The sequence below is a fragment of the Flavobacterium aquidurense genome, assembly GCF_002217195.1.
GTDB classification, from domain to species: domain Bacteria; phylum Bacteroidota; class Bacteroidia; order Flavobacteriales; family Flavobacteriaceae; genus Flavobacterium; species Flavobacterium frigidimaris.
Map to the genome: position 1 here is coordinate 1 of NZ_MUGR01000040.1, position 86,753 is coordinate 86,753.

The 86,753-nt window shown below is 34.6% G+C and carries 74 protein-coding genes and 3 tRNA genes; 41 read left to right on the forward strand and 36 right to left on the reverse strand.

Going from position 1 to position 86,753, the window contains the following annotated elements; genetic code table 11:
* Positions 1-221: 221 nt before the first annotated feature.
* From B0A67_RS19550 to B0A67_RS19580, 7 genes are all read right to left on the reverse strand, one after another.
* Entirely contained in the window at positions 222-785 is a 564-nt protein-coding gene (locus B0A67_RS19550; RefSeq protein WP_072961063.1) for a phosphatase PAP2 family protein, read from the reverse strand.
* Positions 785-1,144, reverse strand: coding sequence for a Sec-independent protein translocase subunit TatA/TatB (locus tag B0A67_RS19555; protein ID WP_072961067.1), 360 nt, complete (start codon positions 1,142-1,144; stop codon positions 785-787). Before B0A67_RS19555 ends, B0A67_RS19550 begins: the two co-directional genes overlap by 1 nt.
* Positions 1,145-1,419: 275 nt before the next feature.
* Positions 1,420-3,663, reverse strand: coding sequence for a M1 family metallopeptidase (locus B0A67_RS19560; protein WP_072961070.1), 2,244 nt, complete (start codon positions 3,661-3,663; stop codon positions 1,420-1,422).
* 64 nt (positions 3,664-3,727) lie between these two features.
* Positions 3,728-4,234, reverse strand: coding sequence for a DUF6702 family protein (locus tag B0A67_RS19565; protein ID WP_072961074.1), 507 nt, complete (start codon positions 4,232-4,234; stop codon positions 3,728-3,730).
* Positions 4,231-4,983 (reverse strand): hypothetical protein, encoded by a 753-nt coding sequence (locus B0A67_RS19570; RefSeq protein WP_072961078.1) that lies wholly within the window; start codon positions 4,981-4,983, stop codon positions 4,231-4,233. The genes B0A67_RS19565 and B0A67_RS19570 overlap by 4 nt, the downstream gene beginning before the upstream one ends.
* Positions 4,973-5,701: a carboxypeptidase-like regulatory domain-containing protein gene (locus B0A67_RS19575; RefSeq protein ID WP_072961458.1), complete on the reverse strand. Its 729-nt coding sequence runs from the start codon at positions 5,699-5,701 to the stop codon at positions 4,973-4,975. Before B0A67_RS19575 ends, B0A67_RS19570 begins: the two co-directional genes overlap by 11 nt.
* Positions 5,688-6,455 carry a carboxypeptidase-like regulatory domain-containing protein gene (locus B0A67_RS19580; RefSeq protein WP_072961081.1) on the reverse strand — a complete coding sequence of 256 codons (768 nt, stop codon included), beginning with the start codon at positions 6,453-6,455 and terminating at the stop codon, positions 5,688-5,690. The genes B0A67_RS19575 and B0A67_RS19580 overlap by 14 nt, the downstream gene beginning before the upstream one ends.
* 163 nt (positions 6,456-6,618) lie before the next feature.
* Here B0A67_RS19580 and pepE point away from each other — a divergent pair, with 163 nt between their 5' ends.
* Positions 6,619-7,326 (forward strand): dipeptidase PepE, encoded by a 708-nt coding sequence (gene pepE / locus B0A67_RS19585; RefSeq protein WP_072961085.1) that lies wholly within the window; start codon positions 6,619-6,621, stop codon positions 7,324-7,326.
* A gap of 150 nt (positions 7,327-7,476) precedes the next feature.
* Here pepE and B0A67_RS19590 read toward each other — a convergent pair.
* Positions 7,477-7,549, reverse strand: a tRNA-Gly gene (locus tag B0A67_RS19590).
* A gap of 136 nt (positions 7,550-7,685) precedes the next feature.
* Here B0A67_RS19590 and B0A67_RS19595 point away from each other — a divergent pair.
* Both B0A67_RS19595 and B0A67_RS19600 read left to right on the forward strand, forming a co-directional pair.
* Positions 7,686-8,123, forward strand: a complete 438-nt coding sequence (locus B0A67_RS19595; protein ID WP_072961088.1) for a GNAT family N-acetyltransferase — start codon at positions 7,686-7,688, stop codon at positions 8,121-8,123.
* A gap of 1 nt (position 8,124) precedes the next feature.
* The gene (locus B0A67_RS19600) at positions 8,125-9,711 is read left to right on the forward strand and encodes a L,D-transpeptidase family protein (RefSeq protein WP_072961092.1); all 1,587 of its coding nucleotides are present in this window, start codon (positions 8,125-8,127) and stop codon (positions 9,709-9,711) included.
* On the opposite strand, the gene B0A67_RS19605 is transcribed toward B0A67_RS19600, so the two are convergent.
* Positions 9,700-10,422, reverse strand: coding sequence for a murein L,D-transpeptidase catalytic domain family protein (locus B0A67_RS19605; RefSeq protein WP_072961097.1), 723 nt, complete (start codon positions 10,420-10,422; stop codon positions 9,700-9,702). The two genes, B0A67_RS19600 and B0A67_RS19605, sit on opposite strands and share 12 nt — an antisense overlap.
* A 541-nt stretch (positions 10,423-10,963) precedes the next feature.
* Here B0A67_RS19605 and gpmI point away from each other — a divergent pair.
* The 5 genes from gpmI to B0A67_RS19630 all read left to right on the forward strand — a co-directional run bounded on the left by gpmI (position 10,964) and on the right by B0A67_RS19630 (position 17,692).
* On the forward strand, positions 10,964-12,481 hold the full coding sequence (gene gpmI / locus B0A67_RS19610; RefSeq protein ID WP_072961100.1) for a 2,3-bisphosphoglycerate-independent phosphoglycerate mutase: 1,518 nt from the start codon (positions 10,964-10,966) through the stop codon (positions 12,479-12,481).
* 124 nt (positions 12,482-12,605) lie between these two features.
* Positions 12,606-13,277, forward strand: coding sequence for a TetR/AcrR family transcriptional regulator (locus B0A67_RS19615; RefSeq protein WP_072961117.1), 672 nt, complete (start codon positions 12,606-12,608; stop codon positions 13,275-13,277).
* 15 nt (positions 13,278-13,292) lie between these two features.
* Positions 13,293-14,954 (forward strand): peptidase domain-containing ABC transporter, encoded by a 1,662-nt coding sequence (locus B0A67_RS19620; RefSeq protein WP_072961119.1) that lies wholly within the window; start codon positions 13,293-13,295, stop codon positions 14,952-14,954.
* Between the two features lie 3 nt (positions 14,955-14,957).
* The gene (locus B0A67_RS19625) at positions 14,958-16,304 is read left to right on the forward strand and encodes an HlyD family secretion protein (protein ID WP_072961122.1); all 1,347 of its coding nucleotides are present in this window, start codon (positions 14,958-14,960) and stop codon (positions 16,302-16,304) included.
* Positions 16,304-17,692, forward strand: coding sequence for a TolC family protein (locus B0A67_RS19630; protein ID WP_072961124.1), 1,389 nt, complete (start codon positions 16,304-16,306; stop codon positions 17,690-17,692). The genes B0A67_RS19625 and B0A67_RS19630 overlap by 1 nt, the downstream gene beginning before the upstream one ends.
* Positions 17,693-17,814: 122 nt before the next feature.
* Here B0A67_RS19630 and B0A67_RS19635 read toward each other — a convergent pair whose 3' ends face one another.
* Positions 17,815-19,071: a DUF445 domain-containing protein gene (locus B0A67_RS19635; RefSeq protein ID WP_072961126.1), complete on the reverse strand. Its 1,257-nt coding sequence runs from the start codon at positions 19,069-19,071 to the stop codon at positions 17,815-17,817.
* 353 nt (positions 19,072-19,424) lie between these two features.
* On the opposite strand from B0A67_RS19635, the gene map reads away from it, so the two are divergent.
* The 7 genes from map to pruA all read left to right on the forward strand — a co-directional run bounded on the left by map (position 19,425) and on the right by pruA (position 28,166).
* Positions 19,425-20,243 (forward strand): type I methionyl aminopeptidase, encoded by an 819-nt coding sequence (gene map, locus B0A67_RS19640; protein ID WP_072961129.1) that lies wholly within the window; start codon positions 19,425-19,427, stop codon positions 20,241-20,243.
* A 68-nt stretch (positions 20,244-20,311) separates the two neighbouring features.
* Complete coding sequence (locus tag B0A67_RS19645; RefSeq protein WP_065452129.1) at positions 20,312-20,716, forward strand: GxxExxY protein; 405 nt, start codon at positions 20,312-20,314, stop codon at positions 20,714-20,716.
* 40 nt (positions 20,717-20,756) lie between these two features.
* Positions 20,757-21,530, forward strand: coding sequence for a class I SAM-dependent methyltransferase (locus B0A67_RS19650; protein ID WP_072961131.1), 774 nt, complete (start codon positions 20,757-20,759; stop codon positions 21,528-21,530).
* Between the two features lie 129 nt (positions 21,531-21,659).
* Entirely contained in the window at positions 21,660-24,575 is a 2,916-nt protein-coding gene (locus B0A67_RS19655) for a DEAD/DEAH box helicase (RefSeq protein ID WP_072961461.1), read from the forward strand.
* Positions 24,576-24,657: 82 nt separating this feature from the next.
* On the forward strand, positions 24,658-25,920 hold the full coding sequence (locus B0A67_RS19660; protein WP_072961464.1) for a type IX secretion system plug protein: 1,263 nt from the start codon (positions 24,658-24,660) through the stop codon (positions 25,918-25,920).
* Positions 25,921-25,999: 79 nt separating this feature from the next.
* Positions 26,000-26,386, forward strand: a complete 387-nt coding sequence (gene apaG, locus B0A67_RS19665; RefSeq protein ID WP_065452127.1) for a Co2+/Mg2+ efflux protein ApaG — start codon at positions 26,000-26,002, stop codon at positions 26,384-26,386.
* A 154-nt stretch (positions 26,387-26,540) separates the two neighbouring features.
* Positions 26,541-28,166: an L-glutamate gamma-semialdehyde dehydrogenase gene (gene pruA, locus B0A67_RS19670; RefSeq protein WP_072961133.1), complete on the forward strand. Its 1,626-nt coding sequence runs from the start codon at positions 26,541-26,543 to the stop codon at positions 28,164-28,166.
* A 96-nt stretch (positions 28,167-28,262) separates the two neighbouring features.
* Here pruA and B0A67_RS19675 read toward each other — a convergent pair whose 3' ends face one another.
* The gene (locus B0A67_RS19675) at positions 28,263-29,345 is read right to left on the reverse strand and encodes an NHL repeat-containing protein (protein WP_072961135.1); all 1,083 of its coding nucleotides are present in this window, start codon (positions 29,343-29,345) and stop codon (positions 28,263-28,265) included.
* 33 nt (positions 29,346-29,378) lie between these two features.
* Positions 29,379-31,772, reverse strand: coding sequence for a TonB-dependent receptor (locus tag B0A67_RS19680; RefSeq protein WP_072961136.1), 2,394 nt, complete (start codon positions 31,770-31,772; stop codon positions 29,379-29,381).
* A 251-nt stretch (positions 31,773-32,023) separates the two neighbouring features.
* Between B0A67_RS19680 and B0A67_RS19685 the strand changes: the two genes are divergently transcribed.
* Together B0A67_RS19685 and B0A67_RS19690 are read left to right on the forward strand one after the other, a co-directional pair.
* On the forward strand, positions 32,024-33,079 hold the full coding sequence (locus B0A67_RS19685; protein WP_072961137.1) for a sensor histidine kinase: 1,056 nt from the start codon (positions 32,024-32,026) through the stop codon (positions 33,077-33,079).
* 8 nt (positions 33,080-33,087) lie between these two features.
* Complete coding sequence (locus tag B0A67_RS19690) at positions 33,088-33,792, forward strand: LytR/AlgR family response regulator transcription factor (RefSeq protein ID WP_072961138.1); 705 nt, start codon at positions 33,088-33,090, stop codon at positions 33,790-33,792.
* Positions 33,793-33,840: 48 nt separating this feature from the next.
* On the opposite strand, the gene B0A67_RS19695 is transcribed toward B0A67_RS19690, so the two are convergent.
* From B0A67_RS19695 to B0A67_RS19705, 3 genes are all read right to left on the reverse strand, one after another.
* Positions 33,841-35,583 carry a CocE/NonD family hydrolase gene (locus tag B0A67_RS19695; protein WP_072961140.1) on the reverse strand — a complete coding sequence of 581 codons (1,743 nt, stop codon included), beginning with the start codon at positions 35,581-35,583 and terminating at the stop codon, positions 33,841-33,843.
* A 141-nt stretch (positions 35,584-35,724) separates the two neighbouring features.
* Positions 35,725-36,441, reverse strand: a complete 717-nt coding sequence (locus B0A67_RS19700) for a LytR/AlgR family response regulator transcription factor (protein WP_072961142.1) — start codon at positions 36,439-36,441, stop codon at positions 35,725-35,727.
* The gene (locus B0A67_RS19705) at positions 36,438-37,499 is read right to left on the reverse strand and encodes a sensor histidine kinase (protein WP_072961145.1); all 1,062 of its coding nucleotides are present in this window, start codon (positions 37,497-37,499) and stop codon (positions 36,438-36,440) included. Before B0A67_RS19705 ends, B0A67_RS19700 begins: the two co-directional genes overlap by 4 nt.
* Before the next feature lie 416 nt (positions 37,500-37,915).
* Here B0A67_RS19705 and B0A67_RS19710 point away from each other — a divergent pair, with 416 nt between their 5' ends.
* Complete coding sequence (locus tag B0A67_RS19710) at positions 37,916-38,647, forward strand: hypothetical protein (RefSeq protein ID WP_072961147.1); 732 nt, start codon at positions 37,916-37,918, stop codon at positions 38,645-38,647.
* An 86-nt stretch (positions 38,648-38,733) separates the two neighbouring features.
* On the opposite strand, the gene B0A67_RS19715 is transcribed toward B0A67_RS19710, so the two are convergent.
* Positions 38,734-40,149, reverse strand: a complete 1,416-nt coding sequence (locus B0A67_RS19715; RefSeq protein ID WP_072961149.1) for an alkaline phosphatase — start codon at positions 40,147-40,149, stop codon at positions 38,734-38,736.
* Positions 40,150-40,317: 168 nt separating this feature from the next.
* Complete coding sequence (rsmG, locus tag B0A67_RS19720; protein WP_072961152.1) at positions 40,318-40,947, reverse strand: 16S rRNA (guanine(527)-N(7))-methyltransferase RsmG; 630 nt, start codon at positions 40,945-40,947, stop codon at positions 40,318-40,320.
* A 107-nt stretch (positions 40,948-41,054) separates the two neighbouring features.
* On the opposite strand from rsmG, the gene B0A67_RS19725 reads away from it, so the two are divergent.
* From B0A67_RS19725 to B0A67_RS19745, 5 genes are all read left to right on the forward strand, one after another.
* Positions 41,055-42,149, forward strand: coding sequence for a fatty acid desaturase family protein (locus tag B0A67_RS19725; RefSeq protein WP_072961154.1), 1,095 nt, complete (start codon positions 41,055-41,057; stop codon positions 42,147-42,149).
* Positions 42,150-42,220: 71 nt separating this feature from the next.
* Positions 42,221-43,411, forward strand: coding sequence for a pyridoxal phosphate-dependent aminotransferase (locus B0A67_RS19730; RefSeq protein ID WP_072961157.1), 1,191 nt, complete (start codon positions 42,221-42,223; stop codon positions 43,409-43,411).
* Positions 43,412-43,904: 493 nt separating this feature from the next.
* Positions 43,905-44,363 carry a ferritin-like domain-containing protein gene (locus B0A67_RS19735; protein WP_072961160.1) on the forward strand — a complete coding sequence of 153 codons (459 nt, stop codon included), beginning with the start codon at positions 43,905-43,907 and terminating at the stop codon, positions 44,361-44,363.
* Positions 44,364-44,488: 125 nt separating this feature from the next.
* Complete coding sequence (locus B0A67_RS19740; protein ID WP_072961163.1) at positions 44,489-45,034, forward strand: dihydrofolate reductase family protein; 546 nt, start codon at positions 44,489-44,491, stop codon at positions 45,032-45,034.
* Between the two features lie 162 nt (positions 45,035-45,196).
* Positions 45,197-47,071 carry a peptidase U32 family protein gene (locus tag B0A67_RS19745; protein ID WP_072961166.1) on the forward strand — a complete coding sequence of 625 codons (1,875 nt, stop codon included), beginning with the start codon at positions 45,197-45,199 and terminating at the stop codon, positions 47,069-47,071.
* A 46-nt stretch (positions 47,072-47,117) separates the two neighbouring features.
* Here B0A67_RS19745 and B0A67_RS19750 read toward each other — a convergent pair whose 3' ends face one another.
* Positions 47,118-47,948 (reverse strand): hypothetical protein, encoded by an 831-nt coding sequence (locus B0A67_RS19750; RefSeq protein ID WP_072961169.1) that lies wholly within the window; start codon positions 47,946-47,948, stop codon positions 47,118-47,120.
* A gap of 302 nt (positions 47,949-48,250) precedes the next feature.
* Between B0A67_RS19750 and purT the strand changes: the two genes are divergently transcribed.
* Genes purT through B0A67_RS19765 form a run of 3 tightly spaced genes read left to right on the forward strand, consistent with a single transcriptional unit; the run spans position 48,251 to position 50,321 of the window.
* Positions 48,251-49,426: a formate-dependent phosphoribosylglycinamide formyltransferase gene (gene purT / locus B0A67_RS19755; protein ID WP_262494749.1), complete on the forward strand. Its 1,176-nt coding sequence runs from the start codon at positions 48,251-48,253 to the stop codon at positions 49,424-49,426.
* Between the two features lie 2 nt (positions 49,427-49,428).
* A complete protein-coding gene (locus B0A67_RS19760; RefSeq protein ID WP_072961172.1) occupies positions 49,429-49,746 on the forward strand; it encodes a DUF6370 family protein in 318 nt (105 codons plus the stop codon).
* Positions 49,746-50,321 carry a Crp/Fnr family transcriptional regulator gene (locus B0A67_RS19765; protein ID WP_072961175.1) on the forward strand — a complete coding sequence of 192 codons (576 nt, stop codon included), beginning with the start codon at positions 49,746-49,748 and terminating at the stop codon, positions 50,319-50,321. The genes B0A67_RS19760 and B0A67_RS19765 overlap by 1 nt, the downstream gene beginning before the upstream one ends.
* Positions 50,322-50,490: 169 nt before the next feature.
* On the opposite strand, the gene aceA is transcribed toward B0A67_RS19765, so the two are convergent.
* Together aceA and aceB are read right to left on the reverse strand one after the other, a co-directional pair.
* Positions 50,491-51,771, reverse strand: coding sequence for an isocitrate lyase (aceA, locus tag B0A67_RS19770; protein ID WP_072961177.1), 1,281 nt, complete (start codon positions 51,769-51,771; stop codon positions 50,491-50,493).
* A 253-nt stretch (positions 51,772-52,024) separates the two neighbouring features.
* The gene (gene aceB, locus B0A67_RS19775) at positions 52,025-53,626 is read right to left on the reverse strand and encodes a malate synthase A (RefSeq protein WP_072961469.1); all 1,602 of its coding nucleotides are present in this window, start codon (positions 53,624-53,626) and stop codon (positions 52,025-52,027) included.
* A 195-nt stretch (positions 53,627-53,821) separates the two neighbouring features.
* Between aceB and B0A67_RS19780 the strand changes: the two genes are divergently transcribed.
* From B0A67_RS19780 to B0A67_RS19795, 4 genes are all read left to right on the forward strand, one after another.
* Entirely contained in the window at positions 53,822-55,303 is a 1,482-nt protein-coding gene (locus B0A67_RS19780; protein ID WP_072961180.1) for a helix-turn-helix domain-containing protein, read from the forward strand.
* A 6-nt stretch (positions 55,304-55,309) separates the two neighbouring features.
* A complete protein-coding gene (locus B0A67_RS19785) occupies positions 55,310-55,669 on the forward strand; it encodes a hypothetical protein (protein ID WP_072961185.1) in 360 nt (119 codons plus the stop codon).
* Positions 55,670-56,059: 390 nt separating this feature from the next.
* The gene (locus B0A67_RS19790; protein ID WP_072961188.1) at positions 56,060-56,776 is read left to right on the forward strand and encodes a pirin family protein; all 717 of its coding nucleotides are present in this window, start codon (positions 56,060-56,062) and stop codon (positions 56,774-56,776) included.
* Positions 56,777-57,000: 224 nt separating this feature from the next.
* Positions 57,001-57,549: a YceI family protein gene (locus B0A67_RS19795; protein ID WP_072961191.1), complete on the forward strand. Its 549-nt coding sequence runs from the start codon at positions 57,001-57,003 to the stop codon at positions 57,547-57,549.
* A gap of 203 nt (positions 57,550-57,752) precedes the next feature.
* Here B0A67_RS19795 and B0A67_RS19800 read toward each other — a convergent pair whose 3' ends face one another.
* Positions 57,753-58,616: a helix-turn-helix domain-containing protein gene (locus tag B0A67_RS19800; RefSeq protein ID WP_072961195.1), complete on the reverse strand. Its 864-nt coding sequence runs from the start codon at positions 58,614-58,616 to the stop codon at positions 57,753-57,755.
* A gap of 169 nt (positions 58,617-58,785) precedes the next feature.
* On the opposite strand from B0A67_RS19800, the gene B0A67_RS19805 reads away from it, so the two are divergent.
* Entirely contained in the window at positions 58,786-59,148 is a 363-nt protein-coding gene (locus B0A67_RS19805) for a DUF983 domain-containing protein (protein ID WP_072961198.1), read from the forward strand.
* Positions 59,149-59,219: 71 nt separating this feature from the next.
* Positions 59,220-60,095 (forward strand): ACP S-malonyltransferase, encoded by an 876-nt coding sequence (gene fabD / locus B0A67_RS19810; RefSeq protein WP_072961200.1) that lies wholly within the window; start codon positions 59,220-59,222, stop codon positions 60,093-60,095.
* Between the two features lie 386 nt (positions 60,096-60,481).
* Here fabD and B0A67_RS19820 read toward each other — a convergent pair whose 3' ends face one another.
* From B0A67_RS19820 to B0A67_RS19835, 4 genes are all read right to left on the reverse strand, one after another.
* Positions 60,482-60,679 carry a hypothetical protein gene (locus B0A67_RS19820; RefSeq protein WP_072961206.1) on the reverse strand — a complete coding sequence of 66 codons (198 nt, stop codon included), beginning with the start codon at positions 60,677-60,679 and terminating at the stop codon, positions 60,482-60,484.
* Positions 60,680-60,839: 160 nt separating this feature from the next.
* Positions 60,840-61,853: a UDP-glucose 4-epimerase GalE gene (gene galE, locus B0A67_RS19825; RefSeq protein ID WP_072961209.1), complete on the reverse strand. Its 1,014-nt coding sequence runs from the start codon at positions 61,851-61,853 to the stop codon at positions 60,840-60,842.
* Between the two features lie 16 nt (positions 61,854-61,869).
* A complete protein-coding gene (locus B0A67_RS19830; RefSeq protein WP_072961212.1) occupies positions 61,870-62,310 on the reverse strand; it encodes a nuclear transport factor 2 family protein in 441 nt (146 codons plus the stop codon).
* Between the two features lie 2 nt (positions 62,311-62,312).
* Positions 62,313-63,446 (reverse strand): DegT/DnrJ/EryC1/StrS family aminotransferase, encoded by a 1,134-nt coding sequence (locus B0A67_RS19835; RefSeq protein ID WP_072961217.1) that lies wholly within the window; start codon positions 63,444-63,446, stop codon positions 62,313-62,315.
* 136 nt (positions 63,447-63,582) lie between these two features.
* Here B0A67_RS19835 and B0A67_RS19840 point away from each other — a divergent pair, with 136 nt between their 5' ends.
* Together B0A67_RS19840 and B0A67_RS19845 are read left to right on the forward strand one after the other, a co-directional pair.
* Entirely contained in the window at positions 63,583-64,812 is a 1,230-nt protein-coding gene (locus B0A67_RS19840) for a 3-deoxy-D-manno-octulosonic acid transferase (RefSeq protein ID WP_072961220.1), read from the forward strand.
* A gap of 349 nt (positions 64,813-65,161) precedes the next feature.
* Positions 65,162-65,374 carry a PG1828 family lipoprotein gene (locus tag B0A67_RS19845; protein WP_055095081.1) on the forward strand — a complete coding sequence of 71 codons (213 nt, stop codon included), beginning with the start codon at positions 65,162-65,164 and terminating at the stop codon, positions 65,372-65,374.
* Positions 65,375-65,498: 124 nt separating this feature from the next.
* Here B0A67_RS19845 and B0A67_RS19850 read toward each other — a convergent pair whose 3' ends face one another.
* The 4 genes from B0A67_RS19850 to mutS form a co-directional block, all read right to left on the reverse strand.
* Positions 65,499-65,879, reverse strand: coding sequence for a DUF1508 domain-containing protein (locus B0A67_RS19850; RefSeq protein WP_072961225.1), 381 nt, complete (start codon positions 65,877-65,879; stop codon positions 65,499-65,501).
* 216 nt (positions 65,880-66,095) lie between these two features.
* Positions 66,096-66,181 (reverse strand) — tRNA-Leu (locus B0A67_RS19855).
* A gap of 14 nt (positions 66,182-66,195) precedes the next feature.
* A tRNA-Gly gene (locus B0A67_RS19860) sits at positions 66,196-66,268 on the reverse strand.
* 149 nt (positions 66,269-66,417) lie between these two features.
* The gene (mutS, locus tag B0A67_RS19865; RefSeq protein WP_072961228.1) at positions 66,418-69,024 is read right to left on the reverse strand and encodes a DNA mismatch repair protein MutS; all 2,607 of its coding nucleotides are present in this window, start codon (positions 69,022-69,024) and stop codon (positions 66,418-66,420) included.
* A gap of 161 nt (positions 69,025-69,185) precedes the next feature.
* Between mutS and B0A67_RS19870 the strand changes: the two genes are divergently transcribed.
* From B0A67_RS19870 to B0A67_RS19880, 3 genes are all read left to right on the forward strand, one after another.
* Positions 69,186-69,620, forward strand: a complete 435-nt coding sequence (locus B0A67_RS19870) for a DUF1573 domain-containing protein (protein WP_055095086.1) — start codon at positions 69,186-69,188, stop codon at positions 69,618-69,620.
* A 76-nt stretch (positions 69,621-69,696) separates the two neighbouring features.
* Positions 69,697-70,239 carry an RNA methyltransferase gene (locus tag B0A67_RS19875; RefSeq protein ID WP_072961231.1) on the forward strand — a complete coding sequence of 181 codons (543 nt, stop codon included), beginning with the start codon at positions 69,697-69,699 and terminating at the stop codon, positions 70,237-70,239.
* 106 nt (positions 70,240-70,345) lie between these two features.
* Positions 70,346-72,529, forward strand: a complete 2,184-nt coding sequence (locus B0A67_RS19880; protein ID WP_072961235.1) for an Ig-like domain-containing protein — start codon at positions 70,346-70,348, stop codon at positions 72,527-72,529.
* A gap of 41 nt (positions 72,530-72,570) precedes the next feature.
* Here B0A67_RS19880 and folK read toward each other — a convergent pair whose 3' ends face one another.
* Complete coding sequence (gene folK, locus B0A67_RS19885) at positions 72,571-73,704, reverse strand: 2-amino-4-hydroxy-6-hydroxymethyldihydropteridine diphosphokinase (protein ID WP_072961238.1); 1,134 nt, start codon at positions 73,702-73,704, stop codon at positions 72,571-72,573.
* Between the two features lie 269 nt (positions 73,705-73,973).
* Here folK and sppA point away from each other — a divergent pair, with 269 nt between their 5' ends.
* From sppA to B0A67_RS19900, 3 genes are all read left to right on the forward strand, one after another.
* A complete protein-coding gene (sppA, locus tag B0A67_RS19890) occupies positions 73,974-75,731 on the forward strand; it encodes a signal peptide peptidase SppA (RefSeq protein ID WP_072961241.1) in 1,758 nt (585 codons plus the stop codon).
* A gap of 13 nt (positions 75,732-75,744) precedes the next feature.
* The gene (locus B0A67_RS19895; protein ID WP_072961244.1) at positions 75,745-76,692 is read left to right on the forward strand and encodes an alpha/beta hydrolase; all 948 of its coding nucleotides are present in this window, start codon (positions 75,745-75,747) and stop codon (positions 76,690-76,692) included.
* 177 nt (positions 76,693-76,869) lie between these two features.
* A complete protein-coding gene (locus B0A67_RS19900; RefSeq protein ID WP_072961247.1) occupies positions 76,870-79,497 on the forward strand; it encodes an AsmA family protein in 2,628 nt (875 codons plus the stop codon).
* Positions 79,498-79,558: 61 nt separating this feature from the next.
* Here the strand turns inward: B0A67_RS19900 and B0A67_RS19905 are convergent, their stop codons facing one another.
* Positions 79,559-80,638 (reverse strand): glycosyltransferase family 9 protein, encoded by a 1,080-nt coding sequence (locus tag B0A67_RS19905; RefSeq protein ID WP_072961250.1) that lies wholly within the window; start codon positions 80,636-80,638, stop codon positions 79,559-79,561.
* A gap of 258 nt (positions 80,639-80,896) precedes the next feature.
* On the reverse strand, positions 80,897-81,691 hold the full coding sequence (locus B0A67_RS19910; RefSeq protein WP_072961253.1) for a DUF2797 domain-containing protein: 795 nt from the start codon (positions 81,689-81,691) through the stop codon (positions 80,897-80,899).
* A 260-nt stretch (positions 81,692-81,951) separates the two neighbouring features.
* Between B0A67_RS19910 and B0A67_RS19915 the strand changes: the two genes are divergently transcribed.
* Positions 81,952-83,475, forward strand: coding sequence for a GH3 auxin-responsive promoter family protein (locus tag B0A67_RS19915; RefSeq protein WP_072961256.1), 1,524 nt, complete (start codon positions 81,952-81,954; stop codon positions 83,473-83,475).
* Between the two features lie 337 nt (positions 83,476-83,812).
* Here the strand turns inward: B0A67_RS19915 and serB are convergent, their stop codons facing one another.
* The 4 genes from serB to B0A67_RS19935 all read right to left on the reverse strand — a co-directional run bounded on the left by serB (position 83,813) and on the right by B0A67_RS19935 (position 86,709).
* Entirely contained in the window at positions 83,813-85,042 is a 1,230-nt protein-coding gene (gene serB, locus B0A67_RS19920; RefSeq protein ID WP_072961259.1) for a phosphoserine phosphatase SerB, read from the reverse strand.
* Positions 85,043-85,267: 225 nt separating this feature from the next.
* Complete coding sequence (locus B0A67_RS19925) at positions 85,268-85,708, reverse strand: VOC family protein (protein WP_072961261.1); 441 nt, start codon at positions 85,706-85,708, stop codon at positions 85,268-85,270.
* Between the two features lie 147 nt (positions 85,709-85,855).
* Positions 85,856-86,299 (reverse strand): SRPBCC family protein, encoded by a 444-nt coding sequence (locus tag B0A67_RS19930; protein WP_072961266.1) that lies wholly within the window; start codon positions 86,297-86,299, stop codon positions 85,856-85,858.
* Between the two features lie 2 nt (positions 86,300-86,301).
* Complete coding sequence (locus tag B0A67_RS19935) at positions 86,302-86,709, reverse strand: VOC family protein (protein ID WP_072961268.1); 408 nt, start codon at positions 86,707-86,709, stop codon at positions 86,302-86,304.
* Positions 86,710-86,753 lie beyond the last annotated feature (44 nt).

Consider the following 86,753-nt stretch of genomic DNA (forward strand, 5'->3'; position numbering starts at 1 on the left):
AAAAGGCTTTAGCCAAAACACATAATGTTTTGGCTAAAGCCTTTTTCTCTGCCGCAATTTTCTATTCCTTCCACTAAAGTTGGAGGCAATTCAAAAACGGATATAGAATTATACTTTATTTTAAAAATGAGTATCATAGCCCAGATAGAAGCGGTATCCTTTTTTTGGCTTCTTTAGCCAGAAAAAGATACAAGCGGATAGCTGGAAATAGCTCCTGAAAATTAACCCGGAAAATATTGTGGTTTAAGTTTTTTATATACAAGATAAAGCAATGATCCAAAAAGTGCTCCGAAGAAATAACCTGTAAGAATGTCTCCCGGATAGTGCAATCCTAAATAAATGCGACTATAAGCAAAAATTAACGGCCATAAAAACAGAAATCCTAAATATTTGAAATGACGTTTTAGAACCAGAAATAAAAAGGTAGCTACCGCCATTGTATTAGCTGCATGCCCGGAGAAAAAACTGTATGATTGCCTGGATTGCACCACACGGATAATCGTATTTATATCAGGACTGTTACAAGGTCGCAAACGCTTGAAGGTATATTTGCACAAATTGGTTGTCTGATCTGTAAAAGCGATTAAAACCGCAATAAACAGTAATAAATACAAGGTTTGCTTACCTCCTATTTTTTTATAAATAAGATAAAACAACAGTATAAAAAATGGAGTCCAATACAACTGATTGGTAATAATAAGCCATAATTTATCGTATGTTTCAGAACCTAAACCGTTAAGATATACTAAGAGACTTGTGTCTAATTCTTTTATTTTTTCGAGCATTACATCTGGCGTTTTACAGGTCCTGAGATAGAATCAATATCTTCTTTTACTTTGTCTATTTCTGTAGCCGTATCACCTAACAAATTTGAAGTCAAATTATTAGAATCTCCTAAGATATTCGTTTTAGCATCATTAATCTGAGCATTGATATTGCCTGTAATACTATTCAATGAATTGGAATCAAGACCGTTTGCTTCAGCTCCTTTTTGAATTTCGCTTTTAATATCGTTGGTTGCATTTTTTAATTGCGCCATCGCTTTACCCATCGTACGGGCAATTTCCGGCACTTTGTCTGAACCAAAAAGCATTAGTACTATAAACAGTATAAAAACTAATTCTCCTCCTCCTATACCAAACATATCTTTTATTTTTGTGTGTTACAAAGATATTAAATTTTGCAAGTGACAACTTTAAAATTTCCTTAAAAAAAAGACCCTGTTAAGCTACTATCTTATGGACACAAATATTACAAATCAATTATAAATACCAATTTCAAGAATTTGCACAAATTTTATTTGCGTTAATCTAGTCGGTGAAATTAATTTCACCAACTAACTAGTGATAATTCGTGAAATTTGTGTTTGTTTTATACATATGTTCCAAAAAAAAAGACTCTTTTCAGAGTCTTGATATATTATTGATCAAATTTTGATTTCACTTCAACTTTTGGCCAGGAGTTATTGGTTACATCAATATCTGCCGTCATTAATTTTGGATCTATCTGAATGCTTTTTATCGCTTTTGAAGTGGCATACACTTTCTTGGCTGTATCATTATTTTTTCTCCAGATTTGAGCCGGATATTGGTAATTGTCTTTTGTTCCGTCTTCATAAGTGATTTCAACAATAATCGGCATGATCATTCCGCCGGGCTTATTGAACTCTACTTCGTAAAAATACTTAGGCGATTTTAGAGCCGCTTTTTCCTCAGCTGTAAAAGTCTGATTAACGTAATCAGCCAAAGGTTTTACATCTTCTACCTGTAATGGCTTTTTCTTAGAGGCATTCACTTCGGCATTATCTCCGGCAACTAAATATACGAATGGTCCTTTCTCGAAACCAAAACGTCCTTTTCTTACTTTTACGTCTTTAATATCAGCTGTTGGAGTATCAGAAACATAATATTGTTTCACATCTTTGATTCCTATATCTACAAAATCAGTTGAATAAAACCACCCTCTAAAAAACCAGTCTAAATCTACCGCCGAAGCATCTTCCATAGTTCTAAAGAAATCTTCCGGAGTCGGGTGTTTGAATTTCCATCTGTTAGCGTATGTTTTAAAAGCATAATCAAACAATTCTCTTCCCATAACTACTTCTCTCAAAATATTAAGACCTGTAGCAGGTTTTCCGTAAGCATTGTTTCCAAACTGGTGAATCGTTTCAGAATTTGACATAATAGGCTCTAAAAACTTCTGGTCTCCGCTCATATAAGGAACAATGTTTTTTGCAGGACCTCGTCTTGAAGGGAAATTCGGGTCTAATTCCTGCTCTGCCAGATATTCTAAAAACGAATTCAAACCTTCGTCCATCCAGCTCCATTGACGCTCATCTGAGTTCACAATCATTGGAAAGAAATTATGTCCTACTTCGTGAATTACAACACCAATCATTCCGTTTTTAATTTCTTTGCTCGTCACTCCATTTTCGTCAGGACGACCAAAATTCCAACAAATCATCGGATATTCCATTCCCTGATCCTCAGCAGAAACAGATACTGCTTTTGGATAAGGATAATCAAAAGTACGGGCTGAATAACTTCTTAAAGTATGCGCCACTGTCATGGTTGAAGTTTCTCCCCAAAGCGGATTTGCTTCTTTTGGATAAACGGATTCAGCCATCACCACTCTGTTTCCAATCTTTACCGCCATGGCATCGTAAATGAATTTTCTTGAAGAAGCAATTCCGAAATCACGTACATTTTTAGCACTAAATTTCCATGTTTTTTTCTTCTCAGAAAAACCTTTTTCAGCTGCCTCAGCCTCGGCTTGCGTTACAATTACGACAGGTTTGTCAAATGATTTTTGAGCCTGTTCGTAACGTTTTACCTGGTCCGGCGTAAAAACTTCACTTCTGTTTGTCAGTTCACCTGTTGCATCGATGACGTGATCTGCGGGAACTGTAATATTTACATCAAAATTACCAAACGGCAATGCAAATTCTCCACTTCCCCAGAATTGCATATTTTGCCATCCTTCAACATCGTTATAAACGGCCATTCTTGGATAAAACTGAGCGATTACATATAATTTATTTCCGTCTTTCTCAAACAATTCATAACCAGAACGTCCGCCGCCTTCTTTTCTGTAGTTATTAACATTGTACCACCATTTTATAGCCATTGCAATTTTTTCTCCCGGCTTTAACGGAGTAACCAAATTAATACGCATCATAGTTTCGTTGATTGTATATGACATTGGATTTCCTTTTGCATCCTTGACATATTCAATATTAAAACCACGCTCTAAATCTTTTTTCAAATATTTACTTGAAAAGCCTTCCAGAGGAAAAACCTGATTGATTTTTTCACTTTCAGCCAATGATGTCTGAGTCTTTGCTTTTGCCTGATTTTGATCCAACTGAATCCACAGATAATCCAGACTATCCGGTGAATTGTTTGAATATGTGATTACTTCAGAACCATTTATTTTTGAATTTTTATCATCTAATTCAATATCGATTTTATAATCTGCCTGTTGTTGGTAATATGCCGGCCCGGGAGCTCCAGATGCCGTACGAAACATATTGGGCGTTGCTAACAAATCATACATTTGACTGAATTTGTTCGTATCGTATTTCCCTTGCTGTTTTGGCGCAACTGTTTTCTCCTGAGCGATTAACATCGCAGGAAAAATCAATAATAATGAAAGTTTTTTCATATTTTATAATGGTAATTTGTCAGGTTGTGAAAATAATAATTAAAACAATAATTTTACCTATTATTTAATACTTTAACACTTCTTTTCTTGAAGATTCTGTAAAGAGAACACTCCTTTTAGTTCCAAATGCAGTAATATGTGTAATATTTTGCTGCTCAGCATTCCAATCGACCAAAATAGTATTTGAAATTTCGATTGTTTTAAATTTGCTGACATCTGATATCCGGGAATAACAAACCAAAACATCGCCTGCCTCTACTTCTTTAGATAAAAAAGTAATGGATCTTGACTGGCCGTTTATTTTGATAGTAAAATTTTCAGCGAGATATTTCTTCAGCAAATCAACATCGGCCTGAGTTTCTTTATCAGTGCCTACAAATGTTTTTTGATGGTATTTCTTTTCCATTCCATTATTCAAATCGTCGATAAAGATTCGGGCAGTGATTTGAATCATTTTTTTCTCAGCGGCATAATTGACCTGAAAAACACCCATATAAAATTTATGGAATGAAAAAGCAGAAAGCGATAAAAATAATATCCCTATTAGAGGATAGATTACTCTATTTTTCATTTTCCGGAAACATTCACTTTTTTGAATTCTTTATTTTTAGTAATTAAAAAATCCATCAGTTCAAATTTTTGATCAGGATCAAGATGTCTCTTTGATTCCGGATCATTCGAGCAATACATCAGAAACAATTCGATTTCATCGTCTTGCAAACCTAATGTAGTGGTAAAAAAATCAGGTTTGAAATTTGCTCTTGAATATTCTATAAAGGCCAAATCTGATATGGTCTCTTCTTTTACTTCATCATTTTTAGACAGTAATTTTTTAACATCTTTAAAAATTCTCACAAAATCAGTTCCGTATTTAATGGTCTGATCAGAATACATTGCGATATTTTTGGCTGTAGACTGCTGATCATCTTCAAACTGCATGTCTACAATTTTTTGTGAACCGCCGCCAAGCGCTTTTACTTTAAGATCTTTGTGCACCAAAACCTCTTTTAATTCATTGCTTACCAAATTAAGAGTAACTGCAAAAAGAACTTCTGCACAATCTTTCTCTGTTAAAACAATCTTTTTTGACTGAAATGCCAATCCTGAAAACAACAAAGTGTCTTTGGGTTTTGCCATAATATCAAACAATCCTTTTGAACCGATAAAAGTCCTGATGTTTGCGTTTACATTTAGTACATAACCACTTTCGATTGCCAGAGTATTATTTATTGCCTGACCGTGTAAAGGCTTCCTTCCATTTTGCCCAAGTACAATTTGACAAAATAAGCACACAACGAGTATTCCTAGTTTATTTTTCATTTTCGAGAATTGTTAGATATTTCCTTGCTAAATCTGTTATTAAAAACATACTCATTGTTTTGTTCTTAGTATCCAAAGATACAGCAAATTCAGTATTATCTACACAATATAATTGAAATCCTTTGATATCTGCTACCGGAATATTCAATCTGTCTGTATAATATTTCTCATCAAAAAGGTATTCTATTTTTCGAAAAAGCATCTCTTTTTTCTCGACATTTACTTCTTTTTTAAGCATTGCTGTTCGTCCGGAAATTTTATTAAGTAACTTATCTACAGAAGTTGACGTCGCTGTATAAACTTTTCTTTCAGCCGGTGTATACTTTTTTTGACCATACGGAATTATACCTAAATTTTCAGCCGTAATATTTGCATTTTCGTTTATGATGACCTCTTTCAATTCTACTTCTTTAGCGCTCATTTTGATCACAATAGCACTTGCATTTATGTCTTCAATTGTAATCCGGCGTTTAACAGGTTCTAAATTTACCGCCGAAAAAACAAGCACATCGCCTTCTTTTACAACAATAGAAAACACACCACTAACATCTGAAACAGCCGTAACCTGTGTGGTATTATTGATAATATTTACGCCTTCGACATTAGATGATTGTTCAAAAATTTGTCCCGTAATTTGCTTTGAAGCAGTATTTTGTCCAAAACAAACCTGAACAACAAGCAGAAGAAAGACTACCTGTAAAGTGTTATTTATTTTCACGTGCAATTATTTCTTTATATTTCACTGCCAATTCTGCCAGCAAAAACTCTGTCGAGGTTTTATTTTTTGAATTTAAAATCACAGTAAACTTATCATTTTCGACTGCATAATACTCAAATCCTTTTACATATTCTAAAGGAATTTGCAATCGGTCAAGAAAATGATCCAGCGTAAACATGCGCTCTAAAAGCTTCATGAAGAACTCTTTTTTCTCGACCGCAACTTCTTTTTTAAGCATTGCCGTACGTCCTGAAAACATATTAAGCAAAGGATCTGCAGAAATTGAACCTCCCGCCATAGACCCTGCATTTGCAGAAGCATTTAAGTCTGTAGCAGTACGTAATTTTCTCTCCGCCTCCGTGTATGATTTTTGTCCACTTGGAATAATTCCTAACGAAACGGCATTAATACCGCTGTAATTCTTAATAACAACTTCCTGCAATTGATGCATCACCATGTTTAATCGTACAGAGAAATTGATATCCAAAAAATCCTCAGGTGTCAGCAGTACTTTGTTTTCTTTAAATTGTATCGACGAGAAAACAAGTGTTTCTCCCGGTTTTGCCGCGATCGAAAAAGCTCCGGAAGCATCTGTTGTTGTCATAACTTCTGTCTGAGCATTGACCACATAGACACCTTCTAGATAAGAAGCGCTCGAGGTTATGCGCCCGTTTATCACAGTACCATCCTGACTTTGAGACCAGACAGCCTGACTCAAAAAAACAATCAAAAAACATACAACTTTATCAATCAAAATGGCAAAAATTTAGTTTTGTTCTTAAAAATGTAAAAATATCTTAATGCACTCCAAATTTAGTATTAATGACTTGGTAAAAATATGTTAATTAAACGCTGTTTAACTTCTCTAAAAACGGAGTTTTTAATATCTTTAACCTACACAATCTGAGTTTAATTTTATGAAAAGCATTATCATCGCCAGCACTTCTACCCTTCATGAAGGCAGCTATTTAGAATATCTATTACCAACTTTGCAATTGCACTTTAAAAACTGCAAAAGCATCTTGTTTATTCCTTTTGCCCGACCAAGCGGTATCTCACATGATGATTACACCCAAAAAGTGGCACAAGCATTTTTTGCAATAAATATTAATGTAAAAGGAATTCATGAATTTGAAAATGCAGCAGACGCCATAAAAAATGCCGAAGGAATATTTACCGGCGGAGGAAACACTTTTTTACTGGTTACCCAATTATATAAGCACAACATTATGCAGCTCCTTTCGGAAACCGTAAAAAACGGAATACCGTATTTAGGAACAAGCGCAGGAAGTAATATTTGCGGCTTGTCTATGCAGACGACTAATGACATGCCAATAATTTACCCTCCAAGTTTCCAGACATTAGGATTAATTCCTTTTAATCTGAATCCACATTATCTAGATCCCGACACACAATCTAAACACATGGGAGAAACAAGAGAAACGAGAATCAAGGAATTTCATGCTTTTAATTCTATTCCTGTATTAGGACTAAGAGAAGGAAGCTGGCTTGAAGTAAAAGGAGACAAAATCACTTTAAAAGGAAATTTATCCGCTCGTTTGTTTTTACAAAATCAAAACCCTGAGGAATTAGAAACAGAAAGTGATTTGAGTAATCTAAAATAAAATTCCAATATTTTTAAAAACCAAATTCCAAGTTTAAAAACAATCACCCAAAAGATTTAGGATTTGGAATTTGGGTTTTAAAAATATGAGAATTTAGAAAATTGACCTAAAAGAAAAAATCCCCAAACAAATTGTTTGAGGATCTTGAAGAGCGAAAGACGAGGCTCGAACTCGCGACAACCAGCTTGGAAGGCTGGAGCTCTACCAACTGAGCTACTTTCGCATTACCGTGGTGCAAATATAAAAAATAAGTCAAGTTAAAAACAAGCTTTTTTGCAAAAAAAATCAATAAAAATCAACAATAATTTATAACCTATTTAAAACTAAAAAGTTATAGAATCATTTATTTTTCAAAAATCATGAATATTATTAAAGAAATACCATCAAAAGAAACATATATCGTCCGCCAGCCAATTCTTAGAAAAGGAAAACCTCTGGAAAGTTGCCAATTTGAAGGCGATGATCTTGAAACGACACATCACTTCGGATTATTTGATAATGAAAATTTAACAGGAATTATTTCGCTATTCAGTAAAATCAATCCTATCTTTGCCGAAAAAAATCAAGCACAGATTCGAGGGATGGCAGTTTTAGAAACGCATCAGAAAAAGGGATTTGGCGAAAATTTAGTTAAACATTGCGAAACCTACTGCAATGCCAACAAAATTGATTTGATTTGGTTTAACGCCAGAACTACGGCTGTAGGTTTTTATAGAAAAATGAATTACCAACCCCTGGGTGAGCCATTTGAAATTAAAGACGTTGGTGAACACTATCTAATGTTTAAAAATTTATAGAATGAAGAAACTTTACTTCTTATTGGTAATATGCATTTTTATTGGCTGTAAAAAGGAAACACCCAAAATTATTCCTGCTGTGGTAAAAAGAGCCGCACCGGCAATCATACTTACTGATGAAAGAAAAGTACAAATAGATACTGCCCTTCTAAGCACTTTTAAGAGCGAAACACTCAAACAATTTTATAATTCATCTGAAAACACAACCGTTTGGGGCAATCTCAAAAAGAGAACTTATGTTTTATCCCAACTATCAAAAGCAGAAGAACTAGGTTTAAATCCGGAAGATTATAAGGCCTCAAAACTAAAAAAATTCGAAGAAAAGATCAACAATCTAACAGATGCTGATCTTGCAACTTATGATATATTACTGACTTATAATTTCGAAAAATACCTGAACCATCTTTATAAAGGAAAACTAAATCCTAAAAATCTATACCGAGACTGGGATCTGGACGAAAAAACATTTGATGTTAACGACGTTCTTATAAAAGGTTTTAATAAAAACAAACTAGACAGTGTTGTTGAGAACATTCAGTCAAAAGCATATACTTACAAACAACTTTTAAAAGCGCTTGAAATCATCAACACCTTCCCGGATGACAACATCAAAACTATTGAATCTGCAGAAAAAATAACATTACGAGACACTAATTCAGCTTTAATAAACATAAAAAAAAGACTGCTGTATTGGCAAGATATGACTGGAAAAGACAGCCTGACACAAATTTACAATCAAAAAACATTTGAATCTGTTAAGAAATTTCAGGAAAGACATGGCTTGGCTTCGGACGGTGTTATTGGCATTGGAACGATAAATGCTTTAAACTATTCTAAAGAAAAAAGGAAACAACAAATTATTGCCAATCTGGAACGTTGGAGATGGTACACCAATGAGTTAGCCGAAAATTACTTTATTATCAACATCCCTGATTACAGTTTAAATGTTGTTGAAGGGCAGGATACTACTTTGGTTCGTAACATTGTAGTTGGAACAAGCAAAAGAAAAACACCTATTATAACATCGACGTTGCGAACAGTTGTTTTTAACCCAACATGGACAGTTCCGCCTACAATACTAAAAGAAGACGTTGTTCCGGCCATGAAAAGAAACCGAAACTATCTGGCCAATAAAAATATCACCATATATGATACTGCCGGAAAAGTGGTCGATCCGAATTCATGGAATGAAAACAAACCCGGAAATTATCGTTATGTTCAAAGTCCAGGCTACAATAACGCATTGGGATTAATGAAAATTCTGTTCCCGAACAACCACAGCGTTTATTTGCACGATACCAATCATCGTAACAACTTTGGAAGAAGCAATCGATCCTTAAGCTCAGGATGTGTTCGTGTTGAAAATCCATTAGAACTGGCAGAACACATTTTAGATGATTCTGAAAAATGGTCAAAAGACAGGATTGATACTATAATTGCTTCAAAGAAAACGACAAGCATCAAAATCACAAAAAAATACGCACTGTACCAATGGTACTGGACAGCCTGGAGCAAAAAAAATCAGCTCATTTTCAGAGCTGATATTTATAATCTTGATTCGGATTTGTATGCTAAATTAAGAAATTAATTTTTCTTCCATCGCAAAACTTCTTGACGGATGGTAGATATACAAACACGACTTATTTTTTATAGTTTCAATTATTTCATCCGTCAATTCAACCGGAATCGCAGGACATCCTAGGCTTCTGCCTAAACGTTTATTGTTTCTGATAAAAGAATCCGAAACATAATCAGCACCATGTATCACCACTGCTCTTTCGCGGGCATGATCATTAACACCTCTTTCTAATCCGTCTAAACGTAAAGAAGCTCCATGTTTTCCCTGATAGATTTCTCCCGTTGCATAAAATCCTAAACTGCTTTTAAAAGATGAATTTGAATTTGAAAAATCCGATGCAAATTCTTCTCCGGTATTTTTTCCGTGAGCAACTAAAGAATTAAACAAAATTGTATTTGTGGCTAAGTCGATTACCCAAAGACGTTTTGTGTTTGATGACAAACTAAAGTCAATAAGCGTCAGGATATCTTTTTGAACAACTCCTTTTTCTTTAAGTAAATAAAATCCTTTCAGGGCTTCAGAAAAAGTTCTTAACTCAGGCAAATTAAAATTTTTAGAATTTAACGTATGATAAATACTTTCAATTTTTGATTCGACAGTAAGTTTTTCAACTTTCGCAATGCTTTTTGTTGCAGCCTTTTTAATTTCGGGAGTGTTATTTGAATCTTTACCAAAAGATAATAGCAAAAACACCAACAGTGGATAAATTTTGTAAATCATTGAATTTCTTTAGGTTAATAATAAAATTTGGGTAAGGCAAAAGTATAAAAAAAATATACTTATCAAAATATATGTCTGTAAATCAGGCCTTTTTTGTTTAAACTTTAACAAAACCCAAGTAATAAATTAGCATTTGGACTAAAAAACAAATAATTTTGTAAGATTTTTACTTATTGCCAAAATCTAAACGTTTTGAGCCTTTTTCTTAAAGAAAACACAACAAATACTAATTATTACAACAAAAAATACAATAATTCAAAAACACAGTATGCTAACGATAAAAACTCTAATTTTATTATAAATGACACCAATAAAATTTATTCTTATCTCATTTAAGCTCTTTTTTGCAAATACCAACAGACAATAACTGACCTTAAAACAAGCTTAGAAAGTTAGCGTGTGCTGAATTAATTTTAAAAAATAAAGACTTCTTTAGCTAATTTATTATTTTTTAATACAGTTCATTTTATTAAACATAATTGTCGCAAATGCATCCTTTCAAATTTTAGAAATGACTTATCTTTGTAAAAAACTAAAAATGATGAACAAAAAAGTAATACTTATGATTTTAGACGGTTGGGGAAAATCTCCTGACCCTAAAGTATCTGCAATAGACAACGCAAACGTTCCTTTTATAAACAGTCTTTATCAAAATTACCCAAGCGCACAACTTAGAACTGACGGATTAAATGTTGGTTTACCTGAAGGTCAAATGGGAAACAGTGAAGTTGGGCACATGAATCTTGGTGCCGGAAGAATCGTCTATCAGGATTTAGCCAAAATAAACTTAGCGGTAGCACACCAGACACTTGCCAAAGAACAAGTACTTGTTGACGCTTTTACCTATGCTAAAGAAAACAATAAAAAAGTACACTTTTTAGGATTAGTTTCAGACGGAGGAGTTCACTCTCATACGTCTCACTTACGCGGACTAATTGATGCATCACAGGAATATGGTTTAGAGAATGTTTTTGTTCACGCTTTTACTGACGGACGTGATGTTGACCCGAAATCCGGTGCAAAATACATTCAGGATTTAGAAGAACACATTAAAGATACTCCTGTAAAAATCGCTTCGATCATTGGCCGTTACTATGCTATGGACCGTGACAAACGTTGGGAACGTGTAAAACTAGCTTATGACCTGGTTGTTAACGCAATTGGAACACCATCTAAAAATGCCGTTGCCAGTATTCTGGACAGCTACGCGAATCATATTACTGACGAATTTATTGCTCCGATTGTAATGGTTGACGAAGAAGAAAAACCATTAGCAACAATTGTAGAAGGTGATGTTGTAATCTTCTTTAATTTTAGAACTGACAGAGGCCGTGAACTTACAGAAGCGCTTTCGCAACAAGATTTTCACGAGCAGAACATGCACAAACTAAACCTATATTATGTAACACTTACGAATTACGACGAAACGTATAAAAACGTAAAAGTAGTTTACAATAAAGATAATATTACTGAAACACTTGGTGAGGTTTTAGAAAAAGCCGGTAAAAAACAAATTCGTATTGCCGAAACTGAGAAATATCCGCACGTTACGTTTTTCTTCTCCGGCGGTAGAGAAACTCCTTTTGAGGGCGAATCACGTATCTTAAGAAACTCTCCTAAAGTAGCGACCTATGATTTACAACCGGAAATGAGTGCTTTTGAACTTACAGCTGCTCTTGTTCCTGAACTAAACAAAGGCGAAGTTGATTTTGTTTGTCTGAATTTTGCCAATGGAGACATGGTGGGACATACAGGTATCATGAGCGCTGCAATTCTTGCCTGCGAAGCGGTTGACGCTTGCGTAAAACAAGTTATCGAAGCAGCTCTTGCCAACGATTATACTACAATTGTAATTGCCGATCACGGAAATTGCGAAACAATGATTAATCCTGACGGAAGTCCGAATACAGCACACACAACAAACCCGGTGCCGATTATCTTAGTTGACAAAGAATTAAAAAACATCCAGAATGGTGTTCTAGGTGATATCGCTCCTACTATCTTAGAATTAATGGGAGTTCAGCAACCAAATGCAATGACTTGTCATTCATTGTTGTAGAAAACTCTTTTCAATACAAAAAAGCTGCTCTAAATATTTAGGGCAGCTTTTTTTTTGCATAAATAAGAGTCAAAATTTCTTTATTGATAGTAATACTATTATATTTGCATTTAAAGTAATTGTTATGGAAATTATACTATCAAATATAAAAATGCAGGTAAACGAAAAGATTTATGTAAAAGATCCGGAAACATCTGCATTGGGAAAAAAAATAATTGAGCAAAGTATTCTCCTTATCGACGCTATTGGTTTTGACAATTTTACCTTTAAAAAATTAGGAGAAAAAATAGGGTCAAACGAGAGTTCTATTTATCGTTATTTCGAAAACAAACACAAATTATTAGTATATTTATCTTCATGGTATTGGAGCTGGATGGAATACAAACTTGTTTTTACCACCACTAATATTACAGACAAAAAAGAAAAGCTCAGGAAAGCCATTACTATCGTTACCGAAAAAATAACGAATGATGTCTCAGCAGACCATATCAACGAAGCAATTTTGAATAAAATAATAATTGCAGAATTCACAAAAACGCTTCATACAAAAGAAGTTGACCAGGAAAACAAAGAAGGTTTTTTTCTAATCTATAAAAGGGTTATCAACAGGGTTGTTGCTATTGTAAAGGAAGTAAATCCTGAATATCCGTTTGCAAAATCATTAGTTTCAACGATTGTTGAAGGAAGCCTGCATCAACATTTTCTAACGGATCATTTAAAAACAATTACAGATTGCAATGAAAATGTTACAACGACTCAATTTTACTTAAATCTTGCAGAAAACGTTTTACGCTAATTACAAATACAAACTATGACTCCATTAAAACGATTTTACAATTTACTTGAACTGGATAAAAAAGACATTTACCAAATCTTATTTTACGCCATTTTTGCCGGATTAATAAGTCTTTCGCTTCCGTTGGGAATTCAGGCCATCATTACTTTTATACAGTCCGGAAGAGTAAGCGCATCCTGGATTGTACTGATTATACTGGTTGTTGCCGGGGTTGCACTTGTTGGCGTTTTGTCTTTGATGCAATTGCGAATTACAGAAAACTTACAGCAAAAGATATTTGTGAGGGCTTCGTTTGAATTCGCCGCCCGTTTGCCAAAAATAAAATCAGAAGAATTATACGGTACTTATCCGCCGGAACTGACCAATCGTTTTTTTGATACGATGATCATTCAAAAAGGGACTTCAAAGTTATTAACTGATTTTTCTGCTGCTTTACTGCAAATTACGTTTGGAATTATTTTACTCTCTTTATATCATCCCTTTTTTATTGTCTTTGGTCTTTTATTGTTTTTGCTTCTGTACTTCATTTTTAGATTTTCGTATAAAACAGGATTGGAAACCAGTCTGAAAGAATCAAAATTCAAATATAAAGTTGCCAGCTGGCTGCAGGAAATGGCGCGTAATAATTTTAGTTTCAGAAATGAATTAAACTATGATTTTGCTCTTCAGAAAAACAACTCAATAGTAACCGGTTACCTGAATTATCGCGAGAAACATTTTAGCGTTATCAAAAGGCAGTTTATACAATTGATCATTTTTAAAGTTATCATTACAGCAAGCTTACTGTCTATTGGAGGCTATCTTGTATTGAGTCAGGAAATGAATATTGGACAATTTGTTGCTGCAGAAATTATTATTTTACTTGTCATTAATTCTGTCGAAAAGATCATTATCGGACTTGAAAGTTTCTATGACGTTCTGACTTCGGTTGAAAAGATAGGTCAGGTAACTGATTTAGAATTAGAAGAAAATTCAGATTCACAAAACGAGCTTTGCTACAACAACATTACTTTAGAAACTGAAAATTTAAAATTCAAATTTCCCGATTCGCAAATCAATGCTTTAGATTCTATCTCTCTTAAAATAGAACAAGGCGAAAAAATTGTAATTGACGGTCAGAATGGTTCCGGAAAAACAACTCTTATCCGGGTATTGTCCGGTTTATTAAAACAAAGTTCAGGTGCTTTTTATATTAATGATGATACTTTTAGAAAAATAAACCTAAAACAATACCGCTCACAAATTGGCAGTATTATTCATAACGAAACGCCTTTTGAAGGCACTATTCTTGAAAACATCACTTTTAATGATCCTGCGATCAGTACCGAAGATTTAAAATGGGCAATTGACGGCGTTCAGCTTAGTCCGTTAATCAAATTGCTGCCAAAAGGTTTAAATACACATATTTATCCTGAAGGAAGACAGTTATCTTCTTCTAATGCCCAAAAAATTCTATTGGCCAGAAGTATAATACACAGACCAAAAGTGCTGTTTTACGAAGATCCAACAGACACTATGGATGAAAATGTTGCGAATGAGATTATTGATTTTATCACGTCTGATAAAAACAAATGGACGATTATTGTTTCTTCTAAAAATCCTTACTGGAAAACAAAATCGACCCGACAAATAACGATGCAAAACGGCCTTATTATACTGGATCAAAAAAAACAATAAGTCATGCTAAACATATCTGACAACAAAACAAGATTACAGCCACTTGATCGATACACGACGATAAAAAACCTGAGTAACAGGCCTCATTATAAAATTTTGAATAAAATAATAATAGGCACTTCGATCTTAGGAATAATTGCTCTTTTCCTGCCGTGGACACAAAATATTTCCGGATCAGGATCTGTAACAACTTTAAAACCTAACCAAAGGCCACAATCGATTCAGAGTGTTATCTCCGGCCGAATCGAAAAATGGTTTGTACAGGAAGGTGATTTCGTAAAAAAAGGAGATACTATTTTGTTTATTTCTGAGATAAAAGAAGATTACATGGATCCTAATCTGGTCGCCAATACCAAAAGCCAGGTCGAAGCAAAAAAGAACTCTTTAGAATCCTATGATGATAAAGTACAAACGCTGTCAAGCCAGATTCAATCTATAGAAAATGAGAAAAAGCTAAAGCTCGAACAGGCAAGAAACAAAGTCAAACAATCGCTCTTGAAAATAAAAAGTGACAGTATTGATCTTGTTGCCGCAAGAACACAGCTGAAGATTGCCAACACACAATACAATCGTTCTGTACAATTAAACAAAGAAGGGCTAAAACCCCTTACTGATGTTGAAGAGAAACGCCTGAAACTACAAGATGTTGATGCCAAAATTATCACACAGGAAAACAAATATCTGACAAGCAAAAACGAATATATCAACGCGAAGGTTGAGATTAACCGAATTTCTGCTGAATATGCTGAAAAAGCGGCGAAAGCAAAAAGTGACCAATTTACAACACTGAGCAATAAATTTGATACTGAAGCCCAAGTCAGCAAATTAGAAAACCAATATACCAATTACAGTCTTAGAAATGGTATGTATTACATCAGAGCAGTGCAAGACGGCTACATCAACAGGGCTTTGCAGGCAGGTTTAGGCGAAACAATAAAAGAAGGAACTCCAATTGTGACTATAATGCCTTCTCATTATGATATTGCAGTTGAAACCTTTATCAATCCAATCGATTTGCCTTTGATAAAAAAGGGGGAAAAAATACGTATTTGGTTCGATGGCTGGCCAACAATTGTATTTTCAGGATGGCCGGACATGTCGTACGGAACGTTTGGAGGAAAAGTTGTTGCGATAGAAAACTTTATTAGCCCTAACGGCAAATACAGAATTCTGGTTGCTCCTGATCCGGACGAAACAAAATGGCCAAAACAATTGAGTATTGGTTCCGGTGCCCAAACTATTGCATTACTAGATACCGTACCAATTTGGTTTGAAATCTGGAGAACCCTAAACGGATTCCCTCCTAATTATTATAAAAGCGGTGAAAAAGAAACTAAAGAGAAAAAATAATGAAACAGATACTTATAGCTTTTCTTTTTTTGAGCTGCACTGTTTTTGGCCAACAGCAATTCTCAAAGGAACTTACTTATAATGAGTTTCTTGGATATGTAAAAAAATACCATCCTTTGGTTAAAAACGCTAATTTAGAAATAAGCAAAGCACAAGCCAATCTGATGATGGCAAGAGGTGGTTTTGACCCAAAAATTGAAGTAGATTTCAGCAAGAAACAATTTAAAGACAAGGAATATTATTCTATTCTAAACAGCAGTTTCAAAATACCAACATGGTACGGAATTGAACTGAAAGCAGGATTCGATAATAATGAAGGGGTTTATCTTAATCCGGAAAATACAACGCCAAATCAGGGATTGACTTCATTTGGAATCAGCGTTCCGGTTGGTCAGGGCTTATTCATTAACCAAAGAATGGCCGATATCAGAATGGCGAAAATTCAGATAAAACTCAGCCAATCCGAAAGAAAACTGGAAGCCGTTAGCGTTTTGTATGATGCCTCACTTGCCTATTTTAACTGGAAGAAGAATTTTGAGGAAATGAAACTTTATGAAACGTACAACAGCAATGCTGAAATACGTCTAGAAGGAATCAAATCTTTAATCGTTCAGGGTGACAAACCGGCCATCGACAGTATTGAAGCCGGCATTATCGTAAAGAACAGGGCATTAAGCCTCGAAGATTCTAAACTAAAACTGGCAAAAGCAAAACTCGAATTGTCCAATTTTATGTGGCTGGACAACAACATCCCGTTAGAAATTTCAGATGAACTTGTGCCGGAAGCTGCTCTGGAATCTACCTTGCAGGAAACCCTGAAAACAAACGATCTGCTGCAAAGGGATTTTAGCCTTGAAACACATCCAAAGCTAAATGCACTTCAGAATAAAATCGAGATTCTAACGGTAGAAAAAGACCTGAAACAAAATATGTTATTGCCAAAAATAAATATAGGTTACTCGTATTTATCTGAGCCAAGTTATATTGACAATTATCGCTTTGACGATTATAAAATTGGACTGGAATTTTATTTCCCTCTATTTCTGAGAAAAGAACGCGGAAGTTTAAAACTGGCAAAATATAAACTTCAGGAAAATCAGTTTGCTCTGGCGGTGGAAAAAACACAATTGACCAATAAAATAAGCGCACAGAAAATAGAAATCATTTCGCTTGTCAAACAAAAAAAACTGGCCAAAGATCTGGTAGAAAATAACATCACTATGCTGAATTCTGAAGAACGTTTGTTCTCTTTTGGCGAAAGCTCTTTGTTCCTGATCAATACTCGTGAGAATAATTTAGTAAGTGCAAAACTGGCTGCTATTGCTCTCGAAAACAGATTTTATATCTCCAATTCAGAGCTTTTCAAAATCATGGCAAATCCTGATTAAGATTTCAATGCATAAGTGATACAAGTTCATTTAAATTTCAATGTAATTTATATGCATTAACATAAAACATACACTGCTTTGCACCTGTACTAAAATGAACTTATATCACCTATATAGTAAACTTAAATCACAAAATAATGATACGTCCATTCGACGGCGTAGATCACAAGACCGATAAGTCCTCCAACCAGAGTTCCGTTGATTCTGATATATTGAAGATCCTTCCCTATTTCTAATTCTAATTTTTCAGAAACCTCTTTGCCATCCCAACTTTTTACGGTTGAAGAAATCAAATCTCCAATCACTTCTTTATTATTTAAGAGAATAGAAAGCAAATCATTTTTGATGAAATTATTGATTTTATCAATCATCACAGCATCTTCTTTGATTCCGTTTCCGAAGCTTTGAACCAAACCGGAAATACTTTTCTTAATCGACGATTCATCGCCTTTGTCCAGATCATTAGAAATAGACAGTTTTATTTCATCCCAGATTCCGTTAATATAATCCTGAACTTCTTTTTTGCCCGCGAAACCAAGAATCATAGTATTGATTTTGATTCTCATCTCTTCGGAATTTTTTATTTTATTTAGAAAATCATTGATATACTCGTCTATTTTAAGCCGGATTGTGCTTTCAGGATTTTTAGCTTCGTTCAAAAAATCATACAGACCATTAAAAACACCTTCTGAAATACTTTTATCAGCCAGACCAAAACTCAAAAACGGTGTTGATTGTTTTACTTTTTTACGAATCAGATCTTTATTATTGCTCAATTCTTTGGCCATTACTTCCAGTAAATTGGTAAGCAACTGATCTTTAAATTGTCCTTTCTGCAAAGGTTCCAAAGCCAGCGCAACCCAATCTCCAAAATTAATTCCTTCCAGTTTTTCTTTGAACTGTACCTGAATGAACCTTTTAATATCTTCATCTTTTATGGTTCTTAAAACTCCCGGAATGACATTCACTGCAACCAAATTGGCAATTTTATCTGCATTTTCTTCCTGCGACAACCAGTCGGAGGCTTTTGCAGCAAAGTTGAATTCTTCCAGTTTTATTTCTAATTTCTCACGATTCAAAAATTCTTCTGACACAAAATTTCCGAGGTTTTCTCCAATCTCATTTTTCTTGGTCGGGATAATTGCCGTATGCCAAATGGGAATTCCTAACGGATGACGAAACAAGGCAACAACAGCAAACCAATCGGCAATTCCGCCTACCATTGCTGCTTCACTAAATGCCTGCAACATGGGAATTTTGAAATAAATAGCTATTATAAAAAGAAGCACCGCAAAGCCTAAAAGCGCCAAAGCACTTCTTTTCATTTTATTCAGTGCTTTTTTCTTGGTTATATTTTCCTGATCTATAGACGTTTCCATAATGAATTAGTTTTTAACTATTACTAATTTACGGTTTTTCTGTTAGATAGTGTTCAATAGCCTTGAGTTTGTAAAAAATCAAAACAGGTATGGAATAAAAAAAGTTTGCCACGAATTCACGAATTTTTCTTTATAAAATTTGTGCTTAAATATCAAATTCATAATCAGAACAAAACGAACACAAACCCAGTAAATGCAATATTTCAACTCAATCTGATTGGTGCCATTCGTGAAATTCGTGGCGAAAACTTTAAGTGAATATAATTTGTGCTAATTCGTAAAATTAGCGGCAAAAATTTTTAAATAAAAAATAATATTAAAATCGTACTTTTGCGAACTGAAAATCCGAAATTATGATTATTGTAAAATCACGTGAAGAAATCGAATTAATGCGCGAAAGTGCTTTGATCGTATCTAAAACATTAGGAATGATTGCTTCTGAAATTAAAGAAGGAGTTACCACATTATATTTAGACAAATTAGCTGAGGAATTTATCCGTGATCACGGTGCTGTTCCAAGTTTTTTGGGATTATATGATTTCCCGAATTCGCTTTGTATGAGTCCAAACTCACAAGTGGTACACGGAATACCAAATAATACGCCTCTAAAAAGCGGTGATGTTATCTCGGTAGATTGCGGTGCATTCAAAAATGGATATCACGGTGATCACGCCTACAGTTTTGAAATTGGAGAGGTTGCTCCTGAAGTAAAAAAATTATTGCAGGTAACTAAAGAATCTCTTTACGTAGGAATCAGAGAATTTAAAGCCGGAAACCGCGTTGAAGATGTTGGAAATGCAATTCAGAAATATACTGAATCTCATGGTTACGGAGTGGTTCGTGAATTGGTGGGTCATGGTTTAGGGCAAAAAATGCACGAAGAACCTGAAATGCCAAACTACGGAAAACGTGGACGCGGAAAACTTTTCATCGAAGGAATGGTAGTGGCGATTGAGCCAATGATTAACCTTGGAACAAGAAACATCAAACAACATAAAGACGGCTGGACAATTACAACTGCCGACGGAAAAGCAAGTGCACATTTTGAGCACGATGTAGCGTTGATAGATGGAAAACCAGAAATTTTATCTACTTTCCAATACATCTACAAAGCTTTAGGAATCGAAAGCAATGAAGAAGATGAATTCAGAAAAGTGCCGTTGGTTTTATAAGGATTCCACAGAGATTCACAAAGTTATACGCCAAGATTCACAAAAGTTATTTATAAGCCTTTTTTATAATGTATGAAGAAAACACCGAATCTCGTGATCGGCTAGATGCCATTACATATAAAATAATTGGACTTGCAATTGAAGTACACAAACAACTTGGACCCGGTTTATTAGAATCCGCTTATCAGGAATGTTTGTACTACGAAATTGTGAATTCTGGTCTTATTGTTGAAAAGCAAAAAGCCTTACCAATAATTTATAAAGATATCAAACTTGATCATGGATATAGAATTGATTTACTGATTGAAAATAAAATTGTAATTGAATTAAAAACTGTTGAAGCTTTTACAGATGTTCATTTTGCTCAAATACTTACTTATTTAAAACTTGGAAACTATCCATTAGGATTATTAATTAATTTTGATTCAAAAATTTTAAAAAACAACATAAAAAGATTTATAAACACTCTGTGAAACTCCGTGTCTCCTTTGTGTAACTCTGCTAAACAACCCCATGAAGAAACTTTTTAAACTCGTACTTAATACAATTCCGCGTCCATTATTAATTCGATTGAGTTATGTGGCCCGACCAATTTTGGCATTTTCATTAAAAGGAACAAAATATACTGATCCTATTGATGGCAGAAGTTTTAAATCGTTTTTGCCTTACGGATACGGAAAACAACGTAACAATGTGCTTTCACCAAGTACACTTTCGTTAGAAAGACACCGTTTACTTTGGTTGTATCTGAACGATCAGACTGATTTTTTTACAGCACCCAAAAAAGTATTGCATTTTGCTCCCGAGCAGGCTTTTTATAAAAGATTCCGCAAGCAAAAGAATCTGGATTACACGACTACCGATTTATTTTCGCCTTTGGCAGATGTAAAAGCTGATATTTGTAATTTACCTTTCAAGGATAACGAATACGATGTGATTTTGTGCAATCACGTTCTGGAGCATATTCCGGATGACACAAAAGCAATGCAGGAATTATTTCGTGTATTAAAACCCGGAGGAATGGCGATTCTTCAAATTCCACAAGATTTATCACGCGCTGTAACTTTTGCTGATGATACTATTACAGATCAAAAAGAACGCGCAAGAATATTTGGTCAGTACGATCACGTTCGTATTTATGGCCGTGATTATTTTGATAAATTAAGAAGCATTGGCTTTATCGTAATCGAAGAAGATTATACCCATAAAATAGCACCGGAACTGGTAGAAAAATATTGTTTGGCAAAAGGAGAAATCATTCCACTTTGTTTCAAACCGGAAAACTAAATCATTCGAAATTTTTCACCCTATAAGTGATATAAGTTCATTTAAAAAAGTTTTCAGAATAGCAGTATTTTGAAAACTTTTTTAGTTTATACCACTTCCCAAATTACAACCCAACCTAATCGCCTTATCTTGGATCTTTCAAATTCATTTCAATTTTGTTTTGATATCAGTTTTGAAAAAAATCTGAATCATTATATTCCAACTGCCTACATCGTTGAGAATACCGATGACATTAAATACTTAAATAAAAAAGCCACTACGGATGTACTGGAAAGTTTCGGAATTATTTTTGAAAATTTAGATTCCGGCACAAAAAAAATACTGACGGTTTGCGAATCTCTAAAGCCTGACTTTATTTTCAAAAAATTCAGCGCAAAAATCAAATCCGCCAAAACCATTGCTGATCTGCAAAAAGATTCCAAAATTGAATTTGCCATTCGTCAGCATTTGCAACTAAACCTAAGCTCTTTTTACACTTTGATTGTAAAAGAGCAATTTCCGCTATCTATTGATATGGGAATTGAAAAGGATTTTTATCGCTCCAGAGTAACTACGAATCTTCTCGATTTTGAACCTCAAATTGAATTCAACAAACACGAGGAAGGAATTACCTATACGCTGTCTTTAAAAGAAAATGAAACTACTTTTCTACCCATGAATAATAGTATCACCATACTTTTGGACGAGCCGGGCTGGTTAATTATCGATAAAAAATTAGGACAGTTAAAAGATCTCAACGCTAAAAAGCTTTCACCTTTTATAACAAAAAAATCAATCGAAATACCTTCAAAATTAGTTGATACTTATTTTAAAAACTTCATTCCGGAAATAGCAAAAAAAATTGATATCGAAGCAACAGGTTTTGAAATTGAACTTCGTGATACCATAATTTCTCAAACGCTTCAGCCTGTTTACGATTTCTTTAAAAACTGTTATTACCTCAATCTTTATTTTGACTATAATGGATATTCATTTGATGCCACAAAAACTAAAAAAACACACTCGTTTGTTGATTTCAGCATTGCCAATGAACCCAAAATAATTCAGTTCAAACGAAATGCTGACGAAGCTTTATATACAGATAAATTACTCGGAATTGGTTTAACAAAAATAAAAAATGAATTATTTGGACGAAATTCCGATGCAGAAATCCATGATCCCTATACCAATATCCAATTTGTTATTGATCATAAAGAAGAGCTGGAAAATCTGGGTTTTACAATTCAGAATCTGAGACTGGAAAGCAAAGAAATCATCACAGAAAACCATACCATTTCAGCTTCAAAAGAAGAAACAAAAGAAGAAACAAAAGAAGATTGGTTCGATATTAAAATAATCATTTCGATTGGTACTTATAAGATCAATTTCAGCGAAATGATACCTAATATAAAAAGCAAGGAAAGACTCTTTTTACTGCCTGACGGAAACTATTTTCTGATTCCGTTAGAATGGTTGAGCAAATACAGCTCGCTGGCCAAATTATCCAAAACAGAGAATGGCAACCTGCTTTTACGCAAAAGCAATTTTGCCGCTCTGGATGCGATTCCGGAGATCAAAACAGATGTCATTCACAAAGCAGAATATGCTTCTTCTGATTTGCTTAAAGCAACTTTGAGACCGTATCAAATTGATGGTGTAAAATGGCTATTAGGTCATTTCAACTCCAATTTAGGGGCTTGTCTTGCTGATGACATGGGACTTGGAAAGACATTGCAGACCTTAGCGGTTTTGGTTGCTGTACAGGAACAATTAGGATTTACTACTAAAACTACGAATTTTGATTTGTTTCAGAACGAAACAACCATCGAAAGAGAACCGCTAAAAACACTGATTGTTTTACCCTCTTCATTGGTTTTTAACTGGTACAACGAAGCTATAAAATTTACCCCGCATTTTTCGAAAATGCAATATATTGGCAACGATAGAAAATTATTACAGCACAGATTAGAATCTACTGATTTGATTTTTACGAGCTACAGTATCGTTCATCGTGACATTTCGATTTTAGAAAAATACAATTTCCGTTATTTAATTCTGGACGAAAGTCAATACATTAAAAACAAAAATTCTAAAATTTTTAAAGCAATAAATAAAATAAATACGGCTCATAAAATGGCTTTGAGTGGTACGCCCATCGAAAATTCACTGGACGATTTATGGTCGCAAATGCAATTTATAAATCCTGATATCTTGGGGAGTTATACTTTTTTTGCAGAAAATTTTAAAATTCCGATTGAGAAAAAGCAGGACGAAAATAGTTTGTCTGAATTAAAAAACCTCATCCAGCCTTATATCCTGAGACGAACAAAAGAACAGGTTTTAAAGGATTTACCGGAATTAACAGAGCAGATTTATTATTGTAATATGGATCCTGAACAGGAGAAACTGTATGAAAAAGAAAAATCAAAAGCCCGCAACTTTTTACTAAAAACAGACGGATCCGGTCCTGACAAAATCAGTATTATCAACACACTGATGAAGTTAAGACAACTGAGCAATCATCCAAAAATGATAGATCAGGAGTCAGAAATTGATTCAGGGAAATATATTGCGGTTACCAATTATCTTGAAAATCTGGTAAAAGGAAAACAAAAAACGATCATTTTCAGCTCATTTGTTACTAATCTGAATTTTTACTCTGATTGGTGCAAGGCAAACAAAATAGATTTTTGTGAGATTACTGGCGAAACTCCTGCCCATAAAAGAGAGCAACAGGTAAAACTGTTTCAGGAAAAAGAAAATCCTTTGCTGTTTTTTATTTCACTCAAAGCAGGTGGCGTTGGTTTGAATATTACGAAAGCTTCATATGTTTTATTCTTAGATCCTTGGTGGAATCCTTTTGCGGAGAAGCAAGGTGTAGGCCGCGCACACCGAATAGGGCAATTAAATAAAGTAAATGTGATTCGTTTTATTTCGAAAAATACGGTAGAGGAAAAAATAATCAAACTGCAGGAAAACAAAAAATTATTATCGGATTCTCTTTTAGAAGAAAGTTATATTAATGATGAAATCGAAGTTAATCTGGAATACATTCTGGGTTCTTAATAAGTTGTTTCCGGAACCAATAAAATGACATCCTGCTACGTTACATAAAATTGTTATATTTACAATCTTACAACATAATATGATGCCAAAATTTTTATTTAGAAATCTTCTGTTTATTTTATTTTTTGCTTCAGCAGCAGCACAGGAAACACAAATCGAGATTAATCCTCCATATAATATCAAGACAGTTTCCTTTGTTCAAAACGGCAATAATGTGGTTCCTATATTTGAATTAGGCGATACATTTTCCTTTCAATTTGATGACTTATTTGGCAATGAGGCCAATTATTATTTTGAAGTAATTCATTGTGATTATAACTGGAAACCAACTGATATTCCGAAAACGGATTATATAAGTGGTTTCGACAATCAAAGAATTACAGATTATGTAAACTCCTTTAATACGCTTCAGGTTTATTCTCATTACCGACTTTCTTTTCCGAACCAGTTTACATCACAATTGCGTATTTCCGGAAATTATATGCTTAGGATTCTCAATGAAGACAAAGAAGTCGTTTTATCAAGAAAATTCATTTTATACGAAAACCATGCAACCGTTGCGGCCCAGGTCAAAAGAAGCCGTGATGTCACGAATATAGATTACAAACAAAACCTTGACTTTTCGATACTATCAAACGATATTGTTTTTCAGACTCCAATACAGAACGTAAAAATTGTATTGCTGCAAAATGGTAATTTTAATACTGCTATTAAAAATGTTCCTCCGCAATACACGATCGGCAATCAATTGGTTTATAAATATGATAAGGAAACACAATTCTGGGGCGGAAATGAATTTTTATATTTCGAAAATAAAGACATTCGCGCCGCAAGCAATAATGTAGGCAGAGTGGGCGCGAACAATGACATTTATAATGCTTACTTATATACGAATCAGGCAAGAGGAAACCAAATATATTCTGTTTATCAGGATGTAAACGGTAATTTTGTGGTTAAAAATATCAATGCTTCCAATAACGAAATCGAAGCTGATTATGCCTGGGTTTACTTTAGTCTTTGGGCTCCTGTTTTCAGATCCTCAACAAAAGATATTTATATTACCGGAATGTTTAATAACTATAGTTTGTCTCCGGAATACAAAATGGAGTACAATACTGAGAAAGGGATTTATGAAAAAGCGGTAATGATCAAACAAGGTTTCACTAATTTTCAATATACAATTGCGGATAAAAAAGGGGTGATTGATTATCAAAATGCCATTGACGGAAACTTTTATCAAACTGAAAATGAATACACCATCTTAGTTTATTACAAAGAAAGCACCGATCGCTATCAGAGAGTTATAGGAAAAGGAAATGCGAACTCTATAAACATCATAAATTAAAACATTGTTAAGGTTTTAGATCGAAAGATTTTTTTTTGTAGCTTTGCAATTATAACACACACATATATACTACTTTAGTATGGTTTCCCAGATAACAAGAGGCATAAAAATATCTGTTTTGACTAGTTTTGAAGGTACTTACTTCAAGAACTACAAGATTCACTTTGCTTTTAGTTATGTAGTTACAATCGAAAACCACAGCAAAGATTCAGTTCAGTTAACATCTCGTCACTGGGAGATATTCGATTCCTTAAACGATTTGGAGGTTGTAGACGGAGAAGGCGTTATTGGAAAAAAACCGGTTCTGAAACCTGGAGAAAATCATACTTATAGTTCAGGTTGTCTTTTATCGTCTCCTTATGGCGCAATGAAAGGGTACTTCAACATGATTAATTTTACCTCTACAAAAACTTTCAAAGTTATAGTTCCTACTTTTAGAATGTGTGCTCCTTTTGCCTTAAACTAAATACGGGTTTAAAAACTATATTTTTTATCGTTATCTTAATCATAAAATTATCAAATTATTAATTTATCCTTTGTACTTTTGTGCAACGTTAGATTATTCGTAACAATCAAATCATCTAACCCTTAAATTGTCTAATTATCTAATTTTAAATAAAATGCTAAAAGGATTCTTTCATGTACCAAAAGCGGTAAACGAGCCCGTAAAAAGCTACGCACCTAACTCACCAGAAAAAGCAGCTGTTCAGGCGGCTTATACCACATTGTGGAATTCTAAAATTGACGTTCCGTTATATATTGGAAGCGAAGAAATCAGAACTGGAAATACAAGAACAATGTCGGCTCCACACGATCACAAACACATCGTTGGAACTTATCACTTAGCTGAAAAACAACATATCGAAAAAGCAATTGCTAATGCTCTTGAATCAAGAACTGCATGGGCAAACATGGCATGGGAACAACGTGCTGCTATTTTCTTAAAAGCTGCTGAACTTATTGCAGGACCATACAGAGCACGTATTAACGCTGCTACAATGATTGGTCAGTCTAAAAATATACATCAGGCAGAAATTGATGCTTCCTGTGAATTGATTGACTTTTTACGTTACAACGTAGAATTCATGACTCAAATTTACGGAGATCAGCCAAAATCTGATTCTACAACCTGGAATCGTTTAGAATACAGACCTCTTGAGGGTTTTGTTTACGCGATTACTCCTTTTAACTTTACTGCTATCGCTGCAAATCTTCCTGCAAGTGCTGCAATGATGGGTAATGTTGTGATTTGGAAACCAAGTGACAGCCAGGTTTTTTCTGCAAAAATTATCATCGACGTTTTCAAAGAAGCGGGTGTTCCTGATGGGGTTATCAATGTTGTTTTTGGAGATGCTTTAATGATCACGGATACTATTTTGGCAAGCCGTGATTTTGCAGGAGTTCACTTTACAGGATCAACTCATGTATTTAAAGATATCTGGGCTAAAATTGGAGCGAACATCCATCACTATAAAACATACCCAAGAATCGTAGGAGAAACTGGTGGTAAAGATTTTATCATTGCTCACCCAAGCGCTAACGCAAAACAGGTGTCTACAGGAATTACTCGTGGTGCATTTGAATTTCAGGGTCAAAAATGTTCTGCAGCTTCAAGAGCGTATATCCCGCAAAGTTTATGGCCAGCTGTAAAAGAACAATTAATTGCTGATGCAAAATCTATGAAAATGGGTTCTCCGGAAGATTTCGGAAACTTTATTACAGCAGTTATTCACGAAGGTTCTTTTGATAAATTAGCAGGTTTTATCGATCAGGCTAAAAAAGATACTGATGCTGAAATTATCGTGGGAGGAAACTACGACAAATCTGTAGGTTACTTTATTGAGCCAACAATTATAGTAACTACAAATCCTAAATATACTACTATGGAAACCGAATTATTCGGACCGGTAATTACTATCTATGTATACGAAGATGCAAAATGGGAAGAGACTTTAGAATTAGTTGATACTACTTCTGAGTATGCTTTGACAGGAGCCGTATTTAGCCAGGATCGTTATGCTATTGAGGTAGCAACTACGAAATTGCAAAATGCTGCAGGTAACTTCTACATCAATGATAAACCAACAGGAGCTGTTGTAGGAATGCAGCCTTTTGGCGGAGCAAGAGCTTCAGGAACTAACGATAAAGCTGGTTCTGCACTGAACTTATTGCGTTGGGCTTCTCCTAGAACGATCAAGGAAACTTTTGTAACTCCGGAAGATTATAAATATCCTTTCTTAGGTTAATTTCTGATTTTAGAGTTAGATTTATAAAAAAGCCGCAAACTTCATTTTGAAATTTGCGGCTTTTATTTACCTATTGTTTTCTATGAATAGACTGCTTTATAATTGAAAACTTGAAATCGTATGAAAATCATCTATTTCTGTATTCTTCGCTCCTTTAAAAGTATCGTAATTAACCACAAGCAATTTGCCTTTATAAATGATGGTTTCACAAGGATTATCCAGTTGTCCGTCAGCACCGTCATTGTTCCCGTTTTCCCAAATTAAAGAAATCTTATTGGTATTTAAATTCAGTTGATGAACACTATTGTTCTCATAATTCGCTATAAAAATAGAATTTCTTTCCTTGTCATAAAAAAAGCCGTCGCAACATTTTAATTGATCAGAATCGAAAACGACTTTTTTCGATTTTATTTTACCTTCTTTTGTGAATTCAAATTTTGTAATCACACCATCACCAAAATTCCCTGCATACAAATCCCCTTTTTTGTCAAATGCGATACCATCAATACCAATTGTATTTTTCGTCACATCAGATTTTAAGGTAAACTCGCTCAGTAAATAATCTGCCTTTGTTTGCTTGTCGAGAATTATTTTTCCTTTATTTAAGTCTTTTAATGAAAAGCTGTAAATACCGCTTTTTCTCTTGTCTTCAAACAAAGCATCTGATATATAAACTCTGTTTTTTGACCATCTGACAGCTTCTCCAAAATTGAACCCTTCCACCAAAACTTCAGCATACTTAGGCTTTCCATTTTCGACAACGATCCGAATTAACCTTGAATAATCATCTTTGTATGCGAAATACTGATTATCCATTACATAAAGATTTCCATCAGGACCAAACTCCATTCCCATCGGATGCACTCGTTTGGTTATTGGATGAAGCGGTAATTGATCAAACCAGATTACCGGTTTGTCATTTTTATCGAAAGTTAAAATTTTAGCTCCATTTTTTTCAAACGAAGTAGGATTTAATACAGACAAATAAAGGTTTCCCTTTTTATCCAAAGCCATTCCGTCTGGTGTAGTGCAGGTCTCCCCTAAATCGGCAAACAAAGTTGGTTTAATTAATCTGGAAGTTTCATCGATTGTAATCTCTTGCTTTATTTTCTGCGAAAACATACTTAAAGAATAAACCGCCATTGCAATAGTCATTGCATTTTTAAAATTTGATTTCATATGATTCTGATTTTAAATTATTGTTGGTATTAATTAACTGCCTGTCCTGCTTCTCTCTTCTTCATTACCAGTTGTTCTTTGCTTTGGGGTACTCTTTTTATTTCCAATTTTATAAGATAAAGCAAGCTGAAAGGACTGATTATCATAGTAATTCTTACCTTCCTGGTAAACACCATTAACAACAGAACTTCTTTTTATTTTTTCAGTTTTAAAGATATCAGTGCCTCTTATCGAAATTTTCAAATCCTTATTCCATAAAAGATATTGGAACGCCAGCGAAAAAGAACTCATTTCTTTATTCGTATAAATTCCCTCTACACCAGGAAAACTGTACCAGTAACTTACATTAAAAAGTACTGTCTTACTGGTATTTAAATTAAAGTCATTATTGGTTGACAACCTGGAATTGAATCCGTTTTGCACTTTTTGTGCAACAGTTAAGCCGGACTTAGAAATAGCATAACTAAAATCGACCGCATTATTACTTGTCCACCATTTAAGTTTATCGAAAACGTAATTCTCCGAAATTCCATAACGTTGTGTGTCTATATAATTTTCACTTGTATGAAGAATTTCATTTGAAACAGGGTCAGCAATTGTAATTTCAGAAATTAAATTGTTCTCATAACTAAAATATAATTTACTCTCTATCTTTTTATAACTATAGATGAATTCAATATTATCAATAAATGCAGGTTGCAGAAACGGGTTTCCTTTAAAAGACTGAAAAGGGTTCCAAAAATGAGTATTAGGATTCAAATCTCTAAATTGAGGTCTTTCGATTCTTTTACTATAACTTAAGCTAAGAGTTGAATTATCATTGGCAGTATACGTCAAGTATGCTGTGGGGAAAAATTTAATATAATCCTTATCACTAGACTGGCTGAAACCTCCTGCGAAAATCTTTGTCTGCGTACTTTCTACTCTTAATCCAAATTGAGAATTCCAGCGGTCATTTATCTTTTTGCTTCCCGAAAAATAAACTGCTTGTATGTTCTCTAAATAGTCAAACTCACTTTGTCGTAACGGTAAATCTACAACCGGCAAATCTACTAAGCCGCTATTGAAAGCTGAAATATGATTCTTTGATTGTGAATTGGATACTTTACCACCAAAACTCAAAACTGCCCATTGCGTAGGATAATCAAAATCTAATTTTCCGGATAAGTTTGTTATACCCTGCACATTCCTGTTTATTCCTGCAAAATATTGCTGTGAATAAGGGGCTTCAACAACCGAAATACCATTATAAGTTCTATTATCTTCTGTTTGATAATTAAAATAATCCAGATTCAGAGTGATTTTTTTTCCTAAAGAATCAATTTTATACTCATTGTAAATATTTAATGAATTTATAGCGACTTTTAGTGCTGCTACTCCTCCATTCGACTTTAAATAGCTAGTCATCTCACCACTTGCATTGTCATAAACACCTGTAAAAGGAGTATCCGTAAATAACGGTTTAGAATTATTAAATAAAGTTTGACCTCCAATAGTCCATTTTGAAGTGACCTGATAATCAATACCAATATTGCCATATGTTCTGTCATTTATACTTTTATACGAGGAATTGGTATGCCATAACTCTGTCGGGGAATAAGTGTAATCATCCTGAATATTATATCTTTTACCCGACATATAATTTAAAGTTGATGTAATACTTAATTTATTTTTATTATAATTAAAATTCCCCATTAAAGCACCCTGACTGTAAAATCTTTGAAGATAAGTAGCTCCAACCAAGGCATTCCAGGAATCTTTTTTTGCCTTTTTTAATTTGATATTGACCAAACCACTTCTGCCCTCAGACTCATATTTCGCAGGCGGTGTCGTAATTACTTCTATACTTTTGATATTATCAGATGGAATTGATTTTAGATAATTAGCCAAATCTTCCTGAGAAAGTTGGATAATTTTATCATCGACCATAACCATTATAGTGCTTTTTCCTATCATAGTTATATTATCGTTCTGCACTTTTATTCCCGGAGTAACTCTAAGAGCTTCTAAAGCATCTCCTCCTGTGGCATTAATCGAATTTTCGACGTTAAAAACCAAACGGTCTACTTTTCTTTCAATCAGTTTCTTTTTCCCGCCAACTACAACCGACTCTAACTGAACACCGCTATCGATTGTTATAGTATCCAGGTCCAAAGCAGCTGTTATTGATAGGTTTTTAGAAAACAGAAGCTCGTTTCCCTGTCGAATTTCCAATATGTATTTTCCTTGTTTTGCGTTTAAAACAAAATCTCCTTTATCATTTGTAAGCTCATTCGTTTTATTTTGTGTGTCTTCTTCTATTAAGATAACTTCTGAAAAAACAACGGGTTCCTTTTTAGTAGTGACAACACTCCCCGAAATTCTAAACTGGGCAGACATTGATGCACAAGAGAGCATCAATAGGGCAATAATGTATTTTAATTTCATATCAAACTAAGATTTGTTTTTTAGGATGAATCATACTCCTTGTAGATTTTTGGACTAAAGTAATCCTGCAATCTCAATCTTAATCTGGCCGCAAATAAAAAGACCGCTTTTACATATGAAGAGTGCTTTTTCTAATAATAATGCATTCATGGGCCGAAATGGCGTTTTCATAAGCTAAAGACTATTATTTGACTCACGTAACCAGCCGGGCGTAGATATTTTACTAACTTGCCTCTTGATAAAAACACAATATGGATTTCATAAAAAACATAACCCCAAAAAGAATCTTAACCCATAGTATGTTTTGGCTTGTCTTTTTTATCATACATTTTGTGACAAAAAGTTTTGACTATAAAAAGTATGATGATCTGGTTTATATCTTTCTTGCCGAAACAATCATTCAGGCAATTGGAGCATATGTCTTGATTTATATTTTAATACCTAAGTTACTCATTCAAAAAAAATATGTTCTTTTTGTGATCCTATTTACGATTTGGCTGTATCTCGTTTTTGTGATGCTCATAACCTTCAAATATTTTTATCTGGAACCCAGATTCCCTGAGTATTATTTAGAATGGGATAAATGTCCTGACACATTAATTCAAAGATTAAGCAGTTTTAGATTGTTCTTTACAAAGGTTATTTGGTTGTTTTTCCCTGCTTCGGTTATCGGATTAATTCGTTTTTACAAAAATCAGCAACATCTTTCCAAAATAGAGGAGGAAAAAAAATCAATGGAACTCAAAACCTTAAAAAACCAGTTAAATCCTCATTTTCTATTTAATACTCTAAATAACTTATACGCTTTGACCTTAAAAAAAGACGATAAGGCGCCTGAAGTAATTGCGAAATTATCTGAAATTCTGGATTTTGTTTTATACCGCTGTAACGAAGATTATGTTTCTATCGAAAAAGAAATTACCTTAATCGAAAATTATATTGCACTAGAAAAACTCCGCTATAGCGAAGACAGACTAGACATTTCATTCGGTACAAATATTGAAGTCAGCAATAAAATATCTCCTTTAATCATATTGACTTTTATCGAAAATGCCTTTAAACACGGCGTAATCAATGAAACCGAAAAAGCGACAATACAGTTAAGTTTAGAAAGTAAACCGCAACAGATCATTTTTACTATTGAAAACACAAAACCACAAAATGGAACTGCAAAAAAAACAGATAAATCACAAATTGGGCTCGAGAATGTCCGAAAACAATTGAGCTTACTCTATCCCCAAAAACACTCTTTGGAAATTATAGAAGATCAAAAAAAATTCTTCATTAAATTGACACTAACTGTTTAATTTTTCACATGAAATACAAATGCATCATCATTGACGACGAACCTCTGGCGAGAGAATTAATTACCTCTCACCTGCTGAATTTTGAGAATTTCGAGCTAATCGATTCGTTTGAAAATGCCCTAAAAGCCTATACCTTTTTAGAAACCAATACCGTTGATTTAGTTTTTCTGGATATTGAAATGCCCTTACTAAAAGGAAACGATTTTCTGAAAAAACTAAAAAATCCACCAAAGGTAATTTTCACAACTGCTTATCGGGAATATGCCATTGAAGGATATGAACTTAATGTTATAGACTATCTTCTAAAACCCATAACTTTTGATCGCTTTTTTGTGGCTATCGAAAAATTCAAACAGTTCCAAAATCCAAAAGAAGGCACAAAAACAATTCCTGAAAATCATATTTTTGTAAGCAGTGGCAGCAAAAATATCAAAATTGTATTTGATGAAATTCTATTTGTCGAGAGCCTGAAAGATTACATAACGATTCACCTCGAAAATGGAAAATCGCATCACATCAAACAGAATATATCTGTTTTTGAAAAACAGTTAGATTCTGATTTTATTCGAATTCATCGTTCTTATATTATTCATACCAGAAAACTAACGGCCTATTCTAAAAACGAAGTCGAAATAAATGGCGTTGAGATCCCGATTGGAAATAGCTATAAAGAAAATTGGCTGAATCATTTGGACACTATTATTCTCAAATAAAAAAGCCGGATCTTTTCATAAGATCCGGATTTTGTTTAGGAAACTTTATTATTTCAAAATCGGGATTTTTACAAAACTGTTGTTGTACCATTTTACCTTTAAGGACTCTTTTGCATCTTTGATCGTTTCTTCGGCAACTACTTTTCCGGTTCCGTAATTAAGCTCTGAAAAAGGATTTTTATTGACATTTAAAACCACCAGCAAACGACTTCCTTTATTTAATTGTTTGCTTACCAAATGTGTATTCGAAAAAGGAATTGTTACTATTTTATTGGGTTTTAAAAGGTTTCTTTTCGTGATGTCTTTTGCATAACTGGCGCGCCCTAAGAAATAAGACAAATGAAAATATTCTCCGTTTGGCATTACTTCATATAAAGTAACTCCTATGTCCATATCATTTTTGTTGATACTCGCTTTTATCTCGCCTACGAATGATCCGTTAATCAAAATTGGCTCTTCAAGCGGATCACTTATAAAAACAAATCCGTTACTGGTATCAATTTCTTTTCTGATAATGGGATCAGGATAGTAATCGTTATTTTGAATTTGCCTGTCAGCAAAATCAACTTCCTGATACAGGTACTTTTTCTGTATTGGTTTCTTATCTGTTAATGCATAAAATTTCCCTGATTTTTTAGCCGTCAAATACATCTTGAGGAAACTATTGCTCATTTTATCAAGAGACGGAGCACTTCTCCATTCATTGGCCCCCATTACCTCATAGTTAATTTTGTCTTTGAGTAGCTCTGGTTTAGTTCCGTTTTTTAAAATATAATCAAACCACTGGTATGTTATATTTTTAATATTTATTAATGCCGTTGCATCAACCTTGTAGTCATACAGAACCGTTTCTCCGCCAACCTGTGCCCCAAAATGGCCATATGGGCCAATAATAACATACACCGGATTTTGCGGATTGTATTTCTGAAGTTCCCGAACATAATACAAACTTGAATTTTGAGAATCGTTGTAATATCCGTCAAAAGCCAATACAGGAATATTAATTTGTTCAAATTGTTTTCCGTAAGGTGCCATTTTCTGCCAGTATTCATCAAATGACGGATGCTTTATCCATCGTTGAAACAACCTGTTGGGGCTTCCGTCTATACTATCCATTTTTTTATAGGCAACTCCGGTTTCCCAACATTTAAACATCATTTTTCTAAATCGCGGTCTGTCATTTCCGGTCACAGTATCCAGAGACTTATTGTTGCCAACATAAAAAGACCATTCATAATTAGGGTTTACAAATACGTTATTTTCCATTGGCAAACCCATTCCCGGCCTGTTGGCAACGTAAGGAACAATAGTTTTAAGCGCCGGATGCATTTTTTTGCAGGCCGCCCATTGTGTAAATCCGTTGTAGCTGCCACCATACATTCCTACACTTCCGTTACACCACTCTTGTTTACTGATCCAATCAATAACATCATATGCATCGCTGCCATCATTTTCATAAGGAAATATTTCACCCGGACTAAATCGCTTACCCCGTGAATAGGCCATAACACCAACGTAACCATGATCTGCCGCTTCTTTTAAGGACTTGAGGTCTCTTCCTTTGTCCCTAACATAAATAGTATATTGAAGCAATACAGGTTCCGGGCCGGAAACTCCTTTTTTTCGCACCACGATTGTAGAGATAAATGCACCGTCCCGTGTTTCTATCATCACGCTGTCCTGAATAGCATAAGCACTTTTTAAATCTTCTGATGTAGTTATACTGGTCTCTTGTGAAAATGTATTTAATACTATGAAAATAAGAAATATAAAACTTAAAATTGGTTTCATTGAATGGTTTTTAAAGGTGGTTTTATTTAAAGCCTGGTCATTTTAACGGGAATTCATTCGATCTGAACAAAGCATATGGCCTCTCTACAACTAATAGAATTAGTTATAAGTATTAAGAATACTATTTAAATAGATGAATTATTAGATCCCGTTCCTGTTTTTGAACTTGACGGATTGGCGGTTTGATACTTCTAATAGTTCTCCGGTTTTTAGTTTTACTTCTAATCTGCCGCTATCTGTTGTATTGATTGCCTGAATGTATTTTATATTTATAATTTCTGTTCTGTTGATTCTGAAGAAAATCTTTTCATCCAGCATTTCTTCCCATTGTCGGAGTGAACGTCTTTGAAGCGCTTTTTTATCCTGAAAAAAAAGCCTGGTGTAATTCTCCAGTGATTCAATTAAATAAATTTCATCCAGCCGAATAAAGAATCGTTTTTCTCCATCTTTAATAAAAATTTTTCTGTCTTCTGCAGCAGCATTATCTGAGGATTTTGATCTTAAAGCAGCTCTTATTTTTTCGATTGCTTTTGCAAAACGTTCCTCTCTTATTGGCTTCATTAAATAATCTAAAGCATTTACTTCAAATGCCTGCACGGCATATTGATCGTAGGCTGTAACAAATAAAACTGCCGGAACATGATCTAAAGACTCCAATAAATCGAAACCCGATTTTTCAGGCATCTGAATATCGAGAAAAATTAGATCAGGCATTTCTGACTCTATTAAACCCTTTGCTTCGTCAGCATTTTCGGCCTCACCTATAAGAACAAAATCATCGTATAATTGTAATGTTCTCTTTAGTTCTTCCCGCGACAGACGTTCATCGTCTACTATAATAACTTTTATCTTTTTCATTTCGACGGAATTAAAATAGTTGCCAAAACAGTTTCGTCTTTCATTTCTTTAATTTCAAAAGAAGCCTTTCCGTTATAGTGCAGTAACAGCCTTTCTTTCAGATTTTTTAAACCTATACCGGCATCTTTAATTTCTTTGCTTAGCTTACCTGAGTTTTGAACACTAATTTTTATAAAATTATTTTCCTCCTCTACTTTTACACGAATAAAACCTCCGGTTTTTCTTCTCTCGATTCCGTGTTTTATCGCATTTTCAACCAGCGTCTGAATACTTAAAGGCAAAATCGAATATTGCGATGCAGCTGCATTAATCTCAATTTGTATTTGCAGACGTTCCTCAAATCGTATTTTCTCTAATTCCAGATAATCCCTGACAAGATCAATTTCATCATTCAGAGAGATTAATCGTCCAACATTACTGTTTAACGAATTTCTTAGTAACTCAGATAAAAGATCAATTGCTCTCCTGGCCGAAGACGGATTTTCTAACACTAGAAATTTTATATTATTCAGTGAGTTAAAAAAGAAATGCGGATTAAGCTGTGCGCTCAGGTTATTAAGTTGTGCCTCTTTTATCATCATCAACAATCGGGCGTTTTCCTTCACCGTTTCTATTTCAAGTCTTGAATAATGATAAAGATGATATGCCAATACCCAAATCGACATTAATCGGGTGCCTGTTATAAAAATCTGCAATTGTGTTGATTTGAAAAATGCTATAAATGAAATTGGATTACTTTTTAGAATAAACAAACGCACCAGATAAAGTTTACCAACAATCAAAAACATATACAGGAGGGAAAGCACCAAAATGCTTATTGCAATTTTCGGAACCAATATTTTTAAATTTAATTTATTCCATCCCCTTTTTAAAGCAAATTTTCTATAAATATTCGTCATTGTAATACCAATCGATACATCGAGTATTAAATCTACTACACCAAGTTTCCAGATAAAATTTCCAGCCAAGAAAGCCGAAAATCCCCAATATAAAGAAGTGGTAATCCATCCGATAAGCTGAATTTTCCAATAGGTCGATATTCTTGTAGCTATTTTCAATAAATATAAAGTATTAGTGCTTGAGTAAAGGTATTCCTCTAATAAAGAATGAGCAAATAAAAGTACAGGAACGCAAAATAACAGAGATCGAATGAAGTTTATTCGCGAATTGCTTTTTTTCAATTAAAAATAAATCACTCAAAAACAATCTTTTACACATTCAACCCTAAAAACAGAGCCTTCTTTGATATGACATCTGATTTTTGCAAAACCACACTTTTGTAATACTTTTCTCGCTGTGTTGATTATCAACACTATAGGTATTTAAAAAATCCTATTCTGTTACTTTAAAAACTTATTGTACCCTTATAAAATTTCGTGTCCTCTTAAATTTACATCCTGATTAATTGTATAAAAGAATACATAATACTGAATTAAGAAACAAAACCCTAAATCACCTATTTAAAGAAAAGAACATGAAAAATTTACAAAACACACCTGCAATAATCGTAGAAGCTAAAAGTATTGGACATCCGATAAATTTTAAATGGAATAAAAAAAAGACAGAACATTTTTTAGATCCGGCTGAAGGAAATGATGAGATTGAAAATGCTTTAATACATATTAATCATAAAGCTTCAATAGGCCTGACAGCTGCCTTACTGGAATGGGTATATTGGCGTTACACGGGATACAGCAAAATGCACAATGACGTACAAAAACGAATCGAAGCACTTTGGTGTTCGATTGAGAATATAGAAAACACAAAACCGCTGCTTTTTGATACCAATTTTGACATACCTGCATCTGGTAATATAGACGGACCTTTATGGATCACACTTATGAATGTAAGAATGGCTGATGTTATGTATAGAAAAGGTTCTTATTTTCTTCAAAGTGAACTTATCGGGCTGATATTATTGACACGCCATATCACACCCCGAAAAAAAGTTTTTGATAAATGGTTTAATAGAACAATAACAGCCTTAAAACGAGAGTATCCATGTCAATACACTAATGATAGCTTAGACGAAACAGATGAAGCAGTTTACGACTCATCAAATGAGCCTGTAATTTGCCGTGATTTTTTCTTTGATGCGGAATTCGAATGCACGAAAGAAGCCTCAGAAAAAGCCCTTGCCGATTTTGTCGAAAATATAGATTCTAAGTCTAATCCGTTTTTGGATATATCCCGAAAAGCATCGTAATTATAGTTTACTTAAAAAAAATCACCCCACAAACTTCAGCTATTTTTGAAATTTGTGGGGTTTGTTATGTGACAAAAAGAGAATAATTAAAATTTATTTTCTACTTCTGCGGCTTGCAGCATCAGATAATGCAAGTCAGTATTTTTTACAAAAGGTTTCAAAAGTTCACTTCCGGGACCAAACATGGCCAACTCAACATAATCTGCAGAATGATCCATACTGATCCAGCCTACAGAATTTATTTTTCCCTGCATTTCAGCGAAAGCTTTATAAGGTAATTTTTTATAGTTGTATAGTCCGTCTTCCTTGTGCAATCCGTCATAATAACTCAGTACCATTTTTGCATCTTCATCGGAAACTGAATGTCCATTTGCCTTTTCTATGATTTCCTTTACTTGCGAAACAGAAGATTCAGGTTTTATCTGATTCAAAATCCACTCATTGGTCTGCGTATATTTCTGGATGCTATCAAAATTGTCATTGGCATTTTTACCATAAATAATCCCCGGATTGGCATTTCCGTGATCTGTAGTAATAATGACCAGTGTTTCTTTGTCTTTTTCTGCAAAATCTATTGCAATTTTTACCGCTTCATCAAATTCAATCTGATCATTGATCAAACCTGCAATATCATTTCCGTGTGCAGCCCAGTCGACTTTACCACTTTCTATTTGCAAGACAAACCCATTTTTATGATTCTTCATTCGGTCAATGGCTTTCTGTGCCATTTCTGCCAAACTCGGAATTGTTTTCTTCAGGTTCTCATCACTATTTCTGTCTACATAATACGGAACAGCATCATCTGCAAACACACCCAAAATAGGCTTAGAGTCAGAAGCGGCATCCATATCAGATCGCGTTTTTACAACCTGATATCCTTTTGCTTTAAAAGCAGCAAACATATCTTTTTTGTCTTTTCTGGATTCAGGACTAAAATAGTTTGAACCTCCGCCCATCATCACATCAAAACCAAGATCTAAATATTGTTCAGCAATATCATCCTGCGCATTTCTGCTTTTACTGTTTACGCAAAAACCGGCCGGAGTTGCATGCGTAATAGGAACGGTCGTAACACAGCCCGCCATTTTTCCTGATTTTTTGAACTTTTGCCAAATAGGCAAATGAGGTTCACCTTGCGGACTCACATTCAAAGCACCATTATTGACACGAAATCCCCCACCCCAAGAAGAACTTGCTGCCGAAGAATCCGTAACAATAGAACTGGCAGAAGCTGTATCCATTAAAGCTCTTGAAACTCTGTTGTCTTTGTATAGTTGTATCCAATTAGAACCTCTTCCTGTTTTTCTGTTCAGGAACAAATCAGTCATATTTAGAGTTCCGGTACTCATTCCGTCACTCACTAACAGAATAATATTTTTGGCTTTCTTATTTTTATTTACACTTTCTAAATCTAAAATATTTGCAGCACTCTGAAACGGATTCATAACTGCGGCTCCAATTGTAAACAAAGAGCCATTTCTAAAGAACTTCCTTCTATCCATTATTACTTTTTATTAGTATTTTCAAAGATAAAGAAATACAGCCAACCACAAAATTATCATTATGTTATGATAATTCACCCGGATCAGAGGGCACTAAAAAAGCAAAAACCCAACAATAATTCACAAAGTAATTATTGTCAGGTCGTTTATTTATTAGCAGTCGGTAAATTAAACCACAAACTTCAGAGGCAAATGCACTACTTTTTTAGTTTCAAAAAATTCGTCTTCAAAAATCGTAGACAAATCATATAAAGTTGCTTTTGGAAAATCTTTTAATTCTTCGGCCAAATCTCCACCTTTTAGGTATAAAATTCCATTTTTCAATGTATGCTTGTGTTGCTTTTTGATTTTATTGCTAATCCAGGAAACAAAATCAGGCATATTCGTCACAGCACGGCTCACGATAAAATCGAAATCACCTTTTACCAATTCAGCACGTTTTTGTTCCGCTTTTACATTCTTTAATTCTAATGCATCTACAACACCCTGAACCACTTTTATTTTTTTTGCAATAACATCAATCAGGTAAAAACGTGTTTCCGGAAAAAGAATTGCCAAAGGAATTCCGGGAAATCCGCCACCGGTTCCAACATCCAGAACAGTCGCTCCGGGCTCAAACTTCATGATTTTTGCAATTCCAAGCGAATGCAAAATGTGTTTTGTATATAACGCATCAATGTCCTTACGGGAAATCACATTGATTTTTTCATTCCAATCGTGGTATAAAAAGTCTAATTTTTGAAATTGTTCGATCTGAATGTCAGTCAAATCAGGAAAATATTTCAATATCTCATCCATTGCTCTAATTTTTTAACAAAAGTACTACTTTAGAGTTGAAATATTTAACTCAATTTTGCAAATTGAAAATTTATAATAATTACCTTTGAAAACTATTTAAATTAATTATGAATAACACTGCGCCTACTTTTGCTAAGCAAGATAATCTGAAGTTCTTCAGAACTCTTAACTCTCGAGTAAACAATTACTTCAAAGAGAACAACATTCAGAAAACTGGAAACTGGAAGCTGCATTTAAAAGCCGTTATTCTTTTCGCCGTTTTCCTTACACCTTACTTTTTGATACTAACTCTTGAAATGCCATTTTGGGCACAATTGTTACTCAACATTCTTATGGGAGTTGGAATGGCCGGAATTGGAATGAACGTGATGCACGACGGAAACCACGGATCTTATTCTTCTAAATCATGGATTAATAAAATCATGGGCGGAAGTATTTATGTTTTAGCCGGAAACGTACACAACTGGCAAGTACAGCACAATGTACTTCACCATACCTATACTAATATTCACGGTCACGATGAAGATCTAGATGCCGGAAGAATTATTCGTTTTACACAAAATGCGGAATGGCATCGTTTTCATAAATTTCAACATTATTATTCTTTCTTTTTATATGGATTGTTGACTTTCAATTGGGCTTTGACAACTGATTTTAAGCAAATGAAAAATTACCTGAAAAGAAAATTATCTTACGGAGCGCCTCAAAGTCCAACTAAACTTTGGACGGTTTTGGTCATCACAAAAATAATCTACGTTTTAATCTGGATGGCTTTGCCAATGATTTTAGGCGTTGCATGGTGGAAAGTTGTTATTGGCTTTTTTGTAATGCACTACACAGCGGGATTAATCCTGAGTATTGTTTTTCAATTGGCACACGTAGTGGAGGAAACTTCAAATCCGGTTCCTAATGAAGAAGGAGAAATGGAAAATACCTGGGCGATTCACCAATTATACACAACCGCTAATTTTGCTCCAAAAAATAAAGTAGTCAACTGGTTTACCGGAGGATTAAATCACCAGATCGAGCACCATATTTTTCCAAATATCAGTCATATTCACTACGGAAAAATTGCCGAAATTGTAAAACAGACCGCAATCGAATGCAACTTGCCTTATCATGAATTCAGAACTATGAGAGGAGCCATTATTGCACATTACAAGCATTTGAAAGATCTTGGAATGAAACCAGAACTAGCATAACAGAAAAAAATCTATTAATAATTAACCTTCCTTAATTGAAGTTGAAATTAAGGACATTCAAAATTTTTATAATGAATCACATTCTTTCAGACAGAATCAACAACTTAGCGACATCACAAACCTTGGCAATGGCTGCTTTAGCACGTGAATTAAAAGCACAGGGAAAAGACATCATCAGTTTAAGTTTAGGTGAACCAGATTTTAATACACCGGACTTTATTAAAGAAGCTGTTAAAAAAGCAGTAGACGAGAATTACAGCACTTATTCTCCGGTAGAAGGTTATTTAGAATTGAGAGAAGCAATTTGTAAAAAATTCAAAAGAGACAATAATTTAGAATACAAACCATCACAAATTGTAGTTTCTACAGGAGCAAAACAATCTTTATACAACATTGCACAAGTAATGTTAAATGATGGTGACGAGGTTATTTTACCTGCCCCTTACTGGGTTTCTTATTTCGAAATCGTTAAACTTTCAGGTGGAGTTCCAGTTGAAGTTCCAACATCTGTAGATACTGATTTCAAAATTACACCGGAACAATTAGAAGCTGCCATCACACCAAAAACAAAAATGATGTGGTTCAGTTCTCCTTGTAACCCATCAGGATCTGTTTACAGTAGAGAAGAGCTTACAGCTCTTGCAAAAGTGTTAGAAAAACATCCAAATATATATGTAGTTGCTGACGAGATCTACGAGCACATCAATTTCTCAGGAACTTTTTGCAGCATCGGTTCAATCCCGGGAATGCTAGAAAAAACAATCACTGTAAACGGAGTTGCAAAAGCATTTGCTATGACAGGATACAGAATTGGATACATTGGAGCTCCGGAATTTATCGCAAAAGCGTGTACAAAAATTCAGGGACAAGTAACTTCAGGAGCAAATTCTGTAGCGCAACGTGCTACAATTACTGCTGTAGAAGCTGACCCAAGCGTATTAAACCACATGGTTCAGGCTTTCCATAGCCGTAGAGACTTAGTAGTTGGATTATTAAAAGAGATTCCAGGTGTAAAAATCAACGTTCCTGAAGGAGCATTTTATGTTTTCCCGGACGTTTCTTCTTTTTTCGGAAAAACACTGAAAGGAACTGAAATCAAAGATGCAAATGACTTGTCAATGTACCTTTTAGGCGAAGCAAACGTAGCAACTGTAACGGGAGACGCTTTCGGAAATCCAAATTGTATCCGTTTCTCTTACGCAACAAGCGACGATATCCTAAAAGAAGCTTTACGCAGAATCAAAGAAGCTTTGACAGTATAACATAAACAATTTTTATTAAAACGGCTTAAGGTTTAAAGTTTCATCACTTTATACTTTGAGCTGTTTTTTTTATGCGGTTATTTATGGGATTTCCGCCACGGCGGACAGGCTATTCGCTCCAAGTCCTCGCACTTCCTTTGTCAGGCTGTGGGCTACCCGCTATCCCTCACGCAAAAAAGCAAACGAGAGGTTTATCATTTCAAAAAAAATCAAAATAAAAAAGCATTCAATTTCAATTCGCTTGATATGTAGAAAAAAGAACTTTCAAGATTCCCATTCTAACAATTTGTGTAATTTGTGGTTTAAAAAAACTTGCCTCAAAAATTTTCCTTCCAATAAATTTATATAATTCGTGCAATTCGTGGCGAAAAGAAAGAAACTTTCAAAATTCCCATTCCACAATTTTATAAAACACCCGTTGTAATTCTATAAGACATAAAGTTTTATAAAATCTCAACTTTGTATTATACTTTAATTATAAAAATTATTTATTATGATACATACAGATGAAACCACAGAAAAAGCAGTAAGCACATTAAACGGATTAATCTCAATTTTGGAAGATGGAAAATTAGGATATACAAATGCTGCTGAGCACGTAAGCAGCCCGGCTATTAAAACTGACTTTTTAGATTATGCCCGTGAGCGCGCACTTTTTATTGTAGAAATACAAGACCAAATCAATAAACTCGGTAAATCAACCGATACTGCAGGCGGAGGTCCGTTAGGAGCAATACACCGTGCCTGGATCGATATCAAATCCTCTTTTACAAGTGGCGATACTGAAGCCATCATTAATGCTTGTATTTCAGGAGAAGAAGCTGCTATTGAAAAATATAAAATGGCTTTAGAACACAACCACCTTGACAGTAACCAGATTGCAGTTGTTTCAAAACAATTGAACAGTATCGAAAATACGCTGGCTAAAATTAAAGCAAAAAAATTGTCATAATATTTGGCACTATATTTTTGAGAAGGAAAACTACTTGGTTAATAAACTAAGTAGTTTTTTGTTTTTAGTAAATCTCAAATTCTATATTTTTATCTCCAATACATAAAACAAAAATTTATCAAAAAATGAAAAAAGTAATTTTAGATCTGGCAGTAACATTAGACGGTTTTATTGAAGGCGTTAACGGAGAAACTGATTGGTGCATTATGGATGATGATATGGATTTTGATGGTTTCATATCCAGTATAGATACTATTTTTTACGGCAGAGTCAGTTATGATATGTGGGGAAATTATCAACCGGACGAAACTGCAAGTCCAGATGAAAAATCACTTTGGAAAAATGTACACTCAAAGAAAAAATACGTTTTTTCAAAGCAAAACAAAAAAGATGACAATGCCATTTTTATAAGTTCTGACATTGCTGCGAAGATACATGAAATCAAAAAACAGCCCGGAAAAGATATTTGGTTATATGGCGGAGCGAGCCTCATCAAAACATTTATTCAACTAAACCTTATTGATACCTATCGAATATCAGTTCATCCAATTGCTTTAGGAAATGGCAAACCACTATTTGAAAATTTAAAAGAACGAATAGATTTAAGGTTACTTAAAACAAATATTTTCAAATCAGGAGTTGTACAGCTTATTTATGAACCTGCAAAATAAATTCAAAACCTTAGACAGCATCATTCTATATAAGTTAACTATTTCAAAAAAAGTCACTTCAGCATTAGCAAACTCGAATTATTTATAAGAACTTTGCAAACTTTTTTGGGCGAGAACTCAAAAGCATAAAGTTTTAGAAATAAATAATTTATCATCAAGTCGATGAAGAAAAAGATCGAAATATTAGCTCCAGCTAAAGATTTAATTGGAGGAATGGCTGCCATAAATAGTGGTGCCGATGCTGTTTATATTGGTGCTCCACAATTTGGTGCGCGTTCTAATGCCAACAATTCAATCGAAGATGTCGCAGCATTGGTACAATATGCACATTTATTTAATGCTCAGGTTTTTGTGGTAATGAATACCATTTTGTACGACAATGAACTGGAAACGTGCCGTAAAATGATCTGGGAATTATACGACATTGGTGTTGATGCCCTGATTATTCAGGATATGGCAATCATGGAAATGGACTTACCTCCTATCGTACTTCACGCCAGTACACAAGCCAACAATCGCGACGCAGATAAAATTAAATTCCTGAAAGATGCCGGAATCAAACGTGTGGTTTTGGCACGCGAATTGAACCTGCATCAAATTAAAACGATTTATGACGAGGCGGATGTTGAATTAGAATTTTTCGTGACCGGAGCTTTGTGTGTTTCTTTCAGCGGAAACTGTTACATGAGTGTAGCCAACGGAGAACGCAGCGCCAATCGTGGTTCCTGTGCTCAAAACTGTCGTTTGCCTTATAACTTAATCGACGGAAACGGAGAAACCTTAATCAAAAACAGTCACTTACTTTCTATCAAAGATTTAGATATTTCAGATCAGATCCCAAATCTTATCGAAGCCGGAATTGTTTCTTTTAAAATCGAAGGAAGATTAAAAGATGTAGTTTACGTTAAAAACAACGTATCTTTTTTACGTCAAAAACTAGACAGTTATTTAGAAGGAGCCGGAAGCGAAAAATACATGAAAGCTTCATCTGGAACTTGTACTTATACTTTCGATTCTTCTTTAAACAGAACTTTCAACCGTGGTTATACCGATTATTTTGTAAACGATAGAAATCACAGTATTGGTTCCTGGGAAAGTCCTAAATCAAAAGGACAATATATTGGTAAACTTATCCGAACTGTTGGAAATGCATACGAAATCGAAAACGGTGAATTACTAAACAACGGCGACGGACTTTGTTTCATCAATGAAAACAACGAAGCCGACGGAATCTACGTCAACAAAGCCGAAAACGGTAAAATATATCCAAACGTTCTAAAAGAAGTAAAAGACGGAACTTTTATTTACAGAAACAATGACGCTGCTTTTATCAAAATTGTAGAAAAAGAACATAGTGCTGTTCGAAAAATCAGCACCACTTTATTGCTTACAGAAACCGAAATTGGTTTTGAATTAATCGTAACCGACGAGGACGGAAATGTAAGCATTGTTACTTTAGAGCATTCAAAAGAAACAACTAAAAATAACGAATCGATTGAAGAAAACATCAAAACACAATTAGCAAAAACAGGTTTTACCCCTTACAATGCTGATGAGATAAATGTGATGTTTACCCAAAACTGGTTCCTTCCTATTTCAAAAATCAATGAAATGAGGAGAACTGTTTACGATCAATTAACTGAAATTCGTTTAAAAAATTACAAACGCGAAGAACACCAATTGGTAAAAACATCGCATCCTTATCCTGAAACGAAACTAGATTTCATGTACAACGTTTCGAACAAGACGGCACGTAAATTCTACGAGCGTCATGGCGTAACCGAAATCGAAAAAGCTTTCGAATTGCAATGGGATCCGGGTAAATCACGCGTGATGACCACTAAATATTGCATCAAATACGAATTAAAAAAATGCCCGATACACCAAAAAGACATCATGGGTGTCAAAGTAAAAGAACCTTTGGTTTTAAAACAAGGTGAGCTCGAATACAAACTAAAATTCAACTGCAAACCTTGCGAAATGGAAATCTGGGAAAAAGATGCTGAATTCGAAATCGAAGAAGATCAGTTTCATTAAAAATACAAAAGCGATACTTTTTTAAGGAAAGTATCGCTTTTTTTATTTATTTTTTCTTTGAACTTTTGTTTTTTACTGCAGCTTTAGGTTTTGCAGCGGTTTTGGGTTTCGTATCTTTTTGTCCCGCCTTTTGTTCTATTTTTTTTCTTTGCTTTTCCTCCTGTTCTAGTCTTTCTCTTTCTTTTTGTCTTTCCCTTTCGTTATAAAAGTTCACAACCAATTCGATGTCATCATATTTATATTCTTTATCCTCTATTTTTTTAGCGATATCAGGGCTGTCACTAAAATAATAAACGCCAAAATTTCTAAAAAAAACATTAAACCCGGCAGATAAACCATTTGAACTCACAGAGACCAATGTAGGATAATCTTCATTACTTCTTTTCAGATAATGATTCACTTCTTTACTCACCACTTGCATCTTGGCTTCTTTTATCTTTTCATTTGTCTCTTCATCTTTTACCTTAACATTTTTTATTCCGTATTCCAGACCGCCTAAATACAAAGACAATTTTCCACTAATCGTTTTACATAGCCAGTTTTCCTTAATAACCTTAAAATCTGCACCTTTCTTCTTGTATACTTTCGTTTTCGTCCATAAAAAAGTATACGACAACTTTTTTTCTGCGTCAAAAATCTGAATTGAATCGATCTCGCTGGCAGCATATTTTTCATTCTTCTCTCCTACTTTAATTTTCACTTTTTTGTCAGCAAAATCCGGGAAATGAAGTATACCGCTAACTGTTTGTTTATCTTTTTTAAAAATTAAAGCATCTGCTTTCTGCTGGCCTAATCCAAATCTGTATATAACGATCTGAGAATTTGCTACTGATGTAATGAACAAGACACTCATCACTAAAAAAAATTTTAATTTCATTCTTTTGGGGTTTTATTTGTAAGCCAGCAAATATATAAATATAGAATGGCTTTAAAAGAAGTTTTGAATAAGTCAACTCTGAAGTTATGCTTTAATTATTAACAAAAATTTCCCTCACAAAAAACCGCTGTCTTGAATTGCCTCCAGCTAAAGTTCGAGACAATTCAAGATAAATCTGCACAATCTGCGTGAGACACTTTGTACCTTTTTTTGAACTTAAAACAAAAGCTTTGCATTCTTCGCGTAAATCTTTGCATTCTTTGCGGTTAAAACCATTTTTCTGTACTTTTACTACTCAAACAATACAACACTCCAAAATGAAAATACTACTCCTGGGTTCTGGCGAATTAGGCAAAGAATTTGTCATAGCTGCACAAAGAATCGGACAAACCATAATTGCTGTTGATAGTTACGAAGATGCCCCGGCCATGCAAGTCGCACACGGATTTGAAGTCATCAATATGCTCGACGGTGAAGCGCTTGACCGAATTGTAGCCAAACACCAACCCGATTTTATAGTTCCTGAAATAGAAGCCATTCGTACCGAACGTTTTTACGATTACGAAAAACAAGGCATTACGGTAGTTCCTTCGGCGAAAGCAGCCAACTTTACCATGAATCGTAAAGCCATTCGTGATTTAGCTTCAAAAGAATTAGGATTAAAAACAGCGAAATACCAATACGCAACTTCTGCCGAAGAATTGAAAAAAGCCGTTCAGGAAGTTGGAATTCCATGCGTGGTAAAACCATTAATGTCATCTTCGGGAAAAGGACAATCGACTATAAAAACCGAAAGTGATATCGAAAAAGCATGGCAATATGCCGTTGCAGGTTCGCGTGGCGATGTTATCGAAGTGATTGTAGAAGCATTTGTTGATTTTCATTCAGAAATTACACTTCTGACGATTGCACAAAATAATAATCCAACTCTATTTTGTGCACCAATTGGACACCGACAAGAACGCGGCGATTATCAGGAAAGCTGGCAACCCGCTTTAGTTTCAGAAAAAGATTTATACGAAGCACAGGATATGGCCGAAAAAATCACCGAAGCCCTTGGCGGAGCAGGACTTTTTGGTGTTGAATTCTTTTTAACGAATGACGGCGTTTATTTCTCTGAACTTTCTCCTCGCCCACACGATACCGGAATGGTAACTTTAGCCGGAACGCAAAATTTTAACGAATTCGAATTGCATTTACGTGCGATTTTAAGCCTTCCTATTTTCGAAATCACACTTGAAAAAGCCGGAGCAAGTGCCGTAATTTTAGCGTCTGAAGATTCAACAAATCCTACTTTTAGCGGAATCGAAAAAGTAGCCGCTTTACCCAAAACCGATTTTAGAATTTTTGGAAAACCAACTTCAAGACCCTATCGCCGAATGGGAGTTGTATTAAGCTATGATTCATTGGCAACTCCAATCGAAGAACTTGTCGAACGCGCTAAAGCAACTTCTAAATTAATAACCGTAAACTCTTAAAAATGAAAAAAGCACTCTTTATAGTATTCCTATTTGTTGGAATCGCAACTCAGGCTCAGGATAAAAAAACAACCGAAAAACCTCAAATTATAGAAACAGCTTGTGGCGAATGTCAATTTGGAATGAAAGGAAAAAGCTGTGATTTAGCCGTTCGCATTGACGGAAAACCTTATTTTGTTGACGGAACAACTATTGACGAACATGGCGATGCACATGCCGAAGATGGTTTCTGTAATAAAATCCGCAAAGCTACTGTTACCGGAAAAGTAGAAAATGGTCGTTTTAAGGCGACTTCATTCACTTTGATAAAAGAAAAATAATGGAGCTGATCCTTGAAAATATCGCCAAACACGTTTCGCTGACCCCAGAAGAACAAGCTCATTTTTTATCTAAAACGGAAACACATACTTACAAAGCCAAAACTATTTTATTAAGCGCGGGAGAAGTGTGCAAACATTCCTATTTTGTAAATTCCGGAATTTTAAGAAGCTTCAATATCAACGATAATATTGTCGAACATGTCCTTTCATTTGCCTGCGCAGGTTGGTGGATGAGTGATATGTACAGTTATTTTTCGCAAAAACCGGGACAGCTTTTTATTGAAGTTTTAGAAGATGCAGAATTAGTTTCCTTGTCCAAAGAAAATCAGGAACAATTGTTTCACGACATTCCAAAATTAGAGCGCTTTTTCAGAATTCTAATCGAAAATTCATTGGTCGCCAATCAACAGCGTTTAATGGATAATCTAAGTTTACCTGCCGAAGAACGATTTGAAAAATTTTGCGCAAAATACGGAACATTAGTTCACAAAGTTCCTCAAAAGCAAATTGCTTCTTTCATTGGCGTAACACCTGAATTTTTCAGTAAAATGAAAGCAAGGCTTTTGAAAAAATAGTTTTTATAGCCACAGATTAAAATGATTTTTTGTTCGCCACAAATTTCACAAATTTTCACTAATTAAAATTCGCATGAATTCACGAAATTCATGGCAACATTCTTTTAATCTTTTTAATCTGTGGCAAAAAAAACAAAAACACGGCTAAACAGCCGTGTTTTTTATTGAACTAAAATTGCTCAACCTCCGTTGAATGTTTCATTGCGGTTGTGGTTGATTTTCCTATTGTTACGGTATTTTGAACGGCATCAAAATAAGAAGTCCCCACAAAAGCCTGATGTTTTACCGCTCGGAATCCGTTTTTCTGAAGAGCAAATTCTCTTTCCTGCAATTCAGAATATCCTGCCATTCCGCGCTCTTTATAAGCTTTAGACAATTCGAACATACTCGTATTCAAAGCATGGAAACCTGCCAAAGTAATAAATTGGAATTTATAGCCCATTGCAGCCAAATCTTCCCTGAACGTTTCCATTTCTGCAACTGATAATTTTGCAGCCCAATTGAAAGATGGTGAACAATTGTACGCCAGCATTTTATCCGGGAATTCTTTTTTCATGGCATCAGCAAACTTTTTGGCATAAACCAAATCCGGATTACTGGTTTCCATCCAAATCAAATCAGCATAAGGTGCATAACTCAAACCTCTTGCAATTCCCTGATCGATTCCGCTGTTTACATAGAAGAAACCTTCGTTGGTTTTTTCGCCCGTAATAAATTTTGCATCTCTTGGATCAGCGTCACTCGTTAATAAATTAGCAGCATCAGCATCTGTTCTTGCTACGATAAGAGTAGAAACTCCCATAACATCTGAAGCCAGACGCGCTGCAATCAGTTTATTAATCGCTTCTTGTGTTGGTACCAAAACTTTACCACCCAAATGCCCGCATTTTTTAGCTGAACTCAATTGATCTTCAAAATGAACTCCTGAAGCTCCGGCTTCAATCATAGACTTCATTAGTTCGAAAGCATTAAGGTTTCCCCCAAAACCAGCTTCAGCGTCAGCCACAATCGGAACCAGGTAATCTTTTTTATCTTCAACTCCATTAACGGTCTGAATCTGATCAGCACGTAACAAAGCATTGTTTATTTTTTTTACTACCATCGGTACACTATTTACCGGATACAGTGATTGGTCCGGATACATTTCTCCCGCCAGATTTGCATCTGCCGCCACTTGCCAGCCACTCAAATAAATCGCCTCCAGACCAGCATCGACTTCCTGAATCGCCTGATTTCCGGTTAAAGCGCCCAAACCAGCAACATAATCCTGACTTTTTAACTTTCTCCACAATTTTTGCGCTCCCATTTTGGCAATAGAATGCTCAATTTGATACGACCCCTGAAGCGTAACTACTTCTGTAGCGGTATAAGGACGCTCAACACCTTTCCATCTTGGGTTCGTAATCCAATCGTTAATCAATTCCTGAATTCTGTCTTCTGTTGTTTTCATAAATAGTATAGTTAAAGTGGTTAGTAAGTAAATAGTGTTCAGTCTCAGCTTATCAGTATTCAGTTTTAACTGGACTTATTTTTTTTAAACACATAGAAACATAGATTTTCTTTGCGGTTAAAGGCATTTCATTTGTCTAAACAAACATAGCTATGTGTGAAAATCCAGTTTTTTTTTAAACTCTTTTTATTCACATTTTAATCTACCTTTCCATGTGTTTAAAATCATTCGCAGATTTTTAATTTTTAATTATTTATAGGTATTTGTAACACGGAATAGTCAAAAAGTCAACGAAATCAGGATTTACAACCAATCTTTCCAAAACCTTTTCAGCCAAAGGAAATTGTCTTTTTTCATGAAGTTCTTCTCCTAATTCGTCTTTAATTTTTTTGAATTCATCTAAAGCCAGTTCGTGATAATACGCCAGATCTAACTTTTTGCCATTATCTAAAACCACTTTATTCTGAAGCCATTGCCACAATTGCGATCTCGAAATTTCAGCAGTTGCGGCATCCTCCATCAAATTGTGCAAAGCCGCTGCGCCTTGTCCGTTGAGCCATGAAGCCAGATACAAAACTCCTACATTGATATTTTTTCGAACGCCGTTTTCAGTAATGATTCCAATTGGTGGTTCAATTAAATCTGTTTCTGTAATTTTGCGATGTTCTCTTTTTATATGAATCTGATTGGGAGTTGGCATTCCTTTATCAAAGATTTCTTTTGCTATTGCAACCAAATCCGGATGAGCAACCCAGGTTCCATCGTGACCATTTTGAACTTCGCGTTCTTTATCAGCTTTTACTTTTGCAAAAGCGGCAGTATTGGCTTCTTCATTATTTTTAATCGGAATCTGAGCTGCCATTCCGCCAATCGCATGAATACCCCTTTTATGACATCTTTGAATTACCAAATTTGAATAGGCATTCATAAAAGGCGAAGTCATATTTACCTGATCGCGATCCGGAACAATGAATTTTGGATTCTTTCTGAACTTTTTGATATAAGAGAAAATATAATCCCAGCGCCCGCAGTTTAGACCAACGATATGTTCTTTTAATTCATAAATAATTTCATCCAACTGAAAACTCGCCGTTATCGTTTCAATAAGAACCGTCACTTTTATAGTTCCTCTTTCCAGTTTCAAATAATCCTCAGTAAAGTCAATTACATTGTTCCACCAACGAGCTTCAAGATAATGTTCTAATTTCGGAATGTAGAAGTACGGTCCTGAATTGTTTTCCAAAAGCCTTTTGTGATTATGAAAAACATACAATCCAAAATCTACCAAAGAACCAGAAACCTCTTTTCCTTCAATCAAAAGATGTTTTTCCGGCAAATGCAAACCTCTCGGACGTACAATTAGCGTGGCTATTTTTTCATTCAAATGATAAGACTTTTGCTTTACCAAATCAGTGTATGTAATGGTTTTGTTTACCGCATCGATTAAATTCATTTGACCGTCCATCAAATTTTGCCAGGTTGGCGAAGTACTGTCTTCAAAATCTGCCATAAAAGTTTTCGCTCCTGAATTCAATGCATTGATAATCATCTTACGATCAACCGGACCGGTAATTTCTACTCTGCGATCTAATAAATCTTTGGGGATTTCGCCAGCTGTCCAATTACCTTCTCTGACACTTTTAGTTTCGGGTGTAAAAACCGGCATGACGCCCTGATCAAAAGCAGTTTGTTTTTGTTCTCTTTGTAACAATAACAGTTTGCGTTGCGATTCGAATTTTCGATGCAATTCGGTTATAAAAACGATTGCTTCTTCTGTCCAGATCTTTGGATAAGAAAGTTTCTTTTCGGCTAAAAATTCCATTGCCGTTTCGGTAATCTCTAATTGGTTTTTCATAGCTGTAAATTTATTTTCATTAGCAATAATCGGATAATTTATGCCTTTTAAAAACATAAAAGCCATAACAACCTGATATCTAATATTTTCTACACCACAATATTAGAAAAAAGTTTTTTACAAAACAAGCGAACGTTCGCTAAATATTAAAAATAATTTTTTGGCGATTATTTTTTAAATGGCTATATTTGATTTATGGATATCGAAAAAGACTATATAAAGCTGGTATTTGGGCTCAAACTTAAGCAGGTCCGCACCCAAAAAAATCTTTCACTTTTTGGCTTAGCCAAATTGACCAATCTTTCAAAATCGTATTTAAACGAGATTGAAAAGGGAAAAAAATATCCAAAAACAGATAAAATTTTGCTTTTATGCGAGCATTTAGATGTTCCGTACGACCAAATGGTTTCTTTAAAACTGGATAACAATCTCGCTCCGATTGGTGAAATTTTAAAATCGGGTATTTTAAAAGAGATTCCTCTTGAACTTTTTGGGATTCAGGAAGCTGATTTAATTGATATTATTGCCAATGCACCGGCCAAAGTCAATGCCTTTATTAGTACGATTATCGAAATCGCGCAGCATTATAATTTAAGCAGGGAAAGTTTCTTCCTTGCCGCCTTGCGCTCTTATCAGGAAGCACACAATAATTATTTTGAAGACCTGGAAGACAAGGTAATTTCTTTTTCGAAATCATTTCAGATTTCTTTAGATTCTAAAGTAAGTATCGAAGAATTAGAAGCTATTCTAAAAGAAGAATATGACTATAAGATAAAAGAAATCGCTTTTTCAGAACAGGAAGCTTTGGGCGATTTACGTTCGATTTATGTTCCAAAAAGCAAGACATTACTGCTTTCTACAGAATTAGACCATCCGCAGAAAGCTTTTATTCTGGCGAAAGAAATCGCCTATAATTATCTGGAAATCTCTGATCGATTACTGACTTTCAGCTGGATTAAATTTGAAAATTTCGATCAGGTCCTGCACAATTTTTATGCATCCTATTTTGCAGGCGCCTTATTATTGCCTAGACAATTGATTGTAAACAAAATCAATAATTTCCTGAATAACGAAAAACCAAATCCTGAAGAATTTGTAGCTCTCATAGAAAGCTTCGAGGTTTCTCCGGAATCATTTTACCAGAGATTAACGAATTTACTGCCAAAAGATTTTCACTTGAAGAATTTATTCTTTTTAAGAATGTCCCATAAAATTGGTTCTGATAAATATTTAATCAAAAAAGAATTACACATTACCAATCAGCAGGAACCGCACGCTAACGAAACTAACGAACATTATTGCAGAAGATGGGTTTCCGTTAAAACCATAGACGAAGCAATCAATCAGAATAAATCTCATTTTTTCGATGCACAAATTTCCAGTTATGCACATAGCGGCAATGAGTATTTAGTTTTTTCATCGGCTACCAAAGATCCTTTTGTAGAAAACTGCATCAGAAGTATTTCTGTTGGTATTTTGATTACGCCAGCAATGAAAAAGAAATTCAAATTTATCGAAGGGAAACCACTCGTTAAAAGAATCGTTGGTGTTACCTGCGAAACCTGCGATGTAAAAGATTGCCTGGAAAGAGCTGCGCCACCAATTGCATTAGAGAAAAAGAGGCGTCATGAGAACACTGATGCAGTGGTTCAGCAGTTTATAACTCAATTTAGCTAAAATACTATGAAATACTTGACTTTAATAATAACGCTGTTTTTTATTACTCCAAACCAGCAAACAGACAAACTTACCGGCCGTTATAATTATTTAATAGAAGACGACAATGTCTACGTTCAAAAAGATAAAATTACTTTTAATGATAGTGTTTTTGTGTTTGATAACAAATATCTGCCAAAAGGAAAAATCTCATACGGCAATACAATATTATTGGATAATTTCATCAATACGGATTTAATAATAAGCATCCCAAAAGATCAAATCAAAAAAGACACTATTCTATTTTACATGCATGACAGACAAAGTTCTGCAGCGAATTACCTTGATGAAGTCGTTGGGAAAGGGAAATTGATTAAAATTAAATAATTCAGTTTTTTAATCTCGCAATCCCGATATTTATCGGGAGCGAAGTCGCAAAGTTTTATTTCCCTTTGAATGTAATTCTCTAAATACAATCTTGTCATCTCGAAGGAGAGATCGCACAATCAGCTCGACAAAGATTGTCAAATTCTGAAAACAAAATTTCTCATTTAGCCCCGATAGAACTGGAAATCCTTTTATGCTGGGGTTCAGCATAAAAGATTGGAAGGGATAGCGGGACTATACGTCTTTTGAAAGCCAAAATTTCTGCTTCAAAAAAACCTTAGTTCCTTAGGTCCTCAGAACCTTCAAAAATCTTTTCTTAATCTACATTAAGTGCTTTTCTTCCATGATGATCGTAAATTTGTACTATAAAAATAACAAAACACACAGATCATGGAAAATATAGTATTACACAAAGCAGAAACAAGAGGAAACGCAAATCACGGATGGCTTAATGCTTATCATAGCTTTAGTTTTGCAAGCTGGTACAACCCTGAAAGAATTCAGTTTGGAGCTCTTCGTGTTCTAAACGATGACACAATCGCTGGCGGAATGGGTTTTGGAACACATCCTCATGATAATATGGAAATCATAACCATTCCGTTAGAAGGAGATTTGGCACACAAAGACAGCATGGGAAATACTGAAATCATCAAAAATGGAGATATTCAGGTAATGAGTGCCGGAACCGGAGTGCAGCACAGTGAGTTTAACCCAAATGCAGATCAGCAAACTAAATTATTGCAAATCTGGCTGTTTCCGAACAAAAGAAATGTAGATCCTCGTTACCAACAAATTACTTTGGATGTTGCTGACCGACATAATAAATTAGCGCAAATTTTATCTCCAAATGCTGATGATGAAGGAGTTTGGATTCATCAGGATGCCTGGTTTAATATGGGTAATTTTGATGCTGGAGTTGCTACAGAATACAAAATCAAAAAAGAAGGAAACGGAGTTTATGCTTTCATCTTAAAAGGAAATGTTACGATCAACGGTCAGGAATTAAATACTCGTGATGCTGTTGGAATTTCAGGAACTGATATTTTAAGCATAAAAGCAAATACAGATGCTGAATTTCTTTTAATGGATATTCCTATGAATTATTAATTCAAAGATTACAATTAATTTTTTTTTCCGAGAAACGATAATAAGTTAAAAACCAACTTATTATCGTTTCTTTTTTATACAGAATAACAAAAGAAAGATTAATTTTATAAAACACATTTGACGATTCATTTATTATTTCTTAATCTAGGTTAAGTGTGTTTCGAGTACTACGAACGTAACTTTGTCCTATCAAAATGAAATTAATTATTTAAAAAATAAAAATTATGGCAACTACAAAATGGTCAATTGACCCAACACATTCAGAAATTGGTTTTAAAGTTAAACACATGATGTTTACAAATGTTTCAGGAAAATTTGGAACTTACGATGCAACAATTACTACTGAAGGAGATAACTTCGAAAATGCTCAAATCGAATTTTCAGGCGATATCGCTTCTATTGATACTGCAAATGCAGACAGAGACGCTCACTTAAGAAGCGGCGATTTCTTTGATGCTGAGAATCATCCAAAATTAACTTTCAAAGGTTCATCTTTCAAAGGTTCATCTTTCAAAAAAGTTAATAACGGAGAGTATCAATTAACCGGAGATTTAGAGATTAAAGGCATTTCTAAAACAGTTACTTTTCCGGTAGAATTTAGCGGAATCATGACTGATCCTTGGGGAAATACAAAAGTAGGTTTAAACATAGAAGGAAAAATCAATCGTAAAGATTGGGGACTAAACTGGAACTCAGCACTTGAAACCGGTGGTGTTTTAGTAGGCGAAGAAGTTCGTTTAAACATCGAATTACAATTTGCAAAACAAGCTTAATCCGACATTAACAGAATTTAATTTGGTTGGTTTAAAATCCTGTACTTTTTAGGAAGTGCAGGATTTTTTTTGTTTGCTACGAAAAAATTTTGCCACAGATTAAAGGATTCTATGGATTTAATCTGTGAAAATCTTTTAATCTGTGGCAAAAAATATTTATACTTTTTGAGAAAAAAATTTAGTAAAAATTCGTGGTAACAAAATCATCTCTCAGTATTTCGAAATTCTGTTGGCGACATTCCTGTTTGTTTTTTGAAGAATCTGGAGAAATACGAATAATCTTCATAACCTACTTTAAACGCCACTTCGTTTACTGCTAATTGTTTGTCAATCAGCATTCGCTTGATTTCTAAAACAACACGATCGGTAATCACTTCTGTTGCTGTTTTTTGTAAAATTTCATTGCAGATTCTGTTGAGATGTTTTAGGGTAATATGCAATTTATCAGCATAAAAAGATGGCGATTTTTCTTCTTTGAAATACTGTTCTAAAAGCATTTCGAATTTATTGATTTTTATATTGTATGAATGAGTCTGATGCGAATAGGTTTCATTGTATTTACGTGAAATTTCAATATGAATACAATCTAATAAATTCAGCATTTTATCGAGCTGGTACTTATTTTCCCGATTGCTTTCCTGAATCAGTAAATTAAAATAGGGCAAGATTTTTGGTATTTGATTTTCCTCGAAAACCATTTCCGGCCGATTGTGAATCGAATGGTAAAAATTATACTCGTTGATGTTTTTCTGTCCGAAATACAAATTATAAATTTCCTGCGAAAAAATAATTACAAAACCTTCAATATCCTCAGACAAACTCCAATGATGCATTTGCCCGGGCTGTAAAACGAACAAACTTCCTTTTTTTATTTCAAACTGATCAAAATCAACTTCATGCTGTCCCGAGCCTTTGGTAAAAAAAACCATTAGGTAAGAATCGTGTCGGTGTGGCTCTTCGACAAAACTGTGACTTTTTAGATGTTCCGTAAAAGTGTTCACGTAAAAATCACGGTGAATATCATTACAGCTAAAATTCTGAACACTATAAATGGGATATTTTTTCATACGCAATTAGATTGGAGATTTTAGATTGTAGATTGTAGACTTTAGATTTTGGATTTTTCTTATTGTAATTTAAGAAAAATGTCTTTATTGTGCTATAAGTGGCGAAGATACAAAAAAGACTTTTATCCTACTCTGGATTACCTTTGTATAAATAAAAAACAACAAAATCATGTCAAGTGCATTAACTCATATTTTAAGTAACGAATGTCCTATTTGTCATAAAGGAAAAGTTTTTAAAGACAAAAATATTTTCCTGAATTTTAGTTTGCCAAAAATGAATGAACACTGCAGTCATTGCAATTACAAGTTCCAGAAAGAACCTGGTTATTTCTTTGGTGCAATGTATGTAAACTACGGATTAACAGTGGCGCAAGGTATTGCTACTTATTGCGTTGCCCAGTTTTTCTTTGAGAAGAATTTCGACTTAAGAATCATCCCGATTATTGCCGTTGTAATTATCTTACTCACTTCTTTCAATCTCCGATTTTCAAGATTAGCATGGATTTACATGTTTAAGGATTATTCGAAATAAAAAAGTAGTATTTTTGCCTTTCAATTGAAACTAATTTTCAATTCAAAAAAATTCAACTTTAAATTAGAGAAATGAAAGCATACGTATTTCCGGGTCAGGGCGCACAGTTTACAGGAATGGGCAAAGACTTATATGAAACATCGGCTTTAGCCGCAGCATTATTCGAAAAAGCTAACGAAATTTTAGGTTTTAGAATTACAGATATTATGTTTGAAGGTACTGCCGAAGAACTAAAAGAAACTAAAGTAACTCAACCTGCTGTTTTTTTACACTCGGTTATTTTAGCCAAAACTTTAGGGGAAGATTTCAAACCAGAAATGGTTGCAGGGCATTCTTTAGGAGAATTTTCAGCATTAGTAGCCAATGGAACTTTATCTTTTGAAGATGGTCTTAAATTAGTTTCGCAACGTGCTCTTGCTATGCAAAAAGCCTGTGAAATTACTCCGTCTACAATGGCCGCAGTTTTAGGTTTAGCCGATAATATTGTTGAAGAAGTTTGCGCTTCTATCGATGGGGTTGTGGTTGCAGCAAACTATAACTGCCCGGGGCAATTGGTAATTTCAGGAGAAACTACAGCAGTAGAAAAAGCTTGTGAAGCAATGAAAGCTGCCGGAGCAAAACGTGCTTTAATCTTACCTGTTGGAGGAGCTTTTCACTCGCCAATGATGGAACCTGCAAGAGAAGAATTAGCAGCTGCTATTGAAGCAACTACTTTCTCTGCTCCTATTTGCCCGGTGTACCAAAACGTTACTGCAAATGCAGTATCTGATGCAAACGAAATCAAAAAGAATTTAATCATACAATTGACTGCTCCTGTGAAATGGACTCAATCTGTACAGCAAATGATCGCCGATGGTGCTACTTTGTTTACTGAAGTTGGCCCAGGAAAGGTATTAGCTGGCTTGATCAATAAAATTGACAAAGAAGCGGTTACAGCGAATGCTTAATTTTTAGTAATCAGTCGCAGTTTCAGTTAAAAATATAACTATAAAAAATCCTCATAACTAAATGTTTATGAGGATTTTTATTTTTACAGTTCTTTTGCTTCTGAACTATTATTATTTATAATTGCTGTTATTAAATAATTTTGATCTCTTTTTTCAAAAAAGATATACCAAGTTGTTCTCGTATTTAATTTAAAAAATATAATTTGAACCTAAGTATTGTAACGATTTTGGTGTTTTCTTATGTGGAAAACTTGAAATATTTGAAATTATAAAATTTACAATTTTGTCTATATAACTCTGAGCCGATTCCGAAAACCCAAAATACTCTTCCTTAAAAAGAATATAAACTAAATCATCAAAATATTGCAGAACAGCATTTTTGAAAATTACTTTTTCCAAGGATAGGCTTTTATTCTTTTAGACATTTCAGCTTTAAATTCCTCCGGTGTTAATCCTTTTGCAAACTCAGCATCAAAATCAAAAGTCTCCCGATCTATTCCTTTAAATTTAGGTTTTTGAACTCCATATTCGACAGCAGGCTCTTCAACCTTTCTATTTTTCGGATCTTCTTTTTCATTATTCACAATTCCTATATTTTAATCTTACAAATTTACACAATAAATTCTAATCAAAATGAAAAAATCCCAAATAATCTAAACTGATTATCAGGGATTTTAATATGCTTTAATTAGGCACACTGCTGTGCATCTCTACTAAAAAACTGTGACCGTGACTGAAAACTAACTAAGAACGAATCTTTTGCTCCCACTTCCAGGCGCTTGCCATTGCTTCGTTTAAACTTAGTTCTGCTTTCCAGCCCAGAACATTGTTTGCTTTATCTGTATTTGCATACGCTTCGGTAATATCACCTTCACGACGCGGCATAATTTTATACGGTAATTTTTTATTGCTTACTTTTTCAAAACTCTGAATCACTTCCAAAACTGAACTTCCTTTTCCGGTTCCCAGATTAAAGGTTTCTACTTTTTGTAAATTCTTTTTATTGAATAAACGCTGTAACGCAATAACGTGTGCTTTTGCTAAATCAACAACATGAATATAATCACGAACCGCAGTTCCGTCCGGCGTTGGATAATCATCTCCAAAAACAGATAATTCTTTACGTAATCCTGCTCCGGTTTGCGTAATAAAAGGAACTAAATTCTGAGGAACTCCCAATGGTAATTCTCCAATTTCCGTACTTGAATGCGCTCCAACAGGATTAAAATAACGCAATAAAATCGCGCTGATATTAGTAACTTTAGCGGTATCTGTAATAATTTCTTCTCCAATTTGCTTGGTATTTCCGTAGGGAGACATTGCTGTCTGCACCGGAGCATCTTCTGTAATTGGCATTTTTTCGGCCTGACCGTAAACCGTACAAGAAGAACTAAAAATAAAACTGGCCTCTGGTTTTTGCTGTAATTCCTGTAGCAAATAAACCAATGAAGCAATATTGTTTTCATAATACAACAAAGGCTGCTCAACACTTTCACCAACTGCTTTTGAAGCTGCAAAATGAATTACCCCAGTAACATCATTGTGTTTTTTAAAGAAATCCTGAACTGACGCTTTCTCTCTTAAATCTAGCTTTTCGAATAAAGGCGTTTTTCCTGTAATGGCTGTAATTCCTTTTAAAACATCTTCTGATGAATTCGAAAGATTATCAATTATCACTACTTCAAAGCCTTCATTTTGCAATTCGACTACGGTGTGAGAACCAATAAATCCCAATCCTCCTGTTACTAATACTTTCATTTTGTGGTTGTTTTTTTTATGTAGTTAATTTGTATGCCTGCCTTGCAATAAGAATCCAAGTATTCTTTTGTTTTTGCCAAACCAGCATTATTCCTATTTTAATATCCCTGTCAATTCCATCATCTTTGGTATGCGCTGCTAAAATATGTCTCACTATCGCAACATCATTTTGAATCGATATTGTTTGGTTTTGAAAATCTATAGTGACGAAATCAGATTTTCCACTCACGATTCCGTCTATGAATTCTGCCTGATTTTGAAAATTACCATTCGAATGAACGTAGGTCAATTTTCCAGAAGTTAATGCTTTTAATTTATTTCCATCAGCATCAATCATTGCCTGACGCAAAATCTCAACCTGATTCCCAACGATAACTTCTTCCTTAGCATTCGATTTTTGAGCAAAAACCGAAAACGGAACAAGAATCATCAAAATTAAAACACTAAGACTTCTCATTATTATTTGTTTAAAAATTCTAAAACAGTATCTGTAATGAATTTAATCTGCTCAGCATCTAATTCTGTATGCATGGGCAAAGCAATAACCTCTTGCACCAATTGATTGGTAACCGGAAACTGCTCTTCTTTATAACGGGAATCAACATAAGCTTTTTGAGAATGCAACGGAATCGGGTAATAAATCGCACAAGGAATTTGCTTATCCTGCAAATGCTGTAATAAAGCATTTCTGTCCGCATCAATAATTCTCAATACATATTGATGAAAAACGTGATCATTTTCGTTTGCATCAAATTCCGGCGTAATAATGTGAGCATTACCCGCAAAAGCTGCATTGTATTTTGAAGCCGCCAAACGACGTGCTGCATTATATTTGTTTAATAAAGGTAATTTTGCATTCAAAACTCCTGCCTGAATACTGTCTAAACGAGAATTTACTCCAACAACATCATGGTGGTAACGCTCGTACATTCCATGATTTACAATTCCACGTATAATATGCGCTAATTTATCATCGTTAGTAAAAATAGCTCCGCCATCACCATAACAACCCAAGTTTTTAGAAGGGAAGAATGAAGTTGCAGCAACATGACCAATTACTCCTACTTTGCTTTTGGTTCCTGATTTTGAAATATAATCGGCTCCAATGGCTTGTGCATTATCTTCGATTACATACAAATTATGTTCGGCAGCAATTTCCATAATTGCATCCATATTGGCTGCGCGACCAAATAAATGTACCGGAACAATTGCTTTTGTTTTTGGTGTAATTGCTTTTTTTATCGCATCAATATCGATATTCATATTTACCATATCAACATCTACTAAAACCGGAGTCAACTGCAGCAAAGCAATAACCTCAACAGTAGCTGCAAAAGTAAAATCAGCAGTAATCACCTCATCGCCCGGTTTTAAATCTAATCCCATCATGGCAATCTGCAAGGCATCTGTTCCGTTTGCACACGGAATCACATGTTTTGCTCCCAAATAATCTTCGAGATTTTTTTGAAATTGGTGAACCAAAGGTCCGTTTATATAAGTATTGGTGTCTAAAACCTCCTGAATAGAAGCATCAACGGTAGTTTTTATTTTCTCGTATTGACTTTTTAGGTCAACCATTTGAATTTTTTTCATTTTCAATATATTTTTAAAATTAAAGATCTGCTTTGAAGTCAGAGTCTCTAAAAGGAGGAACAAAAATAGTTATTTAATACCTTCAAACCAATGAAAATAATCGAAAGAACCGTAATTTAGCCACAAAAACAAACAGATGCTTTTTCTATATAATTTAGTTATTTCTATTGCGGGGTTTTTTCTGAAAATCGTGGCTCTTTTTAGTCCGAAAATTAAGCTTTTTACAGAAGGACGAAAAAATGTTTTCGCTATTCTCGAAGAAAAGATAAAACCTTCAGACAAAACGATTTGGTTTCATTCTGCTTCACTGGGTGAATACGAACAAGGTTTACCGGTAATCGAAAAAATCAAGGAAAAATATCCCTCCCACAAAATCATTGTTACTTTTTTCTCTCCTTCAGGATACGAAGTGCGTAAAAATAACACAGTTGCCGACACAACTGTATACCTGCCTTTGGACACTAAAAGCAATGCGAAGAAATTTTTAAAACTGGTACACCCTGAATTGGCTTTTTTTATTAAATATGAATTTTGGCTGAATTACCTAAAAGAACTGGAAACAAGCCAAACGCCTACTTATTTGGTTTCCGGAATTTTCAGGGACAATCAGATGTTCTTTAAATGGTACGGTGGCTTTTACAGAAAAGCGCTAAAAGCATTCACTTACTTTTTTGTTCAGAACGAAAGCTCTAAAGAAAAAATTGAAGCCATCGGATTTCACAATGTTATTGTTTCGGGAGATACTCGTTTTGACCGCGTAAATGCCATTCTGGAACGAGACAATACACTTGATTTTATCGAAAGCTTCAAAAACAACGCTCCTGCTATAGTAATAGGCAGCTCATGGCCAAAAGACGAAGCTTTAATAGCCGAGTACATTAATCAGGCACCTGAAGATGTAAAATTTATTATCGCACCGCACAACATCAAAGCAGAACAGATAGCCAGCCTTAAATCTCAAATTACAAAATCAACGGTTTTATTCTCAGAAAAAAAAGACCTTGACTTGTCTGATTTTAATGTCTTTATTATAGATACAGTAGGATTGCTGACTAAAATTTACAGCTACGGAACTATTGCTTATGTGGGCGGAGGCTTTGGAAATCCCGGAATTCATAACATACTCGAGCCCGCAACATTTGGAATTCCGATTGTGATAGGCCCAAATTACTCTAATTTTGCAGAAGCCACTCAACTTGTTTCACTTGGAGGATGTATCGTGATTTCTAATAAAGAGGAATTAAAACAAAACTTAGATCGTTTGCTTGCTGATAAAGCTTTTTTAGAAGAAAAAAGCCGAATCTGCAAAACATATATTCAGGACAACAAAGGAGCAACCAATACGATTATGAATATCGTTTCTTAAGCGATTTATTCAAACATTACCGCATTATCATCCTTATTCTACACAAAAGAGCTCAAAAAAACTCTTTTTTTGTTTTTTGCTGCTTACCAAATAATGAATAAAAGTTACAACAAATCGCAACCAGAAGAACAAAAGAGCCAATTCTCTTATTGAATATTCATCCAAAAATAATTTATTTAAAAAATACAATAATATAACACAACTTTATGATTGTGGCATATTATTTGATAACTAAGATAAACGTGAGCAATTGAAAATATTTTAAAAAAAAAATAAAAAAATATTTTACATATTAAAAAATTTATATCTTTGCCACGAATTAATAATTAACCTTTTATAATAAAGTAAGATGAAAAAAGTATTTTTAAGTTTAGCTGTTGTTGCTGTTTTAACTGTTGTATCTTGTAAAAAAGCTGACGCCGCAGCTACTGAGTCTGTAGATTCTACTGCTGTTGCTGTTGATTCTGCTGCTGCTGTAGTTGATTCTGCTGCTGCAACTGTTGATTCTGCTGCTGCTAAAGTTGACTCTGCTGCTGCTAAAGTAGAAGAAGTAAAAAAATAATTAGGACCTAAGTTCTAAAAATTTTAAAACCATCCTTGAGATGGTTTTTTTTTATGGTTAATTTTCCAATTAACCATTTAACCATAAAAAAAAGCGACCACTTTTGTGATCGCTTTTTTTATTTCTAAATTTCCTCCCCAACTTCTTCCTCAACAACCTCATCTTCAAAAATCGATTCACTTGACGAGAAGTCCAAAATTTCAGATCTCGCGCCATACGTCACAATCTCCTTTATTCCCTTTTGCAAAAGCAACTCTGTAGTGTATTTACGGCTTGTTGCGAAATGAACCTCACCTAACATCAATTTAAAGAAATACTTCCCTCCAGAACCTTTAAATTTCAAAAACCTGGCCTGATCTATATTCGCCTTAAACTTTTCAATATCCTCCTCACCCTCAAACTTCAGTTCATAACTCAAACTTGTAAATATCACTTTACCTTTCCTGGAAGTAAACACGAACTTATACTCATCATTAAATCGTTTACTTATTACAAAAGCACCCATTTATTATTTTATATTTTAGATTGTTGATTTTAGTTTCTTAGTCCCAATAGCCATCGGGATAGATTCTTAGATTCTTAGATTCTTAGATTCTTAGATTCTTAGATTCTTAGATTCTTAGATTCTTAGATTCTATAAAATAAATTTACTTCTTAAATTTATTTTATGCCATGTGAGTTTACACAATAAAAAAAGCCTCTTCAAAAGAAGAGGCTTTAGTACTCAGAGCGGGACTTGAACCCGCACGAACATTGCTGTTCACTGGATTTTAAGTCCAGCGTGTCTACCAATTTCACCATCCGAGCATTATGTAGCATTGAGCGAAAAACGGGGCTCGAACCCGCGACCTCGACCTTGGCAAGGTCGCGCTCTACCAACTGAGCTATTTTCGCGTTTCAAATTCTTGTAAGAACTACAATACTTCACTTGTTCTGTATTGCGAGTGCAAATTTAGGACATTTATTCAATTACACAAGCGTTTTTTGAAAAAATATTTCGCTTATTTTATAACTTTCTGATAACCTAAACTTTAAATCTGAAATTATTTTTTAACCAACATCCTTTTAATCTCGTTAAGCTTCATTAATGCTTCAACGGGCGTTATGGCATTGATGTCAAGACTCATGATCTCTTCTTTTATTTCTTCCAACAAAGGATCATCCAGATTAAAGAAACTCATCTGCATTTCGTCAGCAGCTTCTTTAATTCCGTTTAACGCTTCGCTTGAATGATTTTTTTCTAGTTTCTTCAACAGCTTTTGCGCTTTCAAAATTACGATCTGAGGCATTCCCGCCATTTTTGCAACGTGAATTCCAAAACTATGCGCACTTCCTCCTTTTACCAGCTTTCTGATAAAAAGCACCGTATCTTTTAATTCTTTAACCGCAACATTATAATTCTGAATTCTGGGCAATGATTCCGTCATTTCATTCAACTCATGATAATGTGTTGCAAACAACGTTTTTGGTCTGCCCGGATGCTCGTGTAAAAACTCGGCAATAGCCCAGGCAATCGAGATCCCGTCATAGGTACTTGTTCCTCTTCCAATTTCATCCAATAAAACCAAACTACGATCGGAGATATTATTCAGGATGGAAGCCGTTTCGTTCATTTCTACCATAAAAGTAGATTCTCCCATCGAAATATTATCCGACGCTCCTACTCTGGTAAAGATTTTATCAACAATCCCCATTCTCACACTATCAGCAGGAACAAAACTTCCCATTTGAGCCAACAGTACAATTAAAGCGGTTTGTCTCAAAATAGCCGACTTACCCGACATATTGGGTCCGGTAATCATTATAATCTGTTGTGTATCTCTGTCTAAATAAACATCATTAGCAATATAAGGAGTTCCTACAGGTAATTGTTTTTCGATAACAGGATGTCTCCCGTTCTTGATTTCAAGTTCGAATGTTTCATCAATTTCAGGACAAACGTATTTATTCTCTACAGCCAATTGCGTAAATGAACACAAACAATCTAATTGCGCCACCAAATTAGCATTCATCTGAACCGGTTTGATATAAGTTGCAATCCAGGTAATTAACTGTTCAAAAAGTTCCGATTCGATTTTATGAATTTTTTCTTCAGCTCCTAAAATTTTCGTTTCGTATTCTTTTAACTCCTCTGTAATATATCGTTCCGCATTTACAAGAGTTTGCTTACGAATCCACTCTGTCGGCACTTTATCTTTATGCGTATTTCTTACTTCAATATAATATCCAAAAACATTATTGAACGATATTTTCAAAGAAGAAATTCCTGTTCTCTCTGACTCTCTTTTCTCAATTCCTTCCAGATATTCTTTTCCGGAGGTAGAAATAGCACGCAAATCATCCAGCTCTTCACTAATACCTTTTGCAATTGCATTTCCTTTTGCAATGGCTACAGGTGCATCCTGATTCAAAGTCGTCTTAATCTTCTCTCGCAACAAATCACAGGAATGCAAACTGTCTCCAATAATCTTTACTGCTTCCTGCGGACTTTGCAGTGCCAGAGTTTTAATTGGAATAATAGCATCCAGGGATTCTTTCAGATAAACAATTTCACGTGGTGAAACCTTTCCGGCAGCAATTTTAGAAATCAGACGTTCTAAATCTGAGATTTGTTTAATTTGATATTGAATATTATATAAAACTTCAGGATTTGATTTCAGGTACGAAACCACATCATGACGTCCTTTTATTTTATTACTGTCTTTTAATGGTAATGCGAGCCAACGTTTCAGCAAACGCCCGCCCATTGGCGAAAGCGTTCTGTCGATAACATCTAAAAGGGTTACCGCATTTGGGTTATAACTATGGTATAATTCTAAATTTCTAATGGTAAAACGATCCATCCAGACATAGGCATCTTCTGCAATACGCTGAATTGCCGTAATATGCTGAACACGATTATGCTGTGTTTCAGACAAATAATACAAAATTGCTCCTGACGCTACAATTCCGTCTTTTAATTCCTCAATACCAAAACCTTTCAATGAAACGGTCTGAAAATGTTTTGTCAAAGTTTCTAAGGCATAGTCTTCTTTATAGATCCAGTCTTCCAGATAAAAAGTATGAAAGTCTTCTCCAAAAGCAGCTTTAAAATCTCCTTTATTATTTTTAGGAACCAGAATTTCACTTGGATTAAAATTCTGTAATAATTTATCGATGTATTCCGCATTTCCCTGAGCTGTTAAAAACTCCCCGGTCGAAACATCTAAAAAAGAAACTCCTATATTTTTATTAGCAAAATAAACTGATGCTAAAAAGTTATTTGTTTTTGATTGTAAAACCTCATCGTTTAAAGAAACTCCCGGAGTTACCAGTTCAGTAACGCCACGTTTTACGATTGTTTTGGTCATTTTTGGATCTTCAAGCTGATCACAAATCGCTACACGAAGTCCGGCTTTTACTAATTTTGGCAAGTACGTATTAATAGAATGATGCGGAAAACCAGCCAAAGCTGTTTCAGTTTCAGAACCAGCACCTCTTTTTGTCAATGTTATCCCAAGGATTTTTGAAGCTCTAATAGCGTCTTCTCCAAAGGTTTCGTAAAAATCCCCTACTCTAAAAAGCAGACATGCGTCAGGGTATTTTCTCTTGATCTCGTTGTACTGTTTCATTAACGGTGTTTCTTTCACCACTTTCTCTTTCGCTGCCAAATTATTGTGTTTTTAAATGAAAAATATAAGACAGCGAATTTATAATATTTTAGCGGCATATCGAAGGGCTTCAAAAATTAAAATATTTTAAGTTTTTTTTATATTAACATATTAGATTTTTCTATAGATTTGTTCATAATTAAAACAAAGATTCTAAAAAGATGAAAAAAATAATTTTATTCGCTATGTTAGCTGTAGTTGGAATTACTGCTTCTAACGCTCAGGCTAAAAAAACAACAGCTAAAGCAGCCAAGGTTGCTAAGGTTGAAGGAGCCGGAATGGCTTTTGAAACAGAAACTATCGATTACGGAACTATCGCTCACAATGCTGATGGAAAACGTGAGTTTGTTTTTGTAAACAACGGGACTAAACCATTAATCATTACAAATACACAAGGATCTTGTGGTTGTACTGTACCAACAACTCCAAAAGAGCCAATCGCTCCGGGTGCTAAAGGTATTATTGGTGTAAAATACGCTACTGACAGAGTTGGTGCTTTTACAAAAACGGTTACTGTAACTTCTAATGCTGAAGGACAACCAACAAAAGTACTTACTATTAAAGGTACAGTTTTACCAGATCCTGTTAAAAGCTAATCTGAAAAACAAATAAAATAATCGAAAAAGCTTCCTTATCTTTGGAAGCTTTTTTTATGACCTGAATACAACACCAATGAGAAAACTCGAAAACAGTGAGCTAGATCGAAAATCTATTGAAGATTTTAAAAAATCAGACAAAACACCACTTATATTAGTATTAGACGACATCCGTAGTTTACACAATATTGGCTCTGTGTTCAGAACTTCTGATGCTTTTTTGGTCGAAAAAATAATCCTGTGCGGTATTACGGCAACTCCTCCAAACAAAGAAATTCATAAAACGGCACTTGGCGCGACTGAAACTGTAGCATGGGAACATCATGAAAATGTACTGGAAGTGATTGAAAACCTTAAAAAGGAAAATGTAATAACAATGGCTATTGAACAAGTAGAAAGCGCTGTATTTCTTCAGGATTTTAAAGTAGAGAAAAATCAAAAATACGCTCTTGTTTTTGGCAATGAAGTTCACGGTGTCTCACAGGAAGCGGTTGCAATTTGTGATGGATGTATCGAGATTCCTCAGCTAGGAACCAAACACTCTCTAAATATTGCTGTAAGCGCAGGAATTGTGGTTTGGGATTTGTTTCAGAAATTAAACTGGCCCAATAAAATATAAGAAAGAATCTACTGATCTAAAATGTTATTTTACAGCAGATTTCAGCTTTAAATGTTAGAAATTGAAATATATTTTTTTGTGATTATAAAATTGATACTTTTATAAAATGAAAAATATCAATTTTTTAAAAACAATCCTTTTATTTTTTATTTTTATCTTCAGCCAATCTCGTGCAAATGAGAAAATTAGTGCCATTGATAAAAATTTAATGACAGCTTCAAAAGACACCATTAAATTAAATAAAAACAACAACCCAAAGCTTACTTTTGCTATCACTCCTCCGGTCATTAAAGCAACCGGAGATCAATTTTATTGCCCGCAAAACACTATTAATATTGTAACTGCTATCACAATTACCCATGATCCGCTGGAATTGGGAACTATAGCAGGTTATATTCAGATTTCTTCGGGTTATTCTGGCGGTTTAGACCAACTGACACTTTCAAATCCTGCGGCACATCCTTCGATTACAACCAGTTGGGATGCAACGGCAGGAAAACTAAAATTGTCAAATCCAACCGGAGCAAATGTTTTGTATTCTGATTTAGAAGCCGCTATTAAAGATGTTGTTTTTACAAATTCATCTGTTGCAGCTTCTGGCACGAGAACTTTTTCGATCACAATTGGCCAGGCCAATTATTTACCTTCTACACAACATTATTACTTATTTATCCCTAGTATCGGTATTAGCTGGACCGCTGCAAAAGCAGCCGCAGAAGCAAGCACCTATTACGGACTTAAAGGATATCTTGCGACAATCTTATCTGCTGATGAAGCCAAACTAATTGGAGAACAAGCCTCCGGAACGGGCTGGATAGGCGGCAGCGATGCCGAAACCGAAGGTGTCTGGAAATGGGTTACAGGACCGGAAGCCGGAACAATTTTCTGGAATGGAGCTGCTAATGGCTCAACCCCAAATTTTGCTTTCTGGAACACCGGAGAACCCAATAATCAGGGAGACGAAGATTATGCGCACATTACCCAACCGGGAGTTGGAATAAGAGGATCGTGGAATGATCTGGCAAACACAGGAGACTCAAGTGGCAATTACCAGCCCAAAGGTTATGCGGTAGAATATGGCGGAATGCCTGGCGAATTACCTCTCGAAATTGCCGCAAGCACTAAAATTACGATTCCGGTTGCCACAGCAACTACTCCAAATTCAATTTGCGATTCCGGCAGTTTTACACTCAATGCCACTGCAACGACCGGAGCAACAATTAATTGGTACGATGCTGCTATTGGAGGAAATTTACTAGGAACAGGAAACTCCTACACAACTCCTATTATAAATACTACAACTACTTTTTATGCTGATCCTGGTTGCGAATCGAACCGTAAAGCAGTTATCGCTACTGTAAACCCAACACCTGCAAAACCTGTTGCTGCTGCTTCAACTGTTTATAACTGCGGGCCCGGAAGTGTAATTATTGAAGCAAATTCGGATATTAGTGTCATAAATTGGTTTACTACTTCTACTGGCGGAACAAGTGTACACATGGGAAATAGTTTTACTACACCGGCCCTTTCAACAAATACCACCTATTATGCTCAAGCTTCCTATAGCACTTGTATCAACACAGATCGCACACCTGTAAACATCATAATATACACACCTCCTGTAGTAACAGATGAAACTTTGTCTTTGTGTCAATTTCAAAAAATCACACTTGATACCGGAATTTCCGGAATGACTTATCTCTGGAATACTGGCGCTACCAGCCAGACTACTGATGCTACTTCAGGTGGAACTTATACTGTAGATGTGACAAGTCCTGCTCCCGAAAACTGTACTAGCCGAAAAACAATTATAGTCAACGAACATCAGGTTCCACAAATAGACCGAATTGACGTAAACGGAACCACAGCAGTAATCTACCTTAAAAATGAAGCTGATTATTTTGAATATTCTGTAGACGGAACAAATTTTCAGAATTCTAATACTTTCTTTGAAGTTCCGGGAGGATTGCAAACAGCTTACATCAGAGAAAAAACAGGTTGCGGGCAAACAACACAAAACTTTATAGTGCTTGTATTTCCAGCATTTTTCACTCCAAACAACGACTCTTATAATGATTTATGGGAAGTAACCGGAATGGAAAATTATCCGCAGGCACAGGTAACTATTTTTGATCGTTACGGAAAATTAATCGCACAATTGACTTCTTCTAAAATGAGTTGGGACGGAACTCTCAATAAAACACCTCTACCGGCTTCTGATTATTGGTACGCCTTGAAGATTGATGACACCAAACCCGTTTTAAGAGGACATTTTTCTTTGAAGAGATAATTTTGTTAATTAGAAAATTTTCTAATTCTCTCATTGACACATTAGCCCAGCTTTTTCTGAACTTCATTTAAAATAAAAAGATAATCTCCATGTTTTTTTACAAAATCACGATCTGAGACATCGATTATCAAAACATTCAGGTCTTTTTGGGATTTTATATATTCGAGGTAGCCATTATTGATTTTATCCAAATACTCCGCTTCAATATTTTGCTCATAATTACGTCCGCGTTTCTTGATATTCTGAAGCAAACGCTCTGAATTCTGGTACAAATAAACGTATAAATCAGGCTTTGGCATTTCTTTATAAATAATATCGAATAAGTTTCGATACAAACGGTATTCGTCTTCTGCCAGTGTAATTTTAGCAAAAATCAAGGATTTAAAAATATGGTAATCGGCTACAATAAAATCCTTAAACAAATCAAATTGTGCGAGATCATCTGATAATTGCTGATAACGATCTGCAAGAAAAGACATTTCTAACGGAAAAGCATATCGATTTTGATCTTTATAAAACTTGGGTAAAAAAGGATTGTCAGCAAAACGCTCTAATACCATTTTTGCATTAAAATCTTCAGCAATCTTTTGCACCAAAGTAGTTTTCCCTGCTCCAATATTCCCTTCAAAAGCAATATAATTAAAGTTTTCCAAGACAATTTCACCTAAAGGATTCTTTAAATCCTGAACCACTGTGTAAACACTATCGTCTGGCGAAATCGCAAGCAATTCTGAAATAGATTTATGAAAAACAGGATGTTTCCAGTCCAATTTTAAATCCTGCAGAGGCAGCAAAACAAAATTTCTGTTTTGCATTAAAGGATGCGGAATTTTCAATTTTTCAGAATCAATAATTTCATCATCAAAAACAATCAAATCAATATCGATAATTCGGGCCTGATAACGTTCCTGATTCGAACGGATCCTGCCTAAATGTTTTTCGACTTTTAAAACCTGATTTAGTATTTTTTGTGCTGATGAAGTAGTATGTAAAAGGAGAGCACAGTTATAAAAAGCATCGCTTTCAAAACCCCAGGCGGGAGTTTCGTATAGTTTTGAAACCCTGATTACAGTTCCTACTTCCTGATGTATCAAATCGATACAACTTTCGATGTTTGCTAACCTGTTTCCCTGATTACTCCCTATAGATAAAACGACTTGATGCTGTGACTTCATAATAAATGCAAATTAACTAAAACTATTTTAGAATTACCCATATTATTTAAATCAAGAATTAGAAGTTTCGAACTGTTTCTGATTTTTTATTTCTTATAACTTCCTAAAAAATTGCTGATATGATACAAAATATCCTATCTTTAATTGAGATAGTTAAAAATGTAAAAAGTACAACTATTTGATCAAATCGTATATTCGAAATAATTTGTTTTTAGAGTACATTTGTAACAAACCAGCCTTCTTCGCTACTTATTAAAAAAAATACACTTATGAAGTTTTTAGGAAATGTAATTGCCACAGTTGTTGGTATTTTTGTATTTATTATGTTCTTCTTTTTTGGAATAATTCTCATTGGAGCTATTTTTGGAGGAGACAGTGCTGTTTCAGTCAAAAGCGATTCTGTTATAGAATTAAATTTAAAACAAATTCAAAATGATTATGCCGGAAAATACAAGGATCCCTGGGTAACTGTTTTTTCAGATAAAAAAGGTATCGGTTTAACGGATGTGATCAATGCGATCGAAGCTGCAAAAACAGATGATAACATTAAGGGGATTTCGATTCTAAATGATGAATCGTCTTTGGGACTTGCACAATATAAAGATCTGAGAAACGCACTGGAAAGTTTCAAAAAATCTGGCAAATTTGTCTGGGCCTATGCCAATACTTATTCTCAAAAAGAATATTACTTAAACTCTGTTGCCAATACGGTTTATATCAATCCGGCAGGTGATTTAGATTTTAAAGGACTTTCGTCTGAAGTAATGTTCTTTAAAGATTTCCAGGATAAATCAGGCATTCACATGGAAGTGATTCGTCACGGAAAATATAAAAGTGCTGTTGAACCCTTTTTAGAAAATAAAATGAGTGATGCCAACAGGGAACAAGTAACAGCTCTTTTGAACTCACTCTGGACGACGGTATCTACTGATATTGCCAAAAGCAGAAATATTCCTCTTGATAAATTAAATGAAATCGCCAACGGCTTATTGGCCCGAACTCCGGAAATGGCAAAAGCACAGCATTTAGTAGATATTATCGCCTACGAAGATGTGTATCACAATGCGATCAAAAAAGCATTGAAAGTTACCGGAGATGATGATTACAACAAGATTTCAATTTCAGATTATACCCAAAATAATATTACAACGGCTTTGACCAACTCAGCGACTGATCAAATTGCAATTATTTACGCTCAGGGCGAAATACAAAGCGGCGAAGGAGATGTTACTGTAATTGGAGAAGGATCTATGCGCCGCTCTCTGCAGGAAGCCCGCAAAAATGAAGATGTAAAAGCAATTGTACTTAGAATCGACAGTCCGGGCGGAAGTGCTCTGACATCTGACTTGATCTGGAGAGAAATCGAAATTACCAAAAAAGTAAAACCAGTTGTAGTTTCTATGGGTAATTATGCAGCTTCAGGCGGTTATTATATTGCGTGCAATGCCAATACAATTTTTGCTGAAAGCAATACCATTACAGGTTCTATTGGCGTTTTTGGAATCTTGCCTAATTTTAGTCCGTTAGCGAATAAATTAGGAATTAATACTGAACAGGTAAAAACACACGAAAACTCTGCGAATTACAGTCCGTTTGTGCCTGTTGACGAAAAGTTTAAAGCTTTTACACTTGAAGGAGTTGAACATATTTACAACACTTTTGTAACACATGTAGCAGAAGGCAGAAAAATGACTTTTGCTCAGGTAGATGCAATCGCACAAGGACGCGTCTGGTCAGGAACTGAAGCTCTGAAAATTGGTCTGGTTGATAAAATCGGAGGACTTAATGATGCTATTGCAGAGGCAGCAAGAATTGCTAAAGTAAAAACATACAGCACGCAAAATTATCCGGAATACGAAAAAACATTCAACGATATCCTTTCCGGTCTGCCTTTTGCACAATCGAAAGAAGCTTTTATAAGAGAAGAAATTGGCGAAGAGAATTATATGCTTATCGAACAGGTAAAAAGACTTCAAAAACAAAAAGGAGTTCAGGCGATGCTTCCTTTCGGATTAAATATTAAATAATTCCATTTCAACAATGAAAAAAATATTTGCTCTTGCTGCTCTTTTATTTTTGGGTTTTGTAAATGCTCAGAACAAAAACGAAATCACATTTAAGGAATCTCCTTTGATTTTGAAAATTAATATCGATCAGCTTTTTGGTACATTAACTACTCCTGATTTAAAAACAAAATATCCGGTAGCATTGATCATTTCAGGTTCCGGACCAACGGATCGAAACGGAAACAATCCGATGATGAAAAACAATTCACTGAAAATGCTGGCTGAAGCTCTGGCAAAAAACGGAATTGCATCATTACGATACGACAAAAGAGGTATTGGCGAAAGTAAAGCGGCCGCGGCGAATGAACAAACTTTAGTATTCGAAAATTATACTGAAGATGCCAAAAGCTGGATTAATCTATTAAAACAGGACAAGCGTTTTTCTGAAGTAATTGTTATTGGTCATAGTGAAGGTTCTTTAATAGGAATGATTGCGGGCGCAAAAGCAAACAAATTCATCTCTATTGCCGGTCCGGGAGAATCAGCTGATAAACTGATCAAAGCACAAATCGCTTCTAAATCGAATAAACAAATCGAGGAAATGACTTTTCCAATTATCGACAGTTTAAAAAGCGGGCACTATGCGCAAAAAGTTGACCCAATGCTTAATTCTCTCTTTAGACCAAGCATTCAACCGTACTTAATTTCCTGGTTTAAATACGATCCTCAGACAGAAATTAAAAAACTAACTGTTCCGATTTTGATTTTACAAGGAAACAAAGATTTACAAGTAACGGTAAAAGACGCGGAACTTTTATCCCAGGCCAATAAAAATGCGGAACTTTTGATCGTCGACAATATGAATCATGTCATGAAAACAATCACAGTTGACAATCAGGCGAATATGGAAAGCTATAACAATGAGAGTTTGCCTCTCTCAGAAATCATGACAAATAAGATTATTTCTTTCATTAAAAAATAATGAAAATCATAAAATCATTAAAAATCCGTTTGAATCTATATTCAGACGGATTTTTTACTTTTAACAAATTAAAGTTTATTCTTATATTTTATAAAAACTTTATTAACGAACTCCATCAAAAAAAACTATTTTTACACGGTTCAATTAGCCATTTTAAACACTCAAATATTTATTTATATGTTAAAGAAAATTTTAAAAATTACAGCCATTATTCTTGTGGTGATTGTAGCCGCACTATTCGCCATTCCGTATTTCTTTAAAGATCAAATAAAAGCAAAAATTGCAGATGCTATCAATGAAAGTGTTGATGCTAAAGTGAGTTTTGCAGATGCCGATTTAAGTTTATTCAAAAACTTCCCAAATGCAACAGTGGGAATCAATAAACTGGTAATTATCAACAAAGCTCCTTTTGAAGGCGATACCCTGGTTTCGTTAGGCGAATTGAATTTGAAAATGAGCATCAAAGAACTTTTCAAAGGAAAAGAGGAACCGTTAAACATTCAGGGAATAAGCTCTGCCAATGGTTTGGTCAATATTATTTTTAATAAAGATGGTGTTGGCAATTTTGATATTGCATTAAAAAACAAAAAAGAGACAACAAAAGATGAGGCAAGTAAACCGCTGTCTTTAAAAATTCAGAACTATAAAATCGAGAATTTCACTTTTAGATATATCGATCAGGGATCTAAAATAAAAATGGTTATTGACAGTTTAAACCATGAAGGAACCGGAGACTTTACCAATTCAAAATTAGATCTGAATACTAAATCTACTGCTAAGGTTTCTTTGGATATGGATAAAATCAATTACATGAAAAATGTGAAACTGACTTTAGACGCTGTTTTAGGAATAGATTTAGAACAAAGCAAATATACGTTTAAAGAAAACAAGGCTTTAATCAACCAATTGCCTTTAGAATTTGACGGATTTATTCAGATGACGGATGCCGGTCAGAATTATGACTTAAAATTTAAAACACCTACTTCATCATTTACCAATTTCTTAGGCTTAATCCCTTCGGCTTATGCTTCAAGCTTAGACGGTGTAAAAACTACGGGAGACTTTACCGTTGTTGGTTTTGCTAAAGGACAATTAACAGAGACAACAGTTCCAAAATTCAATATTGCAATTGCATCGAACAATGCTTCTTTTCAATATCCTAATTTACCAAAATCAGTTCAGAATATTGTAATCGATACGAAAATCATCAATGAAACAGGAATCTTAAATGATACTTACGTTAATTTAGACAAACTATCTTTTAGAATTGATCAGGATGTTTTTAACGCCAAAGCAAATATTAAAAACATAACCGTCAATCCGTTTGTAAATGCTGCTTTAAAAGGAACCATTAATCTGGCTAATCTTTCAAAAGCGTATCCTATTAAACTGGACAAACCTCTTGCCGGAATTCTAAAAGCCGATGTAACGACACAATTTGATATGGCATCTGTAGAAAAAAGCCAATATCAAAATATTAAAAATGCGGGAACGATGAGCTTGTCAGGATTTAAATATACGGATGAAAACAACAAGTCGATGAATATCAGCACGGCTTTGGTTGAATTTAACCCAAGTACCATCAACCTGAAAAAATTTGATGCTACTACCGGAAAAAGTGACTTAAGTATCAATGGGGTTTTAGAAAATTTCTATGGTTTTATGTTTAAGAAACAAGAACTAAGAGGAAACTTTAACATGAGTTCAAACCAATTGGCAGTAGATGATTTTATGACAGCCGGAGAACCAGCCAAAACAGGAACTGCAACCGGAAAAGAAGGAGAAACAAAAGCGACACCTGCAAAACAGGCTGAAGCAATGAAGATTCCTGCTTTTTTAAATTGTACTATAAATGCAAAAGCAAATACGGTTTTATATGACAATTTGAAACTAACAGCTGTTTCCGGGAAATTGATCGTAAAGGATGAAAAAGCAACTTTAGAGAACTTTAAAACGTCTATTTTTGGAGGAACAATTGGTCTTACAGGCACCGTTTCTACAAAAGCGAAAGTGCCTACTTTTGACATGAATTTAGGATTCAATCAGGTGGATATTGCACAAACTTTTACGCAATTGGACATGATGAAAAAAATTGCGCCAATTGCAGGGATCATCAATGGAAAGCTGAACTCTACAATAAAATTAAATGGTAATCTTGATGCTGACGAATTAACTCCGGATTTGAAATCGATTTCCGGGGACTTGATAGGACAGTTACTTTCTACAACTGTAAATCCTAAAAATTCGACTGTATTGAATGCCTTAACGTCAAACATCAAGTTCATTGATATGAACAAAGTGAATTTGAACGATATCAAAGCTGCCTTAACTTTTGAAAACGGAAAAGTAAATGTAAAACCATTTGACATCAAATATCAGGATATCAAAATTACAGTGGGCGGAACTCATGGTTTTGACCAAACGATGAATTACAATTTAAAATTAGATGTTCCTGCAAAATATTTAGGAAGTGAAGCGAATGCCTTTATTGCAAAAATGTCTCCGGCAGATGCTGCAAAACTGCAAAACATTCCTATAAATGCAATGATTACAGGTAATTTTTCTAACCCGAAGGTTTCTACAGATATGAAAACTGCTGTCACGAGTTTAACGACTCAATTGGTAAATCAGCAGAAAGAGAAGCTAACTCAAAAAGGGACTTCGGCGCTTACTGATCTGATCAATAAGAATACGAAAGCAAAAGACACCACACAAGCTGCAAAAACAGAAAAAGAACAGAAAACACAGGAAGCTACAAAAAAAGCCAGTGACCTGATTAATGGTTTGTTCAAAAAGAAGAACTAGAATAAAAAGAAAGGCGCCTACTATTCAGTAAGCGCCTTTTTCTTTCGTTTGTGTTTTATAATTAAATAGCATCTGAATAGATACTTAATTTTCCGTTATTTAAAATTGAATTTATTGTTTTCAGATAATCTTTTCTGGTGTACAAATTAACATCTACACCAATACTGCAATTGTCATAAGGTTCGTATTTTTTGATGTTCGAAACAGAAAACAATCCTATTGTTGGGGTCTGTACCGCACTTGCTAAATGCATTATTCCACTATCAGCTCCTATGAATAAATCAGTGTTGGCAATTACTGCTCCTATTTCACGAATGTCTTTACTATAAAATGTAGGTGCCTTAAAAGCAATTTGCGAAACGTTTTCTACAGGCAGGATTTCGATAATATTGTAATTTGAATATTCTCTTTTGAGTTGTGTATAAAAACTTTCCCACCAATCTTCTGACAAACATTTTTCTCCTGTTGCATAGGTAAATATACAGATGGTCTTTTTGTCATTATGAATCAAATCATTTAAGATTTTCTTTCCGTCCGCAATCTCAGAAGAGGATAATTTGAGATTTAAAGGAGCAATTATTTTATTGCTTTTTGGGAATCGGAGTTTGGTCAAATAGTATCGGAAGTTGTAAACAGGGTACTTTGCAATATGATCGTAATCATTTTTCACATGTTGGGATTCTTCGCTTGAATCTCCAAAAAATTTGTATTTAGCATTAGAAAACTGGACTGCTAAACGTCCTGAAGAAGAGTTTTGATCTACGTTGATCGCGACATCATACTTTTGTCGTTTTATCGAAATCCAGACATTCAGATATTTCAATAAACTTTTGAAGGGCTTTTTGGGGAGGTCAATTATTTTATCAATATTATCATAATTCTCAAAAATGATGGGAGCTAATGTTCCCTTAACAAACAAATCGACTTTACAATTTGGAAATATTTCCGTGACTTCCTGAACGAGAGGCGTAATCAATAATAAGTTTCCTAATCGTCCGTTTGGCCTGCAGATCAAAATTCTTTTTATATCATTTTTATCTACTAAAATGATATCTTCTTGTGAACTTGCTTTTCCAATATTCTTAGTGAGATTACGCATTAAACTGCGCCTAAAAACATTTATTTTTTTTAAAAGCCCCATCTTATTAAATCGTTTATTGATTAGTAAATCTTCATTTTAAATTAAAAAAAAATCAAAGTTTCAACTAGTTCAAAACTAGCCTCTTTTTTTTTCTAAAATTAAATTCTTTCAATAAGCAATTATTACAAAATTGTAACCAAATGTATCAACATTCACATCTTCAACTACTTAAAGGAGACTTAAAAATACAAAAACTATTTTATAAACAAAAGAATATTAGACAGTTAGGCAATAACAACAGATGAATGCCCCATAAACCTAGACGTTAATTGTGACAACATACCCTTCTGAACTCCTAACATTAAAAACGGTACCGTCTTCAAAAATTAAATACTGGCCTTTGATTCCTGTTAATTTTCCATTGAAGGATGGAGTCTTATCAAGATTTAAACTTGCTACTTTTGCCGGATAATTCAGAACCGGATAATTCAATTCATACAAATCATTTTTTTGCGAATAGAAATATTCTTTGGCCTCATCCGGAATCAGGCTTTCTACTTTTACTTTCTCCGCAATCAGATCAAAACTGCCACTTGTCTTCTGGAGCATCTTTCTCCAATTGGTTTTATCTGTATAATGATCTTTTAGAGCTACCTCAGTAATTCCGGCTAAATATCTGTTAGGAACCTCAACAATAGCAATTGCCTGTGTCGCGCCCTGATCGATCCAACGCGTCGGAACCTGGGTTTTACGCGTCACACCAACCTTTACTTCACTAGCCAAAGCCAGATATACAACATGCGGCTGCAATTGCACTTTTTGCTCATATTCAAGATCACGGTCTGCAATTCCTAAATGAGCAGTACTCAATTCCGGTCTCATGATCCAGTCACCAACAGCCGGACTGGAGTAAAAACAATCATAACAAAATCCCTGGCGGAATATTTTTTTCTTTTTATGACAATTCAGACATTCGTAACCTGCAAAATTAATTTCAATCTCTTTATTCAAAAGCTGATTCATATTTAAAAAACTATCTTCGAAAACCAAATAATATTGAATTGGGTTTCCTAATTCAGTTTGCATTTTTGTAAGTACGCCTTGATATGTCATAAGAATTGTAGATTGTAGATTTCAGATATTAGATCTGCACCGGATTGTGAACTTTTATTTATTAAAAATTCCAATTATCAATTGGAATCTTTACTTTTATAGAACTGTTTTTTACAAAAAAACACTATTTTTGATACAACGGCAAAGTTAGTATTTGTCGATCGATATTCAAATTTTATATTTTTGATTTTCGCGTCAAGAGAAAAACTAAAATATAAAACCTCCCGATAATTATCGGGACTAAAATCTAAAATTGACTCATGCCCTTATCAATTATCAATTCGTTTGCCTCCTGGGTCCTGAAACAAAGGATACACCAAATAGAACTTTTTCTAAAATATCCCAACGAGGTTCAGGAAGAACTCTTGCATAATTTATTGACGGCTTCGGAAAACACGATTGTTGGAAAAAAATATGATTTTGAATCGATTACATCGTATGCTACTTTTGCAGAAAGGGTGCCTATTGCAACTTATGAGGAATTGCAGCCTCTGATCGAACGTACACGTCAGGGTGAACAGGGTGTTTTTTGGGAAACTCCCATAAAATGGTTTGCCAAATCGAGCGGCACTACAAATGCCAAAAGCAAATTTATTCCGGTAAGCAACGAAGCTTTAGAGGATTGCCACTATAAAGGAAGTAAAGATTTACTTTGTTTGTATTTGAACAATAATGAAGATTCTGAATTGTTCTTAGGAAAAAGTCTTCGCTTGGGCGGAAGTTCTCAGATCTACGAAAACAACAATACTTTCTTTGGAGATCTTTCAGCTATCCTGATTGAGAACATGCCTATCTGGGCCGAATTTAGCAGCACGCCAAGCAACAAAACTTCATTGATGAGTGAATGGGAAGCTAAGATTGCTGCTATTATAAATGAAACCAAAAATGAAAACGTAACCAGTTTTGCAGGAGTTCCTTCCTGGATGTTGGTTTTAATGAATAAGGTTTTAGAAAATACAGGAAAACAAAGTTTATTAGAACTCTGGCCTAATCTGGAAGTTTATTTTCATGGAGGCGTAAGCTTCTCTCCTTATAAAGAACAATACAAGAAAATTTTACCAAGTAAAGATTTCAAATATTACGAAATATACAATGCTTCCGAAGGCTTCTTTGCCATTCAGGATTTGAATAATTCCAGCGATTTATTACTAATGCTGGATTATGGCATTTTCTACGAATTTATATCAATGGATACTTTTGGAACTCCTGATCAAAAAGTAGTTCGTCTGGCTGATGTTGAACTCAATAAAAACTACGCGATTGTTATTACAACCAATTCGGGTTTATGGCGTTATTTGATTGGCGATACGGTTCGTTTTACTTCTTTAAATCCGTACAGAATTAGAGTTACAGGAAGAACCAAACATCATATTAACGTTTTTGGTGAAGAATTAATGGTCGAAAATACCGATCAGGCCATTGCCAAAGCATGCCAAATTACCCAAACCGAGGTGATCGATTATACGGTTGCTCCTATTTTTATGCAGGATAAAGAAAAAGGCGCGCACGAATGGATGATCGAGTTCAAGAAAAAACCGGCTGATGTTGGCCTTTTCCAAAAAGTGCTGGATGAAACTTTACAAACTTTAAATTCTGATTACGAAGCCAAACGCCATAATAATATGACACTGAATCCTCTGGTGATTAATGTGGCTCGTGAAAATTTGTTTTATGATTGGTTGAAAGAACGTGATAAACTAGGCGGACAACATAAAATTCCGAGACTTTCGAATCAAAGGGATTATCTGGAGCAGTTGAAGGAAATGTGCATACTTAAACACTAATTTCACGAATTTTCACCAATTATGTCGCTGACGCGAGCCCCTTACTGGCGCGAGCGCAATGTCATTAAGTTAAGCACTTTTGATCTAATTAATGGTTAATTCTTTTTCGCGCAAAGACGCAAAAGCGCAAAGGTTTTACGCGTAAACTTGGCGGCTTGGCGACTTTGCGTGAGATTTATTCGGTACAGTATTGCGGCTGTTTTTCTTAACTATACGGGTACGAGCGAGACACTCGCACTAGCATAATATGTAATTCTATTTGTCTTAATAAAAATAAAAATCCTTTTGGCCCGTCGCGATAGCTATCGGGAGGCACAAAAGACTTGACATTCGTTTACTACATCATATCAATATATCGGTCGTGATAACCCAATAAGTATAAAACGCCGTCAAGTCCAAGACTTGAAATTGAAGTTGATGCACTTTCTTTTACTTTTGGTTTCGCGTGAAAAGCAATTCCTAATCCAGCTAGGTTTAGCATTGGTAAATCATTGGCTCCGTCTCCTACTGCAATGGTTTGATTGATGTGGATTCCTTCTTTTTCGGCGATGGCTTTTAGGTATTCGGCTTTCTTTTGTCCGTCTACGATTTCACCTAAATATTTACCGGTTAATTTACCATCTTTTATTTCTAACTGATTGGCATGAACATAATCGATACCCAGTTCTTTTTGCAAGTATTCTCCAAAATAAGTGAATCCTCCGGACAAAATTGCGGTTTTATAGCCGTAATATTTCAGGGCTTTCATCAAACGATGCGCACCTTTTGTAATAGGTAAATTGATGGCAACATTTTGCAAAACATCTTCGCTTAAACCTTCCAACAAAGCCATACGTTGTTTGAAACTTTCGTTGAAATCTATTTCACCATTCATTGCAGATTCTGTAATCGCACGAACCTGATCTCCTACTCCATTTAGTTCTGCAAGTTCGTCGATAACTTCAGTTTGAATTAAAGTTGAATCCATATCGAAACACACCAAACGACGGTTTCGTCTGTAAATATTATCTTCCTGAAACGAAATATCAACGTTTAAAGTTCTTGAAATCTCCATGAAACTTGCAGTCATGATGATCTTGTTTACAATTTCGCCTGTAACGGATAATTGAATGCAAGAACGCGGATATTCTTCTTTTTCGACAATAGAAGTCCTGCCTGTTAATCGAATGATAGAATCGATATTCAGGTTTTGATCTGACATTATTTTGGTTACTGCCGCCAATTGTGAAGCTGCCAGTTTTTCGCCCAAAATATTGATGATATAACGTTGTTTTGATTGTGATTTTACCCACGTTTCGTAATCTTCTACAGAAATTGGAATAAATTTTACCTTAACTCCTAATTCATACGCTTTAAACAACAAGTCCTTTAAAACTGGTCCTGAACTTGAACCTGCTTCGATCTCGAACAAAATCCCCAGAGAAAGTGTATCATGAATATCAGCCTGACCGATATCCAGAATATTGGCGTCGTATGTTGCCAATACGGCTGTTAAACCTGCTGTTACTCCTATTTTATCATGTCCTGAGACTTTTAATAAAATAATCTCTTTACCTTCTATTGCCATTTTTATGTATTGATTTTAAGAAGCGACAAAAATCGGCAATCTAATTTTGATAAAAAAGTATATTGTTTGTTTTTTTGAAAAGAAAAAGCACATAAGAATGTGCTTTATTGAGTAATTTAACAATAATACTTTACTATCGAAATAACGTAACAAGTTAGGTTATTTTTTCCGCCACGAATTCACGAATTAAGCATTAAAATTCGTTAATTCGTGGCGACAAAAAAATTATTTTTGATTTTCATCAAAGTTCACCATCCAGCTTACGCCGAATTTATCTTTGAACATTCCGAAATAAGCTCCCCAAAAGGTTTTGTTCATTGCCATATAAATCGTTCCACCGGCTGAAAGTCCGTTGAAGATCCTATCTGCTTCTTCTGTAGTTTCAACATTTATTGATACTGAAAAATTTCCGCCAAAAGCTACGTCTCCAGATTGATCGTTGCTATCGCTTCCCATCAAAATAGTATTTCCAATTGGCAATGAAACATGCATTACTCTATTGGCGTCTTTCTCTGATATTTCGGCACAACCGCCATCTTCTCCTGCAGGCATGTCTTTGAATTTTCCGATATACGGAAATTCGCCTCCAAAAACTGATTTGTAAAACAGAAATGCTTCTTCGCAATTTCCGTTAAATATTAAATAAGGGTTTACTGATGTTGCCATGATTACTTATTGTTTGTTGTTTTTTTGTTTGTTGTTTGTTGCAATCTTCTCTTTTTTTATTCCCTTTCTTCTATCCTCTTTCCCCTATACTCTTTCCCCTATACTCTTTCTTCTATACTCTTTCTTCTATACTCTTTCTTCTATACTCTATTCTCTTTCCTCCGATAATTCTTTTACAACCTCTAATCCTTTTGGAAAAACCTCTTTATAATAATCGATATACTTTTCGACTGTATCAATCTGAGCGACTAAATCTATAAATTCGTCATCCGGAGTCAGTCGATAGGTTTCCATTGCCCCGCTCCACTTTTTTGTTTCTTCGGTAATAGGCAACTCTTTAAAGTCTTTTATTTCACCTAAATGTTTAAAAGCCATATATTCATTTAGAATTTTAGTTTCAATAATACTATACATTCCTTCTCCATTGGGAGACATGAAATGCACTTTATCACCTTGATTCCAATCCGTTATGGTATATGATCCTTCACAAAAAACTCCTGTCCATTTTTTATAAGTTTCATCGTTCCATAAAACCGACCAGACTTTTTCGGCCGGAGCTTTGATTCTGATTTTAAATTCTAACGTTTCCATGATTATGATAATTTAGTAAAATCCATAAATAAAACATTCCAGCGATGACCGTCTAAATCTGCAAAACCAAAGCCATACATCCAGCCCTGACTTTCTGTTGGAGGTGAAAAAACAGTTCCGCCGGCTTCTTCTACTTTTTTTGCCAATTCATCAACTTCTGCAACACTTTCTGCATCAATCGAAATTAAAACTTCTGAACTTGACTGCGTATCTGTCAGTTTGTTTTGAGAGAAACTGGCAAATAACGATTCCTCAAAAAGCATCACAACAAAATGTGATTCACCCACGACCATACATGTCGAGCTGGGTGTATCATGCTGCTCATTAAAAGAAAAACCTATTTTCCAGAAAAAATCTTTTGCTTTTGCCACATCCTTGACTGGCAAATTCAGCCATATTTGTTTTGTCATAGTTTTTTTTTTTTTTTTATTTTAAACCATATAAGTTATATAAG

Excerpts from the sequence above, each read along its gene's own strand:
- B0A67_RS19635 (WP_072961126.1), bottom strand. The coding sequence starts at position 19,071 with ATGGAAACGTCTATAGATCAGGAAAATATAACCAAGAAAAAAGCACTG.
- map (WP_072961129.1), top strand. The coding sequence starts at position 19,425 with ATGATTATTGTAAAATCACGTGAAGAAATCGAATTAATGCGCGAAAGT.
- B0A67_RS19615 (WP_072961117.1), top strand. The coding sequence starts at position 12,606 with ATGGAAATTATACTATCAAATATAAAAATGCAGGTAAACGAAAAGATT.
- B0A67_RS19800 (WP_072961195.1), bottom strand. The coding sequence starts at position 58,616 with ATGAAAAAATATCCCATTTATAGTGTTCAGAATTTTAGCTGTAATGAT.
- B0A67_RS19905 (WP_072961250.1), bottom strand. The coding sequence starts at position 80,638 with ATGGGGCTTTTAAAAAAAATAAATGTTTTTAGGCGCAGTTTAATGCGT.
- B0A67_RS19780 (WP_072961180.1), top strand. The coding sequence starts at position 53,822 with ATGGATATCGAAAAAGACTATATAAAGCTGGTATTTGGGCTCAAACTT.
- B0A67_RS19910 (WP_072961253.1), bottom strand. The coding sequence starts at position 81,691 with ATGACATATCAAGGCGTACTTACAAAAATGCAAACTGAATTAGGAAAC.
- B0A67_RS19900 (WP_072961247.1), top strand. The coding sequence starts at position 76,870 with ATGTTAAAGAAAATTTTAAAAATTACAGCCATTATTCTTGTGGTGATT.
- B0A67_RS19895 (WP_072961244.1), top strand. The coding sequence starts at position 75,745 with ATGAAAAAAATATTTGCTCTTGCTGCTCTTTTATTTTTGGGTTTTGTA.
- B0A67_RS19840 (WP_072961220.1), top strand. The coding sequence starts at position 63,583 with ATGCTTTTTCTATATAATTTAGTTATTTCTATTGCGGGGTTTTTTCTG.
- aceB (WP_072961469.1), bottom strand. The coding sequence starts at position 53,626 with ATGAAAAACCAATTAGAGATTACCGAAACGGCAATGGAATTTTTAGCC.
- B0A67_RS19715 (WP_072961149.1), bottom strand. The coding sequence starts at position 40,149 with ATGGATAGAAGGAAGTTCTTTAGAAATGGCTCTTTGTTTACAATTGGA.
- B0A67_RS19555 (WP_072961067.1), bottom strand. The coding sequence starts at position 1,144 with ATGTTTGGTATAGGAGGAGGAGAATTAGTTTTTATACTGTTTATAGTA.
- B0A67_RS19680 (WP_072961136.1), bottom strand. The coding sequence starts at position 31,772 with ATGAAATTAAAATACATTATTGCCCTATTGATGCTCTCTTGTGCATCA.
- B0A67_RS19650 (WP_072961131.1), top strand. The coding sequence starts at position 20,757 with ATGAAGAAACTTTTTAAACTCGTACTTAATACAATTCCGCGTCCATTA.
- B0A67_RS19605 (WP_072961097.1), bottom strand. The coding sequence starts at position 10,422 with ATGATTTACAAAATTTATCCACTGTTGGTGTTTTTGCTATTATCTTTT.
- B0A67_RS19835 (WP_072961217.1), bottom strand. The coding sequence starts at position 63,446 with ATGAAAAAAATTCAAATGGTTGACCTAAAAAGTCAATACGAGAAAATA.
- B0A67_RS19675 (WP_072961135.1), bottom strand. The coding sequence starts at position 29,345 with ATGAAATCAAATTTTAAAAATGCAATGACTATTGCAATGGCGGTTTAT.
- B0A67_RS19875 (WP_072961231.1), top strand. The coding sequence starts at position 69,697 with ATGAGAAAACTCGAAAACAGTGAGCTAGATCGAAAATCTATTGAAGAT.
- B0A67_RS19930 (WP_072961266.1), bottom strand. The coding sequence starts at position 86,299 with ATGGAAACGTTAGAATTTAAAATCAGAATCAAAGCTCCGGCCGAAAAA.
- apaG (WP_065452127.1), top strand. The coding sequence starts at position 26,000 with ATGGTTTCCCAGATAACAAGAGGCATAAAAATATCTGTTTTGACTAGT.
- B0A67_RS19935 (WP_072961268.1), bottom strand. The coding sequence starts at position 86,709 with ATGACAAAACAAATATGGCTGAATTTGCCAGTCAAGGATGTGGCAAAA.
- B0A67_RS19765 (WP_072961175.1), top strand. The coding sequence starts at position 49,746 with ATGGAGCTGATCCTTGAAAATATCGCCAAACACGTTTCGCTGACCCCA.
- B0A67_RS19620 (WP_072961119.1), top strand. The coding sequence starts at position 13,293 with ATGACTCCATTAAAACGATTTTACAATTTACTTGAACTGGATAAAAAA.
- B0A67_RS19600 (WP_072961092.1), top strand. The coding sequence starts at position 8,125 with ATGAAGAAACTTTACTTCTTATTGGTAATATGCATTTTTATTGGCTGT.
- B0A67_RS19760 (WP_072961172.1), top strand. The coding sequence starts at position 49,429 with ATGAAAAAAGCACTCTTTATAGTATTCCTATTTGTTGGAATCGCAACT.
- B0A67_RS19805 (WP_072961198.1), top strand. The coding sequence starts at position 58,786 with ATGTCAAGTGCATTAACTCATATTTTAAGTAACGAATGTCCTATTTGT.
- B0A67_RS19685 (WP_072961137.1), top strand. The coding sequence starts at position 32,024 with ATGGATTTCATAAAAAACATAACCCCAAAAAGAATCTTAACCCATAGT.
- B0A67_RS19880 (WP_072961235.1), top strand. The coding sequence starts at position 70,346 with ATGAAAAATATCAATTTTTTAAAAACAATCCTTTTATTTTTTATTTTT.
- folK (WP_072961238.1), bottom strand. The coding sequence starts at position 73,704 with ATGAAGTCACAGCATCAAGTCGTTTTATCTATAGGGAGTAATCAGGGA.
- B0A67_RS19645 (WP_065452129.1), top strand. The coding sequence starts at position 20,312 with ATGTATGAAGAAAACACCGAATCTCGTGATCGGCTAGATGCCATTACA.
- gpmI (WP_072961100.1), top strand. The coding sequence starts at position 10,964 with ATGAACAAAAAAGTAATACTTATGATTTTAGACGGTTGGGGAAAATCT.
- B0A67_RS19695 (WP_072961140.1), bottom strand. The coding sequence starts at position 35,583 with ATGAAACCAATTTTAAGTTTTATATTTCTTATTTTCATAGTATTAAAT.
- B0A67_RS19710 (WP_072961147.1), top strand. The coding sequence starts at position 37,916 with ATGAAAAATTTACAAAACACACCTGCAATAATCGTAGAAGCTAAAAGT.
- B0A67_RS19830 (WP_072961212.1), bottom strand. The coding sequence starts at position 62,310 with ATGAGAAGTCTTAGTGTTTTAATTTTGATGATTCTTGTTCCGTTTTCG.
- B0A67_RS19915 (WP_072961256.1), top strand. The coding sequence starts at position 81,952 with ATGCCCTTATCAATTATCAATTCGTTTGCCTCCTGGGTCCTGAAACAA.
- B0A67_RS19625 (WP_072961122.1), top strand. The coding sequence starts at position 14,958 with ATGCTAAACATATCTGACAACAAAACAAGATTACAGCCACTTGATCGA.
- B0A67_RS19785 (WP_072961185.1), top strand. The coding sequence starts at position 55,310 with ATGAAATACTTGACTTTAATAATAACGCTGTTTTTTATTACTCCAAAC.
- B0A67_RS19740 (WP_072961163.1), top strand. The coding sequence starts at position 44,489 with ATGAAAAAAGTAATTTTAGATCTGGCAGTAACATTAGACGGTTTTATT.
- B0A67_RS19550 (WP_072961063.1), bottom strand. The coding sequence starts at position 785 with ATGCTCGAAAAAATAAAAGAATTAGACACAAGTCTCTTAGTATATCTT.
- B0A67_RS19745 (WP_072961166.1), top strand. The coding sequence starts at position 45,197 with ATGAAGAAAAAGATCGAAATATTAGCTCCAGCTAAAGATTTAATTGGA.
- aceA (WP_072961177.1), bottom strand. The coding sequence starts at position 51,771 with ATGAAAACAACAGAAGACAGAATTCAGGAATTGATTAACGATTGGATT.
- B0A67_RS19725 (WP_072961154.1), top strand. The coding sequence starts at position 41,055 with ATGAATAACACTGCGCCTACTTTTGCTAAGCAAGATAATCTGAAGTTC.
- B0A67_RS19630 (WP_072961124.1), top strand. The coding sequence starts at position 16,304 with ATGAAACAGATACTTATAGCTTTTCTTTTTTTGAGCTGCACTGTTTTT.
- B0A67_RS19570 (WP_072961078.1), bottom strand. The coding sequence starts at position 4,983 with ATGAAAAATAAACTAGGAATACTCGTTGTGTGCTTATTTTGTCAAATT.
- serB (WP_072961259.1), bottom strand. The coding sequence starts at position 85,042 with ATGGCAATAGAAGGTAAAGAGATTATTTTATTAAAAGTCTCAGGACAT.
- rsmG (WP_072961152.1), bottom strand. The coding sequence starts at position 40,947 with ATGGATGAGATATTGAAATATTTTCCTGATTTGACTGACATTCAGATC.
- B0A67_RS19730 (WP_072961157.1), top strand. The coding sequence starts at position 42,221 with ATGAATCACATTCTTTCAGACAGAATCAACAACTTAGCGACATCACAA.
- B0A67_RS19660 (WP_072961464.1), top strand. The coding sequence starts at position 24,658 with ATGCCAAAATTTTTATTTAGAAATCTTCTGTTTATTTTATTTTTTGCT.
- B0A67_RS19790 (WP_072961188.1), top strand. The coding sequence starts at position 56,060 with ATGGAAAATATAGTATTACACAAAGCAGAAACAAGAGGAAACGCAAAT.
- B0A67_RS19850 (WP_072961225.1), bottom strand. The coding sequence starts at position 65,879 with ATGGGTGCTTTTGTAATAAGTAAACGATTTAATGATGAGTATAAGTTC.
- pruA (WP_072961133.1), top strand. The coding sequence starts at position 26,541 with ATGCTAAAAGGATTCTTTCATGTACCAAAAGCGGTAAACGAGCCCGTA.
- B0A67_RS19565 (WP_072961074.1), bottom strand. The coding sequence starts at position 4,234 with ATGAAAAATAGAGTAATCTATCCTCTAATAGGGATATTATTTTTATCG.
- B0A67_RS19845 (WP_055095081.1), top strand. The coding sequence starts at position 65,162 with ATGAAAAAAGTATTTTTAAGTTTAGCTGTTGTTGCTGTTTTAACTGTT.
- B0A67_RS19795 (WP_072961191.1), top strand. The coding sequence starts at position 57,001 with ATGGCAACTACAAAATGGTCAATTGACCCAACACATTCAGAAATTGGT.
- B0A67_RS19595 (WP_072961088.1), top strand. The coding sequence starts at position 7,686 with ATGAATATTATTAAAGAAATACCATCAAAAGAAACATATATCGTCCGC.
- B0A67_RS19925 (WP_072961261.1), bottom strand. The coding sequence starts at position 85,708 with ATGGCAACATCAGTAAACCCTTATTTAATATTTAACGGAAATTGCGAA.
- B0A67_RS19560 (WP_072961070.1), bottom strand. The coding sequence starts at position 3,663 with ATGAAAAAACTTTCATTATTATTGATTTTTCCTGCGATGTTAATCGCT.
- sppA (WP_072961241.1), top strand. The coding sequence starts at position 73,974 with ATGAAGTTTTTAGGAAATGTAATTGCCACAGTTGTTGGTATTTTTGTA.
- B0A67_RS19700 (WP_072961142.1), bottom strand. The coding sequence starts at position 36,441 with ATGAAAAAGATAAAAGTTATTATAGTAGACGATGAACGTCTGTCGCGG.
- B0A67_RS19750 (WP_072961169.1), bottom strand. The coding sequence starts at position 47,948 with ATGAAATTAAAATTTTTTTTAGTGATGAGTGTCTTGTTCATTACATCA.
- fabD (WP_072961200.1), top strand. The coding sequence starts at position 59,220 with ATGAAAGCATACGTATTTCCGGGTCAGGGCGCACAGTTTACAGGAATG.
- B0A67_RS19870 (WP_055095086.1), top strand. The coding sequence starts at position 69,186 with ATGAAAAAAATAATTTTATTCGCTATGTTAGCTGTAGTTGGAATTACT.
- B0A67_RS19690 (WP_072961138.1), top strand. The coding sequence starts at position 33,088 with ATGAAATACAAATGCATCATCATTGACGACGAACCTCTGGCGAGAGAA.
- pepE (WP_072961085.1), top strand. The coding sequence starts at position 6,619 with ATGAAAAGCATTATCATCGCCAGCACTTCTACCCTTCATGAAGGCAGC.
- galE (WP_072961209.1), bottom strand. The coding sequence starts at position 61,853 with ATGAAAGTATTAGTAACAGGAGGATTGGGATTTATTGGTTCTCACACC.
- B0A67_RS19735 (WP_072961160.1), top strand. The coding sequence starts at position 43,905 with ATGATACATACAGATGAAACCACAGAAAAAGCAGTAAGCACATTAAAC.